The 115343-nt window shown below is 63.9% G+C and carries 109 protein-coding genes (1 of these 109 running past the window's edge); 82 read left to right on the top strand and 27 right to left on the bottom strand.

The genetic code is table 11. The annotated features are described in order from the left end of the window. Positions 1-735 carry the 3' portion of a LacI family DNA-binding transcriptional regulator gene (locus tag QF015_RS17910; RefSeq protein ID WP_397336502.1) on the top strand. 285 nt of this gene lie to the left of the window's left edge, so only the last 735 of its 1020 coding nucleotides appear in the window; its start codon lies off the left edge, out of view; the stop codon is at positions 733-735. Here the strand turns inward: QF015_RS17910 and QF015_RS17905 are convergent. After that, entirely contained in the window at positions 727-2187 is a 1461-nt protein-coding gene (locus QF015_RS17905) for a lipase maturation factor family protein (protein ID WP_429390330.1), read from the bottom strand. The genes QF015_RS17910 and QF015_RS17905 overlap by 9 nt on opposite strands. Positions 2188-2284: 97 nt before the next feature. Between QF015_RS17905 and dxr the strand changes: the two genes are divergently transcribed. From dxr to QF015_RS17880, 5 genes are read left to right on the top strand one after another with little or no spacing between them, the layout of a single operon-like run. Further along, a complete protein-coding gene (dxr, locus tag QF015_RS17900) occupies positions 2285-3469 on the top strand; it encodes a 1-deoxy-D-xylulose-5-phosphate reductoisomerase (protein WP_310201289.1) in 1185 nt (394 codons plus the stop codon). A gap of 33 nt (positions 3470-3502) precedes the next feature. Then, complete coding sequence (locus tag QF015_RS17895; protein ID WP_429390329.1) at positions 3503-4834, top strand: M50 family metallopeptidase; 1332 nt, start codon at positions 3503-3505, stop codon at positions 4832-4834. A 56-nt stretch (positions 4835-4890) separates the two neighbouring features. Further along, positions 4891-5184 carry a YciI family protein gene (locus tag QF015_RS17890; RefSeq protein WP_310201286.1) on the top strand — a complete coding sequence of 98 codons (294 nt, stop codon included), beginning with the start codon at positions 4891-4893 and terminating at the stop codon, positions 5182-5184. A gap of 46 nt (positions 5185-5230) precedes the next feature. Beyond that, positions 5231-6397 (top strand): flavodoxin-dependent (E)-4-hydroxy-3-methylbut-2-enyl-diphosphate synthase, encoded by a 1167-nt coding sequence (gene ispG / locus QF015_RS17885; protein WP_011774258.1) that lies wholly within the window; start codon positions 5231-5233, stop codon positions 6395-6397. After that, complete coding sequence (locus QF015_RS17880) at positions 6360-7238, top strand: GNAT family N-acetyltransferase (protein WP_310202447.1); 879 nt, start codon at positions 6360-6362, stop codon at positions 7236-7238. The genes ispG and QF015_RS17880 overlap by 38 nt, the downstream gene beginning before the upstream one ends. Positions 7239-7314: 76 nt before the next feature. On the opposite strand, the gene QF015_RS17875 is transcribed toward QF015_RS17880, so the two are convergent. From QF015_RS17875 to QF015_RS17865, 3 genes are read right to left on the bottom strand one after another with little or no spacing between them, the layout of a single operon-like run. Further along, complete coding sequence (locus QF015_RS17875) at positions 7315-7926, bottom strand: TetR family transcriptional regulator (protein ID WP_429390328.1); 612 nt, start codon at positions 7924-7926, stop codon at positions 7315-7317. Next, positions 7923-8666, bottom strand: a complete 744-nt coding sequence (locus tag QF015_RS17870; RefSeq protein WP_429390327.1) for an ABC transporter permease — start codon at positions 8664-8666, stop codon at positions 7923-7925. Before QF015_RS17870 ends, QF015_RS17875 begins: the two co-directional genes overlap by 4 nt. Positions 8667-8674: 8 nt before the next feature. Continuing rightward, positions 8675-9424 carry an ABC transporter ATP-binding protein gene (locus QF015_RS17865; protein WP_429390326.1) on the bottom strand — a complete coding sequence of 250 codons (750 nt, stop codon included), beginning with the start codon at positions 9422-9424 and terminating at the stop codon, positions 8675-8677. Between the two features lie 466 nt (positions 9425-9890). Here QF015_RS17865 and QF015_RS17860 point away from each other — a divergent pair, with 466 nt between their 5' ends. Next, a complete protein-coding gene (locus QF015_RS17860; protein WP_310201275.1) occupies positions 9891-11702 on the top strand; it encodes a proline--tRNA ligase in 1812 nt (603 codons plus the stop codon). Further along, positions 11699-12496 (top strand): sulfite exporter TauE/SafE family protein, encoded by a 798-nt coding sequence (locus tag QF015_RS17855; protein ID WP_310201273.1) that lies wholly within the window; start codon positions 11699-11701, stop codon positions 12494-12496. The genes QF015_RS17860 and QF015_RS17855 overlap by 4 nt, the downstream gene beginning before the upstream one ends. Before the next feature lie 33 nt (positions 12497-12529). Here QF015_RS17855 and QF015_RS17850 read toward each other — a convergent pair whose 3' ends face one another. The 4 genes from QF015_RS17850 to QF015_RS17835 are packed head-to-tail and all read right to left on the bottom strand — an operon-like array spanning position 12530 to position 16226. After that, a complete protein-coding gene (locus QF015_RS17850; protein ID WP_310201272.1) occupies positions 12530-13306 on the bottom strand; it encodes an aspartate dehydrogenase domain-containing protein in 777 nt (258 codons plus the stop codon). 3 nt (positions 13307-13309) lie between these two features. Further along, positions 13310-14332, bottom strand: coding sequence for an aminoglycoside phosphotransferase family protein (locus QF015_RS17845; RefSeq protein WP_429390325.1), 1023 nt, complete (start codon positions 14330-14332; stop codon positions 13310-13312). 34 nt (positions 14333-14366) lie between these two features. Beyond that, the gene (locus QF015_RS17840; protein ID WP_429390324.1) at positions 14367-15095 is read right to left on the bottom strand and encodes a VIT1/CCC1 transporter family protein; all 729 of its coding nucleotides are present in this window, start codon (positions 15093-15095) and stop codon (positions 14367-14369) included. A 51-nt stretch (positions 15096-15146) separates the two neighbouring features. Beyond that, positions 15147-16226 (bottom strand): DUF4439 domain-containing protein, encoded by a 1080-nt coding sequence (locus QF015_RS17835; protein ID WP_310201266.1) that lies wholly within the window; start codon positions 16224-16226, stop codon positions 15147-15149. Positions 16227-16331: 105 nt separating this feature from the next. On the opposite strand from QF015_RS17835, the gene rimP reads away from it, so the two are divergent. Continuing rightward, complete coding sequence (gene rimP / locus QF015_RS17830; RefSeq protein WP_429390323.1) at positions 16332-16940, top strand: ribosome maturation factor RimP; 609 nt, start codon at positions 16332-16334, stop codon at positions 16938-16940. After that, positions 16940-17920, top strand: coding sequence for a transcription termination factor NusA (gene nusA, locus QF015_RS17825; protein ID WP_310201263.1), 981 nt, complete (start codon positions 16940-16942; stop codon positions 17918-17920). Before rimP ends, nusA begins: the two co-directional genes overlap by 1 nt. 101 nt (positions 17921-18021) lie before the next feature. Here nusA and QF015_RS17820 read toward each other — a convergent pair whose 3' ends face one another. Next, positions 18022-18285, bottom strand: coding sequence for a hypothetical protein (locus QF015_RS17820; RefSeq protein WP_429390370.1), 264 nt, complete (start codon positions 18283-18285; stop codon positions 18022-18024). Here QF015_RS17820 and QF015_RS17815 point away from each other — a divergent pair. The 4 genes from QF015_RS17815 to QF015_RS17800 all read left to right on the top strand — a co-directional run bounded on the left by QF015_RS17815 (position 18205) and on the right by QF015_RS17800 (position 22618). After that, positions 18205-18459 (top strand): YlxR family protein, encoded by a 255-nt coding sequence (locus tag QF015_RS17815; RefSeq protein WP_310202445.1) that lies wholly within the window; start codon positions 18205-18207, stop codon positions 18457-18459. The two genes, QF015_RS17820 and QF015_RS17815, sit on opposite strands and share 81 nt — an antisense overlap. A 152-nt stretch (positions 18460-18611) precedes the next feature. Continuing rightward, positions 18612-21470, top strand: coding sequence for a translation initiation factor IF-2 (gene infB / locus QF015_RS17810; RefSeq protein WP_429390322.1), 2859 nt, complete (start codon positions 18612-18614; stop codon positions 21468-21470). Between the two features lie 77 nt (positions 21471-21547). Beyond that, positions 21548-22051 (top strand): 30S ribosome-binding factor RbfA, encoded by a 504-nt coding sequence (gene rbfA, locus QF015_RS17805; RefSeq protein ID WP_310201259.1) that lies wholly within the window; start codon positions 21548-21550, stop codon positions 22049-22051. A gap of 84 nt (positions 22052-22135) precedes the next feature. Beyond that, positions 22136-22618, top strand: a complete 483-nt coding sequence (locus tag QF015_RS17800) for a nucleoside deaminase (protein ID WP_310201258.1) — start codon at positions 22136-22138, stop codon at positions 22616-22618. A 27-nt stretch (positions 22619-22645) separates the two neighbouring features. Here the strand turns inward: QF015_RS17800 and QF015_RS17795 are convergent, their stop codons facing one another. Next, entirely contained in the window at positions 22646-23800 is a 1155-nt protein-coding gene (locus QF015_RS17795; protein WP_310201256.1) for a pyridoxal phosphate-dependent aminotransferase, read from the bottom strand. Between the two features lie 34 nt (positions 23801-23834). On the opposite strand from QF015_RS17795, the gene truB reads away from it, so the two are divergent. The 8 genes from truB to QF015_RS17755 all read left to right on the top strand — a co-directional run bounded on the left by truB (position 23835) and on the right by QF015_RS17755 (position 31574). Beyond that, entirely contained in the window at positions 23835-24776 is a 942-nt protein-coding gene (gene truB, locus QF015_RS17790; protein WP_310201254.1) for a tRNA pseudouridine(55) synthase TruB, read from the top strand. A 2-nt stretch (positions 24777-24778) separates the two neighbouring features. Beyond that, on the top strand, positions 24779-25132 hold the full coding sequence (locus QF015_RS17785) for a hypothetical protein (RefSeq protein ID WP_429390321.1): 354 nt from the start codon (positions 24779-24781) through the stop codon (positions 25130-25132). A gap of 20 nt (positions 25133-25152) precedes the next feature. Further along, a complete protein-coding gene (locus tag QF015_RS17780) occupies positions 25153-25587 on the top strand; it encodes a hypothetical protein (RefSeq protein ID WP_429390320.1) in 435 nt (144 codons plus the stop codon). Between the two features lie 88 nt (positions 25588-25675). After that, on the top strand, positions 25676-26659 hold the full coding sequence (locus QF015_RS17775; protein ID WP_310201248.1) for a bifunctional riboflavin kinase/FAD synthetase: 984 nt from the start codon (positions 25676-25678) through the stop codon (positions 26657-26659). 159 nt (positions 26660-26818) lie between these two features. After that, complete coding sequence (gene rpsO / locus QF015_RS17770) at positions 26819-27088, top strand: 30S ribosomal protein S15 (RefSeq protein ID WP_261611043.1); 270 nt, start codon at positions 26819-26821, stop codon at positions 27086-27088. 241 nt (positions 27089-27329) lie between these two features. Beyond that, the gene (locus QF015_RS17765; protein ID WP_310201245.1) at positions 27330-29594 is read left to right on the top strand and encodes a polyribonucleotide nucleotidyltransferase; all 2265 of its coding nucleotides are present in this window, start codon (positions 27330-27332) and stop codon (positions 29592-29594) included. Between the two features lie 96 nt (positions 29595-29690). Then, on the top strand, positions 29691-31034 hold the full coding sequence (locus tag QF015_RS17760) for a M16 family metallopeptidase (RefSeq protein WP_310201242.1): 1344 nt from the start codon (positions 29691-29693) through the stop codon (positions 31032-31034). A 78-nt stretch (positions 31035-31112) separates the two neighbouring features. After that, positions 31113-31574: a DUF1579 family protein gene (locus tag QF015_RS17755; protein ID WP_310201241.1), complete on the top strand. Its 462-nt coding sequence runs from the start codon at positions 31113-31115 to the stop codon at positions 31572-31574. Positions 31575-31577: 3 nt separating this feature from the next. Here QF015_RS17755 and QF015_RS17750 read toward each other — a convergent pair whose 3' ends face one another. After that, complete coding sequence (locus tag QF015_RS17750; RefSeq protein WP_310201239.1) at positions 31578-31844, bottom strand: MoaD/ThiS family protein; 267 nt, start codon at positions 31842-31844, stop codon at positions 31578-31580. A gap of 4 nt (positions 31845-31848) precedes the next feature. Then, positions 31849-32988, bottom strand: coding sequence for a GTP 3',8-cyclase MoaA (gene moaA, locus QF015_RS17745; RefSeq protein ID WP_310201237.1), 1140 nt, complete (start codon positions 32986-32988; stop codon positions 31849-31851). 133 nt (positions 32989-33121) lie between these two features. Here moaA and QF015_RS17740 point away from each other — a divergent pair, with 133 nt between their 5' ends. From QF015_RS17740 to QF015_RS17700, 9 genes are all read left to right on the top strand, one after another. Continuing rightward, a complete protein-coding gene (locus tag QF015_RS17740) occupies positions 33122-33889 on the top strand; it encodes a response regulator transcription factor (RefSeq protein ID WP_310201235.1) in 768 nt (255 codons plus the stop codon). Continuing rightward, positions 33876-35135, top strand: coding sequence for a sensor histidine kinase (locus tag QF015_RS17735; protein WP_310201233.1), 1260 nt, complete (start codon positions 33876-33878; stop codon positions 35133-35135). The genes QF015_RS17740 and QF015_RS17735 overlap by 14 nt, the downstream gene beginning before the upstream one ends. Continuing rightward, entirely contained in the window at positions 35132-36760 is a 1629-nt protein-coding gene (locus tag QF015_RS17730; RefSeq protein WP_429390319.1) for a molybdopterin-dependent oxidoreductase, read from the top strand. Before QF015_RS17735 ends, QF015_RS17730 begins: the two co-directional genes overlap by 4 nt. 65 nt (positions 36761-36825) lie before the next feature. Continuing rightward, positions 36826-38046 carry a molybdopterin molybdotransferase MoeA gene (locus QF015_RS17725; RefSeq protein WP_429390318.1) on the top strand — a complete coding sequence of 407 codons (1221 nt, stop codon included), beginning with the start codon at positions 36826-36828 and terminating at the stop codon, positions 38044-38046. Then, entirely contained in the window at positions 38034-38573 is a 540-nt protein-coding gene (gene moaC / locus QF015_RS17720) for a cyclic pyranopterin monophosphate synthase MoaC (RefSeq protein WP_310201228.1), read from the top strand. Before QF015_RS17725 ends, moaC begins: the two co-directional genes overlap by 13 nt. Beyond that, the gene (locus QF015_RS17715) at positions 38570-39073 is read left to right on the top strand and encodes a MogA/MoaB family molybdenum cofactor biosynthesis protein (RefSeq protein ID WP_310201226.1); all 504 of its coding nucleotides are present in this window, start codon (positions 38570-38572) and stop codon (positions 39071-39073) included. The genes moaC and QF015_RS17715 overlap by 4 nt, the downstream gene beginning before the upstream one ends. After that, positions 39063-39518, top strand: coding sequence for a molybdenum cofactor biosynthesis protein MoaE (locus QF015_RS17710; RefSeq protein ID WP_310201224.1), 456 nt, complete (start codon positions 39063-39065; stop codon positions 39516-39518). The genes QF015_RS17715 and QF015_RS17710 overlap by 11 nt, the downstream gene beginning before the upstream one ends. A 51-nt stretch (positions 39519-39569) precedes the next feature. Continuing rightward, positions 39570-40328: a 4-hydroxy-tetrahydrodipicolinate reductase gene (gene dapB, locus QF015_RS17705; RefSeq protein WP_310201222.1), complete on the top strand. Its 759-nt coding sequence runs from the start codon at positions 39570-39572 to the stop codon at positions 40326-40328. A 4-nt stretch (positions 40329-40332) separates the two neighbouring features. Next, a complete protein-coding gene (locus tag QF015_RS17700; RefSeq protein ID WP_310201220.1) occupies positions 40333-40821 on the top strand; it encodes a hypothetical protein in 489 nt (162 codons plus the stop codon). Here the strand turns inward: QF015_RS17700 and QF015_RS17695 are convergent. After that, positions 40797-42032 (bottom strand): heparan-alpha-glucosaminide N-acetyltransferase domain-containing protein, encoded by a 1236-nt coding sequence (locus QF015_RS17695; RefSeq protein ID WP_429390317.1) that lies wholly within the window; start codon positions 42030-42032, stop codon positions 40797-40799. The genes QF015_RS17700 and QF015_RS17695 overlap by 25 nt on opposite strands. 242 nt (positions 42033-42274) lie before the next feature. Here QF015_RS17695 and QF015_RS17690 point away from each other — a divergent pair, with 242 nt between their 5' ends. From QF015_RS17690 to QF015_RS17655, 8 genes are all read left to right on the top strand, one after another. Next, positions 42275-42610 carry a hypothetical protein gene (locus QF015_RS17690; protein ID WP_429390316.1) on the top strand — a complete coding sequence of 112 codons (336 nt, stop codon included), beginning with the start codon at positions 42275-42277 and terminating at the stop codon, positions 42608-42610. Positions 42611-42649: 39 nt separating this feature from the next. Continuing rightward, positions 42650-43546 carry a carbon-nitrogen hydrolase family protein gene (locus QF015_RS17685; RefSeq protein WP_429390315.1) on the top strand — a complete coding sequence of 299 codons (897 nt, stop codon included), beginning with the start codon at positions 42650-42652 and terminating at the stop codon, positions 43544-43546. A gap of 58 nt (positions 43547-43604) precedes the next feature. Then, the gene (gene dapA / locus QF015_RS17680; protein WP_310201212.1) at positions 43605-44537 is read left to right on the top strand and encodes a 4-hydroxy-tetrahydrodipicolinate synthase; all 933 of its coding nucleotides are present in this window, start codon (positions 43605-43607) and stop codon (positions 44535-44537) included. A 6-nt stretch (positions 44538-44543) separates the two neighbouring features. Continuing rightward, a complete protein-coding gene (locus QF015_RS17675) occupies positions 44544-46235 on the top strand; it encodes a ribonuclease J (RefSeq protein ID WP_310201209.1) in 1692 nt (563 codons plus the stop codon). A gap of 75 nt (positions 46236-46310) precedes the next feature. After that, complete coding sequence (locus tag QF015_RS17670; RefSeq protein ID WP_429390314.1) at positions 46311-49184, top strand: DNA translocase FtsK; 2874 nt, start codon at positions 46311-46313, stop codon at positions 49182-49184. Positions 49185-49222: 38 nt separating this feature from the next. Next, entirely contained in the window at positions 49223-49825 is a 603-nt protein-coding gene (pgsA, locus tag QF015_RS17665; protein WP_310201205.1) for a CDP-diacylglycerol--glycerol-3-phosphate 3-phosphatidyltransferase, read from the top strand. Further along, positions 49822-50340, top strand: coding sequence for a CinA family protein (locus QF015_RS17660; protein WP_310201203.1), 519 nt, complete (start codon positions 49822-49824; stop codon positions 50338-50340). Before pgsA ends, QF015_RS17660 begins: the two co-directional genes overlap by 4 nt. 136 nt (positions 50341-50476) lie before the next feature. Next, positions 50477-50911, top strand: coding sequence for a helix-turn-helix domain-containing protein (locus QF015_RS17655; protein ID WP_024820363.1), 435 nt, complete (start codon positions 50477-50479; stop codon positions 50909-50911). A gap of 104 nt (positions 50912-51015) precedes the next feature. On the opposite strand, the gene QF015_RS17650 is transcribed toward QF015_RS17655, so the two are convergent. Continuing rightward, on the bottom strand, positions 51016-51582 hold the full coding sequence (locus QF015_RS17650) for a MarR family winged helix-turn-helix transcriptional regulator (protein WP_429390313.1): 567 nt from the start codon (positions 51580-51582) through the stop codon (positions 51016-51018). A 41-nt stretch (positions 51583-51623) separates the two neighbouring features. Here QF015_RS17650 and QF015_RS17645 point away from each other — a divergent pair, with 41 nt between their 5' ends. The 6 genes from QF015_RS17645 (at position 51624) to dapF (ending at position 57149) form a co-directional block, all read left to right on the top strand. Further along, positions 51624-51848, top strand: a complete 225-nt coding sequence (locus QF015_RS17645; RefSeq protein WP_429390312.1) for a DUF3046 domain-containing protein — start codon at positions 51624-51626, stop codon at positions 51846-51848. 248 nt (positions 51849-52096) lie between these two features. Then, complete coding sequence (recA, locus tag QF015_RS17640) at positions 52097-53137, top strand: recombinase RecA (protein ID WP_090822488.1); 1041 nt, start codon at positions 52097-52099, stop codon at positions 53135-53137. Continuing rightward, a complete protein-coding gene (locus QF015_RS17635; RefSeq protein ID WP_310201195.1) occupies positions 53127-53669 on the top strand; it encodes a regulatory protein RecX in 543 nt (180 codons plus the stop codon). Before recA ends, QF015_RS17635 begins: the two co-directional genes overlap by 11 nt. Continuing rightward, positions 53669-55198 (top strand): tRNA (N6-isopentenyl adenosine(37)-C2)-methylthiotransferase MiaB, encoded by a 1530-nt coding sequence (gene miaB, locus QF015_RS17630; RefSeq protein WP_310201193.1) that lies wholly within the window; start codon positions 53669-53671, stop codon positions 55196-55198. The genes QF015_RS17635 and miaB overlap by 1 nt, the downstream gene beginning before the upstream one ends. An 18-nt stretch (positions 55199-55216) precedes the next feature. Beyond that, on the top strand, positions 55217-56143 hold the full coding sequence (miaA, locus tag QF015_RS17625; RefSeq protein WP_310201191.1) for a tRNA (adenosine(37)-N6)-dimethylallyltransferase MiaA: 927 nt from the start codon (positions 55217-55219) through the stop codon (positions 56141-56143). A 37-nt stretch (positions 56144-56180) separates the two neighbouring features. Continuing rightward, a complete protein-coding gene (gene dapF / locus QF015_RS17620; RefSeq protein WP_429390311.1) occupies positions 56181-57149 on the top strand; it encodes a diaminopimelate epimerase in 969 nt (322 codons plus the stop codon). Here dapF and QF015_RS17615 read toward each other — a convergent pair. Further along, positions 57130-57744, bottom strand: coding sequence for a class I SAM-dependent methyltransferase (locus QF015_RS17615; protein WP_310201188.1), 615 nt, complete (start codon positions 57742-57744; stop codon positions 57130-57132). The genes dapF and QF015_RS17615 overlap by 20 nt on opposite strands. A 523-nt stretch (positions 57745-58267) precedes the next feature. Between QF015_RS17615 and hflX the strand changes: the two genes are divergently transcribed. Further along, the gene (hflX, locus tag QF015_RS17610) at positions 58268-59830 is read left to right on the top strand and encodes a GTPase HflX (protein ID WP_429390310.1); all 1563 of its coding nucleotides are present in this window, start codon (positions 58268-58270) and stop codon (positions 59828-59830) included. After that, positions 59823-61883 (top strand): ATP-dependent DNA helicase, encoded by a 2061-nt coding sequence (locus tag QF015_RS17605; protein WP_429390309.1) that lies wholly within the window; start codon positions 59823-59825, stop codon positions 61881-61883. Before hflX ends, QF015_RS17605 begins: the two co-directional genes overlap by 8 nt. Before the next feature lie 21 nt (positions 61884-61904). Here the strand turns inward: QF015_RS17605 and lexA are convergent, their stop codons facing one another. Next, entirely contained in the window at positions 61905-62648 is a 744-nt protein-coding gene (gene lexA / locus QF015_RS17600; protein ID WP_310201181.1) for a transcriptional repressor LexA, read from the bottom strand. A 346-nt stretch (positions 62649-62994) separates the two neighbouring features. Between lexA and QF015_RS17595 the strand changes: the two genes are divergently transcribed. From QF015_RS17595 to QF015_RS17560, 8 genes are all read left to right on the top strand, one after another. Next, positions 62995-63354 carry a LysM peptidoglycan-binding domain-containing protein gene (locus QF015_RS17595; RefSeq protein WP_310201179.1) on the top strand — a complete coding sequence of 120 codons (360 nt, stop codon included), beginning with the start codon at positions 62995-62997 and terminating at the stop codon, positions 63352-63354. A gap of 77 nt (positions 63355-63431) precedes the next feature. Then, on the top strand, positions 63432-64550 hold the full coding sequence (locus QF015_RS17590; protein ID WP_429390308.1) for a histidinol-phosphate transaminase: 1119 nt from the start codon (positions 63432-63434) through the stop codon (positions 64548-64550). A gap of 46 nt (positions 64551-64596) precedes the next feature. After that, complete coding sequence (hisB, locus tag QF015_RS17585; protein WP_310201177.1) at positions 64597-65223, top strand: imidazoleglycerol-phosphate dehydratase HisB; 627 nt, start codon at positions 64597-64599, stop codon at positions 65221-65223. Continuing rightward, the gene (hisH, locus tag QF015_RS17580) at positions 65220-65969 is read left to right on the top strand and encodes an imidazole glycerol phosphate synthase subunit HisH (protein WP_310201175.1); all 750 of its coding nucleotides are present in this window, start codon (positions 65220-65222) and stop codon (positions 65967-65969) included. The genes hisB and hisH overlap by 4 nt, the downstream gene beginning before the upstream one ends. Then, positions 65970-66128 carry a hypothetical protein gene (locus QF015_RS17575; RefSeq protein WP_310201174.1) on the top strand — a complete coding sequence of 53 codons (159 nt, stop codon included), beginning with the start codon at positions 65970-65972 and terminating at the stop codon, positions 66126-66128. Between the two features lie 45 nt (positions 66129-66173). Then, positions 66174-66917: a bifunctional 1-(5-phosphoribosyl)-5-((5-phosphoribosylamino)methylideneamino)imidazole-4-carboxamide isomerase/phosphoribosylanthranilate isomerase PriA gene (gene priA, locus QF015_RS17570; protein WP_429390307.1), complete on the top strand. Its 744-nt coding sequence runs from the start codon at positions 66174-66176 to the stop codon at positions 66915-66917. Next, positions 66917-67846 carry an SseB family protein gene (locus QF015_RS17565; RefSeq protein ID WP_310201170.1) on the top strand — a complete coding sequence of 310 codons (930 nt, stop codon included), beginning with the start codon at positions 66917-66919 and terminating at the stop codon, positions 67844-67846. Before priA ends, QF015_RS17565 begins: the two co-directional genes overlap by 1 nt. A gap of 50 nt (positions 67847-67896) precedes the next feature. After that, positions 67897-69201: an MFS transporter gene (locus QF015_RS17560; protein ID WP_429390306.1), complete on the top strand. Its 1305-nt coding sequence runs from the start codon at positions 67897-67899 to the stop codon at positions 69199-69201. Positions 69202-69284: 83 nt separating this feature from the next. On the opposite strand, the gene QF015_RS17555 is transcribed toward QF015_RS17560, so the two are convergent. Continuing rightward, the gene (locus QF015_RS17555; RefSeq protein WP_310201167.1) at positions 69285-69683 is read right to left on the bottom strand and encodes a DUF1844 domain-containing protein; all 399 of its coding nucleotides are present in this window, start codon (positions 69681-69683) and stop codon (positions 69285-69287) included. Positions 69684-70076: 393 nt separating this feature from the next. Between QF015_RS17555 and infC the strand changes: the two genes are divergently transcribed. The 5 genes from infC (at position 70077) to QF015_RS17530 (ending at position 74209) form a co-directional block, all read left to right on the top strand. Beyond that, positions 70077-71123 (top strand): translation initiation factor IF-3, encoded by a 1047-nt coding sequence (gene infC, locus QF015_RS17550; RefSeq protein ID WP_397336304.1) that lies wholly within the window; start codon positions 70077-70079, stop codon positions 71121-71123. A 117-nt stretch (positions 71124-71240) separates the two neighbouring features. Continuing rightward, complete coding sequence (gene rpmI / locus QF015_RS17545) at positions 71241-71435, top strand: 50S ribosomal protein L35 (protein WP_011774324.1); 195 nt, start codon at positions 71241-71243, stop codon at positions 71433-71435. A 119-nt stretch (positions 71436-71554) separates the two neighbouring features. Next, positions 71555-72244: a 50S ribosomal protein L20 gene (gene rplT, locus QF015_RS17540; RefSeq protein ID WP_310201165.1), complete on the top strand. Its 690-nt coding sequence runs from the start codon at positions 71555-71557 to the stop codon at positions 72242-72244. A gap of 26 nt (positions 72245-72270) precedes the next feature. Beyond that, entirely contained in the window at positions 72271-73182 is a 912-nt protein-coding gene (locus tag QF015_RS17535) for a TrmH family RNA methyltransferase (RefSeq protein ID WP_310201163.1), read from the top strand. Positions 73183-73282: 100 nt separating this feature from the next. Then, entirely contained in the window at positions 73283-74209 is a 927-nt protein-coding gene (locus QF015_RS17530) for a cation diffusion facilitator family transporter (protein ID WP_310201161.1), read from the top strand. 98 nt (positions 74210-74307) lie between these two features. Here the strand turns inward: QF015_RS17530 and QF015_RS17525 are convergent, their stop codons facing one another. Beyond that, positions 74308-75516 carry an MFS transporter gene (locus QF015_RS17525; RefSeq protein WP_310201159.1) on the bottom strand — a complete coding sequence of 403 codons (1209 nt, stop codon included), beginning with the start codon at positions 75514-75516 and terminating at the stop codon, positions 74308-74310. 135 nt (positions 75517-75651) lie between these two features. Between QF015_RS17525 and QF015_RS17520 the strand changes: the two genes are divergently transcribed. From QF015_RS17520 to QF015_RS17505, 4 genes are all read left to right on the top strand, one after another. Beyond that, positions 75652-76086, top strand: coding sequence for a (deoxy)nucleoside triphosphate pyrophosphohydrolase (locus QF015_RS17520; protein ID WP_429390305.1), 435 nt, complete (start codon positions 75652-75654; stop codon positions 76084-76086). 170 nt (positions 76087-76256) lie between these two features. Next, positions 76257-77237, top strand: a complete 981-nt coding sequence (locus QF015_RS17515) for a methionine ABC transporter ATP-binding protein (protein WP_429390304.1) — start codon at positions 76257-76259, stop codon at positions 77235-77237. After that, entirely contained in the window at positions 77234-77935 is a 702-nt protein-coding gene (locus QF015_RS17510) for a methionine ABC transporter permease (protein ID WP_429390303.1), read from the top strand. The genes QF015_RS17515 and QF015_RS17510 overlap by 4 nt, the downstream gene beginning before the upstream one ends. Positions 77936-77995: 60 nt before the next feature. Next, on the top strand, positions 77996-78802 hold the full coding sequence (locus tag QF015_RS17505; protein ID WP_429390302.1) for a MetQ/NlpA family ABC transporter substrate-binding protein: 807 nt from the start codon (positions 77996-77998) through the stop codon (positions 78800-78802). 113 nt (positions 78803-78915) lie between these two features. On the opposite strand, the gene QF015_RS17500 is transcribed toward QF015_RS17505, so the two are convergent. Further along, positions 78916-80010, bottom strand: coding sequence for an Rv2578c family radical SAM protein (locus QF015_RS17500; RefSeq protein ID WP_310201149.1), 1095 nt, complete (start codon positions 80008-80010; stop codon positions 78916-78918). 91 nt (positions 80011-80101) lie between these two features. Between QF015_RS17500 and pcp the strand changes: the two genes are divergently transcribed. After that, positions 80102-80743 carry a pyroglutamyl-peptidase I gene (gene pcp, locus QF015_RS17495; RefSeq protein WP_429390301.1) on the top strand — a complete coding sequence of 214 codons (642 nt, stop codon included), beginning with the start codon at positions 80102-80104 and terminating at the stop codon, positions 80741-80743. Here pcp and QF015_RS17490 read toward each other — a convergent pair. Both QF015_RS17490 and QF015_RS17485 read right to left on the bottom strand, forming a co-directional pair. Next, entirely contained in the window at positions 80740-81369 is a 630-nt protein-coding gene (locus QF015_RS17490; protein ID WP_429390300.1) for an SIMPL domain-containing protein, read from the bottom strand. The two genes, pcp and QF015_RS17490, sit on opposite strands and share 4 nt — an antisense overlap. A gap of 2 nt (positions 81370-81371) precedes the next feature. Continuing rightward, positions 81372-81815: a hypothetical protein gene (locus QF015_RS17485; RefSeq protein WP_310201143.1), complete on the bottom strand. Its 444-nt coding sequence runs from the start codon at positions 81813-81815 to the stop codon at positions 81372-81374. A 101-nt stretch (positions 81816-81916) separates the two neighbouring features. Here QF015_RS17485 and QF015_RS17480 point away from each other — a divergent pair, with 101 nt between their 5' ends. The 5 genes from QF015_RS17480 (at position 81917) to QF015_RS17460 (ending at position 89422) form a co-directional block, all read left to right on the top strand. Further along, positions 81917-82855: an LppM family (lipo)protein gene (locus tag QF015_RS17480; protein WP_429390299.1), complete on the top strand. Its 939-nt coding sequence runs from the start codon at positions 81917-81919 to the stop codon at positions 82853-82855. Positions 82856-83035: 180 nt separating this feature from the next. Continuing rightward, positions 83036-84097, top strand: a complete 1062-nt coding sequence (gene pheS / locus QF015_RS17475; RefSeq protein ID WP_310201139.1) for a phenylalanine--tRNA ligase subunit alpha — start codon at positions 83036-83038, stop codon at positions 84095-84097. Between the two features lie 2 nt (positions 84098-84099). Beyond that, positions 84100-86643, top strand: a complete 2544-nt coding sequence (gene pheT / locus QF015_RS17470; protein ID WP_310201137.1) for a phenylalanine--tRNA ligase subunit beta — start codon at positions 84100-84102, stop codon at positions 86641-86643. 183 nt (positions 86644-86826) lie between these two features. Then, on the top strand, positions 86827-87693 hold the full coding sequence (locus QF015_RS17465) for a trypsin-like serine peptidase (RefSeq protein ID WP_429390298.1): 867 nt from the start codon (positions 86827-86829) through the stop codon (positions 87691-87693). 1087 nt (positions 87694-88780) lie between these two features. Continuing rightward, positions 88781-89422 carry a 4'-phosphopantetheinyl transferase family protein gene (locus QF015_RS17460; protein WP_429390297.1) on the top strand — a complete coding sequence of 214 codons (642 nt, stop codon included), beginning with the start codon at positions 88781-88783 and terminating at the stop codon, positions 89420-89422. Here QF015_RS17460 and QF015_RS17455 read toward each other — a convergent pair. From QF015_RS17455 to QF015_RS17440, 4 genes are all read right to left on the bottom strand, one after another. Continuing rightward, complete coding sequence (locus QF015_RS17455) at positions 89419-90759, bottom strand: M1 family metallopeptidase (RefSeq protein ID WP_429390296.1); 1341 nt, start codon at positions 90757-90759, stop codon at positions 89419-89421. The two genes, QF015_RS17460 and QF015_RS17455, sit on opposite strands and share 4 nt — an antisense overlap. An 11-nt stretch (positions 90760-90770) precedes the next feature. Next, positions 90771-94727, bottom strand: a complete 3957-nt coding sequence (locus QF015_RS17450; RefSeq protein WP_429390295.1) for a Pls/PosA family non-ribosomal peptide synthetase — start codon at positions 94725-94727, stop codon at positions 90771-90773. 118 nt (positions 94728-94845) lie between these two features. After that, on the bottom strand, positions 94846-95811 hold the full coding sequence (locus QF015_RS17445; protein WP_310201125.1) for a quinone oxidoreductase family protein: 966 nt from the start codon (positions 95809-95811) through the stop codon (positions 94846-94848). 85 nt (positions 95812-95896) lie between these two features. Then, positions 95897-96985, bottom strand: coding sequence for a fatty acid desaturase family protein (locus tag QF015_RS17440; RefSeq protein WP_310201123.1), 1089 nt, complete (start codon positions 96983-96985; stop codon positions 95897-95899). 167 nt (positions 96986-97152) lie between these two features. On the opposite strand from QF015_RS17440, the gene argC reads away from it, so the two are divergent. From argC to QF015_RS17395, 9 genes are all read left to right on the top strand, one after another. After that, a complete protein-coding gene (argC, locus tag QF015_RS17435; protein ID WP_310201121.1) occupies positions 97153-98184 on the top strand; it encodes an N-acetyl-gamma-glutamyl-phosphate reductase in 1032 nt (343 codons plus the stop codon). Continuing rightward, the gene (gene argJ, locus QF015_RS17430) at positions 98181-99347 is read left to right on the top strand and encodes a bifunctional glutamate N-acetyltransferase/amino-acid acetyltransferase ArgJ (protein WP_429390294.1); all 1167 of its coding nucleotides are present in this window, start codon (positions 98181-98183) and stop codon (positions 99345-99347) included. Before argC ends, argJ begins: the two co-directional genes overlap by 4 nt. Before the next feature lie 10 nt (positions 99348-99357). Then, a complete protein-coding gene (gene argB / locus QF015_RS17425; protein WP_310201117.1) occupies positions 99358-100317 on the top strand; it encodes an acetylglutamate kinase in 960 nt (319 codons plus the stop codon). Then, entirely contained in the window at positions 100314-101654 is a 1341-nt protein-coding gene (locus QF015_RS17420; RefSeq protein WP_429390293.1) for an acetylornithine transaminase, read from the top strand. The genes argB and QF015_RS17420 overlap by 4 nt, the downstream gene beginning before the upstream one ends. Beyond that, positions 101651-102655: an ornithine carbamoyltransferase gene (gene argF / locus QF015_RS17415; RefSeq protein WP_429390292.1), complete on the top strand. Its 1005-nt coding sequence runs from the start codon at positions 101651-101653 to the stop codon at positions 102653-102655. The genes QF015_RS17420 and argF overlap by 4 nt, the downstream gene beginning before the upstream one ends. Further along, positions 102655-103191: an arginine repressor gene (locus QF015_RS17410; protein ID WP_011774347.1), complete on the top strand. Its 537-nt coding sequence runs from the start codon at positions 102655-102657 to the stop codon at positions 103189-103191. Before argF ends, QF015_RS17410 begins: the two co-directional genes overlap by 1 nt. Before the next feature lie 86 nt (positions 103192-103277). Then, positions 103278-104483: an argininosuccinate synthase gene (locus QF015_RS17405; protein WP_310201111.1), complete on the top strand. Its 1206-nt coding sequence runs from the start codon at positions 103278-103280 to the stop codon at positions 104481-104483. Continuing rightward, a complete protein-coding gene (argH, locus tag QF015_RS17400; RefSeq protein WP_429390291.1) occupies positions 104480-105895 on the top strand; it encodes an argininosuccinate lyase in 1416 nt (471 codons plus the stop codon). Before QF015_RS17405 ends, argH begins: the two co-directional genes overlap by 4 nt. A gap of 76 nt (positions 105896-105971) precedes the next feature. Beyond that, positions 105972-106709, top strand: a complete 738-nt coding sequence (locus QF015_RS17395; RefSeq protein ID WP_310201107.1) for a maleylpyruvate isomerase family mycothiol-dependent enzyme — start codon at positions 105972-105974, stop codon at positions 106707-106709. Between the two features lie 15 nt (positions 106710-106724). On the opposite strand, the gene QF015_RS17390 is transcribed toward QF015_RS17395, so the two are convergent. After that, on the bottom strand, positions 106725-108275 hold the full coding sequence (locus QF015_RS17390; protein WP_429390290.1) for a DNA-3-methyladenine glycosylase 2 family protein: 1551 nt from the start codon (positions 108273-108275) through the stop codon (positions 106725-106727). Between the two features lie 82 nt (positions 108276-108357). Between QF015_RS17390 and QF015_RS17385 the strand changes: the two genes are divergently transcribed. Next, complete coding sequence (locus tag QF015_RS17385) at positions 108358-109032, top strand: DNA-3-methyladenine glycosylase (protein ID WP_429390289.1); 675 nt, start codon at positions 108358-108360, stop codon at positions 109030-109032. 27 nt (positions 109033-109059) lie between these two features. On the opposite strand, the gene QF015_RS17380 is transcribed toward QF015_RS17385, so the two are convergent. Next, the gene (locus QF015_RS17380) at positions 109060-110640 is read right to left on the bottom strand and encodes a sensor histidine kinase (RefSeq protein ID WP_310201101.1); all 1581 of its coding nucleotides are present in this window, start codon (positions 110638-110640) and stop codon (positions 109060-109062) included. Between the two features lie 274 nt (positions 110641-110914). Here QF015_RS17380 and QF015_RS17375 point away from each other — a divergent pair, with 274 nt between their 5' ends. Both QF015_RS17375 and tyrS read left to right on the top strand, forming a co-directional pair. Further along, positions 110915-113143, top strand: coding sequence for a HelD family protein (locus tag QF015_RS17375; RefSeq protein ID WP_310201099.1), 2229 nt, complete (start codon positions 110915-110917; stop codon positions 113141-113143). A 37-nt stretch (positions 113144-113180) separates the two neighbouring features. Further along, positions 113181-114491 carry a tyrosine--tRNA ligase gene (tyrS, locus tag QF015_RS17370; protein WP_310201097.1) on the top strand — a complete coding sequence of 437 codons (1311 nt, stop codon included), beginning with the start codon at positions 113181-113183 and terminating at the stop codon, positions 114489-114491. Positions 114492-115343: the final 852 nt, after the last annotated feature.

Genomic DNA, 115343 nt, shown 5'->3' with positions numbered 1-115343 from the left:
CTGCAGGCGCCGCCGTCCCTCGGCCCCGAGGAACGGGCACAGCGCATGGTTGACGAGGGCCGCAGCGGAATGATCGTAGTGACCTCGGCCTTCGGGGCCACCCAGTTGGAAGCGTTCCAGCGGCGGCAGATTCCCATCGTCGTGATCGACCCCCTCAATCCGCCGCCGTCCAACCTCTTCAGCGTGGGAGCCAGCAACTGGGCCGGGGGCAAAGCAGCAGCCATGCACCTCCTTGAGCTTGGACACCGCCGGATCGCCTACATTGGCGGCCCGGACACCGCAGAGTGCAGCCAAGCCCGGCTGCATGGCTACATGGCGGCGCTCATGGCCGAAGGCATCACGGTCGAACACGAATACGTCTCCGCGGGCAAGTTCCGGCCGGAGAACGGCGCCGCGGCCTTCAAGGCGTTGTTGGCTTTGGAGGATCCGCCTACGGCGATCTTTGCCGGCAGCGACAGCATCGCCCTGGGCGTTTTGGCAGAGGCACGACGACAGGACGTGCGGATCCCTGACGAGATGAGCCTGGTGGGCTTCGATGGGACGTACCAAGCCGAGGAATCCATCCCGCCGCTGACCTCAGTCAGCCAGCCGCTGCAGGAAATAGGCCGGTCCGCGTTGAACTTCATCCTCCGCCAAATGCAGGGTGAGGAGATCGACTCCCGGAGGGTGGAACTGGCAACCCACCTCGTCGTTCGCGAGTCCACGGCTCCGCCAAGGGTTGCGGCGTTACGGTAGGTCCCGCCGTCGAGTGTTCAGCTGGACCGGAGGGGTGGCCTCATACAGCAGCATCCGCACCCAACGGTCGCCCGTTTCACGGAATTCCGCGCGACTCGCGAAGCGGTACAGGTAGCTTCGCGCACGCACCCAACGGGGGCGGCCGCCGTCGAACGGATCCCGGCGAAGCAGCCCAAGTGTTGGCTGGTCGGCCTCCAGCAGTCTGTCCAGGAACGCGTAGAACCAATCCTCGTGGACGGTGCGCAGCGGCAGGAACCACATCAGCCAATCCAGCCTGAGATGATATGGCGCCCATTGCCGTGGCAGCCGCCGGACGTCGCCTGGCTTGCCCTTGAAGCCGTACTCCAGCCACCGTTCGTCCGGCGCGTCAGGCTCCGCATCGAGTGTGCCCTCCACCACGATCTCGATCCGCTGCTTCGTCACCGTCCCGAACGCGCCATAGGCGTTGACCAGCCGCCAGCGGTTGAAGCTGGCATTCATCAACTGCCCACGGGACAACAGATTGAGCAGGGGACGGTAGCTAAAAGCCAGCAGCAGGGCCGTGACAAGCACGACGACGGCGAGCCACCACACCGGGTTGTCGGCACCCGGGTGCCATTCCAACGGAATCGACGGAAAGACGGCGTGTGCCACGGGATCGCTCACGGCGGCGAAGGCCAGGACGATCGCCACCCAGTTCAGCCATGCGAAATTCCCGCTCGCCACCAGCCAGAGCTGGGTCACGATGATGATGCCCGCAGCAACGCTGGCCAGGGGCTGCGGAGCGAACAGGAAGAACGGGACCACGAGCTGGGCGAAGTGGTTGCCCAACACCTCCACCTTGTGCAGCGGTCGTGGCAGCAGGTGCGCTTGCCGGCTCAGCGGGCCGGGCATCGGCTGGGTTTCGTGGTGGTAGAACATTGCTGTCATATCGCGCCACTCACGGCCGCCACGGATCTTGATCATGCCGGCACCGAACTCGAGCCGGAAAACCAGCCACGCGATCATGATCAGGATCGTGGTGGGTGGGGGAGTCTGGTCCGACCCCAGGAAGGCCACGGTAAACCCGGCTTCAAGGAGCAGGATCTCCCAGCCGAAGGCGTAGAACGTCTGGCCGACGTTGACGATCGACATGTACAGGAACCACAGGGCGAGGAACGCCAGCATCGGCAGCCAGGGAGGGCCCGTTTGGGGGAGTCCGACCACCAGCACGGCGGCCACGCTGATGCCTGTCCAGCACACGGTTCGCAGCAGCCTGTCCGAGTAGCGCCAGCGGAAAAGGGTGGGCCGTGCCAGGCGACGGGCCATGTCCAGGAACGCGGGCACGGGAAGCAATCCGCGCTCGCCGAGGAGCGCGGGAAACTGGTTCAGCGTGGAGAGGAAGGCAACCAAGTACAGCGCGGCCGTGCCACGCTGCAGCACCTGCCGTGCGAACTCATAGTCCCGCGCATCAAACCAGGACAGCCACTCCACGGTTCCACGGTACGCCCGGCCGGGGGCCGGTCAAGCCGTTACCCGCAAACGTCCGGGTCCGGTCGCCGGCCTCCTTGGCGGCTGGGATACTTAAGCAATGCAGCCGCGAAAGATCGTCATCCTCGGGTCCACCGGTTCCATCGGCACACAGGCGATTGACGTCGTCGATGCCGCGCCGCATCGTTTCGAGGTGGTGGCGCTGAGTGCCGGCGGCGGAAACCTTGAGCTCATCGCGACGCAGGCCGTCCACACCCGGGCCCAGGCCGTGGGCATCGCCTCCGGGGATCCGGCAGTGCTCCGGCAGTTGATCGACGCCGCGGCTGCCGCGGAAGGAGTCGTGGGATTCGCCCCGGAAATTTTCGTGGGTCCGGACGCCTCCACCCATATTGCTGCCATTGAGTGCGATGTTGTCCTGAACGGCATCACCGGTTCCATAGGCCTGGCACCCACCTTGGCTGCGCTAGGCACCGGCGCCACGCTGGCATTGGCCAACAAGGAATCACTGATCGTCGGTGGTGCCTTGGTCAAGGCCGCCGCCCGCCCCGGCCAAATAGTTCCCGTCGACTCCGAGCACTCCGCCATCGCCCAGTGCTTGCGGTCCGGGACCGAACAGGAAGTGGAAAAGTTGATCCTGACCGCTTCAGGTGGTCCGTTCCGCGGGCGCACGCGCGATCAGCTGCATCAGGTCACGCCGCAGGAGGCACTGGCCCACCCCACCTGGGATATGGGCCTGATGGTCACCACCAACTCCGCCAGCCTGGTCAACAAGGGCCTGGAAGTCATTGAGGCACATCTGCTCTTTGATGTTCCCCTGGACAGGATCGACGTCGTCGTCCACCCCCAGTCCGTGGTCCACTCCATGGTCCAGTTTGTGGACGGCTCCATCATTGCCCAGGCTTCGCCCCCGGACATGCGCCTGCCCATCGCGCTGGGGCTGGGCTGGCCGGACCGTGTCCCGCGTGCTGCCCAGGCCTGTGACTGGACCAAGGCCACGAGCTGGACATTCGAGCCCTTGGACACTGTGGCCTTCCCCGCCGTGGATCTCGCCAAGGACGCCGCCAAACAAGGCAGTACTTTCCCGGCTGTCTTCAACGCCGCCAACGAGGAAGCCGTCCACGCCTTCCACGCCGGGCGTATCCGCTTCACGGACATCGTGGATACTGTGGAGTCCGTCCTCAGCGAACATACAGGTTCTTCGGAGCTGACGGTGGAGTCCGTGCTGGATGCTGAGACGTGGGCACGCGCCCGCACCCTTGATCGTTTAGCCAACAGCGCCCTGTAGCTCACCAACCCTGATGGAAGCAGTCCCACCGGCATGAGTCCCGTTCTTCTCTTCATTCTCGGAGTCGTCTTCGTCGCCATCGGCGTTGCCGTTTCCATTGCGCTGCACGAGGTGGGCCACCTTGTGCCTGCGAAGCTCTTCAAGGTGCGCGTCACCAAGTACATGATCGGTTTCGGGCCGACTCTCTGGTCCAGGAAGAAGGGTGAGACCGAGTACGGTTTCAAAGCCCTCCCGCTGGGCGGATACGTCTCCATGATCGGCATGTACCCGCCGAACAAGGACGACGGAGCAGTCCGCCCCTCCAGTACGGGCATGTTCCAGACCCTGGCCACCGAAGCGCGGTCCATGGCACACGAAGAAGTGGGTGCGGGGGACGAAAACCGCGTCTTCTACAAGCTGCCCGTGTGGAAAAAGATCATCATCATGCTCGGTGGCCCCGCCATGAACATGATCATCGGGCTCATCCTGCTGGCTGTGCTGCTCATGGGATTCGGCACGGCCCAAGCGACCACCACCATCGCCGATGTCTCCAAATGCCAGGTCGCCGCGGGCGAGACCGTGGACCCGGACTCAGCGGCCTGCAAGCCCACTCCCGCGGCGGCAGCGGGCCTCCAACCGAACGACACCATCACCTCCTTCGACGGCAAGCCCGTCACCAGTTGGGACGAACTGACCGGCTGGATTCGTGCCTCGGCTGGCAAGGACGTGCCCATCACGGTCCAGCGCAACGGTTCTCCGGTGGAGACCACCGTGACGCCCGTGCTCTCCTCGCGGCCCGTCGTTGGCTCCGACGGCCGCCAGGCGCAGGACGCCAACGGGGTCCTGCAATACCAGGAGGTTGGATTCCTTGGGATCGGTGCCCAAAGCGCGTTGGTGCCCCAACCGGCGTCGGCCGTCCTGCCCATGGCGGGGGAGAATATCAAACAGATTTCCGGTGTGATCTTCAACCTGCCCGCAAGGGTCGTCGGGGTGGCCAAAGCAGCCTTCAGCGAGGAGCCCCGCGACCCCAACGGCCCCATCAGCGTGGTGGGCGTCGGCCGGGTGGCCGGCGAAGTCGCGGCCATGGAGCAGGTGCCGTTCCAAGCCCGGGTAGGAACCCTGATCGGGCTGCTTGCAGGGCTTAACTTCGCGCTGGCCATCTTCAACCTCATCCCGCTCCTGCCTCTTGACGGCGGCCATGTGGCCGGTGCTTTGTACGAGGGCGCACGTCGCCAAGTGGCGAGGTTGAGGGGCAAGCCGGATCCGGGATCGTTCGATATCGCGAAGCTCTTGCCGGTCACCTATGTGGTTGCCGCGCTGCTGATGGCCATGGGCGCCCTGCTGATCTACGCGGACATCGTTAAGCCCGTGAACATCTTTGGCTGAGCTGTGAATACTTTCGGTGAATATTTTCGGCGGAGCAGGCGGGATAGGCTAGCTCCATGACTGTTTTCGCTGTTGAGTATGTGTACGTCGCCGATTCCGGCGCCCTCCGCGACGAAGCCCGCCCCGCACACCGTTCGTGGTTGGGTGAACTGGCCGAGGAAGGCAAGCTCCTTGCCAGCGGTCCTTACGGTGACGGCGCCGGCGCGCTGCTGATCTTCAAGTCCGCGGACGAAGCCGGGCTTAATGACCTCCTCAAGCAGGATCCGTTTGCTGAAGCAGGCGTGATCGCCGGCATCCGCACCACGGAATGGGCTCCCATCATCGGTGTCCTGGCTGCCCACGCGTCCTAACCGGGCGTTCTCCACCTAACGATCCACCCCAACCCAAGGAGTCCACGTGACCTCGGTCAGCCTGGGAATGCCAGCAGCCCCACCCCCCGTCCTTGCCCCGCGCCGTAAGACCCGGCAGATCAAGGTCGGGTCCGTTGGTGTTGGTTCTGATTCGCCCATCAGCGTTCAGTCCATGACCACGACGCCCACCACGGATATCAACGCCACCCTTCAACAGATTGCTGAACTGACGGCGTCGGGCTGCGACATCGTGCGTGTTGCCTGCCCCTCCGCGGATGACGCCGAGGCGCTGCCCATCATCGCCCGGAAGTCGCAGATCCCCGTGATCGCCGATATCCACTTCCAGCCGAAGTATGTCTTTGCCGCCATCGAGGCCGGCTGTGCAGCAGTCCGCGTAAACCCGGGCAATATCCGTAAATTTGATGACCAGGTCAAGGAAATCGCAGCGGCGGCCCGCGACCATGGCACCTCCATCCGCATCGGCGTCAACGCCGGTTCACTGGAACCGGGCATCATGAAGAAGTACGGCAAGGCCACGCCTGAAGCGCTGGTTGAGTCCGCGGTGTGGGAAGCGTCCTTGTTCGAGGAACACGGCTTCCACGACTTCAAGATCTCCGTCAAGCACAACGACCCCGTCATCATGGTGGCTGCCTACGAGATGCTGGCCGAGAAGGGCGACTGGCCCTTGCACCTTGGCGTGACCGAGGCCGGACCTGCGTTCCAAGGCACCATCAAGTCCGCCACGGCTTTTGGTGCGCTCCTGTCCCGCGGCATCGGCGACACCATCCGCGTTTCCCTCTCGGCTCCGCCGGTGGAGGAAATCAAGGTGGGCAACCAGATCCTGCAGTCGCTGAACCTGCGCCCCCGCAAGCTGGAAATCGTCTCCTGCCCGTCCTGTGGCCGCGCCCAAGTTGACGTGTACACGCTGGCAGAGCAGGTTACTGCGGGCTTGGAGGGCATGGAGATTCCCCTGCGCGTCGCCGTCATGGGCTGCGTGGTCAACGGACCCGGCGAGGCACGCGAAGCGGACCTCGGTGTGGCCTCCGGCAACGGCAAGGGCCAGATTTTCGTGAAGGGCGAAGTCATCAAGACTGTGCCTGAAAGCGAAATTGTTGAGACACTGATCGAAGAGGCCATGCGCATCGCCGAAGAGATGGGGGAGGCCGATGGCGAAGATGCTGTCAAGGGTAGCCCCGTGGTTAGCGTCTCGTAACGAGAACGGCTTGGGAGTCAGGGTGCTCGGCAACGCCGACACCCTGGCTCTTCGCGCGCTGGCAAGTGAAGACGTCGTCGCCAATGTCTTCATCCTGGCCCACTTGGACAGTACCGGTACCGCAGCGCCCACCAGCGGTGGCGCCAGTGTTTTCGGCGTGTTCGACGGCGACACTCTCCTGGGTGCCTGCTGGGCAGGAGCCAACCTGGTTCCCGTGCAGCTGGATCCCGGACTCACGGGCTACGTAGCTACCGCCGCCCACCAGACGGGACGTCGCTACGCGTCCATTTTTGGTCCCGCCGATACAGTGTTGGCCCTGTACGCGCGCTTCGAGCAACTTGGCCATGCCGCCCACGAGGTCCGGTCCCAACAGCCCCTCCTCACCATCTCCGGGCGACCTGTCATCGACGCCAATCCGGCCCTGGCCTTTGGCACCATGAAGGACTTCGACCGGATCCTGCCGGCCTGCGCTGCCATGTTCGAAGAAGAAGTTGGCTATTCGCCCTTCCTCGGAGGACAAGAGTTCTACAGCAGGCGGGTTGCCGGCCTGATCCGGGAAGGGCATTCACTGGTCCACATCGATGCCGAGGGCACTGTGGTCTTCAAGGCTGAGCTGGGTGCTGTCACCGCGGATGTGACCCAGGTCCAGGGCGTGTGGATGAACCCTGAACTCCGTGGACGCGGCCAGAGCGCCGGCTACATGGCCGCCGTCGTCAACCTTTCAAAGACCTTTGCCCCGGTGACGAGCCTCTACGTGAACGACTACAACGCCAAAGCCCGCGCCACCTACGAGCGGGTGGGTTTCGAGCAAGTGGGCACGTTCGCCACGGTGCTTTTCTAAAGTTCACCGCGTCTGAAGTCCACCGGGCCGCGGACCCGACTGAGTGGCATAAATGACTGGCCGGCATAAATGCCGGCTACTCGGGGGAGTCCAGGTTCCCCGTGAGGTAGCCCTGGATGGTGGGAGCCACCAGGCTGACCACATCCTCCTGATCGGCCGATGCCAGTGGCTCGAGTCGGATGACGTAGCGGACCAGCATCAATCCCATGACCTGGGAAGCCACCAGGTTGCCGCGCATCCGCAATTCCCCAGGCGATCCAGGGATGCCCGCCATGATCCTGGACAGGATGGTGCGATTGACCATCTCGCGCATGAGCGCCGTCTTGGCCTTGGAGCCGAGGCTTCCGCGGACGAAGGCGACCAGACCGTGTTGGGCGGGGCCTTCCCACAGGTGGAGTACTGCCCGGACCAGCGCTTCCGCCCGGACGTCCGGGTCCAAAGTTTCGACGCCGGCAAGAACCTCTGCAGGGTCGGCAGGCAACTCCACGCTGGCGGCGAAGAGCTCATCCTTGCCCCGGAAGAAGTGGTGCACCATGGCAGCGTCCACCGAGGCTTCCCGGGCCACCTGGCGGAGGCTGGTTCCTTCGAATCCCTGCTCGGCGAAGAGCTTCCGCGCAGCAAACAGGATGCCCTCCCTCGAGTGGTCTCCGGCGCTGCGGCGGCCCCGCCGGACCTGGGGCAGGCTCATCGGGTCTGCCGCCGCAACGTCAACGAGGCAAGGACGAGGACCCCCACCACGATCACACCCATCACCGCCGCGTCCTGCCACATCCCGGCGGTGGCTTCGGTGTTTCCGGCAATCTCCTTCAAGGCATCCACGGAGAACGTCAGCGGCAGGACCCCGGAGATCCGTTCCAGGACGTCGTTCATATCGTCCCGGGCCACGAACAGGCCGCACAACAGGATCTGCGGCACCACCACGACGGGCATGAACTGGACGGCTTGGAACTCGGTGCGGGCGAAGGCCGAGCACAGCAAGCCCAGCGCAACTCCCAGGACGGCATTGATGACGGCGATCAAGACCACCAGGCCAGGGCTTCCCTTGATGTCAAGGTCAAAAATCCAGTAGGCAACAGCGGTAGCCACCAATGATTGCAACGCGGCCATGATGGAGAAGGCAATCGCGTACCCGAACAGAAGATCAGCCTTGTGGATGGGCGTGGTCAGGAGACGTTCCAGCGTTCCGGATGTCCGTTCCCGCAGCATGGTGATGGAGGTGACCAGGAACATCACCACGAACGGGAAGATGGCCAGCATCATCAGGCCTACACGGTCGAAGGTCCGCGGAAATCCCGGAGGCAGGGTCTCGTTCTCGAAGAGGAAATAGACGGCCGTAAGCAGAAGCGCGGGGACCACCAGGATCAGCCCGACGCTGCGGTGGTCGTGCCGCAGCTGGCCCAGGACGCGGGCGGTCGTGGCGAGGGTCATGCGGAGATTCATGATGCCACCGGGCTTTCTTCCTGGCCGCGGTCTGCGGCTTTGATGATGGTCAGGAAGGCCCGCTCCAGGTCACTGCTGTGCCCGCGTTCAGCCAGTTCGGCGGGGGAAAGCCGGGCCAGCAGCAGCCCGTCGCGCAGCAGGAGCAGTGACGAGCAATGGGAGGCTTCCTCCATGACATGGCTGGACACCAGCAGAGTTGTTCCAGCCGCTGCCATGGTGGCGAAGCGCTCCCATAGTTCGGCGCGCAGCACAGGATCGAGTCCCACCGTAGGCTCGTCGAGGACCAGCAGCTTTGGGTGCGCAACCAGTGCACACGCCAGGGAAACACGGCTGAATTGCCCACCGGACAAATCCGCCGCCTTCTGTCGGGCAAAGGATTCGAGTCCGACGGCGGCAATCGCCTCCGCGGCGTCGGCCGCCGTCGCGCCGTGCATGGCACCGAAATAGCGGACGTTCGCTTCGACGCTGAGGTCCGGATAGACGCTGGCACCCTGGGTGACATATCCGACGTCGTGCCTCAGCGGCGCGCTGCCGGCGGGCCGGCCGAGTACGGTGAGGTTTCCCCTCGTGATCCGCTGGACACCGACGATCGCCCGTATGAGCGTTGTCTTGCCGCTGCCGGAGGGGCCAAGCAAGCCAGTGATCCGGCCGGAGTCCACAGTGAAATCAAGGCCCCGGAGGATCGTGGTTCGTGAGCGGGAGACGTGAAGGCCGTCTGCTTCAATGGCCGCTGGAAGGGGTGACATGCGGGCCTCCGATGGCTCCATTAATTCACCAACTGATGAAATAAAGGTAAATCCGCGCACATGCGCGGTCAACAGTCCGGCAACGCCTGGCGCCACCAATCCTTGAAAATGTGTCCGCTATCACATAGGTTCTTCCCAAGCCGTGTCGTTGGGGTACGGGTGGCACCAGGGGGAATCATGCTTAACACCTTGCAGGGCGTCGTCGGCGCCATCGCCACCCGTAAGTTCGGCAGTGACCAATGCTTCCCAGTCGCAGGCGATCCCGTTCCGCTGGAGGGTACGGCGATCTAGTTCCCGGACAGAGTCTGCGGCCGGCCGGCCGCTGAGCCACGCCATCGCAGGATGACCAGCCCATGAGGGCCAGGGGCTTCCACACGCGACGGCGTGGCTCTTCTGTGTGTGGGCACCCGGTAGATTAGTAGGCAGTTGTTTTTGCCACATCTGCCATAGAAACGGATACGTACCCGTGGTCCTTCGCCTTTCCCAGTTGTTCCTGCGCACCTTGCGTGAAGATCCCGTTGACGCTGAGGTCGCCAGCCACAAGCTCCTGGTCCGTGCCGGCTACATCCGCCGCGCAGCACCGGGTATCTACACGTGGTTGCCGCTGGGCCTCAGCGTCCTGCGCAAGGTGGAGGACATCATCCGCCAGGAGATGTCCGCCATCGGTGCCCAGGAAGTCCACTTCCCCGCGTTGCTGCCCCGCGAGCCGTATGAGGCAACCAACCGCTGGACCGAATACGGCGAGGGCCTGTTCCGCCTGCAGGACCGCAAGGGCGCTGACTACCTCCTCGCCCCCACGCATGAGGAGATGTTCACGCTCCTGGTGAAGGACCTGTACTCCTCGTACAAGGACCTCCCGCTCAGCCTGTACCAGATCCAGAACAAATACCGCGATGAAGCACGCCCCCGGGCAGGCCTCCTCCGCGGCCGCGAGTTCATCATGAAGGACTCCTACTCCTTTGACGTCGACGACGCCGGCCTGGACGCAAGCTACGCTGCACACCGGGCGGCGTACCTGAAGATTTTCGAGCGCCTGGGCCTGGAGGTCATCCCCGTGGCGGCCACGGCCGGAGCCATGGGTGGGTCCAAGAGTGAAGAATTCCTGTTCCCCACCGAGATCGGCGAAGACACTTTCGTGCGCTCGGCGGGCGGCTATTACGCCAACGTCGAGGCCGTAACCACTGTTGTCCCCGAGGACATCGACTTCACCAACGCGCCGGCCGCCCAAGTCCTGGACACGCCGAACACGCCCACCATCGATACCCTCGTCGACGCAGCCAACCAGTTGGCCCCGCGCAGTGAGTCCGACGGCGGTGCCTGGACTGCCGCTGACACACTCAAGAATGTCGTCCTCGCCGTCACGCTTCCCACCGGTGAGCGCCAGATTGTTGTTATCGGCGTTCCCGGCGACCGTGGGGTGGACCTCAAGCGCGTGGAAGCCAACATCGGCTCCCACCTGCCCATCGCCGGTGAAATCGGCCTTGAGGCTGCCAACGAAGAAGACCTCAAGAAGCTGCCGTGGCTGGTCAAGGGCTACATCGGCCCCGGCCTGTCCCTTGACGAGCCTGTCCTTGGCCTTGAAGGTTCCTCCAAGGTGCTCTTCCTGGTGGACCCCCGCGTCGTCTCCGGCACCAGTTGGGTCACCGGCGCCAACGCTGAGGGCAAGCACGTCTTCGGGCTGGTTGCAGGCCGTGACTTCACATGGGACGGCGTCATCGAGAGCACCGACGTGCGCGCCGGCGATCCCGCACCGGACGGCTCCGGTCCCTTGGAGACCGCTCGTGGCATCGAAATGGGCCACATCTTCCAGCTGGGCCGCAAGTACGCCGAGGCCCTTGACCTGAAGGTCCTGGACCAGAACGGCAAGCAGGTAGTAGTCACCATGGGCTCCTACGGAGTGGGTGTGACGCGTGCCGTCGCCGCCTTGGCCGAGGCCAACCATGATGACAGGGGCCTCGTGTGGCCGCGCTCGGTGGCTCCGGCGGACGTCCACGTGGTGGCTGTCGGCCGTGGCGATGAGATTTTCGAAGCCGCTGAAAAGCTCTCCGCAGAGCTCGAAGCTGCCGGCCTGGATGTTATCTTCGATGACCGCCCCAAGGTCTCACCGGGCGTCAAGTTCGGCGATGCCGAGCTGGTGGGCGTACCCACCATCCTGGCCGTTGGCCGGGGCCTCGTGGATGGCGTCGTCGAAATCAAGGACCGCCGCAGCGGCGAAGCCGAGAACATCCCGGTGGACAAGGCCGTGGATTACGTGGTCAACGCCGTACGAAACCGGTGATTTCCGGCTTCGAATCGATCCAGCTCACCACCCTCATCCTGATTGTGGTGGCTGGATTCGCCGCCGGTTGGGTTGACGCCGTGGTAGGGGGCGGGGGACTGATCCAGCTCCCCGCCCTGCTGCTGGTTCCGGGCATCACGCCGGTGCAGGCCTTGGCCACCAACAAAATGGGGTCCATTTTCGGCACCACCACCAGTGCTGTGACCTACTACCGCCGCGTTGGGCCCGACCTCAAGACCGCCATTCCCATGGCGGTCATCGCGTTGGCGGGAAGCTTCGGCGGAGCCATCCTGGCTGCCTCCCTGCCGGCCAGCGTTTTCAAGCCGATCATCGTCGTGGCGTTGATCGCCGTCGCAGTCTTTACCGCCTTGCGTCCCCGCGCGGGCGAACTGACGGCCCTCCGCCACGACGGTCACAAGCACTACGTCGTGGCCTGCCTCATCGGCGCCGTCATCGGCTTCTACGACGGCCTGATCGGCCCCGGTACAGGCTCGTTCCTGGTGATCGCGCTGGTGTCAGCCATGGGTTACGCCTTCCTTGAGGCCAGCGCCAAGGCGAAGATCGTGAACATGGCTACCAACGCAGGAGCTTTGATCTTCTTCCTCCCGCACGGCTCCCTGCTGTGGGGCGTGGGTCTGGTCCTGGGCCTGGCGAACATGGCCGGCGGCTACTTGGGTGCCCGCACCGCAGTGGCCAGGGGGAGCGGCTTCGTCCGCATCGTGTTCCTGATCGTGGTGGCCGCGCTGATCATCAAGCTTGGCGTGGACGTCTGGAATGAGAACGTCGCGGCCTAGACCTGTCGCGGTCCAGGCCTGTCGCGGGCGGCGTCAGATGAAGCTTCCGCTGGCATTGGCCAAGGACGTCAGGCCACGCACGACGGCGTGCGGCACCAAGGCGCTCGACGCCGGGTTGTCGGGGGATGCCTCGTTGGTGACGCAGATGTCGAACGTTCCCAGGCTGGTCTCGGCCACCACGTGGTGGGACGTCTGGTGGGCGCCGGGATCCGCGATGAGCACCGCTTCCACCACATCCCACTTTCCCGCTGCCAGGGCCAGCGCGGAGACCACATTGGTGGACTTGGGGAAAGCCCTGATCAGTTCGGAGGGGCCGCCCCGCAGAAGCTCCACGGGCCCGGTGGCTGCGAGGAGCCCTTCCTTCGTTTCCCCATCCATCCACGGCTGGACGAGGGCAGCCGGCAGTTTTCGAGATTCCAAGCTGATGCGGTGAATGGTTCCACCGGTTCTTGCGGCCGTGATCGCATCCATTCCGCCCAACGCTCCGGTGGTCAGGAACGTCCGGCCTGGACCGCGGTCGAGCAGTGTTGTCCGCAAGGAGTCGTCACACAGGGCACCGATCGAGGTGACCAGCAAGTCCTTCCCGGCTGAGATGGTGCGCGGGCCGAACTCAGCCACGGCGGCAACGCCGGCGCACTCCACCAGGACATCAGCCACGTCCAAAGCCTCGTCGAAGCTGAAGCCGGTGCCGGCGTCACCACGCGGCACCACGCCGGCGAGCCGGACGCCGGGGGCAGTTCCGGCGTCGAGCAATTCTGCGATGCGCGAGCCTATGGCCCCGGATCCGATCAGTGCAACGGTGAGTCCCATGGCCTACTGCGCCGTCGCGCCTGGATCGGGAAGCTCATGGGCGGGCGGCAGGTCATCAAGTGTCCGGCCCGCGAGGGTACTGGCAACCCATAGCGAGCGGGCGAGGTCACCGGCGTCCCGGGGAGAAGCGGCATATCCCAAGGCATTGTCCACCTCGCGGGCGATGCTCCATTGGCGGGCAATCTCGGGATCGAGTCCGGCGGCGAGGCTGAAGTCGTGGCAACGCTCCCGCAACGCAGCTTCCGGGGCCGTCGGCGAAAGGTCACGGATACGGTTCCAGAGAACCGGCGCCACGGCGAACTCGGCCTCCCCGATCTGCGGCTGCGGGTCGATGGCGAGGTATTCGCCCCGGTGGGCACGATTGCCGCTGGTGACAGCAAGGATGTTCATGAAATGGAGGTCGGTGTGCACCAGGACATCCCGCCCCGACCGGCGTCCCACTGCACCACGCGTCTGGCACACTTCGAGCGCTGCTTCAAGCAGCCATCTGGGGAAGGGCCGGTCCAGGCGTTCCCACTCCGCCGGAAGCTCATCACTCCACCGCTCGGCAGTTGCGGCAACATGGTCAAAAGCCCGCCATTCAAGGCGCTCGTCGGGTTGGATGGAGAGGTGGCGCACGATGGTGCCCCACGCATCCCTCGCTTCACCCAGCGGAGCGTCATGGAGCCAACGGGAGGCATCGAGGCGTTCGAGGAGCAGCGAGCAACTGGAGGCGTCCGATGCCAGCAAACGGACCGCGCCGCGGCCATTCCAGAGCGCCAGGGCGTGCCGCTCCACCTGTGCTTCGACGTGCGGGAAGGCAATTTTCAAGGCAGCCGGCGTGCCCTCCTGGAGGACGGGCACCACCAAGGCTCCATGGCCGTTCCACGGTTCGGCGCCGGGAGCCAGGTCCACGCTAAGTTGCCAACGATCCAAAGCATCGGAGATCAGCCCCGGAAGGCTGGCCAGCCAGTCGCGTCCCGCGGAGTCGCGGTTGTACCGGGCGTGCAGGTCGCCCGGAATCGGAATCATCGCGTGAAGGGTCACGCGATCAGCCTAACTCTGCGGGAACCCGCGGCTCCTAGAAAACGCCGCTGGCACCCAAGAGCGTTCCCACGGAGAAGGTGGCAGCCAACGCCAAGGCCCCGCCCAACACCACCCGGACAGCGGCGCGGAACCGGGACGCACCACCGATCCAGGCGCCCACGGCCCCTGTGATCGCCAAGGCCAGGAGCACCGCAGCGAAGGTCAGCGGCACACGGAGTTCCGGCGGCGGCAGGAGGATGGCCGCCATAGGAAGGATAGCCCCCAACGTGAAGGCCACCGCGGATGCCAACGCTGCGTTCCACGGGCTGACGATGTCGTCCTCGTGGATATTCAGTTCTGCCGAGAGGTGGGCGGCCAGGGCATCATGTTCGGTGAGTTCCTCAGCAACGGTCCGTGCCGTCGTGGCACTGAGGCCCTTGGATTCGTAGATGGCGGCCAGCTCGTTGAGTTCATCTTCTGGCTGCTCTGCCAGTTCGCGGCGTTCCTTTTCGATCAGGGCCTTCTGGGTGTCGCTCTGGCTGCTGACGGACACGTATTCGCCCAAGGCCATGGAGATGGCTCCACCCACCAGGCCGGCGGTGCCGGCGGCAAGGATGGTGCCGGTGCTGGTCGTGGCACCCGCCACGCCCACCACGATCGCGGCAACGGAGACAATGCCGTCGTTGGCGCCCAAGACGCCGGCGCGCAACCAGTTCAGGCGGTGGGCCAGATCATCCCGGTGGGGTTCGTTCTCATGCGTCGTGGCAGTTTCTGTGGAAGCCATAATCCAAGCCAAGCACCGGTGGGCGGCGTTGACCAGCATGGCTAGGCTGGCCTATCCAGCCCGGGAAGTGACTGGCCCGGACGCGGTGGGCGTCGGCAGGGCAGGCAAGTCACCGGCGTCGAGCTCCAGTCCGGGCAACGCCGGTGTAGCTGCGCCCCATGCCAGGCTCCTGCGGGCAGCGGCCAGGAGGCCGTCCACCGCCCAGGCCCGGGTCCCACCCGTGGAAAGGGCCACCAGGTCCCCCAAGACGGGAAGCGATGACGCTTCCACCAGAGCCAATGACGCCCCGGGATCCTCGGCGAAGCTGTTCGGAAGCCGGTAGCCGGCCTCACTGGCAGGGACGTCCCCGCAGTTGGCGCGGGTCAGTGCCTCGACCTGCTGGAGCAACAGCTCGTGGGTTTCAAGGTCCTTGGCTGCGGAGCCCGAAGCTGTGCTGTCCAGTCGCTTCAGTGCCACCTGATAGGCGTAGATGGCTTCCTGATGCATGCGGACCGTCGCTGCCAGTGCAGCGTCCGTGGTGGCGGATGTGGGATGCGCTGTGGGACTCACCGACGGGCACGGTGCCGCCGAGGGAGTCGCCGCGGGCACCGTGGCATCCGCTGACGCCTGATCCTTCGGGACGGGGACCTGCCATGCCCTGGCCAGCTTTTCGGCCTGAAGCAGTTGCGCGGACCCCACAGCGGCGAGCAGGCGGGCGATACCGCCGTCGGCCTCGCGGGCGTCCGCCAGCCGCTTCGTTCCACTCGCGGACAATCCCGCGACAAGGGAAGCGCGCGTGGCGTCCGGTGAGCTGCTTGGTGATGCGGACCCGGGGGCGGTGGGCGTTGCGTCGGCAGGGACCAACAGGGCGCGCGCCTGGGTTGTCAGCAAAGTCACAGCGTCACCCGGGAGCGACTTTCCTGCGGCCTGATCTGCCGCTTCAGACAGGGCGGCGGCCGATTCGCGCAGCTGCAACGTGTCCTGGAGCGCGCCGGCGCGGGCCGTTTCGGTGAAGGGGACGGGCGGAGGAGTGCCGGAATCACGGGGGATAAGCACTATTCCGGTGCCCGCCACGAGCAGCGCCACCACGGCAACCAGCACCACCCGGCCCCAAGGGGGTGTTCGTCGTTTTTCGCTTGTCTGCCCGTTCACAACAGACCATGGTGTCACGTGGGCGGCGAACTCCGTGCACCATGTTCCCGGGAAAATCGTTAGGCTAGTAGTCACAACAACATCTATCGGGAGGCGGCGGGCAACGTGAGTGACTCGGAAGCCACGACTTCAACAGACCGTTCTGAATCGAACTCAACGGCCATCCACAACCCGGAAGAGAGCAGGCTCACAGCGCTGCTCGAACCGGCCGTCCTTGCCAGCAGGCTCTACCTCGAGGATGTTTCCATCCACGTTGCCGGTTCACACCGTACGGTCCACATTGTGGTGGACCTTCCGCAGGAGGAAACCGGCGGCGTCAGCCTTGACGCCATTGCGGAGGTCTCGCGCGGGCTGTCCGATATTCTGGACAACGATCCCCACGACGACGGACGCCCTTACGACCTCGAGGTTTCTTCGCCTGGCGTCGGCCGCCCCTTGACAGAGCCCCGCCACTGGCACCGGGCGCGGGGTCGGATGGTCAGGGTCAACGTCATCCAGGGTGAGAACCTCCTGGGCCGCATTGCCTCAGTGGAGGACGACGCCGTGACTCTGATCCCCGAGCACGAGGTCAAAAAGGGCATGAAGCCAAAACAGGGCGACCCCATCACTATTCCTTTCGACAGGATCCGCCAAGGAAAAGTCGAGATTGAATTCAGCCACCTCCACGAGGCTGCGCTGGAAGACGAGCACAACGGACCTTCTGAGGAGGCCTAATGGATATTGACATGAGCGCACTGAGACTCCTGGAGCGTGAGCGTGAAATCCCGCTGGATCTCCTGATTCCCACCATTGAGCAGGCCTTGCTGGTGGCGTACCACAAGACGCCGGGCGCCTTCGAGAAGGCTCGTGCAGAGTTGGACCGCAAGAGCGGCCACGTGACCATCTGGGCCACCGAGATCGACGACGATGGCGAGCCCATCGGCGAGTTCGAAGACACCCCGGCCGGTTTTGGCCGTATCGCAGCCAGCACCGCCCGCCAGATCATCCTCCAGCGTCTTCGTGACGTGGAGGACGACAACGTGCTGGGTGAGTTCAAGGGCCGTGAAGGCGAACTGGTTGCCGGCATGATCCAGCAGGGCAACAACCCGCACATGATCCAGGTCAATCTTGGAGCTGTTGAGGCGCTGCTGCCGCCGCCCGAGCAGGTGCCGGGTGAGAAGTACCTCCACGGAAGCCGCCTGCGCGCCTTCGTTGTGGATGTCCACCGTGGCGCCAAGGGACCCTCCATCACCCTGTCCCGCTCGCACCCCGGACTGGTTCGCAAGCTGTTCGAACTGGAAGTTCCCGAGATCGCGGACCACTCCGTTGAGATCGTGGCGCTTGCCCGTGAAGCCGGCCACCGCACCAAGATTGCCGTCAAAGCCAACACTCCCGGCGTCAATGCCAAGGGTGCCTGCATCGGCGAAATGGGTTCACGTGTCCGCGCTGTCATGACGGAACTGAACGACGAAAAGATCGACATCGTCGATTTCAGCGACGACCCGGCTACCTTTATCGCCAACTCGCTGTCGCCGTCCCGAGTGAATTCGGTCACTATCACCGATGAAGCAACCCGATCGGCGCGCGTGGTGGTTCCCGATTACCAGCTTTCGCTGGCGATCGGCAAGGAAGGCCAGAACGCGCGGCTTGCTGCCAAGCTGACCGGCTGGCGGATCGATATTGTTTCCGACGCCGCCCCGGCAAAGGTCGACTAACAGTCCAATCGGCGGTTGATGCCGCCGGTTCCGCGCCGCGCTGGCCTCACCCCCGGTTTCGGGAGTGCGGGGCCGGGGGGCTAGACTAGATGGAACCGGGCTTACGTCCGGTATCCGCGCGCTTTGGCGTGCCTCAGCTGCGTTTGCAGGACCGGGGCCCGTCGGGCGCCAGTAGCGTAAGGCAGGTTGGACACGTCGTGGCTGAACTGCTCGAACATGGCCATGGGCCTGTTCGCACCTGCATCGGATGCCGGAAGCAAGGCTCCCGGTCCGAGCTTGTCCGGCTGGTCGCCCAAGGCAGCGGTTCGTCCGCCGTTCTGGTGGATGAACGACGCCGGATGGCCGGCAGGGGTGCGTGGCTGCACCCCAGCGAAAAGTGCTTGGCATTGGCGATCAAGCGGCGCGCTTTCGGAAGGGCCCTTGCGGGTGCCGCCGAAACGGGCGCCGTCGAACGTTACCTGATGACGGGCACGCCACTTGCAGGGGCCAAGGCCTCCGCAGGAAAACCGTCCAAACCTGAAAGCGGGTCAGAAAACTGATGGAAACCCGATGAGTTCCCAGCGATGAGTGCGTAACGATGACAACTTTGTTGCGCTCTGCAATGGGCCTTTCAATCGCGCAAGCGGCGAAGGCCCGCAGTAAGAAGTAGACGGTTCGTGCCTGGCTCGGTGCGGACCGAGACAGGAGAAATGTGGCCAAGGTCCGCGTACATGAGCTCGCCAAAGAGCTCGGTATTACTTCCAAAGATGCAGTAACCAAACTGCAGGAATTGGGCGAATTCGTTCGCTCCGCCTCGTCAACCATCGAGGCCCCCGTCGTGAAGAAGCTTCGCGACGCTTACCCGGGTGCCGGCGCAGCCAAGGCTGCCGCGCCTGCAGCCGCTCCGGCGGCAACCCGTCCCGCAGCATCCCGACCGGCCGCTCCGGCTCCGGGTCCCGCAGCACCGAAGGCGCCGTCCCCGGCGCCTGCTGCTCCTGCTCCGGCAGCCCCCGCTCCGGCGGCCCCCGCTCCGGTAGCACCCGCGGCTCCGGCCGCATCCACCCCGGTCTCGGCAAAGCCCGGTGCCCGTCCTGCTCCCAAGGCAGAGACCCCGGCTCCGGCGCGTCAAGGTGGCCAGGCTCCCCGTCCCGGCGGTCCCCGTCCGGGCAACAACCCGTTTGCTACGTCGCAGGGCATGCCCCGTGGCCGTGGTGGCGACGGAGACCGTCCGCCGCGTCCGGGCAACAACCCGTTCGCTCCGTCGCAGGGCATGCCCCGCGGTGAGCGCCGCAATGACGGCGAACGCCCCGGTGGTCCCCGCCCCGCTGCCGGCGCAGGCGGTCCCCGTCCTGCAGCAGGAACCGGTGGTCCCCGTCCGGGCGCCCCGCGTCCGGGTGCACCCCGTCCGGGCGCTCCGCGTCCTGCCGGCGGTCCCGGTGGCGGAAACCGTCCTACTCCGGGCATGATGCCCAACCGTACTGAGCGTCCGGCTCCGGGCGGCGCAGGTCGTCCGGGTGGCGCAGGCCGTCCCGGCGGCGGTCCGGGTCGTCCCGGTGGCGCACCCGGTGCAGGTACCGGTGGCGGAGCTCCCGCCGGCGGTGGCTTTGGCAAGGGTGGCCGCGGTCGCGGTGGAACCCAGGGTGCCTTCGGCAAGGGCGGCGCCGGTCGTGGCAAGCAGCGCAAGTCGAAGCGTGCAAAGCGCCAGGAACTGGAGCAGATGAGTGCTCCGTCGCTGGGCGGCGTATCGGTACCCCGCGGCGATGGCGAGACCATCATCCGCCTGCGTCGCGGCTCGTCCATCACGGACTTTGCCGAGAAGATTGATGCGAACCCCGCATCGCTCGTGACCGTGCTGTTCCACCTCGGTGAAATGGCCACGGCTACGCAGTCCCTGGACGAGGACACCTTTGGCCTGCTCGGCGCCGAACTCGGCTACAAGCTCCAGGTTGTTTCGCCGGAAGACGAAGAGCGCGAACTGCTTGACCAGTTCGACATCAACATCCAGGACGAGCTCGACGCCGAAGGCGACGACGTCCTGGAGCCCCGCGCACCGGTTGTCACCGTCATGGGTCACGTTGACCACGGTAAGACCCGCCTGCTTGACGCGATCCGCAACTCCAACGTTGTGGCCGGCGAGCACGGTGGCATTACCCAGCACATCGGTGCCTACCAGATCAGCCATGTCCACGAGGGCACGGCACGCGACATCACCTTCATTGACACCCCTGGTCACGAGGCCTTCACGGCCATGCGTGCACGTGGTGCCAAGGTCACCGACATCGCGATCCTGGTTGTTGCAGCTGATGACGGCGTCATGCCGCAGACAGTGGAAGCTCTCAACCACGCCCAGGCAGCCAACGTGCCGATCGTCGTCGCAGTGAACAAGATCGACAAGGAAGGCGCCAACCCTGACAAGGTCAAGGGCCAGCTGACTGAGTACGGCCTGGTTCCCGAAGAATACGGTGGCGACACCATGTTCGTTGAGGTCTCTGCACGTCAGAACCTCAACATCGACGAACTGATCGACGCTGTCCTGCTGACGGCCGACGCTGCTCTGGATCTGCGCGCCAACCCGGACAAGGACGCTCGAGGCATTGCCATCGAAGCGAACCTCGACAAGGGCCGCGGTGCGGTTGCTACCGTCCTGGTGCAGTCCGGAACCCTGGCAGTTGGCGACACGATCGTGGCCGGTACGGCTCACGGCCGCGTTCGCGCCATGTTCGACGAGAACGGCGAGGCGCTCGATGTCGCACTGCCGTCCCGTCCGGTCCAGGTCCTCGGCCTGTCCAACGTGCCGCGTGCAGGTGACACCTTCCTGGTGACGCCGGACGAGCGTACGGCCCGCCAGATCGCCGAGAAGCGTGAAGCTGCCGACCGCAACGCCGCACTGGCCAAGCGTCGCAAGCGCATCAGCCTGGAAGACTTCGACCAGGCCGTTGCCGAAGGCAAGATCGACACCCTCAACCTCATCCTCAAGGGTGACGTATCCGGTGCCGTGGAAGCCCTCGAAGACGCCTTGCTCAAGATCGACGTCGGAGACGACGACGTTCAGCTCCGTGTCATCCACCGCGGTGTGGGTGCCATCACGCAGAACGACGTCAACCTCGCTACGGTGGACAACGCCATCATCATCGGCTTCAACGTCAAGCCGGCCGAGCGCGTTGCTGAGCTGGCCGACCGTGAAGGCGTGGATATGCGCTTCTACTCGGTCATCTACGCAGCAATCGATGACATTGAGATGGCTCTCAAGGGCATGCTCAAGCCGGAGTACGAAGAAGTCCAGCTCGGCACTGCCGAAGTCCGCGAAGTCTTCCGTTCCTCCAAGTTCGGCAACATCGCAGGCTCGATCGTCCGCTCGGGCATCATCCGCCGTAACAGCAAGGCACGTGTCAGCCGCGACGGCAAGGTCATCGGTGACAACCTCACCGTTGAGACGCTCAAGCGCTTCAAGGATGACGCAACCGAAGTCCGGACGGACTTCGAGTGTGGTATCGGTCTTGGCTCCTTCAATGACATCACTGAAGGCGACATCATCGAGACCTTCGAAATGCGCGAAAAGCCGCGCGTCTAGGTTCCGTTTGGAGCGGGTCCGTCGGGTAGCCCCGGCGGACCCGTTCCGTCCCCGTTTCTACTTTCCAGGAGGAAGTCATGGCCGATCCCGCACGCGCTGCCAAGCTGGCACAGCGGATCAAGGTCGTCGTCGCGGAAGCGCTCGGACGTCGCGTCAAGGATCCGCGTGTCGAGTCCATCACGATCACCGACGCCCGCGTCACCAACGACCTTCAGCACGCAACCATCTACTACACCGTATTCGGTGACGAAGTAGCCCACGCCGATGCCGCCCGTGCCTTGGAAAAGGCCAAGGGTGTGCTGCGGCAGGAAGTCGGCCGCAACATCACCGTCCGGTTGACCCCGACGCTTGAGTTTGTTGCGGACCAGATTCCGGTCAATGCCTCCAACCTCGAGGAGTTGCTGCGCGAAGCCAAGCGCCGCGATGCCGAGGTGGCCGCATTGGCTGCCAGCGCCAAGCACGCAGGCGAGGCCGACCCCTACAAGGGCGACGCCCCGGAGGACATCGACGAAGACGACTTCGACGAAGAGGACACTGACCTCTCCGGCGACAACGAACTCGACGAAGACGCCAACCGCTAAAACTTCAGAGGTTTTGTACAGCTCATGCCCCTAAGACTGCGTTTTAGGGGCATGAGCTGTATTCAAACTCGTTAGGATCAGAGCATGTCGGCGCACAGTACACAGCAACGTGATGAATACCTGAACCGTGCCATCAGCCTTGCGGTGCAGAACGTTTCCGACGGCGGCGGTCCCTTCGGCGCCGTCGTGGTCACCCCCGACGGTGCTGTGCATGAGGGAGTCAACCGGGTAACACGCGACCACGATCCCACGGCCCACGCAGAAGTCGTGGCGATACGCCGGGCGGCCGCGGCAACACAAAGGTTCGACCTCAGCGGTTCCGTATTGTATGCCAGCTGTGAGCCCTGCCCGTTGTGTTTGTCCGCAACGCTCTGGGCCAGGATCGGCCAGGTCTACTTCGCGGCGGACAGGCACGGTGCCGCCAGGGCGGGTTTCGACGACGCAGTGTTCTATGAGTACTTTGCCGGCAGCAGGCCGGAGCTGCTCCCGGTGGAACACGCTGAATTGGCTGCCTCCGATGACCCTTTCGAGGCCTGGCGGCACCACACCCGCCGGACCGCGTATTGAGCACTCCGTCACCGGAGCGACCGCGCACTAAACCTTCGCCGGAAGCCGGCCAACGCCGTCGAGCAGGTCCGGCTGCCCGCCGCAGAGGGCGATCCTGATCCAGCCCTCACCGATCGAGCCGAACGCCGTTCCCGGGGCGAACGACACACCGGAATCCGCCAGGAACTTGCGAACCCAGGTGCGGACATCGCCGTCGCTGACATGGGACACGTCCGCCCACAAGTAGAACGCTCCTTGTGCTCCCAGGAACGGAATGCCTTTCTCCGACAGCACAGCTGACGCCGCGTCCCGGTTGCTCCGGTAATGCCCGCGCGCCCGGGAGACGTAGTCCTGAGGCCCTGTCAGCGCAGCTAGTGCCGCGTACTGCGAAGGAGACGCAACGCAGGACACGATGGACTCCATGACGTTGTTCATCTTCTGCTCCAACCCCGGCGGACAGATCAAGGCACCGATCCGCAGGCCCGTCAGGCCGTACGTCTTGGACAGGGTCAGGGAGGTGAACACGCGGGCTTCGCCAGGAACGTCGCTGTCGAAGCGGGCAGGGCTGACATGGGGGACATCGAAGGTGAAAGCCTCATAGCATTCGTCCGAAATGATCCAGAGGTCATGCCGCACTGCCAGTTTTACCAGCCGGCGCGTGGCTTCTTCACTGATGACGGCGCCCAGGGGGTTGGAGGGAGAGTTCAGCACCAACACCTTGGTACGAGGTGTGATGAGGGCCTCGATGTCCTCGATATGCGGCTGGAAGTCGTTCTGCGGGTACAGCGGATACTGTACGGGAACGGCATGCAGGAGGCGGCTGGTCATGCCGAAGGTGGGATAGCCGGGGTTGGGAATGAGGATTTCATCTCCGGGGGAGAGCAGAAGGCTCATGGCGAAATGCAGGCCCTGCTGGGCGCCGTCCACCACATAGACCCGTTCAGCGCCCATGTCCACGCCCTGCTGTTCCCGGAAGCGGGCCGCGAAGGCCTCACGGAGCGCGGGAATCCCGGCGTTCGGTGTGTAGTTGGTCTCATCCCGGTCCAGGCAGGCAATGCCCGCGTCCAGAACGTGGCGTGGCAGCGCAAAGCCCGGCTCGCCGATGCTGAGCACGATCGCCCCGGGTGTCGCCCAGGCGGCTTCGGTGATCTCACGGATTTGGTTCACGGGGACATCGCGCACGTGCGGGGCAAGCTCAGGCATGGGAGCCATCCTAGCCACCCATATACTGGTAAGCGTGCTTTCTGGACTGGTAATCGTTGACAAACCGCAGGGATGGACCAGCCACGATGTGGTTGGCCGGATGCGGCGGCTGGCCGGTACCCGGAAAGTGGGGCACGCCGGGACGCTCGATCCCATGGCGACAGGCGTGTTGGTCCTGGGCATCAACAAGGCCACCCGCCTGCTGACCTACATCGTGGGGACGTCCAAGACGTACACGGCTACCATCAGGCTCGGCGAAACCACCATCACCGACGACGCCGAGGGCGAGGTCACGGAGGCGCGCAGCGCGGCGGGAGTCACCGACGAGGCCATCGCCGCCGGTGTGGCCGCCCTGACAGGGCCCATCCAGCAGGTGCCCAGCAGCGTCAGCGCCATCAAAGTCAACGGTGAGCGCTCCTATGCCCGTGTCCGCTCGGGCGAGGAAGTCAAGCTCGCGGCCCGACCTGTCACCATCCACCGCTTCGACATCCACTCCACCAGAAGGATCGACGGCGGCAGGGTAGTTGACGTCGACGTCACCGTGGAATGTTCTTCCGGCACGTACATCAGGGCCCTCGCCCGCGACCTCGGCAATGGCCTGGGCGTCGGCGGACACCTCACGGCCTTGCGCAGGACCCAGGTTGGTCCGTACACGCTGGACCAGGCGCGGACCTTGGACGAGTTGGCAGAAGAACTCAAGGTGTTGGAGATGTCCCTGGCCGCGCGGTCGCTCATGCCCAACCGGGAGTTGAGCGACGAAGAAACGACCGAGATCTCCTTCGGCCGCAGGATTGCTGCCGGCCCCGGAGCAGGAACGCCGGAGGCAGCTACGGCCGAAAAGCCTGCTGCAGCGTTCGCGCCCTCGGGGGAGTTGGTAGCGCTGCTGGCGGATTCCGGAAGCTTCGCCAAACCGGTGCTCGTCTTTGCGCCCGGAACCGGGACGGGTTCCGGAACCGCGACAGGACAGGCAAAGTAGCCATGGACGGATACTTCTACGCCCTCCTGATTGTCGGACTGGTGTCGACGATCATGTGCCTCGTTGCCGGCTTGATGAAGAAACCACCGAACGATCCCACCATCTTCTCCGTTCTTGCTGTTGAACTGGTACTTCTGGTGTATTTGGTGGGCTCGATCGTCCGGGTAGCGATGGGCGAGCAGATCGCCGGTGAAACCTGGGAATTCTGGGGCTACCTGGCGACGGCACTCCTGATCCCGCTGGGGGCCGTTTATTGGGCCATCCTTGAACGAACCCGCTGGAGCAATTTCGTCCTGGCGGCAGTGGGTGTCACGGTGCTCGTGATGGGTGCCCGCATGAACCAGATCTGGTACTGATTTTGAAGGAAGAACATAACGTGACTGGAACTGAGACAAATCCGGCGAGCCAGCAGCCGGAGCAGAAGGACACCCGGAACACGGGTCCGGGCCGCCTGTTGATCGCGGTCTATGCGGTGTTCGCGCTGTCGGCGACAGCGCGTGCCGGTTACCAGATCGCCACCAAGTTCGCCGAAGCGCCGCTGGCGCACATCCTCTCGGCGTTCGCCGCCGTCGTCTATATCGTGGCGACTGTTTCCCTGGCCAAGCAGGGCCGCACCTGGTTCAAGGTTTCCGTGGCAGCAGTGCTCACGGAGTTGATCGGCGTGTTGGTCGTGGGAGCGATAAGCCTCTTCGATCCGGTGGCCTTCCCGCACGACACCGTATGGTCGCTGTTCGGCCGGGGCTATGGCTTCGTCCCCCTGGTCCTGCCGATCCTCGGACTCCTGTGGCTTAACAAGCGCCGGCCGTCCTAAGCCAGCTGCCCTTGCGGGTAACCTTAGAATGTTCCGGCGCCGGGAGGTTGCCGGGCAGAACGAATATCTGCAGTAAAAGGCGAGGTTGATGGTCCACATCTGGAACGATCCCACCGAAGTCCCCAAGGACTTCGGACCTACTGTCGTTACCATCGGGAACTTTGACGGCGTCCATCGCGGCCACCAGCACGTCTTGTCGCAAGTGACCGATACCGCCAAGCGCCACAACATCCCGTCGGTCGCGGTGACCTTCGATCCACACCCTGCCCAGGTCCACCGGCCGGATTCGGCTCCCGAGCTGATCATGGGACTCCAGGACAAGCTGGAGGCCTTGGCGGAAACCGGCGTTGATGCAGTGCTGGTGATGAAGTACTCACTGGACCTGGCGGCGATGACGCCCTTGGAGTTCGTCCGCGAGGTCCTTCTGGACGGGCTCCACGCGGCGCACCTGGTGGTCGGCCACGATCTGCGTTTCGGCGCCGGCAACGCCGGTGATGTGGTCACCATGCAGGAACTGGGCGACCAGCTCGGCTTCGGCGTCCAGGTGGTCAATGAGTTCGGCGCAGGAGGCTTTCCGGTCCACGACGACGGGGACACGGACCGCCGCTGTTCCTCCACCTGGGTGAGGGAAGCCTTGTCCGAAGGGGATGTGGTGACCGCTGCCGCAGTTTTGGGTCGGCCCCACCGCATGCGTGGCGAAGTGGTGCACGGCGCAGCCCGCGGCCGCGATCTCGGGTTCCCCACGGCCAACCTTGCCCACGATTCGACGGGGTACGTTCCGGCAGACGGCATCTACGCGGGCTGGTTGATTGACCAGGCCGGCACCCGGTGGCCGGCCGCAATTTCCGTGGGATCCAATCCGACTTTCGACGGCGTCAGCCGCCAGGTCGAAGCCCACGTGATCGACCGTCCGGAAGAAAACGTGGAGGACTTCGACCTCTATGGGCAGACCGTTGCCGTTGAATTTACCCAGCGCCTGCGCGGTATGGTGGCCTACCGTGGACCCGAGGCGTTGGTGGAACAAATGTGCCTGGACGTGGCCCAGGCGCATGAGCTGCTGGGCCAGGGTTAGGCGCATTTCGACAACACTGCTGACCTGCCGGTAAACTGGTCAGTGGATCCGGCTGCAGTCCGTGGCGGCTGGACCTGTTTTTGTGTGCGGCAACGTACCAAGGACAACCCGTCAGCGAGGCGCTGCACCGGGAGGCACGGCACAACTCTAGGAGTTCACGTGGCACTTGAAGCCGCTGTAAAGCAGTCCATCATCAAGGAATACGCAACCTCTGAAGGCGACACCGGTTCGCCCGAGGTCCAGGTTGCAGTCCTGACCCAGCGGATCAAGGATCTGACTGAGCACATGAAGGAGCACAAGCACGACTTCCACACCCAGCGCGGTTTGCTGGCCATGGTTGGTCGTCGCAAGCGCATGCTGACCTACCTGAAGAACACCGACATTGCCCGCTACCGTTCGCTCATCGAGCGCCTCGGCCTGCGTCGCTAGTCTGCCTTTAGGGGCGGCCCGGTCCCTCGCGGAACGGGCCGCCTTCTTCAAAAACAACTAAAAACAGGAATCAACCGCATCGCGCATTCGCGGTCCTCGGTAGTGATTCCCGGGAAAACCATCTCCGCTGATGGGGCCCGTGGATCTCGATCGATGACCGGGTGTCGTACAGGCCAGGAAAAAAGAAGAGGCCTGGGTTGATGCGGCGGACTTCCGCTAACAGAAACGGAGGTGACTCTCTATGGAGGGTCCCGAAATCCAGTTCTCCGAAGCCATTATCGACAACGGCCGTTTCGGCAAGCGCGTCATTCGCTTCGAAACAGGCCGCCTTGCCAAGCAGGCAGCCGGCGCGTCGATGGTTTACATCGACGAAGACACCGCCCTGCTTTCCGCAACCACCGCAGGCAAGCAGCCGCGCGAAGGTTTCGACTTCTTCCCGCTGACGGTTGACGTTGAAGAGCGCATGTACGCTGCCGGCCGTATCCCGGGTTCGTTCTTCCGCCGCGAAGGCCGCCCGTCCACCGAAGCCATCCTGGCTTGCCGCCTCATGGACCGCCCGCTGCGCCCCGCCTTCGTCAAGGGCCTGCGCAACGAGGTCCAGATCGTCGTGACCGTCCTGGCGATCAACCCCGACGAGCTCTACGACGTGGTCGCTATCAACGCGTCCTCGATGTCCACCCAGCTTTCCGGCCTCCCGTTCTCCGGCCCGATCGGTGGCGTCCGCGTTGCCCTCATCGCCGACGAACAGGGTTCGCAGTGGGTTGCTTTCCCAAAGCACTCCCAGCTTGAGAACGCCGTCTTCAACATGGTCGTGGCCGGCCGGGTTGTGTCGGGTGCCGACGGTGACGACGTCGCCATCATGATGGTCGAAGCCGAAGCCACGGACAACTCCTGGAACCTCATCAAGGAACAGGGCGCAACCGCTCCTACCGAAGAGGTTGTTTCCGAGGGCCTCGAGGCTGCCAAGCCGTTCATCAAGGCACTCTGCGAAGCACAGGCGGACCTGGCGGCACGCGCTGCCAAGCCCACCGTTGAGTTCCCGGTCTTCCTGGACTACCAGGACGATGTCTACGCAGCTGTGGAAGCCGCAGCCGCTGACAAACTGGCTGCTGTTTTCCAGATCGCTGACAAGCAGGAGCGCGACAACGCCTCCGACGAGCTCAAGGACGAAGTCCTGGGCGCACTTGCCGGTGACTTCGAAGGCCGCGAGAAGGAACTGTCCGCAGCATTCCGCTCGGTGACCAAGCAGGTCGTCCGCCAGCGCATCCTGAAGGACCAGGTCCGCATCGACGGCCGTGGCCTGACGGACATCCGCCAGCTGACCGCCGAGGTAGAGGTTCTGCCCCGCGTTCACGGTTCGGCAATCTTCGAGCGCGGCGAAACCCAGATCATGGGTGTCACCACGCTGAACATGCTCAAGATGGAACAGCAGATCGACTCGTTGTCGCCGGTAACGCGCAAGCGCTACATGCACAACTACAACTTCCCGCCGTACTCCACCGGTGAGACCGGCCGCGTCGGCTCCCCGAAGCGCCGCGAAATCGGCCACGGCGCACTCGCTGAGCGCGCCCTTGTTCCGGTCCTGCCCTCCCGCGAAGAGTTCCCGTACGCCATCCGCCAGGTATCCGAGGCCCTCGGTTCCAACGGTTCGACGTCCATGGGCTCGGTGTGTGCTTCGACGCTGTCCATGCTCAACGCTGGTGTGCCGCTGAAGGCCGCAGTTGCCGGTATCGCCATGGGCCTGGTTTCCGACCAGGTTGACGGCCAGACCCGTTACGCAGCGCTGACCGATATCCTCGGCGCCGAAGATGCCTTCGGTGACATGGACTTCAAGGTTGCCGGTACGTCCGAGTTCGTGACGGCCATCCAGCTGGACACCAAGCTGGATGGCATCCCCGCTTCCGTGCTTGCAGCAGCACTGAAGCAGGCCCGCGAAGCCCGTCTCCACATCCTCGAGGTCATCAACGCAGCGATCGACACCCCGGACGAGCTCTCCGAGTTCGCTCCGCGCGTCATCGCCGTCAAGATCCCCGTGGACAAGATCGGCGAGGTCATCGGCCCCAAGGGCAAGATGATCAACCAGATCCAGGAAGACACCGGCGCGGACATCTCCATCGAAGATGACGGCACGGTCTACATCGGCGCCACCAACGGTCCGTCGGCCGATGCAGCACGGTCCGCGATCAACGCCATCGCCAACCCGCAGGTTCCGGAAATCGGTGAGCGCTACCTGGGCACGGTCGTCAAGACCACCACCTTCGGCGCTTTCGTTTCCTTGACCCCAGGCAAGGACGGCCTGCTGCACATCTCCGAGCTCCGCAAGCTGGCCAATGGCAAGCGCGTGGACAACGTTGATGACGTCGTCTCCGTGGGCCAGAAGGTCCAGGTCGAGATCACCAAGATCGACGACCGCGGAAAGCTCTCCCTCTCCCCGGTTGTGGCCGATGAAGAGGGCGCAGCTTCAGAGGACGCTCCGGCCGAGGCCGCGGAAGAGTCCGCAGAGTAGTCTGTAAGCAGTACACCCGGCGGGGCCGGTGGGCTTGAAAAAGCGCCACCGGCCCTTCCGGCCTTAACCCGAAAACCTGAAACCTGAAAGGCCTTGATGACTGTCGTACCCTTGCCGCTGGAGCAAACACTTCCCGGCGGCGAATTGATCCATGGTGCCGAGGGCGGTTCCGTCGTTCGGCGCTCGGTCCTTCCCGGCGGCGTGCGCGTCCTGACCGAGGCAATGCCCGGCCAGCGTTCGGCCACCATCGGGTTCTGGGTGGCAGTGGGTTCGCGCGACGAAGCGGACGGCCAACATGGTTCCACCCACTTCCTTGAGCACTTGCTGTTCAAGGGCACCAAGCGGCGGACGGCCTTGGAGATTGCCTCGGCCTTTGACGAAGTCGGCGGCGAATCGAATGCGGCCACGGCCAAGGAAAGCACCTGCTACTTCGCCAGGGTCCTGGACACGGACCTTCCCATGGCCATCGACGTCATCGCCGACATGATCACGGGCGCCGTCCTCGATCCTGCGGAACTGGAACAGGAACGCGACGTCATCCTCGAGGAAATCGCCATGGACAGCGACGACCCCACTGACGTTGCCCACGAGAAGTTCGTGGAGGCCGTGCTCGGCAACCACCCCCTGGCCCGCCCCATCGGCGGAACCCCGGACGCCATCAAAGCCGTGGCACGGGATTCGGTATGGGAGCACTACCAGCGCTACTACCGCCCTGAGGAACTGGTGATCACCGCTGCGGGCGGGTTGGATCACGACGTCGTCTGCGACCTCGTCCTCGATGCCCTGACGGCTGCGGGCTGGCAGCTTAACCCTGACGCGGCGCCCGTCGACCGCCGGGGGACCGACCGGGCCGTCATCACCGGGACCTCGGGACTCCACGTCGTCAAGCGTCCCGTGGAGCAGGCCAACATCATCGTGGGCTGCCCCTCGATTGTCGCAACGGATGACCGCCGGTTCGTTATGAGCGTTCTCAACGCCGTCCTGGGTGGCGGAATGTCCTCCAGGCTCTTCCAAGAGATCCGCGAAAAGCGTGGACTGGTGTACTCCACGTACTCCTTCGCGGCAGCCTACGCCGACGCAGGGTATTTCGGCATGTACGCCGGTTGCACGCCGTCCAAGGTCCGGCAGGTGCTGGAACTCCTGGGCGTGGAGCTCGAAAAGCTCGCCAAGGACGGCATCACGGAGGAAGAACTCCGTAAGGCAGTAGGACAACTGAGTGGTGGAATCGTTCTGGCCCTCGAGGACACGGGATCCCGGATGTCCCGGTTGGGCCGGGCAGAACTGGTCTCGGGCGAATTCCAGGACATTGACGAAACCCTGGCCCGGATCCAGGCGGTCACGGTGGAGGAAGTGCAGGAACTCGCCCGCGAACTGGCAGCAGCGCCCCGCACCATCACCGTCGTCGGTCCTTTCGAGGAAACCGAGACATTCGGCCTCTAAGTCTCTGGACTCACGCACCGTCGTCAGGGCAGCATGATCACACGGTGATGATGCTGCCCTGACGACTTTGGAGATGCTATGGATCGGCCCCCTGGCGGTCAAGCTGCCGAACTGTTGCAGGACTTCATAGGTCATTGGCGGGGCATCACGGAGATTGCGGCATCGCCCTGGGGGAGTGCCCGGACTGCCGATGCCGAGGTGGTGTTCAGCAAGGCAGCCGGCGGGTACGCGGTTGTCCAGAGCTACAGGCACCGTGAACCGGATGGCACGCATTTTGAAGGGCACGGCATGTTCACCGTTGACCGTGACCACGGTGACACGCTGTGGTACTACGTCGACAGCCTGGGCAGGGCGCCGGCCAGCCCGGTCCGCGGAGCGTGGAGTGCGGGCACCTTGACCTTGGACAGGCGGACCGCTGACGGCGTGGCCAGGCACACGTTCCGCGTCGACAACGGTGTCCTGGTGCACACTGCCGATCTAAGGCTTGAGGGGACGTCCGACTTCAGTCCGTTGCTGAAGAGTGTCTTCCGTCAGGTCTGACCTTCAGCCTCCGGCAAACGGCGGCAGGACATCGATGACGTCCTCGGCCCCGAGCGGTGCAGCACGGTCCCGCACAGCCACCTCATTGCGGAGGAAGCTGCTCCGCGCCACGATGCGGTCCAGCGTCGGCGTGCCCTCGGGAGGCAATGGACGTTCGACGGCGAGGGCAGCTTCCAGCAGGGCCTCCAGGCTGCTGCCTTCCGGGAGGACATGGCGTTCTTCTTCGACCCCGGCGGCCGCGCGCGCGGCAGCGAAGTAACGGACAAGCAAGGGTTCAGCCTCCGATTGCGCTCATGCTGCGGTCCGGCTGGACGAAGTCCGCTGCGCCGAGACCGGTATGGTCCATGCCGTGGGCCTTGGGTTTGATCCACATGGCGTCCTGCCACCGCTCCGCCAGTTGCTCATCCGTCGCGCCGTCCCGGAGGAGGCCCAGCAGGTCGAACTCTTCGCGGGAGAAGAGGCAACTCATGATCTTGCCCTCGGCGGTGATGCGCGTACGGCGGCAGTCGGAGCAGAACGGCTCGGTGACCGAGGCGATAATGCCGACCGTGCCCAGGACCGGACCGGTGGCCTCGCCGGAAGCTGCGTCCCGGCGTCGTACTTCGAAGCGTTCTGCCGGGGCCCCGTCCCGTGCCCGGGCGTCGGGCCCCAGCACGAAGTCGCGGGAGAGCAACCCGCGGATCTCCGCGGCCGTGATCATGTTGCGCCGGGTCCACCCGTGATCGGCGTCCAGGGGCATCTGTTCGATGAAGCGAAGTTCGTAGCCGCGGCCCAACGCCCACGCGAGAAGGTCCGGTGATTCGGTGTCGTTGATACCGCGCATCAGCACGGCGTTCAGCTTCACCGGACCCAGCCCGGCGGCCCAGGCGGCGTCGACGCCGGCCAGGACACGGTCCAGGAACGGACGCCGGGTGAGTTTGGTGAAGGTCTCCTCATGCAGCGAATCGAGGGAGACGTTGATGCGTGTGAGGCCTGCTGCCTTGAGCGCTGCGGCCTTCTTGTCCAGTCCCACGCCGTTGGTGGTCATGGAGATAGGGAGGTCCGGGTGGTCCTGTCGGATGCCCGAAATGATCTCCACCAGATCAGCACGGACCAACGGCTCGCCGCCGGTCAGGCGAAGCTCGCGCACGCCCAGGGTGTTGACACCGATGCGGACGATCCGGACGATTTCGTCCCGGGTCATCACTGCCTGCTTCGAGAGCCATTCAAGCCCTTCGGCCGGCATGCAGTACGTGCAGCGCAGGTTGCATTTGTCGGTCAGGGACAGGCGCATGTCCGTGGCCCGCCGGCCGTAGCGGTCCAACAAACCCGCAGGCGTGCCTGCCGGCCGCGGGGGCGGGACCGCCGCGGCGCTTTCCTGGCTCCCTGCGGCTTCTCCCGAAGGGATCACCGGTATACCCAGCTGAACACTCATAAAATCAGGCTACGCCACCGGGGCACGATCAGTGACACCGGTTACAGTCCACAGTTCTTACGGATTCCATACGCCGGGGCCATGGACGCCCGTATTGGGTGCCGGGCATCGTCGACGAACCTATGCTGAAAGCGTGACCACTCCTACGGCATCATCAGCGGAACCAGTCAACCGCCGCATCCTCCTGGTCGAAGACGAACAGACGATCGCCGATGTTGTCCGCGACTACCTGCTGCAGGCAGGTTTCCAGGTGGATGTGGCGGGAGATGGCTTCACCGCCCTGCAGATCGCAGCGTCGCGCCAACCCGACCTGGTGATCCTGGACCGCATGCTGCCCGGACTGGACGGCGTCGAGGTGTGCCGTCGGCTCCGTCAAACCATGAGCGTACCGGTGATCATGGTGACGGCACTGGGAACCGAAGATGACCGGATCCTGGGTTTGGAGATGGGAGCGGACGACTACGTCACCAAGCCCTTCTCGCCCCGGGAGCTGGTCCTCCGGGTGAAGTCCGTCCTGCGCCGCAGCATCAAGGAGTTTGCCCCGGAGCCACCAGTGGAAGCCGGAGGAATTGAACTCGATCCCGCCTCCCGGACGGTCGCCCATCGCGGCGTTCCGGTGGCTCTGACGGTGCGTGAGTTCGACCTTCTGGCCTTCCTCATGCGGCGGCCCAACCACGTCTTCAGCCGGGAAGAACTGATCAAGGCGGTGTGGGGCTGGGACTTCGGCGATCTGTCCACAGTCACAGTCCATGTGCGTCGCCTGCGGGAAAAGATCGAAAGCAACCCCACCAAGCCTGAGCTGCTCAAGACGGTCTGGGGCGTGGGCTACCGGTTCGACTCCACCCCCGGCAACCAGCCGGACCAATCCGGTGGCGGGGAGCGTGGCCATGGAGGGCAGTGAGCTATGGACCATCCTCGCCTGGGTCCTGTTCTGGGCCGTGCTGATCGGCGCTGCGACCCTGCTCATCCTTCGTCTGCTGCGCAGGGCCTCTGTCCTGGCGCAGATCTGCCTGGTGGTGGTGGCCACGGTTGCGGTGCTGGTGGCGGGTATGGTCAGTGCCTTCAACGCGATGTTCATCTCCGCCAGGGACCTGGAAGTCATGTGGTACATCCTGGCGGTGGCATCGGCTGTAGCCGTTGCCCTTTCCCTGATGTTGGGTGCGGGTGTCTCCCGCAACGCAGCCCGGTTGGTGGACGCGGCACGGCGGCTCGGCCGTGGCGAGACCCTGGACCACACCACGGGGGAGGGCCGGGGGAGCGCTCCCGCCATGACCTCGGAACTTGCCGGACTCGCCAAGGAACTTGAGGCCAGCAGCCGCAGCCTTGCCGAGTCCAGGGAACGTGAGGCCGCCATCGAAACTGCGCGGCGTGAGCTGGTGTCGTGGATTTCGCATGACCTCCGGACGCCCTTGGCCAGCATGCGCGCCATGACCGAAGCCCTGGAAGACGGTATGGCGTCTGATGTGCCGGGTTATTACCGGAAGATCATCGGACAGACCGAGCAAATGACCGCGATGGTCAATGACCTGCTGGAGCTGTCCAAGATCCAGGCCGGCAGTCTCCGGCTGCGGGCCGAGCCCCTGGATCTATACGACCTCGTCAGCGATGCGTTGTCCGACCTGGCGCCGCTGGCGGCGCAACGTGGCATCAGGCTCGACGGCGGCGGGGAGCGTGAGTGCATGGCCGTCGCCGATGGACCCAGCCTCGCCCGGGCCGTGAGGAACGTCCTGCTCAACGCCATCATCTACAGCCGGCCCGACACCGAGGTCCACGTCAGCGTCGGCCGGGACGGCACCGGGCGGAACGGCGGAAACGCCGTGGTAGCCGTGCAGGACCAGTGCGGCGGCATACCGGATGAGGACCTGCCGCACCTCTTTGAGACGGGCTGGCAGAAAGACCCCGCCCGCATTGCCGCGGATGGACTGCAGGGCAGCTACAGCGGCGCCGGCATCGGACTGAGCATGGTTGCGGGAATCGTGAAGGCCCACGGCGGATCGGTCACCGTGAACAATGTCGACGGCGGCTGCCGGTTTGCGCTGTCCCTCCCCTCAGGATTCCTTCCGGCGGTGACTCCGCCATCGTCCCACCCGGCCACTTCGGTTGCAGACGTGGCCTCGCCTGACCAAAGCCCAGGAGGCGCATCATGACCACGCCCAGCAGTGTCGACCAGCCAGGGCCGCATCCGGACACCCCGGAGGCCGGCACCTCCACGCGGGCACGCGTCCGGCTCCATCCCCGCTGGTGGGCTGCTGCTGCCGGGCTGGCTGCGGGCGGTGCGGGGATTGCTGCCGGCGAATTGACCGCGGGACTGCTGAGCCCCCTGGTTTCGCCGGTCACGGCCCTGGGCGGAGCCGTGATCGATGCCGTGCCTCCCGGGGTGAAGGATCTGGCCGTGCAGTTGTTCGGCATGGCGGACAAGATCGTGCTGATAGCGACCATCGGGATGGTCGCAGGGCTGTTGGCAGCGCTCGCCGGCGTCCTGGAGTATCGCCGCACCGGCTGGGGGCTGGCGCTGGCCGGACTGGCCGGAGCGGCGGGCCTGACCGCCGTCGTCACCCGTGCGCAGGCCGGTCCGCAGGCTGCCCTGGCTCCGATCGTGGCGGCAATCGTTACGATGCTGTTGTTGAGGGCACTCATCCGCCGGCTCGCAACGTGGGCTCCGTCCACCCCAGCGCCGGACAGGCAGGGCGTGGACCCGGCACCTTTGGCCCGGCGAAGCTTCCTGAACGCCCTCGCCGGAACGTCCATCGCCGCCGTCGTGGCCGGAACCGTGACAGGCATCCTCACACGGGCCACCACCGTGGCCTCAGGGTTCCGTGGTTCCATGACCCTCCCGGAGCCCGCAACCCCGCCCCAGGCAATACCCGCAGGTGCAACACTTGCCCTGGACGGCATCAGTCCCCTGGTGACTCCTAATACCGATTTCTACAGGATCGATACAGCCCTGACGGTGCCTGCCATCGACCCGCCTGCATGGAAGCTCAAGGTCACCGGAATGGTGGAGCGGGAGGTCGAAATCGACTTCGCCACGCTTCTCGCCAAACCCATGATCGAGCGGCATGTCACCATCGCCTGCGTGTCCAACAATGTCGGCGGGGACCTCATTGGCAATGCCCTCTGGCTGGGCTGGCCCGTCCGCGAACTCCTTGCCATGGCAGGGCCCAAAGCCGGAGCGGACATGGTGCTGTCAACCAGCAACGACGGATGGACGGCCAGCACGCCTTTGGAGGCGCTCACCGACGACCGCGACGCCCTGGTGGCCGTCGGCATGAACGGCGAACCGCTCCCGCTGGAACACGGCTTCCCGGTGCGGATGATCGTGCCCGGGCTGTACGGATTCGTCTCGGCCACCAAATGGCTCACGGAACTGAAAGTCACCCGCTTCGCCGACGACACCGCGTATTGGACTCCCAGGGGCTGGAGCGATCACGGACCCATCAAAACGCAGTCACGCATCGACGTACCCCGCAGCGGCAGGACGGTCCAGCCGGGCACAGTGCAGTTCGGCGGTGTGGCCTGGGCGCAGCACCGGGGGATCAGCCGCGTGGAGCTCCGGGTCAACCGCGGACCCTGGAAGCAGGCCACCCTTGCGACCGGGATTTCCACGGACACCTGGTATCAGTGGCAACTGGGCCTCGACCTCACCCCCGGGGACTACGAAGTGCAGGTCCGGGCCACCGATACCACGGGCCAGCCGCAGACCGAGGACAAGGCACCCGTGGCTCCGGACGGCGCCACGGGTTATCACACCATCAGCGTCAAGGTGGGCTAAGGCCCTAGTCTGTTTACGTCCGGAGAATTTCCCGGAAGCCAGCGTGTCACTCCAGGAGGTAGTCCGTGCCCAGAACAGTTGCAGCCCATCGCCAGGCTGTGGTGGAACTGCTGGCAGGCGCTGCCACCACCAAGACCACCCACCGTGTGCCGTTGCTCGATGCACTGGGACAGGCGCTCGCCGTCGATCTCTACGCGCCCCTTTCCCTGCCGCCGTTCGCCAACTCCCAGATGGACGGCTTTGCCGTCCGCTCCCAGGACCTTGCCGACGGCGGTGCGCGGCTCCGGGTAGCGGCGCCCGTTCCGGCAGGTGTGGCACCAGCAGCCCTGGCGTCCGGCTTTGCTGCCCCCATCATGACGGGGGCGATGATTCCCGAGGGCGCCGACGCCGTCGTACCCATCGAAAAGGCGACCCCCAACTCCTTCCCCCATCCCACCGCCACGGATGCCGTTGTCGACCTCCCTGCCGTCCTTCCCGGCACCTACGTCCGAACCAGCGGCAGTGACATCGTGAAGGGTGACTTGGCCCTGGCTGCCGGCACCCTGCTGGGACCGGCACAGCTGGGCCTGCTCGCAGCGCTGGGGTTGTCCACTGTTGAGGTCCCTGAAGCATTTCGGGTCCTTTTGGTCACCACCGGCGACGAGGTAGTGGAGCCGGGGAACGAGCTCACGCCCGGAAAGATTTTCGATTCCAACGGGACACTGTTGGAAGCCTCCATGCGCCAAGCCGGGTTGAACGTCATTCGTACGGGCATTTCAGATGACGATCCTTCCAGCCTCCTGAAGGTCCTGCACCATCACACGAAGGAAGCGGACCAGTCCGTGGACGTCATCGTCACCACCGGGGGAGTGAGCAAAGGTGCCTACGAGGTGGTCCGCCAGGCGATGGCCGGCCAGCCGGTTGACTTCCTCCCTGTCGCCATGCAGCCGGGCGGGCCGCAGGGCCTGGGAACCTTCAACGGCGTTCCGTTCCTGGGCTTTCCTGGGAATCCCGTCAGTTGCCTGGTCTCCTTCGAGATGTTCCTTCGGCCCGCCCTTTCCCGGGTTCTGGGAACACCCGCACCGAGGGCCGTTCGCACGGCGTGGTTGGCTGAACCGCTGACGTCCCCGGACGGTAAACACCAGGTCCGGCGCGGCACGGTGGCCAGCGACGGGGTGCTTCGCATGGAAGGCGGCGCGGGATCCCACCTGGTCCATGCCTTGGCGCGCGCCAACGCGCTGGTCCAGATTCCCGGCGACGTCACGGAACTCGCCGCAGGAGCCGAAGTGGAAGTATGGATGCTGTGAAACAAACTCCCGGGACAACAGAACATGCCGGCGGCCTGACGCACCTCAGGCAGGACGGCACCGCCCAGATGGTGGACGTCTCCGCCAAGGCCGTCACCACGCGCCAGGCCACCGCCACGGCAACCGTGCGCACCACCCCCGAAGTGCTGGCCCTGCTGGGCGCGGGGGAACTGCCCAAAGGCGACGCGCTCGCCGTGGCACGCGTCGCGGGGATCATGGCCGCCAAGAAGACCCCGGACCTGATTCCCTTGTGCCATCCGCTGCCGATTTCCAAAGTCACGGTCGACTTCGACCTGGGGACCGATTCGGTGGGAATCCTGGCCATGGTCAAGACCAAAGGCGTGACCGGCGTCGAGATGGAAGCGCTGACGGCGGCATCGGTCGCGGCCCTGAGCGTTTACGACATGATCAAGGCCGTGGACAAGCATGCCGTGCTGACCGACATCCGCGTCCTTGCCAAGAGCGGCGGCAAGAGCGGCGACTGGGACGTCTCCGGACCATCAACCCACGAGGCGGCCGGCGCATGACTGCTTGCGAGCCGAACGCCCACGGGCCGCGGAAGGCCGGAGTCGTGATCGCCTCCACCAGGGCCGCGGCGGGAATCTACGCAGATGAGACGGGGCCCATCATCCTCGATTGGCTCAACGAGCACGGTTTCGAGACTTTCCCCACCATGGTGGTCCCGGACGGCGAACCGGTGGGAGCTGCCCTGAGGGCACTTCTGACGCAGGAGCCGTCCGTTGTCATCACCAGCGGCGGGACGGGCCTTAGCCCCGATGACCGGACACCCGAAATGACGGTGCCGCTCCTGGACCGTGAAATTCCAGGGATCATGGAGGGTATTCGTCGCGCGGGTGCTGCAAAGACCCCCCTGGCCATGCTGAGCCGTGGCCATGCCGGAGCTGCAGGGAAGACATTCATCATCAACCTCCCGGGATCCCCGAAAGGGGTTATGGACGGATTGGCCGTCCTTGACCCGGTCATTGGGCACCTGTGCGAACAACTGGAAGGAAGCCATGGGCACTGAAACGGACTTCGAAGTAGTCAGCGCTGTCCTCAGCGCCGAGCCCATTTCCGTCGACCAAGCCATCGCGGCGGTCGAATCGGAGACAGCAGGTGCGGTGGTCAGCTTCAGCGGTGTCGTAAGGAACCACGACGCCGGCAAGGCCGTGGACCGGCTCAGCTACAGTGCCCACCCCACCGCGCACCAGGTCATGTCCGACGTCGTGGCGCAATTGGTCGCGGAACATTCGGGCGAAGCCGACCAGCCGGTTCGGATCTGGGCGGCGCACCGCATCGGCCTGCTGGAGATCGGTGACCCCGCGCTGGTTTGTGCCGTTGCAGCGGCCCACCGGGGGCAGGCCTTCGCAGTGTGTTCCGAACTGGTGGACAGGGTCAAAGCGCAGGTTCCCATTTGGAAGGAACAGTTCTTCACTGACGGCACCGTGGAGTGGGTCGGCGCGGGGGAGTAGGCCTGGGTAACGGTTCCAGCCGGGCACCCGCCCGGCGGTAGGGTTAATGGCATGACCGAACAACTTGCTGTTGCAGTGCTGGGCGCCCACGGGCGTATGGGAAGAGAAGCCGTCAATGCTGTGGAAGCAGCCGGTGACATGAAGCTGGTGGCCGCTTTGGGCCGCGGCGATTCCCTGGAAACCCTGCTCGACGCCGGTGCGGAGTATGTTGTTGACCTCACCGTCCCGGACACCACCGAGACCAATGTCCGGTTCGCCGTCGAGCACGGAATCCATGCAGTCGTAGGTACCACGGGATGGAACGCCGACAGATTGGAGTCCCTCCGTTCGCTCTTGGAGCAGAAGCCGGACACCGGCGTCCTGATCGCCCCTAATTTTGCCCTTGGGTCCGTGCTGGCGTCCGCGTTCGCGGCGAAGGCTTCGCAGTATTTTGAGTCCGTGGAAATCATCGAGTTGCACCACCCGAACAAAGTGGATGCACCCTCGGGTACGGCAGTCCGGACAGCACAGTTGATCGCTGAAGCCCGCTTGGAGGCCGGTGTTCCGGCCAGCCCGGATGCCACCGAGACGTCGCTGGACGGCGCCCGGGGCTGCGACGTCGAGGGCGTACGTGTCCACAGCGTCCGGCTCCGCGGTTTGGTAGCCCACCAGGAGGTCCTGTTCGGCGGACCCGGCGAGCAGCTGACACTGCGCCATGACTCCTTTGACCGGGCATCCTTCATGCCCGGCGTCCTGTTGGGATTGCGCAAGGTTGCAGCGCACCCTGGCCTCACCGTGGGCTTGGACGGCTACTTGGACCTGGGGCTCTAGGTCCATGGGGAACTTCTGGACTTCATTGAAGAAGAACCGCACCAAAATATGGGTCGGTGCCATCACCTTGCTGCTGGTGCTGTACCTCGTGGTGTCAGTGCAGCGCTCTTTCCTTCTGCTCGGTGACCCCAACCTGGTAGCCAAAGCAATCGGTGCCGCCTATCTGGTCCTGCCCATGGTCGGTGCCTGGGCCCTCATCCGCGAGCTCCTGTTTGGTGCCCGCACCGAGCAGATGGCCAAGGTCCTGGAAGCCGAAGGCGGCCTGCCCGAGGACACTTTGCCGCGGACGCCTGGCGGGCGGATCATCCGCGCAGCCGCGGATGCCGAATTCGAGAAGTACCGGGCCGAAGCCGAGGCCGCCCCGGACGATTGGCGCTCCTGGTTCAGGTTGAGCTGCGCTTACGACGCCTCAGGGGACCGGAAGCGCGCCCGGGCCTCCATGCGCGACGCCGTCAAGCTGTTCCGTACTCAGCCCACGACTGCGGGACGGTAGCTGCCCAGCAGTGACGCCTTGTGGGCCACCCATTCCAGAGGTCCACGGCGGCGGAGCAACGCGAAGCACACACCGATAGCCACGGCGCAGAGCGCTTGGGTCCAGTACATGCCTTCGTCCGTCCAGCCTTGGGGAAGTGGTTGGTTGGTTAAGCCGGACACCACCCAGACATGGGCTGAGTAGAGGCTCAGCGTCATGGCGCCAGGACCGCTGAGCACTATCAGGAAGTTGACCCCGATGCGTTCGGCCGCAGTTCCGAGCAACAGGAAGAAGCCCACCACGGCGGCAGCTGTTCCTCCGGTGTGCAGCAGGTCCAGGGTGGTTCCTGCGTGCGGGGATGCTGTGGCCAACCACCACCACGACCCTGATTGTTCCAGTCCGGTCAGATTAACCTGGAGCATGCTTTCCAGCGGGTACCCCCGGGTGGTGGGGAGCGCCTCCAGCGCGGCCCGGCCGCCCCATGCTTCCATGGCCAGGAACCCGGCGAACTTCGCGGCGGTGGCCACGACGATTCCGCCGGTCAACAGCAGCAACTGTACCTTCGCCGTCGTCAGTGCCAATCGGCCGATCACCAGGCCGATCAGGAGATATGAGATCCACTGGAACACGGGGTAATAGCCGGTGAAGAAAAGGTCTGCGAGCAGACGTCCGGGCGTCCCAAGGTCCTCGCTGTTGGGGTTGTGGCCCAACTGCAGGGGCGGGGCTGTGTTCAACAACAGGGGCCGGACCAGGTAAGCCACCACCGGTGACACGAGGACCCAGCCCAGTGCCCAGAAACAGAGTGCTTTGAGCCGCAGGCCAAGGAAAGGCAGGATGCACAGGAAAAGCACGGCGTAGTGCACCAGGATGACGGCGATGTTGACGTCGAGGCCTCCCAAAGTGAGCCCGACGACGGCAATCACCAGGGCGCGCATGGCCACACCACGCCTGGCAGCCCAGAGATCGCTGCCCTTGCGGGGCTCCTGCTTCCCTGTGCTCAGGGCCAGCCCGATGCCGGCGAGGACCGCAAACAGTGCCGCAGACCGGCCCGAAAACACCAGGCCAACGAACGTAGGCTCCCACGTAGGGGAGGGCCCGAAGGTTGGGATGAGGTGCGTGGACATCATGCCCAGAAGTGCTGCACCCCTGGCGGCATCGATCCCCGTGAGCCGGTGGGAGATCGCGCCGCCGCGGGGTGCTTTCCGCGGAGGCGCCGTCCCGTGCGAAGTCATGTTGCGATGGTCTCACAGCCAACTGTGAGCTGATCCGACGGGATGGAGGCTGCAGGGTTGATGCCCCATACCTTGCATCCGAACACCGACGGCTGCCGGCTCATGGCTGCCAGGCTGGGCCCACAACTGGCGGCGGTCGCCAACGCACGTAACTGACCCGGACTGCTGCGGCTGCCGGGACTGAACCGGCCGTCGCTAACCAAGACCTTGTCTTCGAATATATGTTCGAATACCATGGCAGGATGAACGATGTTCCCAAGTCGCCCGAAGGCCTGGCCGGGCCCATGAAAGCGATGAGTCCCGGCGTGGTCGACTTCTTGTTCAGGCAACTCGTGGCGGGCGAACCTCCTGAAGACAGCCAGTGGCGCCGTGAAGGTACGGTCCTGGCCGAGCAGCCGCCGGGAGCTGAATTGGCCCGCAGGCTATCGGAGACTGACGTCGATTCCCTGACGCCGCTGGAACTCTTCGAGTACGTTCGCGCTTCCCAGCGATTGGTGACATGGGCCGAACACCTCAAGGAGCGGGCTGTGGCGCAGTATTGCGCAGAGCAGCCGGCGCGGACACCCGGGCCTGCGTAGCCGGCATCGATCCGCCTTCGCCCGGAATAGGATGGCTGGGTGACCGTGACGCCACCGCAAGTCCCAACCCACCTGCCGGCCCAGGCTCCTGTGGCCGTGCCCCGACCCGCCGAAGAAGGATCGGCTGCGGCAACATTGCGGGCCGCCGTCGTTCAGTATGAAGCGCTGCTGTCCGGAACTGGGGCAGTGTCCGTAGAGGCAAACGTCGCAGCCCATGTGGTGTTGGTGGAGCAAGCGCATGCCCTTGGCGCACGGTTGGTGCTTTTTCCCGAACTCTCGCTGACAGGTTATGACCTTGAAGCCTTCGGTGGGCCAGGCGCATCCTCACGGCCGACCCCGCTCGGTCCACCTTCTCCGTGGCTCAGCGACGATGATGCACGGCTTCAGCCCCTCCGGGACGTCTGCGCCCGCACCAAAACCACCGCCGTCATCGGAGCGGCGTGGCGGGCAGCCGACCAAACTCCCCGGCTGGCCTCGCTCATCATTGGCCCGGACGGATCCGTGAGGCCGGTCTTCAAAACGCATTTGCACGGGGCGGAGAGGGATCTTTTCGTTCCTGGCAGCGGTCCTGAAATAGTCGATGTCGATGGATGGCGTGTGGCGTTTGCCGTCTGCGCCGACGCTGCTTATCCCACTCATGCAGGGGCTGCAGCCGACGCAAAAGCGGACGTGTATGCAGTGTCTGCGTTGTACACAGGCGGCGAGGAACTCCGTCTTGGCCTGCACATGGGTGCGCGTTCCATGGACCACCGGATGTTCGGACTGCTGGCAAACCTTGGCGGGGAAACGCCCTTGGGTGCGTCCTGTGGGCTGAGCGGGGCGTGGGGTCCGGATGGTGCCGCAGTGGCCAGGGCGGCCGGCACCGGGACCGAAATCGCCATGGTGACGTTGGGGCGGTCGCGCCTCCTTGCCTACAGGTCCGGCGCCGGTGCATGAGGACCATCACGCGGAACCCATTCTTGTAACAAGCCCGTGACAGGGTAACGTTTTTCTTATGTCTGACTTGCGCGCCCACACTCCCGCCCTTGGTACCCTGCTGACCGCGATGGTCACCCCGTTCACCGAGGACGGCAAGGTGGACTACGACCAAGCCGCCGCATTGGCAGAGAAGCTCGTCCAGGACGGTTGCGACGGACTCGTGGTCACGGGCACCACCGGAGAGACCTCGACCCTCACGGACGACGAAAACATTGGCATGTTCCGGGCGGTCAAAGAAGCCGTCGGTGGCAAAGCTGCCATTATTGCCGGAACCGGCACCAACGACACCGCCCACTCCGTGCACCTTTCCCAGCGCGCAGCAGAAGTAGGTGTCGACGGTCTCCTGATCGTCACCCCGTACTACAACAAGCCCAGCCAGGCGGGCGTCCGGGCGCACTTTGAGACCATCGCGTCGTCAACGGACCTGCCCGTCATGCTCTATGACATTCCGGGCCGCTCCTCCATTGCGATTGCCCCCGAAACCATGATCGGTCTGGCCAAGCACCAGAACATCGTTGCAGTCAAGGACGCCAAGGCAGATTTCGCCGCCGCAACCCGTGTCATGGCTGAGACGGACCTGCTCTTCTACTCCGGCGATGACGGATTGACCCTCCAGTGGATGGCGCTCGGCGCCGTCGGCCTGGTTGGTGTTACCACCCACGTGGCAACGCGCCGCTTCCGTGACTTGATCGACGCCGTGAACGCCAACGACCTCGCCACTGCGAGGACCATCAACTTTGAATTGGAACCCGTGGTTCGTGGAACCATGACGCGTGTCCAAGGCGCAGTAGCCGCCAAGCAGATTCTCAAGTGGCAGGGAGTCCTGCCCAACTCGGTTGTCCGATTGCCCCTCGTGGAGCCGGACGCGGCCGAGATCGAAATCATCCGCGGGGATTTGGCGGAAGCCGGAATGGACTTCAACGTCCAGAACGGTTCCGCCGGAAAGTAGCACAATATGACCCAAACCGCCCTTCCCGGACTGGTTACTCCGCCCAAACTGCCGAAAGGCACGCTGCGGATCGTTCCGCTCGGTGGCCTGGGAGAGATCGGCCGCAACATGGCGGTCTTCGAAATCGACGGCAAGTTGCTGGTCGTTGACTGTGGCGTGCTCTTCCCCGAGGAGACCCAGCCCGGCGTCGACCTGATCCTGCCCGACTTTTCGTACATCGAGGACCGGCTCCAGGACGTCGTAGGGGTCGTGCTGACGCATGGCCACGAGGACCACATCGGTGCAGTTCCCTACCTCCTGCGCCTCAAGGCCGATATTCCGCTGATCGGATCGCAGCTGACCCTGGCTCTGGTGGAAGCCAAACTTCAGGAACACCGGATCAAGCCGTACACCCTCACCGTTACCGAGGGCCAAGTAGAGCAATTCGGTCCGTTCGAGTGCGAATTCATTGCGGTCAACCACTCGATTCCTGATGCCCTGGCAGTCTTCATCCGGACCGAGGGTGGCACGGTCCTCCACACGGGTGACTTCAAGATGGACCAGTTGCCGCTGGACGGCCGCATCACGGACCTCCGCCACTTCGCGCGGCTGGGCGAAGAGGGTGTCGACCTCTTCATGGCGGATTCCACCAACGCCGACGTCCCTGGATTCACCACCGCCGAGAAGGAAATCGGTCCCACCCTGGACCGCTTGTTCGGCCAGGCGAAGAAGCGCATCATCGTCGCTTCGTTCTCCTCGCACGTGCACCGCGTCCAGCAGGTCCTTGACGCCGCAGCCAAGCATGGCCGCAAGGTGGCCTTCGTGGGCCGCTCCATGGTTCGCAATATGGCCATCGCCGCCAAGCTGGGGTACCTGGATGTGCCGGACGGCATCCTGGTGGACATCAAGAACATCGACACCATGCCCGATGACCGCGTGGTCCTCATGTCCACCGGTTCCCAAGGCGAGCCGATGGCCGCGCTGTCCCGCATGGCCAACGGCGACCACCGCGTGGTGGTGGGCCCGGGTGACACGGTCATCCTGGCTTCCAGCCTGATCCCAGGCAACGAGAATGCCGTGTTCCGTATCATCAACGGCCTCCTCAAGCTCGGCGCCGATGTGATCCACAAGGGCACAGCGAAGGTCCACGTTTCCGGGCACGCGGCGGCCGGGGAACTGCTGTACTGCTACAACATCCTTGAGCCGCTGAACGCCATGCCTGTGCACGGTGAGACCCGGCACCTCATTGCCAACGGCAACATTGCGCTTGAGTCCGGCGTTCCGTCCGATGGCATCATCCTCAGTGACAACGGCACCGTGATCGACCTCAAGGAACACAAAGCCAATATTGTCGGCCAGGTGGAGGTCGGGTTCGTGTATGTGGACGGTTCCAGCGTTGGTGAGATCACCGACGCCGACCTCAAGGACCGCCGCATCCTGGGCGATGAAGGTTTCATTTCCATCATCACGGTCATCAACCGCACCACCGGCAAGATCGTTTCGGGTCCGGAAATCCATGCCCGTGGTGTCGCTGAGGATGATTCCGTCTTTGACGAGATCATTCCCAAGATCAACGCTGCGCTGGAAGACGCAGTGCTGAATCACGCCGACCACACCAACCACCAGCTGCAGCAGGTGGTGCGCAGGATCATCGGCACGTGGGTCAACCGCAAGCTTCGCCGCCGCCCCATGATCATTCCCGTGGTCCTGGAGGCGTAGCCCACAAGCAACATGCATACCCAAGGGGGCCTGAAATCCGCGGATTTCAGGCCCCCTTGCGGTAGCGTGGCACGTATGGCGACCCGTACTACCTCCACGCCACGAGGCAGCTCCAGCAGTAAATCCGGCGGCACAGGCCGGGGCGCAGCTGCATCCAAAAACGGTGCAGCCGCGGCCAGGAACGGCCGGGGAAGCACCGCCCGCACCAAGCAGGCAGCCGCCGTTGAGCCCCAGGCTCCGCTGCCCCTGCGCATACTTTCAGGTTTCTGGCAGGGGATCGGGCACGTGGTGGGCGCCGGAGTACGGCGCATTGGCTACGACGTCAGCGATCTCGACCCCGCGGACCGCCGGGACGGGGCAGCCCTCTTCAATCTGGTCCTGGGCATCGCGATCGCCACGTTTGCCTGGTGGGGCCTGACCGGCTGGCTTCCGGACATCGTCTACAGCGTGGTTAACGGAACGTTCGGATGGATGTCCCTGATCCTGCCTTTCATGCTGTTTGTCTGCTCGTTCCGGTTGTTCCGCAAACCCCAGGACGGCCGCGGAAACAACCGTGTGGGCATCGGCTTCATGATCATGACGCTCGCCGGATCCGCCCTGGCCCATGTCATCGGCGGCCTTCCCACGGTGGCCGATGGCTTCGACGGCTTGCGCAGGGCAGGCGGCATGCTGGGCTTCCTCGCCGCAGCGCCGTTGGCTGCCATCCACGTAGCCGTTCCCGTGGTCCTCTACAGTCTCTTGGCGTTCGTCTCTTTCCTGATCGTCACCGCTACCCCGTTCGGGGCCATTCCGGCACGGATCCGGGGCGCCTATGAGCATCTCATGGGCGTTGACCTCATGGATGACTCCGGCAAGGACGGCCATGACCGCAGTTACCTTTACGAAAACGAGCCCACCGCCAAGCCAAAGAAGAAGAAGAAGCGCATGCGCCTCTTCGGCAAGGACGAAGAACCCGACGCCGGCCTTGAGGGTTACGTCGGAGACGAGGCTTTTGAGCACGCAATAGTCGACGACGACGACGAAACTCCCGCCGCGTCGGCGCCGCGCGTCCCGCCGGGCGTACGCCGCCCCACCCAGGCGGAGATCGCCGTCGGGAAGATCAAGGCAGCCCAGGGCTTGGGAGCCGTTCCCGGCATCGACAACCCCACCGAGGCCATTCCGGTCATCACTCCGGACGCGACCATGCCCGCACCCACGGTCGCCCAGGTTCCTGCCAAGCCTGCCGGGGCGCCGCTTCCGCAGACGCCGATTCCGCAACGCACGGAGCAGTTGTCCCTCGCCGGCGATGTCACCTACACCCTGCCGGCCTCCGACTACCTCACGCCGGGGTCCATTCCGAAGGAGCGCACGGAAGCCAATGACGCCGTCGTCGCCGCCCTGACGGACACGCTGACGCAGTTCAACGTGGACGCTGCCGTCACCGGGTTCAGCCGTGGTCCCACCGTGACGCGCTACGAGATCGAGTTGTCCCCGGGCACCAAGGTGGAGCGGGTCACTGCCCTGTCCAAGAACATTTCCTACGCCGTCGCATCAAGCGATGTCCGTATTTTGAGCCCCATCCCCGGCAAGTCCGCCATCGGTATCGAGATTCCCAACACGGACCGCGAAACGGTTTCCCTGGGTGATGTGCTGCGGAGCCAGAATGCCCGCCGGACCGACCACCCGATGGTCATGGGTGTCGGCAAGGACGTCGAGGGTGGCTACGTTGTGGCCAACCTCGCCAAGATGCCCCACCTGTTGGTGGCAGGCGCCACCGGTGCTGGTAAGTCGAGCTTCGTGAACTCCATGATCACCTCGATCCTGATGCGGGCCACTCCCGATGAAGTACGCATGGTCATGGTGGACCCTAAACGCGTGGAACTGACGGCATACGAAGGCGTCCCGCACCTCATCACGCCCATTATCACCAACCCCAAGAAGGCAGCCGAAGCCTTGCAGTGGGTGGTCCGGGAAATGGATGCCCGCTACGACGACCTCGCCAACTACGGCTACAAGCACATTGACGACTTCAACAAAGCAGTCCGCGCGGGCAAAGTGGTGCCGCCGGTGGACTCCAAGCGCGTCATCAAGCCCTACCCATATCTGCTGGTGATCGTGGACGAGCTCGCCGACCTCATGATGGTGGCGCCGCGCGACGTCGAAGATTCAATTGTCCGCATCACGCAGCTTGCCCGGGCCGCCGGTATCCACCTGGTCCTGGCAACGCAGCGCCCCTCCGTGGACGTGGTCACGGGCCTGATCAAGGCCAACGTGCCATCGCGGATGGCCTTCGCCACCTCGTCCGTGACGGACTCCCGCGTGGTGCTGGACCAGCCGGGTGCCGAGAAGCTCATTGGTCAGGGTGACGCCTTGTTCCTGCCGATGGGCGCCTCGAAGGCAATGCGCGTCCAGGGTGCGTGGGTGACCGAATCGGAGATCCACAAGGTGGTGGAGCACGTCAAGGGGCAGCTTCAGGCTGTCTACCGTGACGACGTCGCTGCCGAAGCCCCCAAAAAGCAGATCGACGACGACATTGGCGACGATCTCGAGGTCCTGTTGCAGGCCACGGAGCTCGTCGTCACCACCCAGTTCGGCTCCACCTCGATGCTGCAGCGCAAGCTCCGTGTCGGGTTCGCCAAGGCGGGGCGCCTCATGGACCTTCTCGAATCCCGTGGCGTGGTAGGCCCTTCGGAAGGCTCAAAGGCACGTGACGTCCTGGTCAAGCCGGACGACCTCGCGGCGGTGCTGGCAGCAATGAAGGGCCAGGATTCGCCGGCGGCGCCCGACGCCCACACTGCGGCCTTGAGCGACAACGCGAACTCGAACATCGCCGTCGGTGGCTATGCAGAGGACCTGGTGCAGGCGGATCTGGATAACCGCACACAGGCGATTGAGTACTACGACGGTGCTGACGGTCCCAACGACGATGATGAGGGTGGCGAGGACGCCTGGTCCCTCACGGGACGGTAGGTTCAAAGCCGTCGGTCCCAAGACGGTAGCCTAGAGGGGTGACTACAGCCGAGGGTGATAACGCGACGTCCAGCAACTCCGATGTCTGGAACCTGCCCAACATCCTCACGATGCTCCGCATCGTCCTGGTGCCGTTTTTCGTCTGGTTCCTGCTCGCTGACAACGGTGAGTATGGAATCTGGCGCTGGGCCGCCGTTGTGGCGTTCGCTGTGGCCATCTACACGGACAAGCTCGACGGCGACATCGCCCGGGCACGCGGACTCATCACCAACTTCGGCAAAATCGCGGATCCCATCGCAGACAAGTTGCTCATCGGTTCCGCACTGGTGCTGCTGTCCATCCTGGGGGAGCTGCCCTGGTGGGTGACCATCCTCATCCTGGTGCGCGAGTGGGGGATTACCGCCCTCCGGTTCGTCGTTATCCGCTACGGCGTCATGCCGGCCTCCCGTGGCGGAAAGCTGAAGACCGTGGTGCAAACAGTGGCCATTTTCCTGTACATCCTTCCGCTCAAGGCGATCGCCCCCTGGCTGGGTGACGTCGCCTTCTGGGTCATGATGCTGGCGCTGGCCATCACCCTGTGGACCGGCGTCGAATATGTCATCCAGGCACTTAAACTGCGCGCTGCGGGTCGCCGCGCATGACCCCCGCTGACGGTCCGGCCCCGCTGGCGGCGGCGGACATGGCGACGGCGGCTGTAGCCGCCGCGATCGGCCAGCACCTCACAGTCGCAACCGCAGAGTCCCTCACGGCCGGTATGGTGGCGGCGACGCTGGCGAACACCCCAGGCGCGTCCGGGATGCTGCAGGGCGGTGTTATCGCGTATCAAAACTCGGTCAAAGCCAGCGTCCTTGGCGTCCCGGAGGAACTGTTGGCCGCCGTCGGCTCCGTGGATGGCGGCGTTGCGGAGGCCATGGCCGACGGCGCCCGGCGCGCCTGTGGAGCCGACCTTGGAATATCCACCACCGGCGTGGCCGGCCCTGAGCCGCACGACGGCAAAGCGGTGGGAACCGTCTTCGTTGGAGTTGCTTCTGCGAACGGACGAAGCGCCATCGAATTCAGCTTTTCGGGGGACCGCCAGTCCATCCGGGAACAGGCCTGCGAGGCGGCGTTGGCGTGTCTGCTTGAAGCACTGGGTGAGGTTGGTTACCGTCCGTAAAGTAGTCGGGAACAAAAACTGATTGCCAATAGTTGTGTCATTGTGTCGCTTCGGAAGAGCCGGGGCGCCTAGGATGTAAAAACAGCCCGGTCCGCCAGCCAGCGAACCGGAAGAACGAGGGAGCAAGGCGATACAGATGGTAAAGCAGCCCGTATCCGTAAACGGCGTTGTCCGCTGGAAGGATGTGGGCTTGGCTGATCAGACACAGAGCGAACAGAAGGAGCGCAAAATGGTTGTACTACGCCACGAGATCGGTGATGTACTGCGCGATGTCCGCCAGCGTCAGGGCCGCACCCTCCGCGAGGTTTCGCACAGCGCCCGCGTCTCACTTGGTTATTTGAGTGAAGTCGAACGCGGCCAGAAGGAGGCTTCTTCCGAGCTCCTGTCCTCTATCTGCACAGCCCTGGATGTTCCGTTGTCCCACATGCTCCGCGAAGTCAGCGACCGTGTGGCAGTAGCTGAGGGAGTGGCGGTTCCGGACACCGTTCCGCAGGAATTCTCCCAGCGTTACGGACGCGACCTGGACCTCACGGACGACTTCCCGCAGGGAATGCTTTCCGGAGCCCGGTAACCGTTCCACCAGAATTAAGAAGAAGGAGGTCCCCAGCCGCAGGCTGGGGACCTCCTTCCGTTGTGCCTGCCGGGCCCGGAACGGCCAGGTCCACGTGAGCGGAATCAGGCGTCGGAAGATTTGCCGGAATCGGTGGGCTTGCCGGAATCGGCTGTGTCCGGTTCGCGCAAGGTCACATCCTTGAGGACGCCGTCTCCGTAAATGGCATTGAGCCGGCCCATGTAGTCGGCCAGCGTCTGGACATCCTCCAGGGGCCATTCGCCCAGGCGTTCACGGAACACCTGCCTGCGGGCGTCCTGGACCTGATGCATCTTGTCCTCGCCCTTGTCCGTGAGGCGGATGGATTGGGCCCGTCCGTCCTGGGGGTCCGCCTCCTTGTAGACGAGGCCGATACTCTCCAGGAAGGCGATCTGCCGGCTCACTGAAGGCTTGCCGACGCCGATGCACGTAGCAAGGTCCGTCAGCCGGATGGGCCCTTCCCGCCGAATGACGGTCAGCAGCCCATAGGCGGCGGGTTCCATGTCCGGGTGGACCTGGCGCGACAACTGGTGGGAGATTGATCGGGCGCGGCGCCAGAGCAGGCTCAGCTGGTGTTCAACCTGCTGGAGGGCGTCGTCCACGGCGTCGCCTGGCACGGCCTGGTCCGGCGTGCTCTGGAGAGGATTGCTCATGGCAACCATTCTAGAGTCCGCCTCCGTGAGAGACTCTATCCGTGAGGGCAAGTGACTTTTGGCGATTGATGGACGACGAATTCGGGGCAGGCTACTCCCGGGTCCTGGCCGGCTCCTTGGTACTCGCCGGGGTGGGCGGGCGGACTGCCGTGGAAGCACTGGCCTCCGGTTACCACCCCCGTGAGGTGTGGTTGGCCGTGTGCGAAGTCCAGGACGTTCCCCCGGAACGCAGGCTTGGCCGCGACATCAAACCGGCCTCCAACTGAGGACTCCGCGGCCTCCCACGCGAGGGACACGCCGGGCCATTGTTCGAATATCTGTTCGGATGGGGATATGCTCCTGTGAGAGGAAAATTGATCCCGAAGACCGCATTTCCGAGCATCCGGAATGCCCGGTTGTCCACATAGCCGGAGTCGGCTCATAAAAATGTCAGCGCACCGTAATAGCGTCTGACATGACAGGAAAGCGGCCTTTCGGGCCACTCCACAGCGAGAAAGCATCAGAGGTGTGAACCATGGCGGCAACCCCGGATCGTGAGAAGGCGCTCGAAGCAGCGCTTGCCCAGATCGACAAGCAGTTCGGCAAAGGCTCCATCATGCGCCTGGGTGATGACACCCGCGCTCCCATCGAGGTCATCCCAACCGGCTCCATTGCACTGGATGTCGCCCTTGGTATTGGCGGACTGCCCCGTGGGAGGGTCGTGGAAATCTACGGCCCGGAATCCTCGGGTAAGACCACCGTTGCCTTGCACGCCGTTGCCAACGCCCAGCGCGCCGGCGGCATCGCAGCATTCATCGACGCCGAACACGCCCTGGACCCGGACTATGCTGCAAAGCTTGGCGTCGACACGGACGCCCTTCTGGTCTCCCAGCCGGACACCGGTGAGCAGGCCTTGGAGATCATGGACATGCTGGTGGGCTCAGGCTCCCTGGACATCGTCGTCATCGACTCCGTGGCAGCCTTGGTGCCGCGCGCGGAAATCGAAGGTGAAATGGGTGACTCCCACGTGGGTCTTCAGGCCCGCCTCATGAGCCAGGCGCTTCGCAAGATCACCGGCAGGCTCAGCCAGACCAAGACCACCGCCATTTTCATCAACCAGCTGCGTGAAAAGATCGGCGTCTTCTTCGGTTCTCCGGAGACCACCACCGGTGGTAAGGCCTTGAAGTTCTACGCCTCGGTGCGCATCGATGTCCGTCGTATCCAGACGTTGAAGGAAGGTGCGGATTCCGTCGGTAACCGCACCAAGGCAAAGATTGTCAAGAACAAGATGGCTCCGCCTTTCAAGATCGCTGAGTTCGACATCATCTACGGCCAAGGGATCTCCCGTGAGGGCGGCATCATTGACATGGGCGTCGAACACGGCATCATCAAGAAATCCGGTTCGTGGTTCACCTACGACGGCGATCAGCTTGGCCAGGGCATGGAGAACTCGCGGCGGTTCCTGCGCGATAACCCCGAGCTCGCCCAGGAGCTGGAACGCCTGATCAAGGAAAAGCTTGGCGTAGGCGTCAAGCCGGAGGAAGACTCCCCGAAGCTGAAGGCCGTTGACGGTTAGGAGAGGGCCGGACCCGGACTCGTCCGTTGCGGCTGATCCTGAACCTGATCCCGAATCCGTGGCGCGTGCCATCGTCCTGAGGCAACTGACGATGGCGCCGCGGAGCCGGCTCCAGCTGTCCCGGAAACTTGCCGAGCGGAATGTTCCTGAGGACGTCGCGGAGGCAGTCCTGGACCGTTTCGAAGAGGTTCAGCTGATTGACGACGCTGAGTTCGCCAGGATGTGGGTCCGCAGCCGCTCGCAAAGCAAGAAGCTTGCCAAGGGTGCGCTTCGCCGCGAACTGACGGATAAGGGAATCGAACTGGAGGCGGCGGAGGAAGCGTTGTCGCAGCTCACTGATCAGGACGAAGAGCAGGCTGCCCGTGACCTCGTTCAGCGCAAGCTTCGTCCGGGCGTCGATTTGTCGGATCGTGCTGAACGGGACAAATACACGCGCCGGCTGGCATCCATGCTGGCGCGCAAAGGCTATGCCCCGTCCATGGCCTTTAGAATCGTCGGCGAGGTGCTTGCGGAAGCCGGTACCCTTGAGTAGTGAGTTTGACCATTCCTTCCCCAACAGCTGCCACCACTCCTTCGGCTGAGCCCCGGACCTATCAGGTCCGCACTTTCGGCTGCCAGATGAACGTCCATGATTCGGAACGCATGGCGGGACTGCTGGAGGATGCAGGCTATGTGCCCGCCGAGGGTGAACTCGCTGACATCGTGGTTTTCAACACCTGCGCCGTTAGGGAAAATGCGGACAACAAGCTGTACGGAAACCTGGGCCAGCTCAGGCAGGTCAAGGCCGCCAACCCAGGCATGCAGATTGCTGTTGGCGGTTGCCTGGCCCAGAAGGACCGGGAAACGATCGTCAAGAAGGCGCCGTGGGTTGACGCGGTATTCGGCACCCACAATGTTGGCGCCCTGCCGGCCCTGCTGAACCGTGCACGGCACAACAACGAAGCACAGCTTGAGATCCTCGAGTCCTTGGACGTGTTTCCTTCGACCCTTCCCACCAAGCGGGATTCCGTGTATTCCGGGTGGGTGTCCATCTCCGTGGGCTGCAACAACACCTGCACGTTCTGCATCGTGCCGTCGCTCCGCGGTAAGGAAAAGGATCGCCGCCCCGGGGAGATCCTCGCCGAGATCCAGGCGCTCGTGGACGACGGTGCAGTCGAAGTGACTTTGCTCGGCCAGAACGTGAACTCCTACGGTGTGGAATTTGGGGATCGGCAGGCGTTCTCCAAGCTTTTGCGCGCCTGCGGAGAAATCGATGGCCTGGAGCGGGTCCGCTTCACCAGCCCGCACCCCGCAGCCTTCACCGACGATGTCATCGATGCCATGGCCGAGACGCCCAATGTCATGCCCCAGCTGCACATGCCGTTGCAGTCCGGCTCCGACAAGGTCCTCAAGGACATGAGGCGGTCCTACCGGTCCAGCCGGTTCCTGGGAATCCTGGACAAGGTTCGCGACCGGATTCCCAACGCCGCCATTACCACCGACATCATCGTAGGTTTCCCCGGCGAAACAGAGGACGATTTCCAAGCGACACTCGATGTCGTGGAGAAGTCCCGCTTCGCCTCCGCTTTCACCTTCCAGTACTCCAAACGGCCGGGAACACCGGCGGCTGAGCTGCCGGAGCAGCTTCCCAAGGCCGTTGTGCAGGAGCGCTTCGAGCGCCTGACAGCGCTCCAGGACCGCATCGCAGCCGAAGAGAACGCCAAGCAGTTGGGCCGCACTGTTGAAATTCTGGTGACGGCTCAATCCGGACGGAAGGCCGGGGAAACCCACCGGTTGTCCGGCCGGTCCAAGGACCAACGCCTCGTCCACTTCTCCGTGCCTGCCGGGGCCGAAGCCCCCCGCCCGGGTGATTTTGTGACTGTTACCATCACCGAGGCAGCCGCTTTCCACCTTGTGGCGGACCCGGCCAGTGCAGCGGATTATCACCTGCGCCGATCCCGCGCTGGAGATGCGTGGGATCGTTCCCAAGCCGACTCCTGTGGCGTCCCCGCTCCGGGAACAGCAGCCGGGAAGACCGGCGTGTCCTTGGGTATGCCGTCGTTGCCCGTTCGTCGCGCGTAGCGCCCGGCCAAGGATCACATGTCAGCCACCACACAGGAAAGCTTCCCGCCTGTCCTCGCAGTGATCGGCCCCACTGGTTCGGGCAAGTCGGATCTGGGCGTCAACCTGGCCCTGGCCTTGGACGGAGAGGTCATCAACGCAGATGCCCTGCAGTTCTATCGCGGTATGGACATCGGGACAGCCAAGATCAGTCTCGAAGAGCGCAGGGGCGTTCCCCACCACCTGCTGGACATCATGGACGTCACCGAGGAGGCCAGCGTCGCGGACTTCCAGGCGAACTGCCGTGCTGCCATCAGGGAGATCCATTCCCGCGGAAAGCGCGCAATCCTTGTAGGTGGATCCGGATTGTATGTCCGTGCTGCGCTGGACGTCCTCGAATTTCCCGGAACCGATCCAGGCATCCGGAAGGCCCTCGAAGAGGAGTACGAAATCCACGGCCTCGCGCCGCTGCGGGCCCGTCTTGAGGATATCGATCCTGTGTCGGCTGCCCGTTTGGGGGACGCGCGTCGAGTGATCCGCGCGCTGGAGGTGCATCAGCTCACCGGCCGTCCCTTCAGTTCGTTCATGCCCCAGCGGGAGTACTTCCAGCCGGCAGTGCAGATTGGCCTGTCGGTGGACCGGCCGGTACTGAGGGAACGGCTTGCCCTCCGGGTACACCGGATGGTGGAAGCCGGCCTGCTGGACGAGGTTGAAAGACTTGATGCTGCCGGACTCAGGGAGGGCAAGACGGCGTCCCGGGCTTTGGGATACGCCCAGTTCCTCAAAGTGCTCGACCACGAAAGCGATGTTGCCTCCGCGGCGGAGGAGACCATCGTGGCCACCAGGCAGTTCGCCAGGCGTCAGCTCACCTGGTTCCGGGCAGATCCCCGCATTTCGTGGCTTGACTGGCAGGATCCCGGCTTGGTGGACAAAGCAGCGGCTGCAGCTGCGGCGCAGCCTGCGTAATTTCGGGCCGAACCTGCGTGGCAGGTAGCCTAGTGGCATGGATGAAACCGTCGTATTTCCCGCCCAGCAGTCCACAGCTGCCGGTGCTTCCGTGCCCGCCCCGAGCCTTGCCGGTCTTGCGTTTTCAAAGGGCCATGGAACGGGCAACGACTTCGTCCTGATTGCCGATCCCGGCGATGCCCATGAGATCACGCCGGAACAGGTCGCCCAGTTGTGTGACCGCCATGTAGGCATCGGTGGAGACGGCCTGATCCGCGCCGTCCCGTCGCGGTTCCTTCCCGAGGGCCGGGACCTTCTTGAGCAGGATCCGGACGCCGAATGGTTCATGGACTACCGCAACGGCGATGGTTCCCTCTCGGAGATGTGCGGCAACGGCGTCCGCGTCTTCGTCCACTTCCTCATTGCCGAGAATCTGGTTGACCTTGGCCCGGGCGAAACCCTGACCATTGGCACCCGCGGTGGGGTCAAGAAAGTGGTTCGCACGGCCAACGGGTATGCCGTGGACATGGGACCGTGGGAGTTCATCTTCCCCAAGGAAGCCACCAGCAAGGCCATGGATGCCCTCGTTAGCGCGGACGGTTTGGAAGTAGCCCGCCCGGGCCTGTCGGTCAGCATGGGAAATCCCCACACTGTGGTTGCCCTGGCTGAACTCAAGGAACTCGCAGCTACGCAGTTGTTCAAGGCGCCGGTGGTTGATCCCAAGCCGGCCCATGGAACCAACGTCGAGTTCGTTGTTCCCGCTGAGCCGCTGGTTGAAGACGGCGTGGGCACCATCACCATGCGGGTGCATGAGCGGGGCGTGGGGGAGACCCAGTCATGCGGGACGGGCGCTTGTGCCGCGGCCGTCGCTATCCGTCACTGGGCCGGCGCCACCGCTCCGAACGACTGGCATGTCAACGTGCCCGGCGGCGTCGTGGACGTCAAATTCTTCCCCGGCGCGGGTGGCCGCGAGCATGTAGAGCTCAGCGGCCCGGCTGTCATCGTGGCTACTGGGACGCTTTCCTGACCCGGATAACCCTGAAGGACTTGGACGTGCTTTCACGGGTCACCGTGAAGCTTTTGTCCAGTTCGCCGGCGAGCCAACGCTGGAGCGAGTCCGAGCCAAGGTTCTTCTGAACCACCAGCCAGGCGTTTCCTCCGGGGGCGAGGCGCGGCAGCCACGTCAGCAGCAGGCTGTGCAGTTCGTCCTTCCCGATGCGGATCGGGGGGTTGGACCAGATGGTATCGAACTCGACGGCGGGGTCTACTTGGTGCGGCAGGCTCGCCGTGACGTTGCCCAGGCCGAGCGCGGCCGCGTTCTCGTTGGTCAGCGTGACACACCGCTCGTTGACGTCCACCGCATGCACCTTGGCATGGGGTGCCATGATTCCCAGCGTCAGGGCAATGGGCCCCCATCCGCAGCCGATGTCCAGCAGGTTCCCCTGTGGCGAGGGCGGCGGGACCTCGGAGAAGAGGATGGCGGTGCCCTTGTCCACTCCGTCGGGACTGAAGATGCCGGAAGAAGTCTGCAGGTGGCGAGTTGCGCCAGCGAGTTCCACCGTGAGGGGCTTCCTGGTGAACGGTCCGGCTGGCTGGGCGGTGAAATAGTGTGCAGACTCCATAATTTGCCAGATTAGTTTGCTATTGGCGCCATGGGAAACTGCCGGCTCCGCGGGCTGGTTTGACACCGGATGCTAATGTTGAACGCATGTTCTTGATCTTCGAGTAATAACGCCGAAACACGCCTGATTCCCCAGGCGTCACGACGGCACCGCCCGCGACGCAGGCCGGTCCTTGGCATTTCAGCCAAGCCACGGTCTTTCCGCCAGGCAGGTCCCACCGGCACTGTTCGTTGACGAGCTTCCACGTCACGGACGCATCGAAGATCACACCATCCCGTCAGGCCACTGAACCGCCCGCTCTTAGCGCGGTTCGATGACAGCGGGCGGGCGTGCGGCTTCCAGATGGCCAGTAACCTCCACGCGGATCCCACCACGCCAGATCACAGCAACGGCCCCCTTTCCAAAGGCGGCCGTTCAGCACAGGAGGCCCTCTTTGGCCCAAGCCCGTCAGCCCAGCGCGAATAGCGCCCCATCAAACAGCAAACAGCACTATTCTGGAATAGCCGAACAGTCTAAGGAGACCATGACCACCCAGAAGCACTCCGGATCCGATTCCGACGCCCAGGACATGAGTCCTGAACAAATCCAGGCCGTCATCGACCGGATTCTTTCCAAGGATGCACCTGCGCAGGCATCCGACGACAACGATGCCAACGGTGTGTTCGGCAAGGCGCAGGCGATTTCCACGCTTGACCAGGAACACAGCATTTACGACGGTGACCAAGAGGATCTGGCCGAACGACGTGCACTGCGCCGTACCGCCGGGTTGTCCACGGAACTTGAAGATGTCACTGAGGTCGAATACCGGCAGCTGCGCCTTGAGCGCGTTGTCCTCGCCGGGTTGTGGACCGAAGGAACGCTGGCCGACGCCGAGAATTCGCTGCGCGAGCTCGCTGCCCTGGCAGAGACGGCCGGCTCGGAGGTCCTGGACGGTTTGGTCCAGCGCCGCATGAAGCCGGATCCCGGGACCTTCCTGGGATCGGGCAAGGCCCAGGAGCTTAAGGACATCGTTGCTGCCACTGGTGCGGACACCGTCGTGGTGGACACAGAGCTGGCGCCGTCCCAGCGACGCGGTCTTGAGGACATTGTCAAAGTCAAGGTTGTCGACCGCACCACCCTGATTCTGGACATCTTTGCCCAGCACGCCAAGAGCCGCGAAGGCAAGGCCCAGGTTGAGCTTGCACAGCTTGAATATCTGCTCCCGCGTCTTCGTGGTTGGGGTGACTCCATGTCCCGCCAGGCCGGTGGCCAGGTGGGTGGGGCCGGTGCCGGCATGGGTTCGCGTGGTCCCGGTGAAACCAAGATCGAACTGGACCGTCGTCGCATTCGCACCCGCATGGCCAAACTTCGCCGTGAGATCGCCGCGATGAAGCCGGCCCGGGAGACCAAGCGCGCCAACCGCCGTCGAAATGCCGTTCCGTCGGTTGCCATCGCCGGGTACACAAACGCCGGCAAGTCGTCGCTCCTGAACCGCCTCACTGATGCCGGTGTCCTGGTGGAGAACGCCCTGTTCGCCACGTTGGACCCCACCGTGCGTAAGGCCCAGACTCCGGACGGTATCGGCTACACGCTGGCTGACACGGTCGGGTTCGTCCGTTCGCTGCCGACGCAGCTGATCGAGGCCTTCCGCTCCACGCTGGAGGAAGTGGCGGACGCGGACCTGATCCTTCATGTCGTCGATGCATCGCACCCCGACCCTGAGGGCCAGATTGCCGCTGTGCGGGCTGTTTTTACTGAGGTGGATGCCCGCAAGGTGCCCGAGATCATCGTCCTGAACAAGGTTGATGTCGCGGATCCCTTCGTCGTTGAACGCCTGAAGCAGAAGGAACCGCGTCACGCGGTTGTTTCAACACGCACTGGCCAAGGTATCGCCGAACTGCTGGAAGACATCAGCCAGTCCATTCCCCGCCCGGGAGTGCGCCTGGAACTGCTCATTCCTTACGACCGCGGCGAGATGATCAGCAAGCTGCACAGCTCAGACTCGGAGATCCTCAGCCTTGAGCATGAGGAAAACGGGACGCGCGTGGTTGTTATGGTGCGTGAGGGTCTGGCAGCCGAGTTGGAGTCTTTCGTCAGCAATGGTTGAGAAGGTGGCGGCGGACAACGTCGAGTCGGCAGGGGAGAAGGCGACCCTCGAGCTGTTGGACCGGGCCGTAGCCGGCATGGGCGGCCAAAGCCGTGCCGGCCAGCACGAAATGGCCAAGTATGTCACCCGGGCCATTGAGACGGGGGAACACCTGCTGGTCCAAGCGGGCACGGGCACAGGGAAGTCTTTGGCGTACCTGATCCCGTTGATCGCGCATTCGATGGACAGCGACAAACCGACCCTCGTGTCCACCGCCACCTTGGCACTCCAGACCCAGATTGTAGGCCGGGATCTGCCCCGCCTGCTCGAAACCATCAACCCTGCCCTTGAACGGCCCGTCAACGTGGCGCTCGTCAAGGGCAGGGCCAACTATGTCTGCCTGCAGAAACTTGAGGGCGGATTCCCCAGCGAAGAGCCGTCCGAAGGGCAGCTTTTCTCCCTGGGCGAGGACACCAGCGTCCCGCACTTTGCCGCCTCCATGGGCGGCCCGCAGTCCCAGCTGGGCAAGGAAGTGGTCCGCCTGCGCGAGTGGGCCGAAAAGACGACCACCGGCGACCGTGACGAACTCATGCCCGGCGTTACGGACCGCGCCTGGCGGCAGGTCTCCGTGACGTCCATGGAGTGCCTCGGCGCGCAAAAGTGTCCCCTCGCCGAAGAGTGCTTCAGCGAGCTGGCGCGGTCTCGGGCAGGGGAAGCCGACGTCGTGGTCACCAATCACGCGATGCTGGCCGTCAGTGCCTTTGAAGGCCTGGCTGTGTTGCCTGAGTACGACGTCGTGGTGGTCGATGAAGCACACGAATTGCAGGACCGCGTGACCGGTGCGGTCTCAGGCCAACTGTCTGTTGCCATGGTCCACGCAGCGGCTTCCAGCGCCCGCAAGCACACCGCGATTACGGTGGATGCCCTCAACGCAGCGGCCGAGCGACTGGACATGGCCATCGCCGGGGTGCCGAACGGGCTGCTGCCCAGCGGACTCAACGACGAACAGCTCGATTGCCTGGACCAGTTGCGGGACGCCACGCGCGCGGCCCTTTCCGATTCGAAGACCGACTCTTCCACCGCGGTCGACGGCGGTCGCCAACTGGCGCGCTCACGGCTCATGCTCATTCTCGAGTTGTGTGAGCGGATGCTGGCCGCGAAGGAGAACCGTGAAGTGGTGTGGTTTTCCCGTAACAGCACCTTCGACCCGCAGCAGGGCTACTCGCAACCCGACGAGACCGCCCCTGCGCTGATCAACATCGCACCACTGAGTGTGGCAGGACGCCTGCGTGAAGGCCTTTTTGCCGGTCATACCGTGGTACTCACCTCGGCAACGCTGGCGATCGGCTCGGCTTTTGAACCGGCAGCCGGTGGTCTGGGCCTGATCGGCGATGGCGCCCCCAGCTGGACGGGAATCGATGTTGGATCGCCGTTCGACTACCCCAAACAGGGGGTGTTGTATGTGGCGAAGCATCTGCCCAAGCCCGGCCGGGGCACCTCTCCCGAAGCCCTCGATGAGCTGGAAGACCTCATCCGCGCCTCCGGAGGGGGAGCGCTGTGCCTCTTTTCGTCGCGGCGCGCTGCCGAGGAGGCGGCCGATGCCATGCGGCTGCGCCTCGACGTCGACATTCTCTGCCAGGGTGAGTCCACCATGGCAGCCCTGGTGAAGCAGTTCGCCGACGAACCCGATACCTGCCTGTTCGGCACGATGTCGCTGTGGCAGGGCGTGGACGTTCCCGGCGGCTCCTGCCGTCTGGTGGTTATCGACCGCATTCCGTTCCCGCGTCCGGACGACCCCCTGATGACTGCCCGCTCACGCGCTGTGGCCCAGTCGGGAGGAAACGGATTCATGGCCGTGTCTGCCACGCACGCGGCTATCCGGTTGGCCCAGGGCGCAGGCCGCCTGATCCGATCCACGGGGGACAAAGGGGTTGTGGCAGTGCTTGATTCGCGGCTCTCGACAGAGCGCTACGGAGGCTTCCTGAGGGCCGCCCTGCCGCCATTTTGGGCGACGACGGACCGGGCAGTGGTGCGGGGAGTACTGGAGCGCCTGGGGTCAGCCAAGGCCTCCTAGGCCAGGGGGCCGTCTGTCTCCCTAAAGGGAACGCAGGACTGACACGACCTTGCCCATGATGGTGGCTTGGTCGCCAAGGATGGGTTCGTACTGGGTGTTCTGGGGGAGCAGCCACGTGTGGCCGTCGCGCTGGCGGAAAGTCTTGACCGTAGCCTCGTCGTCCAGCAGCGCGGCAACAATGTCACCGTTGATGGCGTCGTTCTGTCGTCGGACAACCACCCAGTCGCCGTCGCAAATCGCGGCGTCGATCATAGAATCACCTGCGACCTTCAGCATGAACAATTCGCCGTGTCCGACGAGTTGCCGGGGCAGAGGGAGCACGTCTTCCACCGTCTGGTCGGCCAGGATGGGACCGCCGGCCGCGATGCGTCCTACCAGGGGGACCATGGCGGTGTCGCTGGCACTGGCGAGCTCGGTCACGGCAAGGCCACCGGTACTGCGAAGAGTCGTGGGTGCTTCCACTCCCGGGATGGGGCCGCCATCGAGGGTCAACGGCATGAGGACTTCCATGGCCCGGGGGCGCTTGGGATCCCGGCGGAGGTAACCGAGCTTCTCCAGCTGGGAAAGCTGATGCGTAACACTCGACAGACTTGCCAGGCCCACGGTGTCGCCGATTTCGCGCATGCTGGGTGGGTACCCGTTGTCATTGACGGACCGCTGGATGGTTTCCAGGATCTTTTTCTGCCGAACGGTCAGGCTCTTGGGGCTCTTCTGAGGCTGTTGGCTCCGCAGGGGTGCCCCGCCGCCGGTGGCTTTCGCTGCCATGTTCGCCAATGCCTTTCCATTCCGCCCCGGAGTGTGCCCGGGGTTGTCGGGTCCGTAAAAAATGTCAGACCCTCCTGTTCCACTGAAACAGTGCTGTTTCTTCACTCAAACGTAGGGCAGCCACAGGCGTTTATCAAACATTTGTTCTAGCGAGTCTCGACACCGTTCGTTGATAAGTGCTAAAAATGTCTTAGCAAGGTTCGAATATGTGTTCTATAAATCCGAACGTGGAGCTGGATGTTCGAACTCGATGTTCGAACATCCGGTGCCGGGGGAGGGAACACACAGAATTGGCAGCCATGTACCGGGACCCGGCGCAAGGCAATAGCTCAGAAGGGCTCAGCTCATGTCCGCAATCACTACGTTCGCTGATTTTCGCACCACCCAGGCACCTGTGCGCCTGCGTCTCACCCGGCGGGGACGGATCGTCTTCTTCGGGATTCCTGCCATGCTGCTGGTGGCTGCGCTCCTGAGCCTTGCCGGTTTCATCACCTCGCCGGCAAAAGCCTCGGACTCGCAGGCGCAGCTCCGGCCGCCGGTGGCTGTGACAGTGACTGTACAGCCGGGACAGTCGCTGTGGGGTATCGCAGGCGCAGCTGCTCCTGAGCGTGATCCCCGGGATGTCATTGCCGAGATCATCCAGCTTAACGACCTTCGCGGAGGGCGTATCCAGCCCGGTCAGCAGCTGTTCGTGCCCGCAAACTAGGCCATTCGGTCGTCGTGGAACGGCCGGCCCGGCGTCACAGTTAGTCGGCAGTCCCGGCGGCCCCTTAAACTGGGTTGGTGAGTGACCAGCTTGAGCGACTTGACCGACTTCCCCTTCGGACCAACCTGCGTGGATTGAGCCCCTACGGCGCACCGCAGCTTGATGTCCCTATTCTGCTCAACGTCAACGAGAACACCCATGGCGTCCCCGCTGATGTCCAGGCGGCCATCACGGAAGCTGTCGCGGCCGCGGCCACTGGACTCAACCGCTACCCGGACCGGGAGTTTACGGAGCTCCGCACATCCTTGGCTGAGTATCTTGGCCACAGTCTCACCCCCGATAACATCTGGGCGGCCAACGGCTCCAATGAGGTTCTGCAGCAGATCCTCCAAGCCTTCGGCGGACCCGGTCGTAAGGCCCTGGGATTCCCTCCCACGTACTCCATGTACCCGCTCCTGGCCAGCGGCACGGATACCGAATACCTCCGCGGAGTCAGGGCTGACGACTACGGCCTGGACGCGGCCTCCGCTGCGGCGCAGGTGCGCGAAACCGGAGCGAACATCGTTTTCCTGTGTTCGCCCAACAATCCCACGGGAACGGGCCTGGGCCTGGATGTTGTTGAGGCTGTGTACGAGGCCGGCGAAGCCAGCCAGGCCATAGTGATCGTGGACGAGGCGTACCACGAGTTCGCCCACGACAACACGCCCAGCGCCCTGACGTTGTTGCCTGGACGCGAGCGTCTGATTGTCTCGCGCACCATGAGCAAGGCCTTCGCGCTTGCGGGCGCCCGCTTGGGCTATATGGCTGCCGCCCCCGAAGTCACCGATGCCATCCGGCTGGTCCGCCTTCCCTACCACCTGTCGGCCGTGACGCAGGCAACCGCCTTGGCGGCACTGAACCACCGCGAGGCGCTGATGGCCGACGTCGAAGACATCAAAGTCCAACGCGACCGCATTGTGACCGAACTCCTGCGCATGGGTCTCAAGCCTGCGGCTTCGGACTCCAACTACGTGTTCTTTGGTGGGTTGGAGAATCCGCACGCGATCTGGCAGGGCCTGCTGGACGCGGGCGTGCTGATCCGCGATGTCGGTATTCCAGGTCACTTGAGGGTCACTGCTGGAACCGAGAAGGAAACCACGGCCTTCCTTGAGGCGCTCGAAGCGCTGTTGGACAGCCCGGCGTCCCAGCCCGCCTAAACTTGTTGATAGACCCACCCCACTCTTCGTGTATAAGGACGTCCCAATGAGCGAAACCGGCGTTACGCCGTCCGCTGCCCGCACCGCGCGCATGGAGCGCACCACCAGTGAATCCTCCGTCCTGGTGGAGATCAACCTCGACGGGTCCGGTGTCTCGGACATCAGCACTTCCGTGCCGTTCTATGACCACATGCTGACGGCGCTGTGCAAGCACTCCCTGATTGACATGACGGTCAAGGCCACCGGTGATACGCACATCGATGCCCACCACACCGTGGAAGACGTTGCCATCACCTTCGGGGAAGTCCTGCGCACCGCTTTGGGCAACAAGGCCGGCATCCGCCGCTTCGGCGAAGCCACGGTTCCATTGGACGAAGCCTTGGCCCACGCCGTCGTGGATGTTTCCGGCCGGCCGTACCTGGTGCACGGCGGAGAGCCGGCGGGCCAGGAGTACCACCTGATCGGTGGACACTTCACGGGTTCCCTGACGCGCCACGTTTTTGAGGCCATTACTTTGCACGCCGGAATCTGCCTGCACATGAACGTTCTGGCCGGCCGCGATCCCCACCACATTGTGGAAGCGCAGTTCAAGGCCTTTGCCCGGGCACTTCGTGCTGCCGTGGAATCCGACCCCAGGGTCGAGGGAATTCCTTCCACCAAGGGGGCGCTGTGAGTGGCCAGGTCCTCAGGGACGGCGCCGTGACCGACGCCATTGCTTCGGTCAAGCCTGAGTCCCCGGAGGGCAAGCCCACGGTTACAGTGCTCGATTACGGTTCGGGCAACGTCCGTTCAGCCGTCAGGGCGCTTGAACGCGCCGGTGCGCACGTGGTGCTGAGCTCCAAGCCGGAAGATGTGCTTAACGCTGACGGATTGGTCGTTCCCGGGGTTGGGGCTTTCGAGACGGTCATGAAGGAACTCAAGGCCGTGGATGGCATCCGCATGATCGGACGCCGCGTCGCCGGAGGCCGCCCTGTGCTGGCCATCTGTGTCGGATTGCAGGTCCTTTTCGAAGCCGGTGTCGAGCACGGCACCGAGTCCGAAGGCATGGCTGAGTGGCCCGGCAAGGTTGAACTCCTTCCGGCTCCCGTGGTCCCGCACATGGGATGGAACACCGTAGACGTCCCCGAAGGTTCCAAGCTTTTCGCAGGCGTCGAACAGGAGCGCTTCTACTTCGTGCACTCCTACGGTGTGCAGGACTGGAATTTCGATGTCGTGCAGCCCCGCATGGCCCCGCCCATGGTGACGTGGTCCGAGCACGGTGCACGGTTCATCGCCGCCGTGGAAAACGGCCCGCTGTGCGCCACGCAGTTCCACCCGGAGAAATCAGGGGACGCCGGTGCGCGGCTCCTGAAGAACTGGGTCGATGGCCTGAAGAAGCCCGCCACAGCTGCGGAATCAACGGGAAGCGGTACCGCCTGAATGTGGTCTGTAGTCCTTATGGGCCTTGCCGGTGTGCTGGTCGGCGGCGGCATTTCCTTCCATCAGCAGAAGAAGCCCCGCTGGGTTTCCATCTCCTTCTATGCGCTGGCCGGGATGTCCCTGCTGGCCGCCTACCTCTTGACGCTGCCCGGTAACTGAACCGGTCACCGAAGCCCGCGTCCCCCTCGAACTTCAAGGACCCACATGACCACCTCCGCCCAGTCCGTTCTGGAACTTCTCCCCGCCGTCGACATTGTCGACGGCCAGGCAGTCCGCCTCCTGCAAGGAGAAGCCGGATCGGAAACCAGCTACGGAACACCCCTGGAAGCAGCCCTGAACTGGCAGAATGCCGGTGCTGAGTGGGTTCATATGGTGGACCTCGATGCCGCATTCGGCCGGGGCAACAACGCCGGCCTCATCAGTGAGGTCGTGTCGCAGCTGAACGTCAAGGTGGAGCTGTCCGGGGGGTTGCGCGATGACGAATCACTGGAACGTGCGCTGGAGTTGGGTGTCGAACGCGTGAACCTCGGCACCGCAGCGCTGGAAAACCCTGAATGGACCCGCCGGGCCATCGACCGCTTTGGCGACAAGATCGCCGTCGGGCTTGATGTCCGGGGGACGACGCTCGCAGGGCGTGGCTGGACCAAGGAGGGCGGCGACCTTTGGGAAGTCCTGGCGCGTCTGGAGGATGCCGGCTGCGCCCGGTACGTCGTCACTGACGTCACCAAGGACGGAACCCTGCAGGGGCCCAACGTGGACTTGCTGCGGCAGATGGTGGAGAAGACAGGAAAACCTGTGGTGGCTTCGGGCGGAATCTCCAGCCTTGAGGATCTGAGGGTTTTGCGCGAGCTGGTGCCGTTGGGCGTGGAGGGTGCGATCGTGGGCAAGGCTCTCTATGCCGGCGCCTTTACGCTGCCCGAAGCCCTGGACGTTGCCGGTCGCCGCTGATGACCCACGACGCCGGACGCCCGCACGGGCACCACGGGAACCACGGGCACAAGGACGGCGCCAGCCGGAGCCTTCCAGGGCACATCGCTGCCGCCCTGGCCGGTGCCGGGGGAGCAACTGACTCAGCCGGGCAACCCTGGGCGGGCAGGAGCCTCAGTGGTGACGACGCGAAGATCCACAACTTCGAGGACGACGACGGAACCGCCGACGCCGGTTACCTCGCCGCCGTTGGGGCGCTGGTCGATGGGACCGGGAGCGAGGCTGACGTCGTTGCCTCCCTCGCTACGGCAAGGGTGTTCGTTCCGGTAGTTGCTCAGTTGGCCGAAGAAGCCGAGGGCGTTGACGGGCTCCACGCAGACAAGCAGGCTGATATGGCGTTGGTTACACTCAAGGCGCCTGATGGTCGCAAGGCCATGCCCGTCTTCACCTCGTCCGCAGCGCTGGAGGCATGGCACGGCGAAGCGCGCCCAGTGGCTGTTTATGCGGCCCGCGCAGCGCTTTCTGCCGTCTCCGAAGGTGCCCAGTTGTTGGTTCTGGATCCCGGCTCGGACTTCACCTTCGTGGTTCGGCGCCCGGCTATGTGGGCCCTGGCCCAACAGCGCGACTGGACGCCGTCATACCTGGATGATCAACTGGAGGCTGGTCTCGCTGCTACGGTGTCAGCCTTCCGGACAGTCCGCCGGCTTGAGACGCAACCCGGTGCGGGTGTTGCGTCTTTGACGGCAGACGGCCGTGTGGTGTCCGGCGGCGGATCCGGCCCGGAGTTGAGGGTGGTGCTCTACCTCGAAGACGGCCTTGATGCCGTTGCTGTGCAATCGCTGGTTGCCCAACTCAACGAGGCTTGGGCGCGGATGGATTCCTTCGCCGAGGGCGTTGACTCCATTGAAGTGAAATTACAGCGCGCGGTGCAGGAGCCTGGGCCGCGCTGACGGCAGTCCGGTTCCCCGGGCTGCCCCGGGGGAACAAGAGGATTTAGCCAGTGAACTTCGCTCTCTATCAAGAGATGCTGTCCATCCGTCCTGTCCGTCGCCTGCTGGTGGTGGGCATGATCGCCAGGATTCCGCATTCCGCAGCCGGTGTGCTCCTCACCCTGCACATCGTGTTGACGCTGGGCCAAGGCTATGCCGCCGCCGGCGCGGCTGCGGCTGTGATGACGATTGGCATCGCCCTGGGTGCGCCATGGCGTGGTCGCCGCGTGGATACTGTGGGTCTGCGGAAGGCCCTGATCCCGTCGGTCGTTTCAGAAACCGTCATTTGGTCCGTCGTTCCGCATGTGTCCTATGAGTGGTTGCTCCCGCTGGTCTTTGTCGGCGGGCTCTTCACCTTGCCGATCTTCAGCGTTGTGCGACAGTCGCTGGGCGTCATGGTCGAGGGGGAGCAGCGCCGTTCGGCGTTCGCCCTCGATTCCATCGCGACGGAACTCGTCTTCATGATTGGCCCGGCCGTTGGGGCCATTGTCGCTACCAGTGGTTTTTCAGCCATTGGCCTGACGGCGGTGGGCATTTCGGTTTCCGTGGCAGGGCTGTTCCTCATGTGGTTCAACCCACCCACACGCAGCGAAACGCCTTGCACGCCGCAGGAGTCGGCAGACCGGGCCGCAGCGGACCTTGTTGCCGCCGAGGCAGCCATGGTGGCGTCCGCACCGGCCCACGTCCAGGAAGCGGCGTCGGAGATGGCGTCCTCAACGTCGCGCAGCGCAGCCCTCCGCAGCCGCGTTGCCCGGAATTTCACGTGGTTCACTGCCTCGGTGGCGGCACTCTTCGCGGTGGCGGCCGGATCCGGAATGGTGCTCAGTGGCTCGGACGTGAGCATCGTCGGGCTCTTGGAGCGTGGCGGACACGAGAACGAAATTGGCATCGTGTTCTTCTTCTGGTGCGCTTCATCCGTCGTGGGCGGGTTGATCTACGGATCCATGAAGCGTTCAATTTCGCCCATGCTGTTGCTCCTGGGCATGGCTGCCCTGACTATCCCGATGGGTTTTGCCCAGGACACATGGACCCTGGCTTTCCTGTCGCTTCTGCCGGGCCTGCTATGCGCACCAGTTTTGTCCGCTTCATCGGAGAAGGTTGCGGACCTCGTGGACGAGGAACGCCGCGGGGAAGCCATGGGCTGGTACGGCTCGGCCCTGACGGCCGGTGTGGCGCTGGGCGCCCCCTTGGCGGGCGTCTTTATCGACGCCGTGGGTCCTTCGGCTGGTTTTGCGGCCATTGGTTCAGCGGGTGTCGTGCTCTGTATCGCAGGCCTGATCCTGACGTCGTTGCGCAGGCGGGCCGCCCGCGTCTGACGTGGCGTGGCTGTGGAAAGCACGACGGCGGGCCGACCCCATGTGGTCGACCCGCCGTCGGTGGTTCGTGTGGCAGTTGCCGGCTAGTTCACCGGACCGGTGAACTTTTCGCCGGGGCCCTTGCCCGGGGCGTCGGGGATCAGTGATGCCTCGCGGAAGGCGAGCTGCAAGGAGCGGAGGCCATCGCGCAAGGGACCGGCGTGCTGTGAGCCGATTTCGGGGGCGGCAGCGGAGACCAGGCCGGCCAGGGCTGTGATCAGTTTGCGGGCTTCGTCGAGGTCCTTGAGGTCCTCTGCGTGGGGGTCATCCGCGAGCCCCACTTTTACGGCAGCGGCGCTCATCAGGTGAACGGCTCCGGTGGTGATGACTTCCACGGCCGGAACTTCAGCGATGTCGCGGATCTGCTGGGAAACCCCTTCACCGGCGCCGGAAGCGGCGCCTTCGCTGTAGGAGTTGCGGGAATTGCTGTCTTCAGTGCTCATACTGGTAAGCTTGTCACAGACCGACTGGAAGTCGTTATTCACGGCTAACGTCAGCAGTAACGCTCCCGCCACGTGCAATGTGCGCTGGGCGGGTTGTTTCTGTAGAATTGTCTTTCAGTTTGCAAGCGGAGTTCTCTCCCACCCGCGTCAGCCGTTTCCCTTCAGGGACATGATCCCTTTCGGGACAAGAGGTTGCCGGGTATCTGGTCGGACACATGGATGGCGAAGCCACCCACTGTGCGTACTTCCCGCAAGGGGAGTGCAGCCGACCTCCGAGGCCTTCGATTGCACCAGCAATTGGGGGCCTTCTCTATTTGCCGGTGAACTCACCACAACCACAGGAGCTTTAACATTAGCGAGCCAAGAATCAATGAGCGTATCCGCGTCCCCGAGGTGCGGTTGGTCGGCCCTGCCGGCGAACAGGTAGGAATTGTCCGCATCGAGGACGCCCTGCGTCTTGCTGCCGAATCCGATCTAGATCTCGTTGAAGTTGCCCCGCAGGCTAAGCCTCCTGTTTGCAAGTTGATGGACTTCGGTAAGTACAAGTACGAAGCTGCAGTCAAGGCCCGCGAAGCCCGCAAGAACCAGACCAACACCGTTCTGAAGGAAATTCGCTTCCGCCTCAAGATCGACAAGCACGACTACGAAACCAAGCGCGGCCACGCACTTCGCTTCCTCGGTGCCGGTGACAAGGTCAAGGCCATGATCCAGTTCCGCGGCCGCGAGCAGCAGCGTCCGGAGATGGGCATCCGCCTTCTCCAGAAGTTTGCTGAAGACGTCGCCGAGGTCGGCATCGTAGAGTCCAGCCCGCGCATCGATGGCCGCAACATGGTCATGGTAATCGGCCCGCTGAAGAACAAGGCCGAAGCGAAGGCTGAAGCCCGCCGTGCGGCCCAGCGTGCCGAAGCCAAGGCCCAGAATGAAGCCAAGGCAACGGGACGGGTGGACACCACTGGTGACCAGGCGCCCCTGACGCAGTCGTTGGGTGACCTTCTTCCGGCCGGCCTGCTGGCTGGCGAAGAAGAGACCACGCAGGACACCGTGGAGGCTCCCGAGGTAGAAGCACCCGTAGCTGGCGAGGCTCCGGTTGTTGAAGAAGCCCCGGCCGCTGAAGAGACGGTGGCAGTTCAGGAGGCTCCTGTTGCAGAGGAAGCTCCGGCACCCGTTGTCGAAGAAGCACCCGTAGTCGAGGAAACTCCGGCTCCCAAGGCTGCACCTGCTCCGAAGGCCGCTCCGGCGCCCAAGGCTGCACCGGCCGAAAAGGCTCCGGCTGCCCAAGCTGCTCCGGTTGAAACTCCGAAGCCTGCGGTTCCGGCCGCTCCGAAGCCCGCAGTTCCTGCGGCTCCGAAGCCCGTAGCCAAGCCGGCAGCTCCCAAGCCGGCAGCTCGGCCCGCGGCCCCCAAGGCCGCGCCCAAGCCTGCATCACGCAAGACCAACTAGTTCAACGCCGCGGAGGCCTGGCCTCCACCGGCAAGCAACCAGCATGCCGGCCCTCGTAGGCCGGCTGCGCGAAAGAATCGCGGACTCGTCCGTGGATACGTAAGGAGATCGGTTCCCATGCCGAAGATGAAGACCCACAGCGGTGCTAAGAAGCGCTTCAAGCTGACCGGTACCGGCAAGCTGAAGCGCCAGCAGGCCAACCGCCGTCACTACCTGGAGCACAAGTCCTCCAGGCTGACCCGTCGCCTCGCCGGCGACAAGCTCGTCTTCAAGGGCGATGCCAAGGTCATCAAGAAGATGCTCGGCGTCTAAGTTCCAAGTTCCTTGGTTGCTGCCATCCGGCAGCAGCCAACTACACCAAAAGCCTTCTCAGGCCGGCCGGGTTTCCGGCAGTAGCAGCTTGGGATAAAGATTTCTGAAGGAGTACGCACGTGGCACGTGTGAAGCGGGCGGTAAACGCCCACAAGAAGCGCCGGGTTGTCCTCGAACGCGCCAAGGGTTACCGCGGTCAGCGTTCGCGCCTGTACCGCAAGGCAAAAGAGCAGCTGCTGCACTCGTTTGTGTACAGCTACGGCGACCGCCGCAAGAAGAAGGGCGACTTCCGTCGCCTCTGGATCCAGCGCATCAACGCTGCATCCCGCGCCAACGGCCTCACCTACAACCGTCTCATCCAGGGCCTGAAGGCCGCTGAGGTTGAGGTTGACCGCCGTATGCTGGCCGAGCTGGCCGTCTCCGACGCCAACGCTTTCGCCGCTCTGGTGAACGTTGCCAAGGCTTCGCTTCCGGCTGACACGTCCGCTCCGGCCGCCAAGGCAGAGGCTGCTCCCAAGGCTGCTGCTCCCAAGGCTGCGAAGGTTGCCCCGGCTGCCGCTACGGCGACGGCTGTCAAGGCTGTTGTTTCCGAGAAGCCGGCCATCGACGGCGCAGTTGCTGCTGATGGCGACGAGGCTCCGGAAGGCTACGCCATCAAGGGCAACGCCGAGTCCAAGAAGTACCACGTTCCGGGTTCCACCTGGTACAACACCACCGCTGCTGAATACTGGTTCTCCACCGTTGAGGCTGCAAAGGCTGCCGGTTTCGAGCCGGCCGGCGGCGAAGCCCGCCAGCAGATCAAGAACTAGTAGCAACTGCCACTAAAGTTCTTTATATGAACGAAACCGGGCGCCCGCAAGACTTTCCGATGACCAACCCCCGAGCTGATCGGGTGAGGGACGTCGCTAAGCTTGCCGGGCGCCCGGCCCGTTTAAAGCGCGGACGCTTCCTGGCGGAGGGCCCGCAGGCGGTGCGTGAGGCGTTAAGCCTGCACCGTGAGCGCACAGCGGCGGGAGGCCCCGCCGTCGTGCATGAAGTTTTTGCCAGCGAGGCGTGTCTGGACCGCCTTCCGGAACTTGCCGACCTCGCGCAGGGAACACCGCTCAGGCTGGCGAGTGACGAAGTCCTCGCCGCCATGGCGGACACGGTCAACCCGCAGGGGATTGTGGCCGTGTGCAGTTTTGTGGATGTCACCTTGGAATCGGTGCTCGACGCCGGTCCCCGCCTGATTGCCGTTATGTGCCAGGTGCGGGACCCCGGCAACGCCGGGACGGTCCTTCGTGCAGCTGATGCTGCCGGTGCTGATGCCGTGGTGCTGACGGGCTCGAGCGTAGACATCTACAATCCCAAGGCTGTCCGGTCCACCGCGGGTTCGCTCTTCCACCTGCCGGTGGTTCTCGGAGCCGACGTCCAGGAATTGGTGGAGCGCTGCAGGGAGCTCGGTATCGGCGTCCTGGCCGCCGACGGTTATGGCACCGTCAACCTGGACAAGCTGCAGGACGAGAATGCAGCCCGAAGGCTCGGGAACGCATCCGTAGCCTCGGACTACGCCCTGGAGGCCCCCACAGCATGGCTGTTCGGCAACGAGGCCCAAGGGTTGTCTGACCAGGAACTGGCCTTGGCCGACCACCGGGTGGCTGTCCCGGTCTACGGGTCGGCCGAGAGCCTGAACCTCGGCACCGCGGCCACGGTGTGTCTCTACGCCAGTGCGCGTTCCCAGCAGGGCGCCAGAGTGGGGAATGTGTAAACAGTGCGTCGCCGGGTACGGTATTGCTTGCAAGATCAGACGATGACGACTCTTCTTGGCCAATTCCAATCTTTCCCATACCCGAAGAGGTGAAGCTTTCGTGGCTGCAGGTGGCGGTACCAAAGCAATCGTGGCGGCTCTCGCTGCCAACCTGACCATCGCTGTCTTGAAGTTCATTGCATTCTTCCTGACTGCGTCATCGTCCATGCTGGCCGAAGCCATCCACTCAGTGGCTGACTCCGGAAACCAGATCCTTCTGCTCGTCGGCGGCAAACGTGCCAAGCGGGCGGCCAGCCCGGAGCACCCGTTCGGATATGGCCGCGAGCGGTATATCTATGCGTTCATCGTCTCCATCGTGCTTTTCAGTGTCGGTGGCCTGTTCGCCTTGTACGAGGCCTGGGAGAAGTTCCAGCACCCGCACGGCATTGAGGGAGACTTCTGGTGGGTCCCGCTGGCGGTCCTGGTGGGTGCCATTATTGCGGAGTCGTTCTCCTTCCGAACTGCGATCATGGAATCGAACCACATCCGCGGCAAGCAGTCATGGGTCTCCTTCGTCCGGAATGCCAAGCAGCCTGAACTTCCCGTGATCCTCCTGGAAGACTTCGGTGCGCTCCTGGGCTTGCTGTTCGCACTCTTCGGCGTCAGCATGACCCTGGTGACCGGCGACGGCGTCTGGGATGCCTTCGGCACGGCGATGATCGGCCTCCTTCTCGTGGCCATCGCGGTGGTCCTGGCACTGGAGACCAAGTCGCTGCTGCTGGGGGAGTCAGCTACCAAGGAGGATGTCCAGCGCATTACCGAGGCACTGGAAGCTGACGGGACGCGCATCATCCACCTCAAGACCCTGCACCTGGGGCCGGAAGAATTGCTGGTGGCGGCGAAGATTTCCATGGACGCGTCCGAAACGGGCCAGGAGATCGCCAAGGGAATTGACGACGCCGAGCAGCGGATCCGCGCGGCCGTTCCGATTGCCCGGGTCATCTACCTTGAACCGGACATCGAGCGGGTCCAGACGCCGCAGGTCTAGGCTGACCCGCCACTGGGTTAACGCAGATGGGCTCCGCGATTGCGGAGCCCATCTGCTTTGTGTCCGGCAGTGCAGGCTTTGCTGCTGCCGTGGCGGGATCAGGTGGCAAGAGGCCTCTTGCGTTCCAGCAGGCCGCTCACAAGCGCCACTCCGAGGCCCAGGAGCGCCAGGACCGCACCGACAAGGGCAGGAGCCACGTAGCCCCACCCCCAGGCGATCACGGTTCCGCCCAGGAAGGCGCCGAGTGCGTTGGCGATGTTGAGTGCCGAGTGGTTCAGCGAGGACGCCAGTGACGCGGCTCCCGGGGCGGCGTCCAGGAGGCGGGTTTGCAGTGCGGGAGTCAGCATTGAACCAACGCCGCCTACGACGAAGGCCATGATGAACGCCGCCCAGGCCCAATGCGCCGCGACGGCATAGACCACCAAGGCCACGGCTATTCCCGGCATGACCCAGTAGATGGTGCCCATGACGGACTTGTCGGCGATGCGGCCGCCAATGATGTTGCCCACCACCATGCCGAGCCCGTAAAGGGCCACCACGGCGGGAATGAGGCTCTCGGGGATTCCCGCTACGGAGGTCATGGTGTGGGCGATGTAAGTGTAAACGGCGAAGAAGCCGCCGAATCCGATGATGCCGATCAGCAAGGCCAGCCACACCTGAAGGCGCTTGAGGGCACCAAGTTCACGCCGGATGCTGGCATCGGGATGGGCTGCTTCGAAGGGCACGAACTTCCACACCATGGCAACTGTCACCAGCCCGATTGCGCCAACAATGACGAAAAGCAGCCGCCAACCAAAGGTCTGTCCGACCCACGTGGCCAGTGGCACACCAATCACGTTGGAAACCGTCAGGCCCGCCATCACCATGGAGATCGCCCAGCCCCGTTTGGTCGGAGCCACCAGGCCGGCCGCGATGACAGCGGCCACGCCGAAGAATGCACCGTGCGGCAGGCCTGAGGCGAAGCGGGAGAGCAGCATCAAGCCATAGTCCGGAGCGATGAAGGATGTCAGGTTTGCCAGCGAGAGGAACAGCATGAGGCCCAAGGCAAGGTGCTTCTTGGGGAGCTTGGCTCCGAATGCGGCGAAGATTGGTGCGCCTATCACCACGCCCAAGGCGTAGGCCGAGATCAGGTTTCCTGCCTCTGGGGTGCTGATGCCCAGCCCTTCTTCGACTTCCTTCAGCAAACCCATCATGGCGAACTCGGTGGTGCCTATGGCAAACCCGCCCATGGCCAGCGCCAGGATGGCCATGCCAAGGTGGCGCTTTGCTGCGGTCGCGGTGGCGGGTGGGGACACGGTGGTAGTCATAAGCCTGCTTCTTGAGGGTGCCTTGTGGGCTGGGGAAATGCGGAGAAAATCCGATAACAAGTTTAGTCCCCGCGCTTTGTCCTTGGCGTCGGTTTGTGACGAGACCCATCGTGTGGCCGCCCATAGACTGGTGGAGTGACTGCACTGATAAACGTCGTGGGCGCCGCCGTCGTCGACTCCTTGGAAGCCCCCACGCGCCTACTGGCTGCACGCCGCTCAGCACCGCCCCAATTTGCCGGTATGTGGGAATTCCCCGGCGGCAAGGTCGAAGCCGGGGAGACTCCTGAGTCTGCCTTGCACCGCGAGCTCTCCGAAGAACTGGGCATCGAGGTTCGGCTGGGACCGGAGCTGGAGTCCGGCCGGCCCGACGGTTGGGTCCTCAATGAACGTGCCGCCATGCGTGTTTGGTTCGCGGAAGTGACCGCCGGTGAGCTGGCGCCGTTGGAAGATCACGACAAGCTGCTGTGGGTGTCGCTGGATGACTGTGACGAAGCTCTCAACCTTCAGTGGATTCCGGCAGACCTGCCGATTGTCCGGGCTTTGCTCGATCGCGTGGCCTCTCCCGCGTAAGAACGGCACAGTTCAATGAATTAAATGGCGGCATCGTAGGGCTCGAGGCCCCATAGTTCGAATTTGGGAGCGCTATACCGCCCTTGCGAAAATCTCCTACGGCGCACGGCGTGAAAGCCGTGCTCCTCCGGGCGGCCATGCCCGGTATGGAAACCAGGGCAAGGAGCCTCATGATTTCGGTTGACCGGATCAGCAAGCGCTACGGCTCAGGGGAGAATTCGGTCGTCGCTTTGGACGACGTCTCGTTGTCGGTTTCACCGGGCGAAATCTACGGGGTGGTCGGCCAGAGCGGCGCGGGCAAGAGCACCTTGATCAGGACCATCAACTCCCTTGAAAGGCCGGACTCCGGCACGGTCACTGTCGACGGACAGAACATCAGCCAGTTGCAAGGCGCCAGGCTACGCGCGGCACGCCATAACATCGGCATGATCTTCCAGCACTTCAACCTGCTGAGCAGCCGCACGGTCCAGGCCAACGTCGAGTTGTCCCTGGAGATCACCGGCGTCGAACGCAGTACGCGACGCGCAAGAGTTGCCGAGATCCTGGAACTCGTTGGCCTTCAAGGCAAGGCCGATGCCTACCCGGCCCAACTCTCCGGCGGCCAAAAGCAACGCGTCGGCATTGCGCGTGCTTTGGCCTCGAATCCCTCGGTGCTGCTCAGCGATGAGGCCACATCGGCCCTGGACCCTGAGACCACCCGGCAAATCCTGGATCTGATCCGGAACCTCAGCAAGGAACTCGGCCTGACTGTCCTGCTGATCACCCACGAGATGGACGTCGTCAAGCGCGTCTGCGACTCTGCCGCCGTCATGAGCCAGGGGCGGATCCTTGAACAGGGGACGGTGGAGTCTTTGCTCACCACGGAGAAGTCGCTCCTGGGCCAGGCGTTGTTCCCGTTGGGAGAGATTCCCGATACCGGCAACAGAGTCATCGAGATTACGTTCAACGGCGTTACGGCCGACCGGCCCGTGATTGCCCGCTTGGCCCGCACTCATGGGATCGACGTCGGAATTCTGGGGGCCGCTGTGGAAACCATCCATGGACATCAGACAGGCAGGACCCGGCTGGAACTGCCAGGTACTGCCGACGTGACGGGTCGAGCCATTGCCGACCTTCGTAGCCAAGGACTCTTCGTGGAGGTCATCAAGTGATCGATCGTAACGATCCATCCTTCTGGTCGGACTTGTTCGAAACCATCATGAAGGGGGCAGGGGAGACCTTCTACACCGTTGGGTTCAGCTTGCTGTTCACTGTGATCTTCGGTTTGGCGGCCGGTGTACTCCTCGTAGCCACGGAGGCCGACGGTCTCTTGGCCAAGCCCTTCGGCAGCCGCGCCTTGGGCCTGGTGACCAACCGCGTCCTGGACCTGGTGGTGAACATTGGCAGGTCCATCCCGTTCATCATCCTCATGATTCTGCTCATTCCCTTTACCCGGATGCTGGTGGGCTCGTTTATTGGTCCCACGGCAGCCATTGTGCCGTTGACCATTGCCGGTATCCCCTTCTTCGCCCGGCTGGTGGAGATTGGTATCAGGGAAGTCCCTGTGGGGCTCGTTGAAGCCGCTGAATCACTGGGCGCCAACCGCTGGACCATCCTCACCAAAGTCCTTGTAGCCGAAGCCGTTCCGGCCATCACTTTGGGCCTCTCCACCACCATCGTCGGGCTCATCGGATACTCGGCAATGGTGGGCGCCGTCGGCGGAGGGGGCTTGGGCGATGTGGCGTTCCGATATGGCTACCAGCGATACAGCCCGGAATATATGTTTGCCGTCGTCATCCTCCTGATCCTCCTTGTCCAGATCTTCCAGTCGCTGGGCAACATCGCGTCCCGGCGTCTTTCCCACCGCTAGACACCCCACTGCACCCTCCACAGGACCATCTGCGGACCTTCCCAACCCGAAAGAGTCACCATGAACCGAGCCACATTCCTCAAAGCTGCCGCCGTTGGCGTCGCTGCAGCTCTTGCCCTGACCGCATGCGGTGGCGCATCCTCGAATTCCTCCGCCAGCGAAACCATCAAGGTTGGTGCCCTTGCGGTGCCCGCCGGAGACATGCTGAAGCACGTTTCGAAGGACTTGGCCCCCAAAGAGGGGCTGGCGGTTGAGTACAAGGAATTCAGCGACTACAACACGCCGAATGCCGCCCTGAGCGACGGTGACATCGACGCCAACCTTTTCCAGAACACCACCTTCATGGAGACGTACAACAAGGCCTCTGGCAAGAACCTGGTCAGCGTGGGCAAGGTGTACCTGCCCCCGATGGCGCTGTACTCCAACAATGTTTCCAAGCTCGAAGACCTGAAGGACGGCGCATCGATCGCCATTCCGAACGACCCCACCAACGAAGGGCGTGCCCTGCTCCTCCTGGCGTCCAAGGGCCTGATCGAGGTCACGGAGAAGCCGATCACGCTCAAGGACATCACGGCCAACCCGAAGAACATCCAGTTCACGGAGATCGAAAATGCCAGCTTGCCGCAGGCGCTCAACGACAAGGACGCTGCCATCGTGACTCTCGCGTTTGCGCTCCCCGCAGGCCTGAGCTCGGACAAGCAGATCCTTGTTGAGGGTAACGACAGTCCCTTCTACAACGTGTTGGCTGTCCGTGAAGAGCAGAAGGACGATCCCCGCGTACAGAAGTTGTTCAAGATCCTGACCTCGCAGGAGATGAAGGATTACATCAACACCGAGTTCAAGGGGCTCGTGGTTCCGGCTTCCTAGACGGCCGCGTTTGCTTGGCAGGAAAATCAAAGGAGGGACTGCCCGACGGCGGTCCCTCCTTTTTTGTGCCGGTCCTTTTTTGCCGGTCACCTTGCGCGGCGCACGTGTTTCGCTCAGAAGAGCGGCTGCTGTCCCGGGAGGGCAGTGGAGGCTCCCGGAGCGGGTACCGCCGTGGGAGCAGAGGCAGGGCGCGCGTTCCGATGGCTGAATCCCGATGTCCCGGTGAAGCCGTATTTGGACTTGAAGTAGCTGATCCTGCCGGTCAGCCAGGTGCGGTACTCCTTGGATGCATAACTGCCTTGGCCATAAAGGCGCCGGTACTTGCCAACCAGTTCAGGGTGCTGGGCGGCCAGCCATGTCATGTACCACTCGCGCGTCCCAGGCTTGAGATACAGGGCGCCGGCTGTGACTCCCGTAGCGCCCGCTGTGGTCAGTTCACTGAACAAGGAGTCGAGGGCTTCATCCGAATCCGTGAGCCACGGCAGGATGGGCATCGCCATGACACCGCAGCCCAAGCCCGCGTCACGGAGCCGGGCTATGAGCTTCAAGCGCGCCCTGGGGGAGGGTGTGCCAGGCTCGATGAGTTCTGCAAGGTCCTCATTGGTCATGGCCAGCGAGATACCCAGGTCCACGGGAACCTGCGTGGCTGCGTGCTTCAGCAGGGGGATGTCCCGTGCCAACAGGGTGCCCTTGGTCAGGATGGAGAACGGGGTGCCGGAATCCGCGAGGGCGCGGATGATTCCGGGCATCAGGACGTAGCGGCCTTCTGCGCGCTGGTAGGGGTCGGTGTTGGTACCAAGGGCAACCTGGGGCCGCTCCCATGATGGCTTGGCCAGTTCCTTGCGGAGAACCTCGGCGGCGTTGATCTTGACCACCACTTGCGAATCGAAGTCCCGCCCGGCGTCGAATTCCAGGTATGTGTGGCTCTTGCGGGCGAAGCAGTAAACGCAAGCGTGGCTGCAGCCGCGATACGGATTGACCGTCCACTCAAAGGGCATGTTGGAACCGGAAGGCACCTTGTTGAGCACTGACTTTGCGGTGACCTCATGGAAGGTGACTCCGGAGAATTCGGGTGTCGAGATGGAACGCACAAGCCCGGAAAGCGGCAACAAGGCATCCAGGGCCGGGGCAGGGCCCGGAGCGCCGGTGCCGCTGTTATCTGACGCCGGTCCACGCGTGGGTGAAAGTGCTTGTGCGTCCCATCTCATGAACTCCATTCGAAGGTATGTTCGAACGAATGTCAAGGCCGGGTAGGTGCGTACGGGACAGCCGGCGTGCGGGCGTTGCTAAGGTTGGCCCATGATTCTGCTGACTGGCTTCGAACCCTTTGGCACGGATGACCTGAATCCTTCATGGCTGGCCGTGATGCGGGCACGGGAAATCCTCCAGGCTGAGGGATTGACGGTGGAAACCGTGGAGTTGCCCTGCGTATTTGGCGAGTCGGCGGCAGCCCTCGACGAAGCAATGGACCGCATCAGCCCGGACATCGTTGTCTCCGTAGGCTTGGCGGGAGGCCGGGAGCGCGTGTCGCTGGAACGTGTGGCCATTAACTGCGACGACGCCCGGATCCCGGACAACAAGGGGCAGCGACCCATTGATGAAGAGGTCGTTCGTGGCGGCCCGGCTGCCTACTTCTCCAGCCTGCCGATCAAGGCAGCACTCAGGAACCTCCAGATCGCTGGAATCAGGGGGGAGGTGTCGCAGTCCGCCGGAACCTACGTGTGCAACCACGTTTTCTACGCCCTGATGCATCGGCTCGCGTCCAAGCCCCGCGTCCGCGGCGGATTCGTGCATGTCCCGTACCTTCCAGAGCAGGTTTCACCGGATGGCATCACTCCATCGATGCCCCTGGAAGCGATGGCAGAAGCTGTTTCAGTGGTCGTACGTACTGCTCTGCGTACGCCGACCGATGCAAAACTCCCAGCGGGTGCCATCCACTAGAGGAGTTCCCATTCGACCGTGACGCTGGCCGAGACAGATGACTCACCTGCTTCGATGGTCAGCGCCTCAGCGGAGAACGACGCCTTGACCATGCCGCCCAACGGAATGGGGGCGCCGGATACCGGCTGTTGGGAAATGGCCCTGACCTGCCCAAGGCGGGCGGAGGCCAAGGATGCGTACTGTTCGGCGCGTGCCAGGGCGTCCTGCCACGCTGCTTCCTGCGCCTGCGCGGTGACCGATGTTGAATCCGCGAAGCCCTGCTCGATCCCATTGATCCTGATGTCGTCTCCACCGGCCGCGACGGCCGCTGCAATAGCCGCTGGCGCATCCGCGTGGGAACGGATCCCTACCTGCAGATTCGTGGAGGCCACGTAGGCGGCGACCTTCTGGCCCTGACCTTCAACCCACACCAGATCGGCGCGCAGGTTCAGGCCGCTCGTTCGCAGGTCCACGGCTGGTACGCCTGCCTCCCGCAAACTGGCGGCGACCGCGGCAGCCGCGCTGCCGGCGTCGTCATATGCTGTCGCGGCGGTGTCCCGGCGTGTCTCCACGCCAAGCGTTATGGTGACCAGGTCCGGAACGGCCTTGGCGGTCGCGGTCCCTGTGACGGTAATGGTTCGCTTCATGCTTATGCCTCGATTCGATGGCCGACAGGTCCGTCCGGCCGGTTGTGGTGGTCGATGTAGCCGCCCGCCGCGAGGCCGGCCTGGCGCTCGAAGAAGTTGCTCGAGCCCGGATTCCCGCTGCGCAGCATGGACCACCCGGCGGCGACGCCGTAGAGGGCGAGGAACGGAAGTCCCAGGCAATACGCGTATTGGGTGCTGTGCCGCTCCTCATGCCCCAGAAGCACGGGGTTCGTTCCCGCAACGCCATGGGGCGCCCGGTACAGGATCACGTTCCCCAGCGTGAACGCTCCGGCGTGGGGGAGCTTCCAGCCATACCCGGCTGCTATCAGGAGGCCGCGTGGCCCGCGGGTCAAGGTGCTTCGGGACGCAGCGGCTACCGCGAGTCCCAGCGGTGTAGAGAGGTTTACGACGTTGGCGATCTGCCGCAGGCGTTGCGCGGGAGTCATGAAGCCATGCTAGACCCGTCGCGTATGGCACGGCATGAGCGGCAGGGATACGCTGTTCGAGCACTCATCGGTGCAGGAGAATGAATGGGGGAAGAAACGCGATGAACATTAGACGCGCCATGGGCGTGGTGGGTGTCCTGCTTGCCGTCATGGTGGCTTTGACCGGTTGCGTCAAGCTGAACATGTCAGTCAAGGTCAACAACGAGAAAAGCGTGGACTACGAGGTTGTTTACGCGATCCAGAAGTCTGTACTGGGCGATAAGTCCTTCGAAGAATTCATGGAGTCGAACGGCAGTGGCAGTGGCAGCCAGGAGATGGACATCCCGGAAGGTGCCACCGTGGTGGACTATGAGGACGAAAAGTACAAGGGCAAGCGGATCACAGCCGCCAACCTTGACCCTGCCAAGCTCGCCGAGTCGTCCAGCTCCGAGAACCCTTTCGAACTGAAGAAGGAGGGCGACTTCTATGTCCTCTCCATGGGCGGCGTGACCGGGATGGACAGCAGCGATCCCCAGGCCTCCAGCATGGCAAAGTCAATGTTTGACGAAGCCACGGTCAAGTTCACGTTCCCCGGCAAGGTCGTCGAAGCCACGGGCGCCACCGTGGACGGCAACACTGCCACCTTCGACATGCTGTCCATCAAAGAGACAGCGGTCCAGGCCAAGGCCGAAGCCAACGCCGGAGTTCCCATGTGGATCATCTGGATCCTCGTAGCAGTGCTGGTCATAGCTGCGGCACTTGTCCTGCTGTTCGTGCTGCTGCGCAAGAGGTCGGCCCAGCCAGCGCCGGCGCTCGCAGGTGCCGTACCTTACGGGCTGCCGGGTGCGGCGCCGCACCCGGAGGGCCACCAGCCCCCGGCCCAGCAGGCTGCGTACCCCCGGCCGCATGCACAGCAGACCGCGCAGAACTGGGCAGGCCAAGGCTACACGCCAGGGACGCCGCCGCAGCAGGCACCCCAGACGCCGCAGCAGCCTGGGCAGAGGCACGACGACGGCCAGTCGCCACCGCCGCCCGCCGCACCGCCGTCGTCGGGCGCCTGATCAAAAGGCGACGACCGCCGTCGTCATTTCACATAGCGGGACGCCGTCAGGTGGGTTAAATTCCGCCTGTGAGGTTCAACTAGACTGAAGGGTAGTGCCTGCCGTCCGCGGCGAGCACTGCCCTTTCGTTTTGCAGGCCTGCCTTGCCGGCCGCTCCCTACTCGTAGCTAAGAACAGTAGATGACTGAAACTTTGCCAGGCGCTGCCGTCCCGAATCCGCTGGACGAAGCCGCCATCACCGCCGCCGTCGAGGACGCCATCGCCGCAATAGCAGCCGCTTCCTCCCTCGAAGAACTCAAGGCTGTCCGCCTCGCCCACACCGGCGAGAAGTCGCCCCTGAGCCTGGCCAACCGTGAAATCGGTGGGCTCGCCAAGGAGCACAAAGCTGCGGCCGGCAAGCTGATGGGGTCCTCCCGTGGCCGCGTCAACCAGGCGCTCGCAGCCCGGACGGAGGTCCTGGAGGCCGAGAACGACGCCCGCATCCTGGTCGAAGAGACCGTTGATGTGACGGCCGCTCCGCGACGTCGTCGTGCAGGTGCACGCCACCCGCTGTCCACGTTGCAGGACCGCGTCTCGGACATCTTCGTTGGCATGGGCTGGGAGATTGCCGAAGGTCCCGAGGTGGAGTCGGAGTGGTTCAACTTCGACGCTTTGAACTTCAAGCCGGACCACCCGGCCCGCGAAATGCAGGACACGTTCTTCGTGGAGCCCCCGGAAGCCCACCTGCTGATGCGTACCCACACATCCCCGGTGCAAGTCCGTTCCATGCTGGAACGTGAAGTCCCCATCTACGTGCTGTGCCCCGGCAAGGTGTTCCGCACGGATGAGTTGGACGCCACGCACACGCCGGTCTTCCACCAGTTCGAGGGACTGGCGATCGACAAGGACCTCAGCATGGCTGACCTGCGCGGCACGTTGGAGCACTTCGCCCGCCAGATGTTCGGCGACGAAGCCTCCATCCGTCTGCGCCCCAACTACTTCCCGTTCACGGAGCCTTCCGCGGAACTGGACATCTGGCACCCGGGTGCCAAGGGCGGTCCGCGCTGGATCGAGTGGGGTGGTTGTGGCATGGTCAACCCCAACGTCCTCCGTGCAGCGGGCATCGATCCGGACATCTATTCAGGTTTTGCCTTCGGCATGGGCATTGAGCGCACGCTCATGTTCCGCAACGAGGTCGGCGATATGCGCGACATGATCGAAGGCGACGTACGTTTCAGCGAGCACTTCGGGATGGAGATCTAACAGTGCGTATCCCACTTTCCTGGCTGCGTGAATTCGCGCAGGTTCCGGCCGATGCAACGGCCGAAGACGTCATGGCAGACCTGGTCAAGGTCGGCTTTGAAGAAGAAGAAGTCCACCGTCCTACGGACGAGCTCTCGGGGCCCATCGTCGTGGGCCAGGTCCTGAGCCTGGTCAAGGAGCCGCAGTCCAACGGCAAGACGATCAACTGGTGCCAGGTCCGCGTCGTTCCCGAGGGACAGGAACAGACGCTCAAAGGTGAGGGCATTGACCCTTCCGGAGTGCAGGGAATCATTTGCGGTGCCCACAACTTTGTTGAGGGCGACAAGGTCGTAGTTACCCTTCCCGGAGCTGTCCTGCCAGGAAACTTCAAGATCTCAGCCCGCAAGACCTACGGTCACCTGTCCGCGGGCATGATCGCTTCCGTCCGCGAGCTGGGCATCGGCGATGACCACGACGGCATCCTGGTCCTCTCCCGCATTGGCCTTGACCCGGAAATCGGCACGGACGCCATGGAACTCCTTGGCCTCTACGACCAGGCTGCCGAAATCAACGTGACCCCTGACCGCGGCTACGCGTTCTCGATCCGGGGCGTCGCTCGCGAGTACGCGCACGCTACGGGAACCTCGTTCGTGGATCCCGCGTCCAAGGTCAGCGCGCCGGCTACCTTGCAGGGTGGCTACGGCGTCAAGCTCAACGACGACGCCCCCATTTACGGCAAGCCAGGCTGCGACCGCTTCGTGGCCCGCACGGTGCGTGGCGTTGACCCATCACGTCCCACACCGCCGTGGATGTCCGCGCGCCTTCGTCTGGCCGGCGTTCGTTCCATCTCGCTGCCGGTTGATATCTCCAACTACGTCATGCTGGAGCTGGGACAGCCCAACCACTGCTACGACCTCGACAAGCTCGCGGGCGACATCGTGGTGCGTCGTGCAGTGGCGGGGGAGAAGATCACCACCCTCGATGACAAGGAGCGCACGCTCGACGTCGAGGACCTGCTGATCACCGATGACTCGGGTGCCATCGGCATCGCCGGCGTGATGGGAGGAGCCCACACTGAGGTGTCGGACTCCACTACCAACATCCTGGTGGAAGCCGCGCACTTCGACGAAGTGTCGATTGCCCGCTCCCGTCGCCGCCACAAGCTGCCCTCCGAAGCCTCCAAGCGCTTCGAGCGCGGCGTTGACTGGCATGTTGCGAATATTGCTGCCCAGCGCGTGGTTGACCTGTTGGTTGAGCTTGCCGGTGGTACGGCAGATGAGGCGGGGACCGACGTCGGAACCGCCCCAGATGCGGTCACCATTGAACTGCCGGCAGAGTTCGCCTCCGCCCGTATCGGCATCGACTTCACTGAAGAGCAGATCATCACGTCCCTTGTGGACCTTGGCGCTGTGGTTGAAAAAACTGCCGCCGGTTACAGGGTCACGGCCCCCAGCTGGCGCAATGACCTCGAAACCAAGGAAGACCTGTCCGAGGAAATCGCGCGCCTTGTCGGCTACGACAACATCCCCTCGACTCTTCCGGTGGCGCCTCCAGGCCGTGGCCTGAGCCGCAGCCAGCAGCAGAAGCGCCGGGTCGTCCAGGCCTTGGCTGATGCAGGGCTCACCGAGGTGCTGTCCTACCCGTTCGTTTCCAAGGCAGCCAACGACACTTTTGGCGTTGCTGCTGAAGGCGCTGCGCGTCCGGCCCTCAAGCTCGCCAACCCGATCAGTGAGGAACACGGCTACCTGCGGACGTCCATCCTCCCGGGCCTGATCGAGGTTGCCCGCCGCAACCACTCACGCGGCTTCCGTGACCTGGCTGTGTACGAGGCGGGTTCGGTCTTCCTTCCGGGCGAAAAGCTGGGCACGGATTCCATTCCGCCCTTGGGCGTCAAGCCCTCCGATGAGGTTCTGGATGCGCTGTACGACGGCGTTCCGCCCCAGCCGCTGCACGTCGCGGCTGTCTTGACTGGCCACGATTCTCCGGCTGCCGCTACCCACACTCCGCGTGTTTGGGACTGGGCAGACGCTGTTGACGTGGCACGCCTCATTGCAGATGTTTTGGGTGTCGAGCTGGTCGTCAGCCAGGGCAGCCACCAGGCATTCCACCCCGGCCGTGCAGCCCAACTCGCGCTGCGCAATGGCGATGTCGTGGGCTACGCAGGAGAGTTGCACCCCAAGCTCCTGGCGGCTCAGGACATGCCCGCACGCTCCGTGGCTCTGGAGGTCAACGTGGAAGCGTTGTTCGAAGCTGCTGCTGACGTGATTGTGGCCAAGCACATCTCCGGATTCCCCGTTGCGACGCAGGATGTTGCCTTGGTGGTTCCGCAGGATGTGCCGGCCGACCGGGTTCTGGCTGCCCTTCGAGAAGGTGCCGGCGAACTCCTCGAAGACGTCGCGTTGTTCGATGTCTACGCGGGTCCCGGCATCGACGAAGGCAAGAAATCGCTGGCCTTCGGCTTGCGTTTCCGTGCCGATGACCGCACGCTGACGGCTGATGAGGCTTCTGAAGCCCGCGCGGCAGCCGTCGCTGTCGCCGCCGAGCGTTTCGGAGCAGTCCAGCGCTAGCTCCCTGTTGCCGAGTGAATCCCCGGAACCTGATGGTTCCGGGGATTTTCTTTTATCGAGATTGAGCTCGCAGCATCTTGACAGACTATTCACATTTGTATGACAGTTTTGTCATGCACATGTGAAACATGTGTATCACATCCCTCGTACGGCTCGCTGAGAGCCGTCCCTTGAAAGGTACCCATGAAGAAGCAGAACGTTGCTTTGCTTGTCGGAGCTGCAGTGATGGCTTTGACGTCCTCGCTTGGAGGAGCCGCTGTAGCGTCAGAGTCGACGCCGCAAGTGGCCGCCGCTGAGGTCCAGCCTGTATCGCACACGGTGGACCAGTCGCAGGTGTCCGGATCTGCCGCCTCACCGTTGGCCGACAAGTACACAATCGCCGCACCGTCCAAGAATGGCGGCGCTTCAACGGATTCAGTCATCGGCGCTGATGGCCGAGTCAGGATTACCAACACCACGGCAGCCCCCAACCGTTCCATCGTGCAGATTGAATTCAACGGCGGCTACATCTGCTCCGGTGCCCTGATTTCCGATGACACCGTGCTGACTGCTGGGCACTGCGTGCATGAGGGCGGCACGGGATCGACAGCTGACTACTCCTGGGGCGTCAAAGTTGCTCCGGGGCGGAATGGATCAACCGATCCCTACGGTACCTGCGGCGCCACGCAACTGCTGACGGACCAGCGCTGGATCGACTCCGCGAACACCAACGCAGACTGGGGCGTCATCAAACTCGACTGCACCATCGGCAACACCACAGGCTGGCTTAACTACACCGGTACCACCGCCAGCCTGAATGGCACCAGCACAACGGTGCGCGGCTACCCGGGGGATAAAGCATTCGGCACCATGTGGTCCATGACCGGACCCATAGAGAGCACCACCACGGAGAAGGTCTACTACAAGATGGATACCTATGGTGGCCAGAGTGGTGCCCCCGTCTACAACAGCTCCAACACCATCATGGCCATCCACACCAACGGCGGAAGCTCCAACTCGGGCACCCGCATCACGCCTACGCTGGCGAACTACCTGACGTCGGTGAAATAGCGAGGCTGAGTTAATCCGCCAACGGGTGTTCCCCGCAGCATCTTTATGGCTGCGGGGAACACTTGCTTTGGCGAATAGGAGCCCGCCAGACACAAGCTACAGTTTGCAGGGGCCACAGCTACAAAGGGGGGAGGGTAGATTTAGGTGCAAATGTCCTCGTTTGTGAGCACTTGCGACTGTGCACGGACCACATCGGGAGGGCTGGAGTGCGGACCACCTCCAGAACGAAAGAAACGTAGGGGTCTAAGCACGCCGCGGTCGGGAGCTACATCCGGGCCCGTGAGACGCTCCCTAGCTTATAGCTGAGGGACGAAACCTGTGGTGGACACGTACTGCTCCGCGACACAACGGGCGAGGCGCGCTGGTTTTCTATCGGCTTCAACATTCTCGGTGTTGGTTGCCTGGCTGGTTTTGTGTCAGCCCTCTGCCTGACTTTGATGTCGGTCTTCTTCGAATTGGAACAGTTCTGACCCCAAGTAAACCCATACTGAGGCCCTCTCAGCCAGCATGGAGATTGACGCTGTCTACGGCCACACCTTCAACGGCCGCAGCCTGGGCCGTCAGCGTGCCGTAGGACAAGCCTGAAATGTTGTTTCTGGCAGTATTGCCGAGACTTTCCTGAACGGCGGCAAGGGTGTCGATGTCCTACTCAGGAACGACCCACCTATCCACGCGTTGGAACCGTCAAAGACTCCCGCCGCCGGGGCAGGCTCGAAGGCTTTAGGGTGGGTTCCTGACCGCGGAAGGGTGTCGTCGAAAGACAAAAAGCCGGCTTAGATGTCCGTAATCGGACTTTTCTCTGTACAGAATCCCGCGGGTGGTCGCCTCGGCCGCGTGAGTCTTGCACTTCCTCAAGTTTCGAACTTGTTGGCATTCTGCAATTTTTGGGGCCCGAGAAAAGCTTTCACAGGTGAAAGGCCACTTCTCCATTTAGCGCCTGTCAGGATGGTCTAACACCTGTCGTACGGAACCCGATTTGGGCATAGACACGGGGCGATGGCAGAGTCGTTTGAAGCCTCACAGAAGGGAGAAATCCACCCATAGCTGTTGCGACAGTGGGCTGGGGACTTAGCCGTGAGAGGAGGGCATGATGCAGAATCCGGTGCTTGACCTGCGGAGGCTCGATGAGACGCCCGGCGCAGGAGACGCGCTTGAACTGCTCGGCCGGCTGGCCCTCGAGCGCGCCCTTCGCTACGCCAACCCCGCAGACCGTGAAGAGTTCATTGCAGGGCGGGTGGCCTTGCTGGACTTTGCCGCTGCGCTCCTCGAAGTGGATCCTGCTCGACTCGTTCCTGACTATCACTGTCCGCGGTGCGGCCCCGGCCAGGACCATGGTCGCCCAGGGTTCATGCTCGACGGCGGCCCCGCACCTCTGGCGCTCAGTGCATCCCGGGCGTCGGGCTGGGTACTACTGGCCGGCGTCGTGCATGCTCCCGAAGAACTCCGGCTGGGAGTGGATCTTGAATCGACTGGCAAAGCAACCTTCGAAGGCTTCGACGACGTCGCGCTGACCGCAACCGAGAAACGCTTCCTGTCCACCATCCCGGATCAGGAGCGAGACAGTCAGCGCGCGCGCCTGTGGGCACGCAAAGAGGCGTGGCTGAAGATGACGGGGGAGGGCCTGAGGCGCAACCCCGCAGAGCTGGATGTGCTGGACCTGCCCGGCCTGCGGGATGTCACGGAAAGGGCACTGCCTGACGGTTTGGTAGCCGCCTTGGCACTGGGCTAGCGCGCTGAAGGCAGCGGCGGAAGCGCAGCCTCGTAGAGCCACGGCCGAAGGATCGACGCGGCATCAAAGCCCGGAATGAACGAATCCGCAGCCTCAATGAACGCCTCCGTCGACACTGAGCCATATCGGTTGGTGGCAGTCCAGTGCTGCAGGAAGCCGAAGAACGCCTCATCCCCGGCCGCCATCCGCACAGCATGCACGGCTAGGGCCCCACGTTTATAGACGCGGTCATCGAACATCAGCTCAGGGCCGGGGTCTCCGACCAGCAGGTCCTGCGGCCCGGCGTCGAGCCTTTTCCACGCGGCCGTCGCCCGCGCAGCAACAGTCATGGTCCGGGATTCTTCGGACCACAACCACTCCGCGTAGCAGGCGAACCCTTCATGCAGCCAGATGTCTTTCCAGCTGCTGACGGTCAAGGAGTTTCCAAACCACTGGTGGGAGAGTTCGTGGGCGATCAGGCGCTGGGAATCCCAGGCGTCACGCATGTGGTTCCGGCCAAAGATGGAGACGGTCTGGGCTTCCAGCGGGATTTCCAGTTCGTCTTCAGTCACCACCGAGGTGTAATCGGTGAACGGGTAGGGGCCGAAGCAATCCTCGAACGTCCGCATCATGTCCGGTTGGCGTCGCAGGCCGTGAAGGGCATCCGCGGCCATTTCGGGAGTGACTGCGACGAACTGGGGGACCCGGTGATGGGTGTCGTCCACATGGAGTGGGACCCGCGCGTAGCGACCAATCTGAACAGTAGCCAAGTAGGTGGCCATCGGTTCGGTTTGCTCGTAAACCCACGTTTCCCGGCTGGACTTGCGGGAGTGGGACACCAATTTCCCGTTGCACACCGGCCGGTAGTTGTCGTCGGTGGTCACAGACATGAGGAAACTGGACTTGTAGCGGGGGTGGTCATTGCAAGGGAACCAGGAGGCCGCGCCGTTGGGCTGGCCGGCCACCAGGACGCCATCGTTCAGTTCTTCCCAGCCCACATCGCCCCAAAGGCCGCGGCGCGGCTGGGGGTTGCCGTCGTAGCGGATCTCCAACGAGAACTGCTGGCCAGGCTTCAACGGGGATGCCGGGGAGAGCACGAGGTGTTCTGCCCTGTGGCTGAACTTCTGGAGCTTCTTGCCGTCCAGCTGAACTTTGCTTGCCCTCAGGCCCACCAGGTCCAGGACGATCTGCGGCGTAGCTGCCAAGGCCGTGCATCGCAGGACCGCTTTGCCGATGAGCTTATTGCTGCCCAACCTGACATCGAGCTCCAACTCATAACGGTCCACACGGTAGCTGGTGCTGCCGTGGTCCAGGGTGTAGGGGTCGGCTGGGGTGTGGGTGCTGATGGGTGCGGTCATTGTGTCCCAATCTACTTGAGACGGGGAGCTTGTGCGGACGGGCCTACCCACGGGCTGACAGGGTTGCCCATCCAGTACGTCCCCGCCGGGACGGTTTCGCCCCGCATGACCAACGACGCCGGACCAACAGTACCGCCGTCGCCGATGCTGGCGGCGGGGAGGATCACGCCGTGCGGACCCATGGTGGCTCCGTTACCGAGCGTTACCGTGTCCAGGCTCATGACCCGGTCGTGGAACAGGTGCGTCTGGACAACGCAGCCGCGGTTGACCGTGGAATTCTCTCCAAGTGTCACCAGATCGGCTTCGGGGAGCCAGTAGCTTTCGCACCACGTTCCGCGGCCGATCTTCGCTCCCAGCCCGCGGAGCCACCACACCAAGGCAGGAGTTCCGGCGGCCGATCGGGCGAACCACGGAGCGCTGACCATTTCGATGAACGTATCAACTACTTCATTCCGCCAGATAAACGAGCTCCACAGGGGGTGCTCGCCGGCGCGAATGGTTCCCACCAGCACCCACTTGGCCATGATGGAGCTGAGCGCTGCCACCGCTCCTGCCGCCAGCATCACCACGCCGCCCAGCACTGCCGCGATCCAGTAGCCCCAACCGCGCGCGATCCAGTCCAGGACCAGCATCGCGCCGACGGCGATTGCCACTGTGAGGATGACGGGGATCAGTCGGCAGAGTTCCCAGAGCGCCCTTGCGATTTTGAGCTTGAGGGCCGGGCGGAAGGTGCGGGTCTGGTCAGCATCGACGGCGGTGCGGCGCAGCCTGACGGGCGGACTGCCCAGCCATGAGGTGCCGGACTTTGCCTTGGCCGGCGTGGCAGAGAGCACCGCGACGAGGGAGTTCTTGGGCACGTTCCGTCCCGCGGCCGTCATGCCGGAGTTGCCCAGGAAAGAGCGCTTACCGATCTTGGCCGGGGCGATTTTCATCCAGCCCCCACCAAGTTCATAGGAGGCCACCATGGTGTCGTCGGCCAGGAAGGCGCCGTCGCCGATGGTGGTCATTTTGGGAACAAGGAGCACCGTTGAGGCTTCCACGTTCTTGCCTACCTTGGCGCCAAGGAGCCGCAACCAAAGAGGCGTGAAGAGGCTCGCGTAGACGGGGAAGAGGAGGTCCCTTGCCATGTCCAGGAGGCGTTCGGTGGCCCACACCTGCCAACCGATGCGGCTGCGCACCCGGTAGTAGCCCTCTTTCAGGCCCAGCCCGAGCAGCCTGGCAACAATCAGAATCAATACCAGGTTGCCGAAGAACCACACCAAAGCAGCGAGCGGAACGGCCAGGGCGATCTGTGGAAGGGCTGTTTCCAATGACTCGTGGTCCCGGATGAAAGCCAAGACCACCAGAGCGCCGGCGAACGCGGAAATGTAGGGGATGAGAGCCAGCAAGGCCGAAGCGCTGGCGAAGGCGGAGAACCACAGCCGGTCAATCACAGGCCGCCTGCTGACTGTTTCCGGCCAGTCGTGCTTGGCTTTGCCGCGGCGCTCGGCGGGTGAGCCGGCCGCCAGGTGTCCGGCTTTCACTTTGCCCAGGACGGCGGATCCGGCATCGACGCGGGCACCTGCACCGATGGTGGCTCCGGGCATCAGGGTGCTCCGAGCCCCCACAACTGCACCGGCGCCCACGTGGATCGGGCCGATATGGACGGAGTCACCGTCCACCCACCAGCCCGAAAGGTCAACTTCCGGTTCGATGTTGGCTCCGCTGCCCAAGGACAGCAGGCCGGTGACCGGCGGCAGTGAGTGCAGGTGCACATCCTTGCCGATCTTTGCCCCGAGGGCGCGGGCGTAGTAGGGCACGAATGGGGCGCTGGCCAGGCCAATGGCGCCGGAGAGATCTTGTATCTGCTCAGCAAGCCACAGGCGAAGGTGGGTTTTGCCCGAGCGCGGGTAAGTTCCGGGCCTGATCCTGCCGAGCAGCATGCGGGCGGCGGCCACGGAGATCGCCATCCGACCCAGAGGGCTGACGAAGACCAGCCATGATGCAGCGATCCACCACCATGAAACGACGGGGACGGCTGAAAACCCGGCGAAGTCGGCCAGCAACCTGTTGGCCGCCATGAGGTAGGTGAGCCAGCGCATGCCGACCAGGATGTGGAGGGGTACACCCATCAGCACCTGGAAAATCTGAGACTTCAGCGCCGTAGGCCGCACTGTCCGCTCTGCAGCCGGACCCGGCACCCCGCCGTCGGGAAGTGATTGCCGGGCGGCATCGATCAAAGCGCCGACGCGCGGCGTGGCATAAATGTCCGCCACGGTGATGGTGGGGTATCTGACGCGGAGGGCAGAAACGAGCTGGGCTGCCGCCAAAGAACCGCCACCGTAGGCGAAGAAGTCGGCGTCGAGCGAAGTGACGGGACTTCCGAGGACAGACTCCCACTGCTCGACCACCCAGCGGGCGTCATCGGGCAGGTTCAGCGGCGCGTTCCCGGCTTCGGCAGCGCCGGCTCCAGCCAGGGGCCACGGCAACGCGTGACGGTCGACCTTTCCGCTGGTCTTGGTAGGCAGCGAGTCCACGACGGTCAGCAGGGGGATCAACGCAGCCGGGAGGCTCTCACCCAGCAGTCGGCGGGCCTCGTCCATGGACAAATCATGTCCGTCGGCCAGCGCCAGATACCCGACAAGGATTTGGTTGCCGGCAGCCGTGGTCTGTACAGCTGCTGCCGCGCCGGCGACGCCGGGCAAGGACTGCAGTGCGGCGTCCACTTCGCCCAGTTCGATCCTGCGGCCACCGAGCTTGACCTGTTCATCGGCCCGGCCCATGAAGATCAGGCCTTCGGTTTCGAAGCGCACCAAGTCACCGGATCTATAGGCCCGGTCCCATCCCAGCGTTGCCATGGGGGCGTACTTCTCGGCATCCTTGGCGGGATCAAGGTAGCGGGCCAGACCCACGCCGCCGATGATCAGTTCACCAATTTCGCCTTCAGCGACCGGGACACCCTGAGGATCGACGACGGCGAGGTCCCACCCGTCCAGCGGAAGGCCGATCCGCACGGGGCCGGGTCCGCCCAGGGGAGCGGCACAGGCAACGACCGTCGCTTCGGTGGGTCCGTAGGTATTCCACACCTCGCGGCCATCGACGGCGAGCCTTTCGGCCAGTTCAGGCGGGCATGCCTCTCCACCGAAGATGAGGAGGCGGACGTTTTCCAATGCCTCAGCCGGCCAGAGTGCAGCGAGGGTGGGGACGGTAGAGACCACGGTGATGCCGTGGTTGATAAGCCACGGACCCAAGTCCATGCCTGTTCGAACCAGGGCGCGTGGTGCCGGGACCAGGCAAGCACCGTGCCGCCAGGCCAGCCACATTTCCTCACAGGAAGCGTCGAAGGCTACCGACAGGCCGGCAAGCACCCGGTCCTGGGGCCCAATGGGCTCAGCTTGAAGGAAGATCCGGGCCTCGGCGTCAACGAACGCGGCTGAGGAGCGGTGTTGGACAGCAACGCCCTTGGGAGTACCTGTGGATCCCGAGGTGAAGATGATCCAGGAATCGTCCTCCAATGTGGGAGTGGAGGGCATGGAGAAGGGATCCCGTGCATCGCCGGCAAGCTGGATGTCCAGGCCCGCGGCGATGATGGCACCCACCTTCGCCTCACCAAAAACCAGGCGGGCGCGCTCGTCGGGATCGTCCGCATCCACGGGAACGTAAGCAGCCCCGGCCATAAGAATCCCCAGGATGGCGATGTAGAGATCATTGGTGCCGGAGGGAATCCGCACACCGATCTTGTCGCCGCGGCCCAGGCCGGCAGCGTTGAGCCGCGCAGCAAACACGCCGACGGCCTTGAGCAGTTCCGTGTAGCTCAGCGACTTGTGCCCGTCGTCCAGCGCGGAGGCTTCAGGAAATGACGACGCGGTTGCCGTCAGGATGTCCACGAGGGTGCGCTCGGCGGGCGGGGCGGAGCCTCCCGGAAACTGGGGGCGGAATGTGGTCAAGGCAGGGGTAGGCCCGGCCCCCAATGGATGTTCTGTGCTCACGACGTCAGCTTTCCGCAGAAAGATGAACAAAAGGTGTCTGACGTTTCCTGCGTGTCAGACGTTGTTGCCCTGCTGTTTGCCTGCACGTCACTGGCCGTTGGGAACCGGGCGTGGGCGGCTAGGGAACCAGCAGGACTTTGCCGGTGGTACGGCGGCCTTCAAGGTCCCTGTGTGCCTGGGCTGCTTCCGCGAGTGGATACGTTGCCCCCACCCTGACAGCGAGAGTGCCGTTGGCGGCGGCGTCGAAGATTTCCGCTGAGCGCCACCGGCGTTCCTGGGCGTTCTGGACGAAGTGCGCCATGGTGGGCCTGGTCAGCGTCAGTGAACCGGCCGCATTCAAACGCTGTGGATCGAACGGCGGCACCGGACCGGACGCCGCGCCGAAGAGCACCATGGCTCCGCGGATGCGAAGGCTTTTCAGGGAGTCGTCAAAGGTGTCCTTGCCGACACCGTCGTACACCACGTTGACGCCTTCGCCGTCGGTCAGTTCGCGCACCTTGTCGGCAAATCCGTCGTAGCGCAGTACCTCGTCGGCGCCGGCGAGAGCGGACAGCCGGGCCTTCTCATCCGAGGACACGGTAGTGATTACCCGGGCTCCGCGGGCCTTCAGCATCTGGGTCAGCAGCAGGCCAACCCCGCCGGCTCCGGCGTGCAGGAGGACGGTGTGCCCCGGCTCCACGCGGAAGGAAGAATTCATCAAGTAGTGGGCAGTGATTCCCTGCAGTGGCAGGGCGGCAGCTGCATGGTCGTCGACGCCGTCAGGAACCGGGAGCGCCTTACCCGCCTCAATGAGGGCGTACTCGGCATAGGTCCTGGTTCCCTCGGCCGTGGCCACGCGGTCGCCGACGGAGAATTCCTCGACGCCTTCGCCCACAGCCTCGACGGTGCCGGCCGCTTCAGCGCCGGGAGTGAAGGGGTACTCCACTGTGTAGATGCCGCTGCGCTGATAGGTCTCAATGAAGTTGACCCCGGCAGCTGCGACCTTGATCAGCAGCTGGCCGGGGCCAGGCGTTGGTGGTTCCACGGAGGCGAACTCGAGGACCTCAGGTCCTCCGGGCTGCTGTGCAACGATGGCGTGCGTCATGGTGGCTCCTTACTCCGGGACGGTCCTTCCGGTGCCCGGTTTCAGATTCCATCCTAGGGAAGTTGGGGCTTCCCTTGTGGAACGCCTAAAAGCGTCCGTGCGTCGAAGCCACCGGGCAGTCGAAGCCGCGGCCTGCTGCCAGGCCTACGTCATTCAGGTATCGGACCACGATGCCGTAGGACTGCATCAGCGTGGTTTCGGTGTAGGGAATGGAGTGTTTGGCGCAGAACTCGCGCACAATCTTTGTGGCCTTGTACAGGTGGGGGCGGGCCATGTCCGGGAACAAGTGGTGTTCCACCTGCCGGTTAAGTCCACCCAGGAGGAAGTCCATGAAGAGGCCGCCGGAGATATTCCGTGAGGTCAGGATCTGGCGGTTGAGGAAGTCCACGCGACTGTCCTTGGGGAGGACGGGCATGCCCTTGTGGTTCGGGGCGAACGAGGCACCCATGTAAAAGCCGTAGACCATGATCTGCACGCCCAGGAAGGCGAACGCCATTCCGATGGGAAGGAAAGTGAAAGCCAGGACCGGGAGGGCGGCAAGCCTTGCGACGAGGATGGGCGTTTCTACCCAGCGGTGACGTACTTTTTGCTTGCCGAAGACAAAGCGAAGGGAGTCAAACTGCAGGCTCAAGCCGAGGAGCGTCAGGAGCGGGAAGAAGAACCAGCCCTGCTTCTTGGTGAGGAAAGCCAGGCGGCCCTTACGCTCGGCTGCAGCATCTTCGTAGAAAACCAAGGCGTTGTTCCGGATGTCCGGATCCTTGGAGATGACGTTGGGGTGGTTATGGTGGGCTCCATGCTTCTGTTCCCACCAGGAATAGCTGATGCCGGCCACGCCGGTGGCCAGGAGGCGGGCTGACCAATCGTTGGCGCGTCGTGACGCGAAGATCTGCTTGTGCCCGGCTTCGTGGGCAAGGAAGCTCAGCTGCGTGCACAGGATGCCGACGGCAGCGGCTATCAGGAGCTGGTACCACGACTCGCCGATCAGGGCGAAGCCGAGCCAGGTACCTGCCATGAGGAGCACCAGGGCCACGAAGACCCAGATGTAAAAGCCGCTCCGGCGTTCGAGGAGTCCCGCGGCTTTGACGCTCTTGAGGAGCTCAGAGTAGCTCTGGACGACGGGATTGGGTTGAATTGCGCGAGCCTTGGGACGCTCAGCGGTGGACGTGGGTGACATAAATGTGCCCCGTATCGCTAACGGGCAACGCTGCAGCCGACGTTCGGACTGCACGGTCTGGATCACCCTCCACTAAGCATACGTGCAATCTCCTAAATAATGAGACGCATCACAAACGCATGTATAAATATCGGCATCTATGAATATTCTTGCTGTACAGTGGAGTCATGACTATTTCAGTTGCCGTCTCCGGTGCCAGCGGCTACGCCGGAGGAGAAGTGCTGCGCCTGCTGGCGGGCCACCCGAACGTCACCATTGGCGCCATCACCGCGCACAGCAACGCCGGTTCCAGACTAGGGGAGTTGCAGCCGCATCTCCACGGTTTGGCCAGTCGGATTCTCGAAGACACCACAGTGGAGAACCTTTCAGGCCACGACGTCGTGTTCCTGGCTCTTCCGCACGGGGCCTCTGCTGAGATTGCCGCGCAACTGCCGGAAGGAACAATAGTTATCGACGCCGGAGCGGACCACCGCTTGCAGGATGCCGCGGCGTGGGAAAAGTTCTACGGTTCCGCCCACGCCGGAACATGGCCGTACGGGCTGCCTGAGTTGCCGGGCCAACGGGAAATACTCAAGGGTGCTACCCGCATCGCCGTGCCCGGCTGCTACCCGACGTCGGCCCTGCTCGCCTTGACGCCCGGTTTCACCAACAACCTCCTTTTGACGGACGACGTCGTGATTGTGTCCGCGTCAGGTACCTCCGGTGCCGGCAAAGCGGCCAAGGTCAACCTCATCGGCGCTGAGGTCATGGGCTCGATGAGCCCTTACGGGGTGGGCGGTGGCCACCGGCACACCCCGGAGATCGAACAGGGTCTGTCCAACGCCGCCGGTGAGCCGGTGACGGTTTCGTTCACGCCGACGCTCGTCCCGATGAGCCGCGGCATCCTCACCACCGCTACAGCCAAGGTTGGCCACGGTGTTACTGGGACTGAGCTCCGCCAAGCCTGGGCAGATGCCTACGACGACGAGCCGTTCGTGCACCTTCTGCCGGAAGGCCAATGGCCCACCACCAAATCGGTGCAGGCTTCCAACCACGCCGTCATGCAGTTGGCCTTCGACCCGCACACGGGCCGCGTGATCGTGACGTGCGCTATCGACAACCTCACCAAGGGGACCGCCGGCGGAGCCGTGCAGTCCATGAACATTGCCCTCGGCCTGGACGAAACAGCCGGCCTGAACCTGCAGGGAGTTGCACCGTGACCATTACCGCACCCAAGGGATTCCGCGCCGCAGGCATCAAAGCCGGCATCAAAGCATCCGGCAACCCGGACCTGGCGCTGGTAGTCAACGACGGCCCGTCCAAGGCCGCCGCAGCCGTCTTCACCTCCAACCGCGTCGCCGCCGCACCCGTTCACTGGTCACGCCAGGTAGTCAGCGATGGCCGGGTGGATGCCGTCGTCTTGAACTCCGGCGGCGCCAACGCGTGCACTGGGCCGCAAGGTTTCCAGAACACGCATTCGACAGCCGAGAAAGTGGCGGAGGTGTTGGGAGTCTCAGCTTCCGACGTCGTGGTGTGTTCTACCGGCCTGATCGGTGAGCAGTTGCCCATGGACAAGATCATCCCGGGTGTGGACGCGGCCGTAGCCGAACTGTCCGAAGATGGCGGATCCGCTGCCGCCACTGCCATCATGACCACGGACAGCGTGTCCAAGGAAGCCGTCTTCACGGGTACGGACGCCGAAGGCAAGCAGTTCACCGTAGGCGGCATCGCCAAGGGTGCCGGCATGTTGGCCCCGGGCCTGGCCACCATGCTGGTAGTCCTCACTACGGACGCCGAGGTTCCCGCGGACGAGCTGGACGTCGTCCTCCGCGACGCCACGCGTGTCACCTTTGACCGGACGGACTCGGACGGCTGCATGTCCACCAACGACACTGTGGTGCTGCTGGCGTCGGGCGCGTCCGAGGCCCTGCCGTCGGCCGAGCAACTCAGCGAAGCCGTCACCCAGGTCTGCGCCGAACTGGCACGCAAGCTCATTGGTGACGCTGAAGGCGCCAGCCACGACATCGCCATCCGTACGTTCAATGCAGCCAGTGAACGCGATGCCGAAATCGTGAGCCGGGCAGTTGCCCGCTCCAACCTCTTCAAGGCAGCCATCTTCGGCAAGGACCCCAACTGGGGCCGTGTGCTCTCCGCTGTTGGGACCACGGATGCCGTGTTCGAAGCGGATCAGCTCAACGTCGCCATGAACGGTGTGCAGATCTGCCGCAACGGCGCCATCGGCGATGACCGTAACCTGGTGGACCTGGAGCCACGCGAAGTACTCGTCGACATTGACCTGCAAGCCGGCGATGCCGAGGCAACCATCTGGACCAACGACCTCACGCATGACTACGTGCATGAGAACAGCGCCTACTCGAGCTGAGCCGATGACGATGACTGCACACACCCGCGAAACGACGTCGAAGAGCCACGTCTCGGCGGAAACGGCACAGGACAAGGCCGGCACGTTGATCGAGGCCCTGCCATGGATCCAGCGCTTTGCCGGCACCACCATGGTGATCAAATACGGCGGCAACGCCATGGTCAACGACGACCTTCGCCGTGCCTTTGCCGAGGACATCGTGTTCCTCCACCATGTGGGCATCCACCCGGTGGTGGTCCACGGCGGCGGCCCGCAGATCAACTCCATGCTCGGCCGGCTGGGCATCGAGTCCGAGTTCAAGGGCGGTCTCCGCGTCACCACCCCCGAGGCGATGGACGTTGTGCGGATGGTCCTCACCGGCCAGGTTGGACGCGAACTCGTCGGCCTCATCAACTCCCACGGACCCTACGCCGTTGGCATGTCCGGCGAGGATGGCGGGCTGCTGCGCGCCATTCGCACCGGCACGGTTGTTGACGGCGAAGAAGTGGATCTCGGCCTTGTGGGCGAAGTGGTGGGAGTGGACCCCGCCGGAATCAAGGACATCCTCGACGCCGGCCGCATCCCGGTCATCTCGACCGTTGCCCCGGAGATACTCGACGACGGCAACGGGTCCGGTCCCACGACGGGCCAGGTCCTCAACGTCAACGCGGACACAGCAGCTGCCGCCGTTGCCTCCGCACTGGGTGCCAGCAAACTGGTCATCCTCACGGACGTCGAAGGCCTCTACGCCAACTGGCCGGACAAATCGTCGTTGATCTCTTCGCTGACAGCCTCGGAACTCCGCGAAATGCTGCCCCGCCTCGAGTCGGGAATGATCCCCAAAATGGCCGCCTGCCTGAAGGCCATCGACGAAGGCGTGGAGCGAGCACACATCGTAGACGGGCGGCTGCCGCACTCAATGCTGCTGGAAACCTTCACAACAGCGGGCATCGGCACCCAGGTAGTACCAGATGAGGAAGTGAACGCATGAGCACCGAACTGAGCGCTACAGCCCAAGGCCGCAGCAGCGCTGGGGGGCCGGGTGTGGCCGGGCACCGCGAAGCGGGCGGGGCCCCCATCGCTGCGGAGGCCGCCGCAACCACGCTGGTTTCCCAAAGCTCAGGAGCTGACTGGCTTGCCCGCTACTCGTCCTCGCTGATGGGCGTCTTCGGCACGCCCCAGCGGGTCCTGGTCCGTGGCGCCGGTTGCCTGGTGTGGGACGCAGATGGCAAGGAATACCTTGACCTCCTGGGCGGCATCGCCGTTAACGCACTGGGCCACGCCCACCCGTTCGTCACGTCGGTGATTTCCAGCCAGCTTGCCACGCTCGGCCACGTTTCGAACTTCTTCACGAGCCCCACGCAGATCGCCCTCGCTGAAAAGCTCCTCGCAATCAGCAAGGCACCGGCAGGTTCCAAGGTGTTTTTCGCGAACTCCGGCACGGAAGCCAACGAAGCCGCGTTCAAGCTGGCCCGCCGGAACAATGGCGACGGGCAGCGCACCAAGATCATTGCCCTCGAAGGCGCTTTCCACGGCCGCACCATGGGTGCCTTGGCGCTCACGGCCAAAGAGGCCTATCGTGCGCCGTTTGAGCCACTGCCTAGTGGCGTGGTCCATGTTCCGTTCGGTGACATCGAGGCCCTGCGTGCCGCCGTCGACGATTCCACCGCGGCTGTTTTCCTGGAACCGATCCAAGGCGAAGCCGGCGTACGGCCGCTGAGCGCCGAATACCTGCAGGCTGCCCGCGAGGCGACCACCGCCGCTGGTGCGCTGCTGATCCTGGATGAGGTCCAGACCGGCATCGGACGTACCGGAAAGTGGCTCGCCAGCGAAGACGCGGGCATCGTGCCCGACGCCGTGACGCTCGCCAAGGGACTCGGCGGCGGCTTCCCGGTGGGGGCATTAATCACTTTTGGAAGCACGACGTCGGCCCTGCTCACCGCCGGGCAGCACGGCACCACTTTCGGTGGGAACCCTGTGGCGACGGCCGCTGCGCTGGCCACCCTGCACGCGATCGAAAGCCAGGGTGTCCTGCACAACGTTCTGACGGTAGGAGCCCACCTGCGCGAAGGACTGGCCGCGGTGGAGGGAGTCACCGAAGTTCGCGGTGAAGGCCTGCTGATCGGCTTTGACGTGAACGCCGACGTTGCACCTGCCATGGTGACCGCAGCCCTGGACGCCGGCTTCATCATCAACAGCCCGGGTCCCCGGACCATCCGCCTGGCGCCCCCGCTGATCCTGACCATCGAGCAAGCGGACCGTTTCCTGTCCACCTTGCCGGAGCTCATCGCCACGGCCACCGCCCAAACCGCAAAGGACTCACAGTGAGCACGTCAACCACCCGCCACTTCCTCAAGGACACGGACCTGAGTCCCGCAGAGCAGGCCGAGGTCCTTGAGCTTGCCGTCCGGATGAAGGCCGCACCGTACAGCGTGCAGCCCTTCGCTGCGGAAGGCAACGGCCGCAAGACCGTCGCCGTGATCTTCGACAAGACCTCCACCCGCACGCGTGTCTCCTTCGCCACGGGCATCGCCGACATGGGCGGCAATGCCCTCATCATCAACCCGGGCGAAGCGCAGATTGGCCACAAGGAATCCGTAGAGGACACCGCCAAGGTCCTGGAACGCATGGTGTCCACCATTGTGTGGCGGACAGGTGCGCACTCCGGCCTGGTGGCCATGGCAGAAAACTCCAAGGTCCCCGTCATCAACGCGCTCTGCGATGACTACCACCCCTGCCAGCTGCTGGCGGACCTCCTGGCTGTCAAGGAACACAAAGGCGAGCTGGCCGGACTGACCATGGCATACCTGGGCGACGCTGCCAACAACATGGCCAACTCCTTCCTTTTGGCCGGCGTCACTGCGGGGATGCATGTTCGCATTTCAGGTCCGGAAGGCTACCTGCCCGCCGCGGACATCGTCGCCGCCGCGAAGGAACGTGCGGCTGAGGCCGGTGGTTCGGTCCTGATTACCAACGACGCCGCCGAGGCCCTCAAGGGTGCCGACGTCGTGGCAACAGACACCTGGGTCTCCATGGGCCAGGAAGCCGAAAAGGAAGCCCGGATGCAGCTCTTCCGTGACTATTCGGTGGATGAAGCCGCCATGGCGCAAGCTGCGCCGGACGCCGTCGTGCTTCACTGCCTTCCCGCCTACCGCGGCTACGAGATTTCTGCCGGCGTCATCGACGGTCCGCAGTCGATCGTGTGGGACGAGGCCGAAAACCGCCTCCACGCCCAAAAAGCGCTCATGGCATGGCTGATGCACCGCTCAGGCCTCGCTTTCGTCGAAGGCCTTTCGCCGGTCGAAGGTACCGGGGAGAGCACGTTCTAGTGTCCACCAACCCGTCCGTGCCAGGCGCCAGCCCGGCCACCAAGACTGCCCGCCAGGCGCGGATCACCGCGATCCTGACGGGGGAGTCCGTGCGTTCCCAGGCAGAGCTTGCAGCTCTGCTGGCGGACGACGGCGTCCAGGTCACCCAGGCCACGTTGTCAAGGGACCTCGTGGAACTCGGCGCAGTCCGGGTTCGCGGAAAAGAGGGAGCCTTGGTTTACGCCGTTCCGGGGGAGGGCGGGGACCGTAACGCCAAGAGCGGCGTGACCCAGGAGATCCTCGACGCGCGGTTGACCCGGCTGTGCGGCGAACTCCTGGTCACCGCGGAGGCATCGGGCAACATCGTGGTCCTCCGCACTCCGCCCGGAGCCGCCAACTTCCTGGCCCTGGCCGTCGACCACTCGGTGATGCCCTCTGTATTGGGTACGATCGCAGGCGACGATACTTTGCTGTTGGTCGCCCGGGATCCTGATGGCGGGGCGGAACTGGCGGCCCGGTTCCTGCGCATGGCCGAAGAGGCCGGACCGGGCAACTAACAGATTTTCCATCATTGATTCACAGCAGCATCCACTTCACACAGCATTGATTCGAATGAACCAAGCAACAACAAAGGAGCACTCTCGTGACTGAGCGCATTGTTCTGGCCTACTCCGGTGGCCTTGATACGTCCGTAGCCATCGGCTGGATCGGTGAAGCCACCGGTGCCGAGGTCATCGCCGTGGCCGTCGACGTCGGACAGGGCGGCGAGTCCCTCGAGACCATCCGCCAGCGCGCGCTCGGTTGCGGCGCCGTCGAGGCCTATGTGGCCGACGCCCGCGACGAGTTCGCCAACGAGTACGCCATGCCGACCCTGAAGGCCAACGCCCTCTACCAGGGTCACTACCCGCTGGTATCGGCTATTTCCCGCCCGGTCATCGTCAAGCACCTCGTGAAGGCTGCCCGCGAGTTCGGCGCCACCACCGTAGCCCACGGCTGCACCGGCAAGGGCAACGACCAGGTCCGCTTCGAAGTGGGCATCCAGACCCTCGGCCCGGACCTGAAGTGCATCGCACCTGTCCGCGACCTCGCGCTGACCCGCGACAAGGCCATTGCCTTCGCCGAGGAAAAGGGCCTGCCGATCGAGACCACCAAGAAGAACCCGTACTCGATCGACCAGAACGTCTGGGGACGCGCCGTCGAGACCGGTTACCTCGAGGACATCTGGAACGCTCCCACCAAGGACATCTACGACTACACCGCCACCCCAGAATTTCCGCCTGCACCGGATGAGGTCATCATCTCCTTCCAGGCCGGCGTGCCGGTCGCGATCGACGGCGTCAAGGTCACCCCGCTGCAGGCCATCCAGGAACTGAACCGCCGTGCAGGCGCCCAGGGCGTTGGCCGCATCGACGTCGTCGAAGACCGCCTCGTGGGCATCAAATCCCGCGAAATCTACGAAGCACCGGGTGCCATGGCGCTGATCACCGCGCACAAGCACCTCGAGGACATCACCATCGAGCGCGAGCAGGCCCGCTTCAAGGCCACCGTTGGCCAGCGCTGGGCTGAACTGGTGTATGACGGACAATGGTTCTCCCCGCTCAAGCGCTCCCTGGACGCCTTCATCGAGGACACCCAGCAGTACGTTTCAGGCGACATCCGCATGGTCCTCCACGGTGGCCAGGCCATCGTCAACGGCCGCCGTTCCGAGACTTCGCTGTACGACTTCGATCTGGCAACCTACGACACCGGCGACACCTTCGACCAGTCCATGGCCCGCGGCTTCATCGAGCTGTGGGGCATGTCCTCCAAGGTTGCTTCCGGCCGCGACCTGCGGGTTGCAGGGGAATGACAAGCGCAACCAACGAAGGTGCACTGTGGGGCGGCCGGTTTGCCGGCGGTCCCGCGGATGCGCTGGCCGCACTGAGCAAGTCCACCCACTTTGACTGGCGGCTTGCCCGTTACGACATCGCCGGTTCCAAGGCGCATGCCCGGGTGCTGGCCAAGGCCGGTCTCTTGGACGACGCCGAACTGGAAGGGATGCTCGCTGCGCTCACCCGGCTGGATGAGGACGTCGCCAGCGGCGCTTACCTTCCGGCCGAGAGCGACGAGGACGTGCACGGTTCGCTGGAACGCGGACTGATTGAGCGTGCCGGGACCCAGCTGGGCGGCAAGCTTCGCGCCGGCCGTTCCCGCAATGACCAAGTGGCCACCCTTGGCCGCATGTTCCTGCGCGATCACGCACGCATCATTGCCTCCGGTGTCCTGGCCACCATCGACGCCCTCGTGGAGCAGGCCAAGGCACACCATGGCGTTGCCATGCCTGGCCGGACGCACCTGCAGCATGCCCAGCCGGTGCTGCTGAGCCACCACCTTTTGGCTCACGCCTGGGCGCTGCTGCGCGATGTGCAGCGCCTGCAGGATTGGGACAGACGCGCCGGTGTTTCGCCCTATGGTTCGGGTGCGCTGGCCGGTTCGTCCCTGGGCCTCGACCCCGAGGCAGTCGCCGCGGACCTCGGCTTCTTCTCGGCCGTGCACAACTCGATCGATGGCACCGCATCCCGCGATGTCTTCGCCGAGTTCGCCTGGGTGTGCTCCATGATCGGCGTGGACCTGTCACGGATCTCCGAGGAAGTCATCTTCTGGGCAACCAAGGAATTCTCCTTCGTGACGCTGCATGATTCGTACTCCACAGGGTCCTCGATCATGCCGCAGAAGAAGAACCCGGACGTTGCAGAGCTCGCACGCGGCAAGGCAGGACGCCTCATCGGTAACCTGACGGGGCTGCTCGCAACTCTCAAGGGACTGCCGCTCGCGTACAACCGCGATTTGCAGGAGGACAAGGAACCGGTCTTCGATGCTGCCGACACCCTGGAGCTCCTGCTTCCGGCTGTGTCCGGCATGATCGCCACGTTGAAGTTCAATACTGAGCGCATGGAATCACTGGCCCCGCAGGGCTTCGCCTTGGCCACGGATATCGCAGAATGGCTCGTCCGCCAGGGCGTACCCTTCCGTGAGGCCCACGAGCTCTCCGGTGCTGCCGTCAAGCAGGCCGAAGGCCGGGGCGTGGAGCTGTGGGACCTGACGGACGAGGAATACGCAGCCATCTCGGAGCACCTGACTCCCGAGGTCCGCAGCGTCCTCAGTACCGAAGGTTCGCTCAACAGCCGGAACTCGCAGGGCGGAACGGCACCAGCCGCCGTCGAACGTCAACTGGTGGCGCTCGAAGCGGAACTGGATGCCGTGCGTTCCTACGCCGGCTAGCTTGTTCGCGTGACCCGTGGGATGGCGCTTCGTCGCCATCCCACGGGTCTTTAACCGGGTGGGCTAGCATGGCGCTATGACTCAGATCACCCCTGAGGCGCTGCCCGCAGAGCTTCACAAAGCCGCCGGCACCGTCACCCGCCTCCTCGCCAAACTGGACGACTCATCCGTCGCTGAACCGTCGGAGCTTCCTGGCTGGACCCGGGGCCATGTCCTTGCCCACCTCGCAGGAATCTCCCATGCCATGGCCAGGCAACTCCACTATGCGCGCCGCGGTGAGACCGTTGAACTGTACGACGGCGGCATGGACGGGCGTAACAAGGCCATCGAACTCGCGGCCGGACACAGCCTCGCCCAGCACACTGAAGCCGTCACCACCGCCGTGGGTAGCGCGATCGACGCCTTTGATGCTTTAGCGCCGGAGGACTGGGACGCCCGAATCGCTTACAGGGACGGTACCGTGTTCGACGGAGGCCTGGCGTTGTGGCGCGAACTGACCATCCACGCCTCGGATCTGCGCCTGGGCTTTGGCCCCGAGACATGGAGCCGGCCGTTCTGTGAGCACCTCATCGGATTCCTTGCAGCTCGAGTTCCGGAAACGTACAAATTTGTCCTGCAACCCACTGGCTTGCCCCAGCAGAGCATTGGCCACGGTGGCACATCCATCGCCATTACCGGCATGTTGACCGATATCGCCGCGTGGCTCGCCGGCCGTGAACCCAGCCTCGGGAGTCTGCGCGCTACCGCCGCCGCTGACGGAGTTGAACTGCCGGAGCTGCTGCCTTGGCCGGCCGCGCAGCCCGCCGCGCGCTGACACCCGGCTCCTCTCTCACCTCCGGCGTGTTTCCGGGGGACGCTCTCTCACCTCCGGCGTGTTTCCGGGGGACGCCTTCAGAGTTGTCCGTTTGGCCGCTGCCCGCCACAAGTGCATGGTGGCATAAGAACGCCAAGGGCTGACCTCGCGGAAGTCGGCGCTGAGTCCTGTATCGGCAGGAAGGAGCTTCAAACCGCTGCGTACCGCGGCATCGTTGGCCAGAAAGACATCCGGAGCGCCGAGGACACGCATCGCCACGTAGCCCACCGTCCACGGTCCTACGCCGGGCAACGGGAGCAGCTTTCGTTCCAAGCCGGCAAAGTCGTCGCCATAACCGAACTCGAGGGCGCCAGTGGCCATCGCATCTGCGGTGGCCACGATCGAGTCGATTCGGCGCTGAGGTCCCCGGAGCAGGGTCCGGCCATGGTCAGCAAGCTCAGAGGACGTCGGAAACAAGCGCTCCAAGCCTGGAGCGCCAGCCCCGGCGGGGGAGCCTGCCACGCTCAACTGGGTGAGGGCCGTGCGGGCCGTGGCCACGGTGATCTGCTGGCCAATCATGGCCCGGATGAGCAGTTCCTGCGGGTCGACAGCTCCCGGCACGCGGATTCCAGGGGTGGCCAGCACGCTGTTAACCAGTCGGAGGTCCATGGCCAAGGCGTCATCAATAGCCTGCGGATCGGCATCCAGATCGAAGAGTCGCCGGACACGGCTCAACAATGCTGGAAGATCGTGAAGATCCACTGCCAAAGCTGTGAGCTGCAAGGGTTTGCCAGCCGATGAGGGGCTGTATGTCACGGAGAAGGACGCATTTCCCCTCGGTAGCCTGAGGGTTCGCGCGTAGGTCCGGGTTCCGTCAGGCCCTGAACCTGACAGTTCGATTCCAGGGACCGCACGAACCGCCAGGAAATCGAAAATGCCAGGATCGAACGGCTCCCGGTAGGGGAGGGTGAGCGTCAGGGTGCCAGGGGCGAGGTCGGAAGGCGTTGCAGCACCCCGGCGCTGGCCGGTCTTCGCGCCAGTGGCGCGTAACGCCGTCGGGGTCATCGCGAACACTTCGCCGATGGTGTCGTTGAATTGCCGCACGCTGTTGAACCCTGAAGCGAACGCGACATCGGCGAGGCGCATTTCGGTGGAGACCAGCAGTGTCCGGGCAGTCTGTGCCCGGCTGGCCCGTGCCAGAGAGAGCGGACCGGCGCCCAGTTCGTTGCTGAGGATGCGGTTGAGCTGCCGGGCCGAGTAGCCAAGGCGGCGCGCGAGGCCGTCGACGCCTTCCCGGGTGATGACACCATCGTTGATGAGCCGCATCGCCCGGCCGGCAATGTCCGACCGGATGTTCCACGCCGGCGTTCCGGGAACAGCTTCAGGGAGGCACCTCTTGCAGGCGCGATACCCGGCCTCGTGGGCAGCGGCAGAGGTCTCGTAGAAGGTGACGTTCCCGGCCTTGGGCGTCCGGGCAGGGCAAGATGGCCGGCAGTAGATGCCGGTGGAGCTGACAGCAGTGAAGAACTGGCCGTCGAACCGGGTGTCGCGGGCGTCTATTGCCCTGTAGCGCTGCCAGAAGTCCATGGCTCCATCCTGCCAGCCTGCCCCGACCCCTGCTAGCGGAAATCGGACATTGCCGTAGTGCCGGTTTTGCTAGGGTCTGGGCATGGATTCGATCACGGACAACGGAATCAGCGACCCCGATGAAGTACGCAGGTTCCTTGCAGGCGACGCACGTGTCATCGCCCCGTTGATGCTGGGATCCGTCCTGACGCACCACTCAGATGCCGGTCCTGTCTCCGTGAGGCTCACTGAAGTGGAGGCCTACATGGGGCCGCGCGATTCAGAACATCCTGATCCCGGATCGCACACCTTCGGTGGGCAGACGGCCCGGAACACGCCGATGTTCGGCCCGCCAGGTTTCCTGTACGTCTACTTCACGTACGGGATGCATTACTGCGCGAACATCGTGTGCGGGCCGGACGGATTCCCATCGGCGCTGCTACTGCGGGCAGGGGAAATTGTGGACGGAGATGAGCTCGCTGCCCTACGCAGGCCGGCCTCCAAGGCGCACAGGGACCTGGCCAGCGGCCCGGCCCGGCTCGCTTCGGCACTGGGACTCACGACGGCGGACACCGGCCGTGACGCCCTTGCTTCACCGTTCAGCTTGTGGTTGCCCAGGACGCCGGCACCGGCGGTGGTCAGCGGACCGCGGGTTGGAGTGGCGGGTCCTGGCGGGACTACGGCTTATCCGTGGCGTTTCTGGATCGAAGACGACCCAACGGTGTCCCGGTATAAAGCAGCACGGCCCAGAAGCCCGAAACAGCCGCCTGCTGGTTGATTAGGCGGAGATCAAGGCAGGGCCACGCTAGTGGGTCAGGTTCAAGGTGACCGTTGTGCCCTTCCCGGGACTGCTTTCGAGGTCGATATGTCCACCGTGCGCCTCCACGATGGCTTTGCTGATGGACAGTCCCAATCCTGCGCCGGGGACGGCTGTCTTCATGGCGTGATCGGATCGGAAAAACTTGGTGAATGCCTGTCGGCGTTCTTCCTCTGTCATCCCGACGCCCTCGTCCGTGATGGAACAGATGAATCCGTCATCCTGATTCTTCAAGGCAACGGTGACCTCGGTGCCATGTGGCGAGAACTTGATGGCATTGGACAGCAGCTGCTCGACGGCCCGGGTGAACTGGCCCGGATCAACGGTTCCCTGAACATCGGTCTCAATGTGCTCATGAATAATGATGCCCTTGGCCGATGCTTCCTGTTGTGCAGTCCGGGCTGCAGCATTCATCAAGTGGGACAGGTTGACCGGCCGTCGGCGAATCTCAAGGTCCTCGGATGCCACCATCAAGAGATCATTGATCAGGGTCAGCAGACGTTGTGCATTCCGCTCGATGACGCTCAGGTACCCCGGGTTCGGGTCATCTCCCAGGAGTTCCAGGTATCCGAGCATGGATGTCAGGGGGGTGCGAAGCTCGTGGGACACGGTGGCTACGAACTTGTCCTTCGCTTCGAGCGCGGATACCAACGCCGTGACGTCGGTGAACGCCAGAACCGAACCTCTCAGCTGGCCGTCGTCGTCATGGAATTGCCTGGCCGCGACTGAGAAGACCAGTTCCTGGTCTTCATGGCGCACACGGATCAGCTTGTTGGTAAAGCTGCGCCCGGACATGGCGAGTCCTGCTGGACTGTCGACCGGCTCCGTCAGCCCGTGGTCAACCATGAACGGGTTACTGCCTGGCATCTGTTGGCTGGCTTCCCGGTCCGCGCGCAAGCGGTGATTGGTGAGGATGTCGCCGCCGCTGGTGTCCATCGCCCACACACCCACATCCACGGTCCCCAGGACGGCGTCCAGTAGGTGCCGATGATCCTGCGTGACCTTGTGCAGCCGGACCAGCTCCCGGTCTTTCAGGACTTGCTCGTTTCTGTGCTTAACAACTACCCCCGCTACCAGATGAGCCGTCACCGCAAATCCCGCCAGAATGACCGGGACCACAATCATTCGGATGAGCTCGGCCTGCTCAACCTCGTTCCCCAGCAGGAACGGGGAGGCGATAATCCCGCAAAAAGGCGCTGCAATGGCCAAAACGACCCTCACCACACTGGCGCTCACGGAGAGCCAAATGACAGGGAATGCCATGAGCAGCGTTACGACACTCAGGACCGGGCCCCCAACTTCGCGGGTGATGGCCAGCACCACGCAATCAACCAACGGTATAACCACGAAGATTCCGGCCGGCATCCGGTCCCACGGCAGGGCAAAGCAGGCGACCAGCACCAGCACATGAAAGGCCAGCGTCAGCTGAAACGTCTGATTGGCCATCGTTTCCGGGCTGAAAAGAATGACGAAGACAATGATCAGGCCCATGGCCAGAGTCACTGGCAGTTGGCACAGAACGATTGCTCTTCGCCTGCCGATTTTGTCGAAGAAGTCATCCAATGGCATAAAAACGGACGTGTCCTTCATGACTGCCAGCCCTCTCCCCAGAAACAGCCTCAAAACACAGGCTTGGTGCCGTTAGTCGTCAGCATACCCAGCCGAAGCTTCCGCTGAGGTCTGTTTGTGTGGCGGACTGAAAAGTCGTCGGGATGCGCAGTTGGGCCGCCTGGTGCCCGGCATATGGAGGTGACGTTGTCCGGATGATGACTTTCACCCCACGCGTTTACCAAAATCGCTGTAGAATGGACGGTCTGTCTTTTGCGATAGGGGTTACGGTTCGATGCACGATGCTGATTTGGTCCACGAGCAGGAATATGTGGCCGGGCTCTATGCCCGGCTCGATGAGCTGCGCGCCGAAAAGCGCGCCCAGCTGGCGCAGGTGCGCAAGGCCGGAGCAGTGGGAACCATGCAGAACGTTTCCGAACGTGACGCGTTCGCGGCCCTGTACGAAGACCGCTTGGCGCAGCTCGACGCCGTCGATGACCGTTTGGTGTTCGGCCGCCTTGACCTCGACTCGGGTGAAGCCCAGTACATCGGCCGCATCGGCCTGTCGACGGCTGACCTCCAGCGGCTGATGGTTGACTGGCGTGCGCCCGAAGCCGGCCATTTCTACCAGGCGACCGCATTCGACCGCCAGGGCGTGCGCCGCCGTCGTCACCTGATCCTTCAGGGCCGCGATGTCAAAGCGATCGAAGACGACGTTTTGGACGCCGGGATGCTGGCGGACAACGACTCGCTCCAAGGCGAAGGCGCACTGCTTGCCGCGCTGAACTCCAAGCGTACTGGCCGCATGTCGGACATCGTGGGCACCATTCAATCCGAGCAGGACCGGATCATCCGCTCCTCCATCTCGGGCGCTCTCGTCGTCCAAGGCGGCCCCGGAACGGGCAAGACGGCCGTCGCACTGCACCGCGCGGCGTATCTGCTGTACACGCATCGTGACCGGCTCAAGAGTGCCGGTGTGCTGCTTGTTGGACCGTCGTCGTCCTTCATGCACTACATCGAGCGCGTGCTGCCATCCCTCGGTGAGACGGGTGTGGTGATGGCCAGCCTCGGACGCCTGATGCCCGGGATCCATGCCATTCCGGAGGACAACGCAGACGTAGCCGCGCTGAAGGGCAAGCTCGATATGGCCAAGGTGGTGGCCAACGCCGTGGCAAACAGGCAAAGGACACCCGCCGAGGACCGCATCCTCGAAGTTGACTCGCGGAAGCTGACCCTGACGGTTCGTCAGGTCCGTCGTGCCCGTGAAAAGGCACGCGCTACTGGTAAGCCCCACAACGAGGCCCGCCTGACATTCGTCAAAATCCTTCTGCGCGAGCTCACTGAGCAACTCACGGATCTGGTGGAGGAAGCGAACATCGGCAACAACGCCGATCGGGCCTACCTTGCCGAGGATGTCCGCTCTGCCCGCGATGTCCGCATTGCCCTGAACCTTTGCTGGATGCCCATGACACCCGAGAAGCTCATCTCCGAGCTCTTCAGTAAGCCGGCCATCCTCGAAGCCTGCACGCCGCACCTGACGCCTGAACAGCGTTCGTTGCTGCAGCGCCCCGTGGACGCGCCGTGGACGGAGGCCGATGTTCCGCTCTTGGATGAGGCTGCCGAACTGCTGGGCGAACTGGATCCGGCTGCCGGCAGGGGACTGGCCCAGCAGGAAGCGGATCGCGCCCGCGACATCGCCAATGCCAAGCAAACCCTGGCGAACATGGAAGCCATGGGCGTCGACGTTCTTGTATCGGCTGAGGAACTCGCTGACCAAAACCAGGAGCGCGAAGGACGCCTGACGGCAGCTGAGCGCGCCACCAGTGACCGGTCGTGGGCCTTTGGCCACATCGTGGTTGACGAAGCCCAGGAACTTTCACCCATGCAGTGGCGGCTTCTTGTGCGGCGCTGCCCGCTGAAGTCCTTCACTATCGTTGGTGACATAGCCCAGACGAGTGCCGCGGCAGGTGCCAATTCGTGGCAAAGTGCCTTGGCGCCGTCGTTCGGTGACCGCTGGACGCTCGAAGAGCTGACGGTCAACTACCGCACGCCCTCGCAGATCGCCGAGGCCGCAGTCCGCATGGCCAACCGCGCAGGCCTGGTTGTCTCGGCACCCAAGGCCGTCCGCGAAGGCAAATGGTCACCCATCGTGGACCGCGTCGACGCGGACAGCATCGTGTCGCACTTGGTGGAGGTCCTGCCGGAGGAAATTGAAGCGATCGACGGCGGCCTGCTGGCTGTGATCGCCGACGGGCCACTGTTGCCGCAGGCCACTGCTGCACTGCGGGAGGTCTATGGGCGCCGCATAGGCACAGGTGCGGGCAGCTACGAACAGGACATCGTGGTGATCAGTCCCAAGGAAGCAAAGGGTCTGGAGTTCGACGGCGTAGTGGTCCTGGAACCAGCCGCGATGCTCAACCACGAGCATGGCAAGGTGGGCGACCTGTACGTTGCCATGACGAGGGCCACCCAGCGTTTGCGGCTCATTGCTGCCGCACCGGTACCCGCCGGCATCGAGCGCTAGGAAAAACGGACCCTGCAACCCTGCTAACTTAGATCTCGTGTCACACGTAAACAACCTCGAGTCCCAGCACAACGATCCCGCCTTTGCCAACGTCTGGCAGGAGCTTAAATGGCGCGGCCTTGTCCACGTTTCAACTGATGAAACGGAACTGGAAAAGCTGCTCGCCGGGGACCCGATCACGTATTACTGTGGCTTCGACCCGACCGCGCCGTCGCTGCACCTGGGTAACCTCGTGCAGTTGCTGGTGATGCGCCGCCTGCAGTTGGCCGGACACAAGCCGCTCGGACTGGTCGGCGGTTCCACCGGCCTGATCGGCGACCCGCGCCCGACGGCGGAACGCACCTTGAACACCAAGGACACCGTTGCCGAGTGGGTCGGGTACCTGCAGGGCCAGGTGCGCCGCTTCCTCAGCTTTGAGGGCGAAAACCCTGCCCGCATGGTCAACAACCTGGACTGGACGGCGCCGCTGAGCGCCATCGATTTCCTGCGTGAAATCGGCAAGCACTTTCGCGTGGGCACGATGCTGCGCAAGGATGCCGTAGCTTCCCGCCTGAGTTCTGACGAAGGCATCAGCTACACCGAATTCAGCTACCAGATCCTGCAGGGCATGGACTACCTCCAGCTTTTCCGCGACTACGGCTGTGCGCTGCAGACGGGCGGCTCGGACCAGTGGGGCAATCTCACCAGTGGAACCGAACTCATCCGCAAGGTGGAAGGCAAGAGCGTCCACGCCCTGGGTACGCCGCTCATCACCAACTCCGATGGCACCAAGTTCGGAAAGAGCGAGGGCAACGCCATCTGGCTGGACCCGGACATGTGCAGCCCGTACACCTTCTACCAATTCTGGCTGAACACGGCGGACGCGGATGTTGTGGATCGGCTCAAGGTGTTCACATTCCTCTCACGTGCAGAGATTGAGGCACTGGGCGAGGCCGTGGCGGAGCGTCCGTTCGCCCGCGAAGGGCAGAAAAAGCTCGCTTTCGAAGTGACTTCACTGGTTCATGGCGTCGACGCCACGGAGAAGGTGATCGCCGCTTCGGCTGCACTCTTCGGGAACGGCGACCTGTCAGTTCTGGACGAGCGCACCCTTGAAGCCGCCACCGCGGAGCTTCCCTCGGCGAAGGTCGGCACCGATGGCCTGGGGATCATTGATCTCCTGGTGGCATCGGGTCTGTCCGACAGCAAGTCGGCAGCACGCCGGACCGTAGGCGAAGGCGGTGCCTACGTGAACAACACCAAGGTGTCCGATCCCGAAGCCGTCATAGCCCAGGATGAACTGCTTCATGGGCGCTACCTGCTGCTTCGCCGTGGCAAGAAGAACCTTGCCACTATAGAGGTTTCTGCGTAGCTCCTGAATTTCCTCGGATTCAATGGGCCGGCAACCGTTATGGTTGCCGGCCCTTTATGCGTTTAATCGTGGTCGTGGGGGGAGTGGTTGGGTTGCGACCCGTGCTTGGGCCGCGACGGCGGCGGGGGCGACGGGCGGCAGCTGGGGTAGGGGCGGCGGCGGAGGCGGGGGCCATCCTCTGCGCGCTCGGTCGTTCCTCCCTTGGACGCGCGCTGCCGGATGTCCCCCGCCTCCTTTGGACGCTCTCTCACCTTTCGCGGGTTTGTGGGGGATGCTCTCTCACCTTTCGCCGGTTTTGGCGGGATGCTCTCTCACCTTCCGGCCGTTTGAGCGGGATGCTCTCTCACCTTTCGCCCGTTTTGGCGGGACGCTCTCTCACCTTTCGCCCGTTTTGGCGGGACGCTCTCTCACCTTTCGCGGGTGTGAGTGAATGGTCGACGGCGGTGGTGGGGTTTGGGGGGTGGTGTTTCGGTTGTGGGGTGGTTGGTGGTGTGATGGGTTTCACGGGTGGTTGTTGTGGGGGTTTTGGGGTGGTTTGGTGGGTGTGGGGGCTTGTTTTGCTGGTGTTTGCGGGGTTTTTGGGTGGTGTTGGGGTGGATTTGGTGTGGGGGTGGGGCGCGTGTAAAGTTATTCGAGTCGCCGCCGCTGATGCGGAAAGTTAGCGACCATCTCCCTTCAAATCGCCGGTTTCGGTAGTGCTTTTGTGTGCTTCTGGTTGGTGTGGGAGGCCCGGTGGCTGGTTTGCTTTGTGCGGCTGGTTCGGGTAAGTTTGAAAAGTTGCTCCGGAGCGATCCTGGACCCTGTGGGGTGTGGGTGGTGCCGGTAGTGTCTGTTGTTTGAGAACTCAATAGT

Origin of the sequence: Paenarthrobacter sp. TE4293, assembly GCF_050435325.1 — a bacterium.
Lineage (GTDB): Bacteria > Actinomycetota > Actinomycetes > Actinomycetales > Micrococcaceae > Arthrobacter > Arthrobacter nitroguajacolicus_C.
This window is presented reverse-complemented; position numbering and strand designations above follow the sequence as displayed.

Bases quoted from the DNA above. Each gene is read 5' to 3' on its own strand.
- dxr (WP_310201289.1), top strand. From the start codon at position 2,285: ATGCAGCCGCGAAAGATCGTCATCCTCGGGTCCACCGGTTCCATCGGC.
- QF015_RS17615 (WP_310201188.1), bottom strand. From the start codon at position 57,744: ATGGAGTCTGCACACTATTTCACCGCCCAGCCAGCCGGACCGTTCACC.
- QF015_RS17890 (WP_310201286.1), top strand. From the start codon at position 4,891: ATGACTGTTTTCGCTGTTGAGTATGTGTACGTCGCCGATTCCGGCGCC.
- QF015_RS17515 (WP_429390304.1), top strand. From the start codon at position 76,257: ATGATTTCGGTTGACCGGATCAGCAAGCGCTACGGCTCAGGGGAGAAT.
- dapF (WP_429390311.1), top strand. From the start codon at position 56,181: ATGGATGAAACCGTCGTATTTCCCGCCCAGCAGTCCACAGCTGCCGGT.
- QF015_RS17690 (WP_429390316.1), top strand. From the start codon at position 42,275: ATGAACGATGTTCCCAAGTCGCCCGAAGGCCTGGCCGGGCCCATGAAA.
- rbfA (WP_310201259.1), top strand. From the start codon at position 21,548: ATGGCCGATCCCGCACGCGCTGCCAAGCTGGCACAGCGGATCAAGGTC.
- QF015_RS17485 (WP_310201143.1), bottom strand. From the start codon at position 81,815: ATGACTCCCGCGCAACGCCTGCGGCAGATCGCCAACGTCGTAAACCTC.
- QF015_RS17480 (WP_429390299.1), top strand. From the start codon at position 81,917: ATGAACATTAGACGCGCCATGGGCGTGGTGGGTGTCCTGCTTGCCGTC.
- QF015_RS17675 (WP_310201209.1), top strand. From the start codon at position 44,544: ATGACCCAAACCGCCCTTCCCGGACTGGTTACTCCGCCCAAACTGCCG.
- QF015_RS17375 (WP_310201099.1), top strand. From the start codon at position 110,915: ATGCACGATGCTGATTTGGTCCACGAGCAGGAATATGTGGCCGGGCTC.
- argC (WP_310201121.1), top strand. From the start codon at position 97,153: ATGACTATTTCAGTTGCCGTCTCCGGTGCCAGCGGCTACGCCGGAGGA.
- moaC (WP_310201228.1), top strand. From the start codon at position 38,034: ATGGATGCTGTGAAACAAACTCCCGGGACAACAGAACATGCCGGCGGC.
- QF015_RS17850 (WP_310201272.1), bottom strand. From the start codon at position 13,306: ATGGGACTCACCGTTGCACTGATCGGATCCGGGGCCATAGGCTCGCGC.
- hflX (WP_429390310.1), top strand. From the start codon at position 58,268: ATGACCACCCAGAAGCACTCCGGATCCGATTCCGACGCCCAGGACATG.
- QF015_RS17525 (WP_310201159.1), bottom strand. From the start codon at position 75,516: ATGACTACCACCGTGTCCCCACCCGCCACCGCGACCGCAGCAAAGCGC.
- QF015_RS17840 (WP_429390324.1), bottom strand. From the start codon at position 15,095: ATGGCTTCCACAGAAACTGCCACGACGCATGAGAACGAACCCCACCGG.
- QF015_RS17865 (WP_429390326.1), bottom strand. From the start codon at position 9,424: ATGTCACCCCTTCCAGCGGCCATTGAAGCAGACGGCCTTCACGTCTCC.
- nusA (WP_310201263.1), top strand. From the start codon at position 16,940: ATGGATATTGACATGAGCGCACTGAGACTCCTGGAGCGTGAGCGTGAA.
- QF015_RS17655 (WP_024820363.1), top strand. From the start codon at position 50,477: ATGGTAAAGCAGCCCGTATCCGTAAACGGCGTTGTCCGCTGGAAGGAT.
- pheS (WP_310201139.1), top strand. From the start codon at position 83,036: ATGACTGAAACTTTGCCAGGCGCTGCCGTCCCGAATCCGCTGGACGAA.
- QF015_RS17380 (WP_310201101.1), bottom strand. From the start codon at position 110,640: ATGCCATTGGATGACTTCTTCGACAAAATCGGCAGGCGAAGAGCAATC.
- QF015_RS17880 (WP_310202447.1), top strand. From the start codon at position 6,360: ATGCTGTCAAGGGTAGCCCCGTGGTTAGCGTCTCGTAACGAGAACGGC.
- argH (WP_429390291.1), top strand. From the start codon at position 104,480: ATGACAAGCGCAACCAACGAAGGTGCACTGTGGGGCGGCCGGTTTGCC.
- pcp (WP_429390301.1), top strand. From the start codon at position 80,102: ATGATTCTGCTGACTGGCTTCGAACCCTTTGGCACGGATGACCTGAAT.
- QF015_RS17785 (WP_429390321.1), top strand. From the start codon at position 24,779: ATGGACGGATACTTCTACGCCCTCCTGATTGTCGGACTGGTGTCGACG.
- QF015_RS17445 (WP_310201125.1), bottom strand. From the start codon at position 95,811: ATGACGCACGCCATCGTTGCACAGCAGCCCGGAGGACCTGAGGTCCTC.
- QF015_RS17390 (WP_429390290.1), bottom strand. From the start codon at position 108,275: ATGGACTTCTGGCAGCGCTACAGGGCAATAGACGCCCGCGACACCCGG.
- QF015_RS17490 (WP_429390300.1), bottom strand. From the start codon at position 81,369: ATGAAGCGAACCATTACCGTCACAGGGACCGCGACCGCCAAGGCCGTT.
- dapB (WP_310201222.1), top strand. From the start codon at position 39,570: ATGACCGAACAACTTGCTGTTGCAGTGCTGGGCGCCCACGGGCGTATG.
- lexA (WP_310201181.1), bottom strand. From the start codon at position 62,648: ATGGCAGCGAAAGCCACCGGCGGCGGGGCACCCCTGCGGAGCCAACAG.
- QF015_RS17795 (WP_310201256.1), bottom strand. From the start codon at position 23,800: ATGCCTGAGCTTGCCCCGCACGTGCGCGATGTCCCCGTGAACCAAATC.
- QF015_RS17870 (WP_429390327.1), bottom strand. From the start codon at position 8,666: ATGACCCTCGCCACGACCGCCCGCGTCCTGGGCCAGCTGCGGCACGAC.
- QF015_RS17710 (WP_310201224.1), top strand. From the start codon at position 39,063: ATGGGCACTGAAACGGACTTCGAAGTAGTCAGCGCTGTCCTCAGCGCC.
- rpmI (WP_011774324.1), top strand. From the start codon at position 71,241: ATGCCGAAGATGAAGACCCACAGCGGTGCTAAGAAGCGCTTCAAGCTG.
- miaA (WP_310201191.1), top strand. From the start codon at position 55,217: ATGTCAGCCACCACACAGGAAAGCTTCCCGCCTGTCCTCGCAGTGATC.
- QF015_RS17595 (WP_310201179.1), top strand. From the start codon at position 62,995: ATGTCCGCAATCACTACGTTCGCTGATTTTCGCACCACCCAGGCACCT.
- QF015_RS17650 (WP_429390313.1), bottom strand. From the start codon at position 51,582: ATGAGCAATCCTCTCCAGAGCACGCCGGACCAGGCCGTGCCAGGCGAC.
- QF015_RS17735 (WP_310201233.1), top strand. From the start codon at position 33,876: ATGGAGGGCAGTGAGCTATGGACCATCCTCGCCTGGGTCCTGTTCTGG.
- QF015_RS17500 (WP_310201149.1), bottom strand. From the start codon at position 80,010: ATGAGATGGGACGCACAAGCACTTTCACCCACGCGTGGACCGGCGTCA.
- QF015_RS17660 (WP_310201203.1), top strand. From the start codon at position 49,822: ATGACCCCCGCTGACGGTCCGGCCCCGCTGGCGGCGGCGGACATGGCG.
- QF015_RS17420 (WP_429390293.1), top strand. From the start codon at position 100,314: ATGAGCACCGAACTGAGCGCTACAGCCCAAGGCCGCAGCAGCGCTGGG.
- QF015_RS17460 (WP_429390297.1), top strand. From the start codon at position 88,781: ATGATGCAGAATCCGGTGCTTGACCTGCGGAGGCTCGATGAGACGCCC.
- QF015_RS17715 (WP_310201226.1), top strand. From the start codon at position 38,570: ATGACTGCTTGCGAGCCGAACGCCCACGGGCCGCGGAAGGCCGGAGTC.
- QF015_RS17730 (WP_429390319.1), top strand. From the start codon at position 35,132: ATGACCACGCCCAGCAGTGTCGACCAGCCAGGGCCGCATCCGGACACC.
- QF015_RS17800 (WP_310201258.1), top strand. From the start codon at position 22,136: ATGTCGGCGCACAGTACACAGCAACGTGATGAATACCTGAACCGTGCC.
- QF015_RS17395 (WP_310201107.1), top strand. From the start codon at position 105,972: ATGACTCAGATCACCCCTGAGGCGCTGCCCGCAGAGCTTCACAAAGCC.
- QF015_RS17440 (WP_310201123.1), bottom strand. From the start codon at position 96,985: ATGTCACCCACGTCCACCGCTGAGCGTCCCAAGGCTCGCGCAATTCAA.
- argB (WP_310201117.1), top strand. From the start codon at position 99,358: ATGACTGCACACACCCGCGAAACGACGTCGAAGAGCCACGTCTCGGCG.
- recA (WP_090822488.1), top strand. From the start codon at position 52,097: ATGGCGGCAACCCCGGATCGTGAGAAGGCGCTCGAAGCAGCGCTTGCC.
- QF015_RS17575 (WP_310201174.1), top strand. From the start codon at position 65,970: ATGTGGTCTGTAGTCCTTATGGGCCTTGCCGGTGTGCTGGTCGGCGGC.
- QF015_RS17555 (WP_310201167.1), bottom strand. From the start codon at position 69,683: ATGAGCACTGAAGACAGCAATTCCCGCAACTCCTACAGCGAAGGCGCC.
- moaA (WP_310201237.1), bottom strand. From the start codon at position 32,988: ATGAGTGTTCAGCTGGGTATACCGGTGATCCCTTCGGGAGAAGCCGCA.
- QF015_RS17565 (WP_310201170.1), top strand. From the start codon at position 66,917: ATGACCCACGACGCCGGACGCCCGCACGGGCACCACGGGAACCACGGG.
- QF015_RS17760 (WP_310201242.1), top strand. From the start codon at position 29,691: ATGACTGTCGTACCCTTGCCGCTGGAGCAAACACTTCCCGGCGGCGAA.
- QF015_RS17670 (WP_429390314.1), top strand. From the start codon at position 46,311: ATGGCGACCCGTACTACCTCCACGCCACGAGGCAGCTCCAGCAGTAAA.
- QF015_RS17895 (WP_429390329.1), top strand. From the start codon at position 3,503: ATGAGTCCCGTTCTTCTCTTCATTCTCGGAGTCGTCTTCGTCGCCATC.
- QF015_RS17695 (WP_429390317.1), bottom strand. From the start codon at position 42,032: ATGACTTCGCACGGGACGGCGCCTCCGCGGAAAGCACCCCGCGGCGGC.
- QF015_RS17875 (WP_429390328.1), bottom strand. From the start codon at position 7,926: ATGAGCCTGCCCCAGGTCCGGCGGGGCCGCCGCAGCGCCGGAGACCAC.
- QF015_RS17535 (WP_310201163.1), top strand. From the start codon at position 72,271: ATGAACGAAACCGGGCGCCCGCAAGACTTTCCGATGACCAACCCCCGA.
- QF015_RS17385 (WP_429390289.1), top strand. From the start codon at position 108,358: ATGGATTCGATCACGGACAACGGAATCAGCGACCCCGATGAAGTACGC.
- QF015_RS17755 (WP_310201241.1), top strand. From the start codon at position 31,113: ATGGATCGGCCCCCTGGCGGTCAAGCTGCCGAACTGTTGCAGGACTTC.
- hisB (WP_310201177.1), top strand. From the start codon at position 64,597: ATGAGCGAAACCGGCGTTACGCCGTCCGCTGCCCGCACCGCGCGCATG.
- priA (WP_429390307.1), top strand. From the start codon at position 66,174: ATGACCACCTCCGCCCAGTCCGTTCTGGAACTTCTCCCCGCCGTCGAC.
- QF015_RS17700 (WP_310201220.1), top strand. From the start codon at position 40,333: ATGGGGAACTTCTGGACTTCATTGAAGAAGAACCGCACCAAAATATGG.
- dapA (WP_310201212.1), top strand. From the start codon at position 43,605: ATGTCTGACTTGCGCGCCCACACTCCCGCCCTTGGTACCCTGCTGACC.
- QF015_RS17505 (WP_429390302.1), top strand. From the start codon at position 77,996: ATGAACCGAGCCACATTCCTCAAAGCTGCCGCCGTTGGCGTCGCTGCA.
- QF015_RS17775 (WP_310201248.1), top strand. From the start codon at position 25,676: ATGGTCCACATCTGGAACGATCCCACCGAAGTCCCCAAGGACTTCGGA.
- QF015_RS17465 (WP_429390298.1), top strand. From the start codon at position 86,827: ATGAAGAAGCAGAACGTTGCTTTGCTTGTCGGAGCTGCAGTGATGGCT.
- QF015_RS17455 (WP_429390296.1), bottom strand. From the start codon at position 90,759: ATGACCGCACCCATCAGCACCCACACCCCAGCCGACCCCTACACCCTG.
- QF015_RS17605 (WP_429390309.1), top strand. From the start codon at position 59,823: ATGGTTGAGAAGGTGGCGGCGGACAACGTCGAGTCGGCAGGGGAGAAG.
- QF015_RS17765 (WP_310201245.1), top strand. From the start codon at position 27,330: ATGGAGGGTCCCGAAATCCAGTTCTCCGAAGCCATTATCGACAACGGC.